Genomic DNA, 115,343 nt, shown 5'->3' on the forward strand with positions numbered 1-115,343 from the left:
ACCACGCCAGATAACACGGTTAGACTTAAACAAGACAAAAAACTCAAAGCTAATTTTTTCAAGGGGCAACTCAATTGTAAATTTTTATGATATCTATTTTACATTCCAAGCGCGCTATTCTAATATGGTTGAGGTTAAAAGTCTGTAGCTGAACCACATTCAATCCCTCAGCAACAGTTTGTTATATCAATAAAAGAGGTACATATATCATGGCAGGAAAATTTGTTGTTTCACATGGAAAAGATGGAAAAGATTATTTTGTATTGAAAGCAGGTAATGGAGAAGTCATTCTACAATCTCAAGGCTATAGCTCTGCTAATGGCTGCGAGAATGGTATTGAGTCTGTAAAAAGCAATGCTGACGATGAAAGTAAGTTTGAATGTAGAGAAGCCAAAGATGGCCGTGTTTACTTTGTACTGAAGGCAGCAAACGGTCAAGAAATTGGCCGTTCTCAAATGTATAAATCTGAAAGTGGCTGTAAAAATGGTATGGCATCAGTTGCTAAAAATGCTGCTGACGCAACCGTGGTTGATGAAAGAAGCTGATAAAGGCTTTGCAAATTTTAAAGGGCACGTTTATCGTGTCCTTTTTTTTGCCTGATTATTATGACTTGGTACCAAGATGAATCCCTATGGGAAGTGTTTTATGATTGCATGTTTGATCAAGCCAGCTTTGATTTAGCCAAACAACAATGCCCACAAATTTTGGAAATGGTTGGGCATCCAGTTAAAAATGCACTGGATCTGGCTTGTGGTCCTGGGCGACATTTATTGGGTTTTGCTCAATATGGTATCGCCGTAACAGGTGTTGATTTAAGCGGCTACTTGCTTAGCCATGCAGCCAATCATTTAGACCAACAACAAACAGAAGGTACACTGGTACACTGCGACATGTTGGCCTATGAACCCAAGCAAAAGTTTGATTTGATTACCAATTTATTCACCTCTTTTGGGTATTATGACGGTGCAGAAGACAATCAAACACTGTTAAACAAAGCCTATCAATGGCTGAACAAAGGCGGCTCTCTGGTGATAGATACTTTTGGTAAAGAGCAGGTCGCACACATGATGGAACCCGTCCATTTAACCGAATATGACAATGGTGACTTAAGGATTGAGCGGCCCATGTTGATTGATGACATGAGTGTCTTTGCCAATGAATGGATTTTGGTCAGGGGTAATGAAGCTTTCAGGCGGGAGTACCAACACTTTGTTTACAGCGCTGTCGAAATGAAAGCCATGCTGGCCAATGCTGGATTTGAAGACATCCGCATATATGGTTCTTTTGAAGGAGATGAATACGATTTGAACGCTGAACGATTGATTGCTGTTGCTCAAAAATAAACGGTGACACTAAAAAGGCTGCTCTGTGGCAGCCTTTTTAATACAAAGAGACCTCTGTATATATACCGTAAATCAGTCTTTATTGACTTGGTGCAAATGAACATCCGATTGTGGGTAAGGAAAACTACAACCGCCCGCTTCTAAGTTGGCTTTCATTTGTTCAAGCAAATCACTATAAACAGTCCAATAATCATCCACCGTAGTCCAAGGCCTTACAGCAAAATCCACACTCGATGCACCCAACTCAACCAAAGCAACTTTTGGAGCAGGCTCTTTCATTACCAAAGGATGTGCATTAACCGTTTCTTCCATGATTCTTTTAGCCACTTTCAAATCATCATCATAGCTGACACCAAAAACCAAATCTACTCGGCGCGTACCTTGAGAAGTGTAGTTAGTGATCACATCCGATGTAACCTGACCATTAGGAATGATTACTTCTTTGTTGTCAGTGGTTAATAAAATGGTGCTAAAAATCCTTAAATCTTTGACCTTGCCTGATACACCGGCAACCTCTACAAAATGGCCAATTTTAAAGGGCCTGAACATCACCAACATCACACCAGAGGCAAAATTTGACAACGAATCTTTTAATGCCAAGCCAATGGCCAGACCCGCAGCACCAAAAACAGCCAGCATAGAAGTGGTTTGGATACCCAGCTGAGCCAAGGACATAATCACCACAACAACCAACAAAGTATAATAGACAATGTTACTGATGAAATTAACCAAAATCACTTGCTGACCTGATTTTTCCAATGAGCGCCTGATAAGGTTGGAAACCATTTGAGTGACTCTGCGACCCACCCAAAACAGGAGCAACGCCAAAAGCACATTGGTGGCAATGTCTATCAACAAAGAAGGGTCACTGATATAGCCCTCTAGCTGTGTTTTAAGTTGTTCAATCAAAGAAGGATCTTGAGCGTTCTGAGATTCTTGTGTATCTTGCATTTTTTCTCCTTATGTCTTTGTTAAGTAAAATAAAGCAGCTGAGTTTTATTTATAACCCACTGCCATCACCCGCTTTTTGAATCGGTGTTGTTCATAGGCACCTTCTGGCGCCTCTATGACCGAAACATTTTTGAAACCAACTGCTTCCATTATCCATACCAACGCCTCGATACTGGGCGCCAAGCAAATGCCCGTCGTACTCATTTCCGGCCCATCCAGTTCATAGGTTTCATCAATCACGGCAAATGAACCCATCATCGGTTTCACGAATTGGTAATTGCCCCAGTCTAATTGGCCCGACAAATTGGGGGCCACTTGGGTTTCAATAAAGCACACGTCTTTGGTCAACGAATAGGCCGTTCTGATCGCACCTACTGGATTTTCTAAGTGGTAAATCAACCCCAACATCATGACAATATCAAAACGACCATATTTTTCTGGCATCACATCATGAACATCAACACGTTTGGCATGAAATCTATCATTCAACTGCATACCTTGGGCTATCAAATTGGCATCATCGACATGGTCTTGACGCGCTTCTAAACCTGTCACATTCACACCTTTAGCTGCCAAATGACAAGCGAAGTAGCCTTCATGACAAGCCAAATCAACAGCTGTTGAATCACCCCATTTGCCATCATATCTTTCATTTAATACACTGTCCAACATCGCCAAACGCGTACTGTGAACCGCCATGGCATCATCTGCCATGTAACTTTCAGTGATTTCTCCCGAAGGCAGGTGAAAGTGGTAGAACCATTTTTTTTCTAAAATTTTGTTAATCAAGTCACTCATGTGTTTCCCTTGCTTAAAAATTGCCATGTTAAATCCATGGCTTGTTTGTTTCTTAATATACCTAAATGATTGGTGTTAATCACATGGTGTGAAGCCAGCCAATCTGCCCGTGTTTCTGAAACCGCTACCGTACCATCTGAAGGCTCATCAAAATGACACACCAACCGACCAATGCCTATAGGCCAATTGCCCATGATCATTTGACAACTTCGGCTTGTTTTTACACTGTCAACACCGTGAGTCAATGGCTCTACAGCCCAATGTAACAAACGTTTTTGCCATGAAGACTTGGCCATTTTTTTAGCTACTTGGGAACCATTTATCGGCGATGCCAACAAAGCAATTTTGCCCTTTTTACGTATTTTATCAGCTGTTCTGACAGATAAAATACCGCCCATTGAATGACCAAGTAAATGTACAACTTCTTGTGGTCTTGAATTAACAAAAGCAGCCAATTGATCGCTGCTTTTGTTAATCTTTTGCTTGGTGGTTTTGTAACCAAAGCGGTAAACATGGTAGCCTTTTGCCATGAAATACCGTTTAAAAGCAAAGAATGTCCAAGGTTTCATCCACAAGCCGTGGACCAAAACAATGGCTTCGCCATTATCACTCATTGGCGTCACTCATCCGTTTCTTTTTCAATCACCTGAACATGTACTTCTGCCAATTGATCGGCCTCAATTTCAGATGGTGCGCTGGTCAAAGGACAAGAGCCACTTGAAGTTTTGGGGAAGGCAATGACTTCACGTATCGATTCCTGACCACACATCAACGCGGCCATGCGATCAATACCAAAAGCAATACCTCCATGCGGCGGGCAACCATATTGCAGCGCTTCTAACAAGAAACCAAATTTATCTTCTGCTTTTTGTGCATCAATACCAAGCAATTCCAAAACAGCAGACTGCATCGCTTGATCATGGATACGAATGGAACCACCGCCCAGTTCAACACCATTTAATACCATGTCATAACCCTTAGAAATGGCCTCACCTGGGTTGTCTTGCAATTCAGCAACAGAGCCAACTGGCGCTGTGAATGGGTGATGCAATGCATCCCAACGTTTTTCATCTTCATTGTATTCAAACATCGGGAAGTCGATGACCCACATAGGACGCCATGTATCTTCGACAAGGCCTAAATCTTCACCCACTTTCAGTCGCAAGGCGCCCATAAATTGAGACACATCACTGTATTTACCGGCACCGAAGAACAACAAATCACCATCTTTTGCTTCATTTGAATCCAAGATACCATTCAAAGCATCATCAGACAAAAATTTCACAATAGGAGACTGTAAGCCTTCACGACCCGAGGCTTTGTCATTGACTTTAATCCAAGCCAATCCACGTGCGCCAAAACGGCGTGCATACGGTTCATAATCATCAATTTGCTTTCGCGTCATTGAAGCACCATTCGGTACTTTCAATACAGCCACACGGCCTTGAGGATCTTTTGCTGGTGCTGCGAACACTTTAAACTCAGAGTCTTTCACATGTTCTGCAATGTCCACCAATTCTAATGGATTGCGCAAATCAGGCTTATCAGAACCGTATCGACGCATCGCTTCAGCGAATGTCATTCGAGGGAAGGCCGGGAAATCAACATCCATGACTTCTTTGAATGTCTTTCTAACCAAATCTTCTGCCATCGTCAAAACATCTTCTTGTTCAACAAAAGCCATTTCTATATCTAACTGAGTAAATTCAGGTTGTCTGTCAGCACGCAAATCTTCATCACGGAAACAGCGGGCAATCTGATAATAGCGGTCCATGCCAGACATCATCAACAATTGTTTAAATAATTGAGGTGATTGTGGCATGGCATAAAAACCACCGTGTTGCATTCTCGATGGCACCAAGAAATCCCTCGCGCCTTCTGGTGTCGCTTTGGTCAATATCGGTGTTTCTATATCCAGAAAATCTTGTTGAGACAAATTATGACGCAAAGCATGTGTCAGTTTAGAACGCAAACGCATGTTGTGTTGCATTTGGTCACGACGCAAATCCAAATAACGGTATTGTAACCTTATGTTTTCACCTGCCGATTCATCTAACATGAATGGTAAGGGCTTTGAAGGGTTGAGAATTTCATATTGATCAACCACCAACTCCACTTTGCCGGTATTCAAATTGTCATTGGTTTGACCTGCTGGGCGATTGCGAACAGTACCCGTTACGCGCAAACAATACTCATAACGAGCAGAATCTGCAATTTTAAACGCCGCCTCATTGTCAGGCTCCACCACCACTTGTAACAAGCCTTTGTGGTCTCTCAAATCGATAAATATCACACCGCCGTGGTCTCGGCGATTGGCGACCCAACCACAAACTTCCACTTGTTGATCTAGGTATTGTTCCGTTACTTGGCCGCAAAATTCGCTACGCATTGTATTATCTCAGTTCGCTGTGTTAAAAAAAGCCCTCAATTTTACCTGAATCAACACAATTGAAAACAGCTAATCCATACCAAAAGCGCATTTATAGCCAAATAAATGGAGATGTACGTCACATTTCACTGTTTTAGTGGTTAAGCAGGGGTTCAATCCTATAAAATAAAATATCAGGCAGTATCAATTTATTTGGGGAAAACCATGAGCAAGAAATTTGGACATTATGAAGTCGTATCAGAATTAGGTCGCGGTGGCATGGGCGTGGTCTACAAAGCGTGGGAGCCTTCTTTAAACCGCCATGTGGCGATTAAAGCATTGGGTGAGCATTTACTCAGTGACGAAGCACTGATCGAACGATTTACTCGCGAAGCCAAAAGCATGGCCGCCATCAACCACCCCAATGTGATTCAAGTCTATTTTATTGGTAAAGAAGAAGGTCAACCTTATTTCGCCATGGAATTCATTAACGGCATGTCCTTGGATGAACTGCTCAAAGGACAAAAAGCTTTGAATATTTTGCATGCCAAAGAAATATTGCGACAATCTTGTGCAGGTTTGTCAGTGGCTCACGCTGCTGACTTGGTTCACAGAGACATCAAACCAGCCAATTTGATGATTTGTGAAGACGGAACAGTTAAGGTGGTTGATTTCGGTATTGCACAAACCCGTGAATATGGTGACAAACTCACCAACACCGGAGAGTTTGTTGGTACACCAGGCTATTTATCTCCTGAAGTGTGCACAGGTCTTGACGTGGATTCACGTTCTGACATTTTTGCCTTAGGTATTGTTTTTTATGAAATGTTGGCCGGAAAAGTGCCTTTTGAAAATGATTCACCTTTGGGCTTGATGTTAGAAGTGGTACAGGCAGATATTCCAGACATTCGCGCCATCAATAAGAAAGTAGACAAAAAAACCAGCTACATTTTAGAAAAAATGATTGCCAAGAATCCAGATGAACGCTTTCAACACTGTTCTGACGTGATGGCACAATTAGGGCCTGGCTCAATAGACTTGACCATTGATGACATTAAAAAACAATCGATGACAGTCAAAGAAGACGTCACAAAAAGGCCTGTGTCTGAGCAAGCCACATTACCCAATGCTGCCACCCTTGATCGAAACAACATCACTACCACCAAAGTAAAACGAGGCAGTAACAAAGCGGTATGGGGTTTGGTATTGGGTGCCGTGGTGATTGGCGCTGGTGCAGTGGGTGTGTATGAGGGTTATATCCCGTCACCATTTGCTGAAGAAGACAACCAAGCCATGACCTTGTTTGGTAAAGACAAACCCAACATTGGCCTGTCTGATGTGGCATTGAAAGAGTCAGCAGCAACTGACCAAAATACTGTCAATGCCAGTAATTCAAACCCAGCGGCAAACGACTACAACAGCGCTGATCAAACTGGATCTGCTACTTCTGCCATCGCAAACGACAACGCACAGCCAGATACAACCACAGTTGAACCTGCTGACACAGCAACAGCCCAATACAACCAAACTTCTGATGACAACGCTGCAACAACACCCCCTCTGTCAACAGATGTGGCACAAGAGCAAAGCAGTCCAACAACAATCGATCCAACGCCTATAGACCAATCTGCACTGACCATCAACGAAACCACTATCGCTTCTGTGAATGTGCCTCAACACCAAACTCAACCCAAAGTCATTGCCAAGCCAATAGTTAAAAAGAACAAAGGCACTGCCGTATTGGTATTTGGTGACCCTGCGATTGCCAACCCTGTAGAAAAGATTATCGAAGCCGAATTAAAACGTGCTGGCATCAAAGTATTGAATGAACAGTTTGTTCCCGGAATGTCTAAAATCATGTCTACTGGCGTTGATTTAGCCGCCATTCGCAGCAAGTTAGATGATTTTGGCGGAAATGCCATGATCATTGCCAATGTAAATTTTGTCGGTGAACAACAGTTAGAATACTACGGTCGTGCATCAACCTTGGTCAATGCACAGCTGGATGTTGACAGCTACCATTTGGCAGACGGCGACTCCATTGGCATGGGTTATGGCAGTCAAATCAGCTACACTTCACTGAATGCAACAGACAATGCTGAAGAGGCTGTGATGGCGTTTGTTAACAACCTGGCCCAAGACATCAAAGACGCAGGCATCAAATAACCAGTAACAGATGAAAAGGATTTTACTGCTGTCTGGCTATGACGCCAAATCACACCGATATTGGCGTCAACACTTGGTTCATCAGATACCTGAGTATCATTGGACTGTATTGGCACTGAAAGACCGGCACTTTTCTTGGCGAATGGGTGGCAACGCACTCAACTTCGCAACCGATCATGAGCACGCACTAAACCAAAGCTATGACCTGATTTTTGCCACTTCAATGACGGATTTATGTGGTATTTTTGGCTTATTCCCCAAATTGGCACAGATCCCCAGCTTGCTCTACTTTCATGAAAATCAAATGGCTTACCCAGCAAGTAAAGCCCAGCCTGACGTCATTCACTACCAACTCAACAGCATCAAGTCAGCCATAGCTGCCAAACAACTGATATTCAACACACCTTACAATCAAGAAACATTCCTTACAGGTGTAAATAAATTTGAACAGATGGTGCCAGACGGCTTTCCACGACAGCTTTCACAACAGCTCGGACAGAAAAGTCATGTGATTCCAGTACCCTTAACTGAAGACTGCTTTGGTCAAAACAACAAAGCCAGCAAAGATAAACACACACCGCTGACAGTCACTTGGAACCACCGATGGGAATATGATAAAGGCCCAGACACCTTGCTTAAGGTCTTGGAATTGTGTCAACAAGAATCCTTAAATATCAAATTCAATATCATCGGCCAACAGTTTCGACAAACACCAGACGCTTTTAAAAAAATCCAAACAAGTCACAGCGGTCAAATTTCACATTGGGGGTATGTTGATAAAAGGTCTGATTACTTGAGGATATTAAGACAATCAAATGTTGTTTTATCAACGGCACACCACGAATTTCAAGGATTAGCAGTCATGGAAGCCATAGCTCAGGGCTGTGTGCCATTGTTGCCAGCCAGATTAGCTTACCCAAATTACTGCCCAAAAGCATACCTATATGACAGTCAAATGCATTCCCCAGTAATTGAAGCTCAATCCATCACCAAACGACTGAAAAAATGGCAACACAAGCTACCTGAATCACCTGATGTATCCGCTTATGACTGGACCCACTTGAAACCCCTTTACCAAGACATAATCATCAACAACTGAATCTGCATTTGCTACAATGGCACTTTTGCACAACGCCCTGCTGATGAACACTTTAGATATAATTGTCCCAGTATTCAATGAACAAGAAGTCCTGCCCATGTTTCAAAAACGAATCACTGGCATCATGGACACATCTAATGTGAACTGGCGAGTGATATTTGTTGATGATGGTTCAAGCGATGACAGCTTGACTTTGATGCAACAAATTAACCGCGAAGACAGCCGGTTTGGCTACCTGACCTTAAGCCGAAACTTTGGCAAAGAATATGCACTCACGGCTGGATTAGATCACGCGACAGCCGATGCCGTGGTGGTGATAGATGTTGATTTACAAGACCCGCCCGAACTCATTCCAGAAATGATAGATGCCTGTCGCGAAGGCTACGATGTGGTTTATGCCACGCGGAAACAACGGCACGGCGAATCTTGGGCCAAAAAAGCCACTGCCAACTGGTTTTACAAAACCATCAATGCGGTCAGCAAAATCAACATCCCCAAAGACACCGGCGATTACCGCTTAATGAACAAAAAAGCCTACACAGCAGTCAATACTCTGCGCGAACGCAACCGCTTTATGAAAGGGCTTTTTGCATGGGTAGGCTATAAACAAAAACAAATTTTATTCGAACGCGAACCAAGAGCGGCTGGCACAACCAAATGGAACTACACTAAACTGTGGCGGTTTGCCTTAGACGGCATCACTTCATTTTCTTACCTGCCTTTGCGCTTTGCCACTTGGATAGGCATGGCTGTGGCCAGTTTTGCCTTTATTTATGGTGCAGTAATTATTGGCAAAACATTGATCTTTGGAAATGACGTGCCCGGCTACCCGTCATTGATGACTGTGGTCTTGTTCCTCGGCGGCATTCAATTAACCGCCCTAGGCATCATCGGCGAATACTTGGGCCGGATGTTCAACGAAAGTAAACAACGCCCCTTGTATTTGGTTGCTGAATTTAAGCCACCAAAAGAACACCAATAAATTAAAGTCTATAAACAAAAACAGTGAACAGCTAAAAAGTGTTAGTATTTGTGTCACAAAATCAGCCTTTAATTAATCGAATAGAATGCCATGAAGAAAGCAACTTGGACGCTCATTACCTTGATACTGATAACCACCGCCGCCTGCAAAAAAAACCACCCTCCTATAAATCGTGTGGCACATGCTGGGGGTGGTTTAGAAAACAAGCGATACACCAACACACTGGAAGCCTTAGATGAAAACTATAAAAGGGGTTTTCGATTATTTGAACTTGATCTATCATGGACCTCAGACAATCATTTGGTTTGTTTACATGACTGGAAATCTACTGCAAAAAGGTTGCTTAAACTTGAATCCGGTAAACCATTAACATTAACCTCATTTCATCAACGAGCAAAAGAAGTTTATCAATGGACACCTTGCGACCTCTCTTCATTAAATAATTGGCTAACAAAACACCCAGAGGCCTATATAGTCACTGACATTAAGGGGCGAATTGAGAAAGGACACCAACTCATTGCTGACACATTGCCTAAAAAATTAAATCAAATTATCCCACAATTCACCCAAAAAGATCATTACAACAAAATTAAAGACCAAGGATTTTCCAAAATGATTTGGACCTTGTTCAGCTATAATGGAACCCCCAAAACATTAGCAGACGACAGAAGACACATGAAACTGTTTGCCATAACAATGCCAAAATCTAAAGCAGATGCAGGTTGGGCATTAACAACAGGGGACACACCCACTTATGTTCACACAATCAATGACCCAAAGGTTGCAAAACATTACACCCAGAATCTAGGAATCAGTTCGGTTTACACAGACTTTTTACCCAGCAAGTAATGATATGAACAAACGAATAAAAATCATAGGGGCTTTAAGCTTGCCACTTTTGACCATTGAAATTTTCGGCAAAATGGATTGGTCATCCATGACTTTTGCTTTAGTGCTTTGTGTGGGACTAAGTTTAGCCTTGACTGCAATAAACAATAAAAATATTTTAAACATAGCCTTAAAATTATTTTTAATGCTCATTTATTTGTTCACTTTGTTTCTGGCCTTCATTGAAGCGGTTACATTTGATTTTACCGGACAAGGGTTCACCAATGAGTTTTATTACCACATCAGTTTCGATGCCTTTCGGGTCGGGTTTGACAAATATGGTTGGGGTTTGCTGTTATTGGCTCTCTTAATGGCTGCAGTAACCATAGGCATGATCAGGCTAACACAAATGAAAGCCAGTTCAAAACCACTGACTGTTTTGGCAATTCTGATAACATTGAGCGCATGCAGTCAGTCAGTAACAGGTCGGTTTTTATTAGGCTGGTATAACTACCATCAAGATGACACCTTCGTGGTCAATTCAGAACAGATAGCTTATTGGAAAAAACACGGGTTTATCAATCAATCTGATGTACCTTTGAAGCAGCTTATTCAAACAAATAAAGGCAAAAAAAATCTCATTTTGATTTATCTTGAGTCATTTAATCAATTTTTTATAGATACACCTCCGTACCAGTCATTAACGCCAGGGCTGAATGAACTCAGCAAAAAATATTCGCCCATTCCCCACGTAAGCTCTGCATACGTCACTATTGAAGGTATTGTATCCAGCCAATGCGGCACATTGCTTAGTATGAAAAAAGGTAATGACAGCATGATGAAAGCTGAACACTTTTTGGCGAACTTGCCGTGTTTGGGCGATGTTTTGAAAGAAGCTGGCTACCAACAACACTATTTGGGTGGCGCCAAAATGGAATTTGCTGGCAAAGGTGAATTTCTCAGCGCCCACGGATACAGCCACTTGAAAGGATTAGATTACTGGAAAACACAACCCATTGAACTTAACAACAATGTCTGGGGGCTGGGTGATGACGCACTATTTAATCAAGCATTTAATGTCATCAGCGAGTCCAACAAAGGGCCGCAACCCTATAATGTCTCCCTGCTTACTTTAGGCACACACCTCCCAGGTTTTACTTATCCTGAATGCCAGCACTTAGACCTCAATGCAAAACCATTTCTGGCTTCGATTCAGTGCACAGATTATTTGCTAACCAAATTTATAAACCGCCTAGAAGAGTCGGAGTTATTAGACAATACTTTATTAATGATTGTTGCTGACCATGGCGTCTTCCCAAACCCCAAAATGAATTCTCTGTTTGGTAACTCGGCCTATGACAGAAGATTGGTGGGGTTAACTAATCACAAACACGTGCCTCAAAACCAAGAAATGGCCAGTTATGACTTGGCTCCTACAGTATTAGACTGGCTTGGCTTTGAAAATGATAAACTCTTTTTATTTGGACAATCAATTGACGACCCACTACACAGCAATCATAAACATTTAACTAGAATCCATGATTGGCACAAAGGCAAATTGACTACCAACCTCAAAGTAGACTGCATGCAAAATCCAGAACTGCTTAGTCAATGCGATAAAAAAGCATTACTGTCATGGCTCAACCAAAAACACACTAAAATGTCCAAGACCTCCACAGTCATGTCCTTGTCATGCCAACCCAAGGTTAAAATCAATTTGAATCAAAAAAATAAAGAACTCAATGTGAACAATCAGAATTTATACGACCATTTTCACTACAATGGTTTTTATATGACCAAAAGACAGTATGAAAGCGGCTGGTTTTTATTAAGGCTAAGCAACACAAAAGACGTAAGAGCACTAACTTATTGGAAGGACAATAAAGTAACAAGAGAACAGTTTCAATCATTTTTTGATGAGGAACTGGAAGGAGACGGCTTACTGATACACGTATCTGCTGACAATGAAATTCACATTAACAGTAAAATCAATGATAATTGGAAACAACAGCCCGCTTCGAACATTAACCTATGTGATTAAATGATGTTATTAAACCTCAATGAAATTGGCCAACAACAAATAGAATCCGATGTTTGTATCATTGGCGCAGGTGCTGCCGGCATCACTATGGCCCTAAAACTTGAAGCGTTAGGTATTAAAACAACCTTGCTTGAAGGCGGCGGCTTGACCTATCCCAAACCTGGAACACATGACCTTTATGATGCAGAAATTGGCAATAAATTTTATCCTGTTCAAGCATCGCGATTAAGGTACCTCGGTGGTTCAACTAACCATTGGGGTGGCTGGTCCAGAAAGCTTGATCATTTTGATTTCATGGACAAGCCTTATTTCGATGGTGCTGGCTGGCCAATTGACAGAAACGAAGTTAATAAATACTATTCAGAAGCTGCAAACATCTGTGAAATACCCAACCTTGATGCTGCACATAATGGTTACTATAAAAAACAATTAACTGACGGTGTAATCAATTGGAAAAATACCGACTTTACCAATAAATTTTTTGTCTTCAGCCCGCCAACACGTTTTGGCAGCAAGTACCTTGAAGATTTAAAATCTGCCAAGCATGTGAATACCATTTTACACGCGAATGCCACAAACTTATTATTTTTAAACAACAGAGTTACAGGCGTAAAGGCCCAATCATTGAATGGCAATTCCCTGACTGTAAAAGCGAAATTAACAGTTTGTGCTATGGGTGGCCTCGAGAACCCACGTTTCTTGCTGAACCAGAAAAATGAAACATTTAAAAATGGCGTGGGTAATCATTCAGACAATTTAGGCCGTTATTTTATGGACCACCCTGGGTTTCAACCCATAGATTTGCTGCTACCTACTGAACTGAAATATAAATTACATCAATTTGAATCTCAAAAAGTCATGCCTGTTTTGAGTATGTCTAAAGAAGCACTTCTCAATCACAAATTGAACAATTTCTGTGTATTATTGAATCGCACAAAAGACTCGGAATTCCTACCTGGAGAATATGGCAAAAACCCATGGTTTCAAACCCCTGGGAAAATGGGCAATTACCGCAGTCAGTTTATCTTCGAACCGTCCCCCTGTAAGGAAAGTAGGGTTACGTTAACCAATGAGAAGGACCAATTAGGTATGCTTAAACTCAAGCTTGATTGGCAGTTTAATAAGCGCGACTTTGACTCTGTTGAGCGCATCATTGGTTTGCTAACAACTGCTCTTGGTAGCAGACACCTAGGCAGGGTCAATTGGCATAAACAATTTAATTCAGAAACCATTGCCGCCATTGGTGGTGGCATGCACCATGCCGGCACAACCATTATGGCCAATAACAGTGATGACGGTGTGGTTGATCAAAATTGTAAAGTACACCAGTGCGAAGGCCTATATGTTACAGGAAATTCTGTTTTTTCAAATGTTGGATTTTCTAACCCAACATTAACCATCGTGGCACTGTCACTGAGGCTTTGTGAACACATTCAAAAGGAATTACAATGAATAATGACCGTCGAATAGTAACAAAAGCCCTGATTTCTACAGGATTAGTTGGCGCTCTGGGTAGTGGCTACTACTTACTAAAGACAAATGCTGATTTAGATTTGAATGCGTTTATTGCATCAATTGAATTAACACCTGGCTTTGAAGATTTATCAAAAAATAAAGCAGGTGCCCTGGTGCAATTGAATACAATTTATACAGAATCACAAACCAACCAGACACCGTTTATTCAAATAATCAAAAACAAAATTCAAAATGATTTTAGATTAAAGCAAATAACAACATTCAACAATTGGCAACTCAGTAACACCGAAGCCTTAATCATTGCAGCAGCAATAGAGTTGAGGGGTATAGAAACCACCAGAGAAAGCAAGAAAATATTTGAAAATGCTCCATTTGAACCCTTTTTATCAATCACTGCTTGGGGGCCACAAGAAACCTACCAAGGTGTGAAATTCAATGAACAGTCAGATGGTCATTGTGGCTTATGGTTTGTGCTTGATGAGATTCCAGAAGGGCTACAGCTCTACATAAATGGCAAGAAAAGCCGTTTGGTTTATGGTGAGAAGGGATTCACAAGCGGCATCTATGAACATGTTGACGAATTTATCAACCGAGTAGGCGACTCGGAGATCATTGTTTATGATGAAATCAACCACCGAAAAGAACACATAGGTACTTTTAAGGTGTTGCCAGCTTTTGAGCTTCATCAATACCCTGACGGGAAAAAATCTAAAGTTTTCAGTTCAGTTAAAAAATGGGGACCTCAAAACATTCAAGCAGGCGAAATTTTCAACCCTCAACCTTCGGGTAATGCCGCATTTTGGTTTAAAGTTAACAGCTTATCTAACCACATACAGCTAAAATTTCAGAACCAAACCTTTTTAACCACAGTAAGGAAAGACATCATAACTTCAAGTATTCCAGAAAAATATGTACCAACAGAAAGTGGTCAGTATCCAGTATCATTGTTCAGTGCTGAGCACAATGAAACCTATGAAGTTGGTTTTTTGAACGTCAAAAACCAATAAAGAGTCACGCAATGATTTCATTTTCAGTTGCACATTCATGAAGTAAATATTAGCCATGGTTTTTAGCTCTGTTACATTTTTGTTTTACTTCCTACCTATTTTTTTGGCGTTATATTTTCTCACCCCATTTAAAAATACGGTTCTGTTGATTTCAAGCCTCATTTTTTATGCCTGGGGCGAGCTAGGGTATACCGTTTTAATGCTGTTCTCTATAGTAGTGAATTACGGCTTTGGCCTTAACATTGATAAGAGTAAAAACAATAAAAAACTCATATTAGCTGCTGGTATTTGCTGCAATCTATTGCTGCTGACATACTTCAAGTATTTCAACTTCCTCTCAGGTTTATTCGCAGCGCATTTGACGGACCCCGTTCATTTACCTTTGGGTATTTCATTCTTCACCTTTCAAGCCATTTCTTATCTGGTAGATGTATACAGGGGTGATGCCAAGGTTGAGAAAAATGTGTTCAATTTAGGCCTGTACATCTCTATGTTTCCACAATTGATTGCAGGCCCTATCGTTCGTTTCAAAACCGTTGCAGAACAAATTCACACCAGAGCAGTAAACCTCAATCAAATCAGTATAGGTTGGCGTATCTTCATTATCGGGTTGGCTCAGAAAGTATTGATTGCCAATACGGTGGCCTTACCTGCTGATCAAATTTTCTCATTAACGCCCATTGAATTGACAACAGCCTTGGCTTGGTTAGGTAGCCTCTGTTATTCACTACAAATCTATTTCGATTTTGCAGGCTATTCGAACATGGCCATTGGCCTGGGATTAATGATGGGCTTTACTTTTCCTGAAAATTTTTCGCACCCTTATATTGCACAATCAATCACTGAGTTTTGGCGCAGGTGGCACAAAAGTTTATCTGGCTGGTTTAGAGACTACCTTTACATCCCCTTGGGAGGTAATCGCGGCTCTAGTACACGCACCTACTTCAACTTATTTACTGTGTTTTTTCTTTGCGGTTTATGGCATGGTGCGGCTTGGACGTTTATTATTTGGGGCATCTACCATGGCGTGTTTTTAGTCCTTGAACGCCTTAAATTGAGCGATATTTTAAGTGCCAGCTGGCGCCCACTGAGGCATATTTACCTGTTATTGGTCGTGCTTTTTGGCTGGGTTATCTTTAGAGCTGAAAGCATCGACCACTTGATTTACTTTATACAAGCAATGTTTGGCTTTTCACAAGCAACCATAAGTAATCCCTACTATTTAGACCTCTATATTAAAAATTCAACAATAACAGCAATCACCTTAGGGGTGGTATTTTCAATGCCAGTGTTCGCTGTATTAAAAACTAAAATTCAACAGTTTAAAGCTACAGGTCACTCATATACTACCGTCATGTGCTCTGGCATATTAGAGCTGTTTTATGCTGTCATTTTTATTTATGCTTTGATGCTGGTTGCCAGCGGCAGCTATAACCCTTTTATCTACTTCAGGTTCTGATCATGAAAACAATTTATCAAATGATGTCACTGTTGTTTTTTATGTTGGTACTTTCATTGCCGGCCCTTAAATACTTAACAGAAGAGCCTAAAAGCCATTCTACAATTGAGAACAGAGCACTTGCCTCTCTGCCTGATTTACCTCTCAACTTTGATCAACTGACATCTGCAAGAAATGATTTCGAGGCTTATTTGAAAGACCACTTTGGTTTCAAGGATTCAATCATTAAACGAATCAACGGCATCAACTATTTTCTCTACAAAGAAACCACGTCCAAAAGGGTTTCCATTGGCAAAAACGGGTACCTGTACTTAAACTCCCACGGCAATGACAATAAGAATGCCATTTTGAAATCTGTATGTAACGTCACAACACCTACAGAAGCCACCCTTAAAAAGATGAAATCTGGCCTCAATCGCTTCATTGACCACCATCAAACTAAAGGCATTGAAACTGCAATAACAATTATTCCGACAAAATCAAAAATATATCCAGAGTTTTTACCCAATATGGAAGGGCATTGGTGTGACAACACTCACCCCACATGGATTGATGAGTTTATCAGTGACCTTAATAATTCTCAGCTGATTTATCCTTTGGCTCTTTTTAAGGCCTGGAAAACTGAATTTGATGTATTCCTCCCAAAACGTTTTCACTGGAATGGAAAAACACCTTACAAAATGGCTCAAAAAATCTTAAAACACTGGAACATCGAACAAACCCTGTTTCCATCATCAAGCATTGAACCAATCAAGTCAGACCTCAACAATCACCTAGCCGGCTTAGCATTTTTCGACACCACCACCAAGTACAGCTACCTAGATGAAAAAATGACCCGGTGTAGAAATGCCGACTGTATAACAGGATTTAAATCACATTATGAGCGGGGGGTTGTTCAACAATACAAAAGAAACACCGACAATTCACTTACATTGTTGATACTTTCTGACTCCTTTGGGCCAGGAATCACACGTCAACTTCCAATTGGTTTTTCAGAAGTGGTGTCAGTGGACCTGAATCACCTTCAAAAAAACGAGGAAAAAGCATTCATTAAGTGGATAGTTAAAAAAGTAAAACCAAGCCACATGCTTTATGTTATGCATGATGGCGGCATCATTTGGCAGTCATTAAGGCTAAACAGAATGCTTTCAAAAGTTGAATAAATAAAGTGCCATTTATCTCGTGTGTCAATGGTTTAGAGGGGCTTACTTGCTACAAACAGCAATTGCTCTTCACCTAAATAACCATATTTTTCTGACCAAGCGGTAATCACATAAGGCTGTTCAAAACCAATCTCAGACATTTCATCTAATATGTTCCAACCAAAATCATAAAAGCTCAAGCAACCTTTATCATTGATTGGATCACCGTGATATTCGGGGGGCTCCAAATGCTCAACTTCATTTTTGTCGTTAATGACTGCCCTTACAAGGTGTTTATGTCTGTTGGCATCAAAAGGGAATGACATCAGAAGCTTCCCCCCTGGTTTTAAAACCCTAAACATTTCTTTCATGGCTGACTTGTAGTCAGGTATATGTTCCAAACAATCAAAAGACAGCACTAAATCCATGCTTTTTCCTTTGAAGGATAATTGAGTCAAATCCTCATGCTGGATATATTTGAATCTTTTTCGTACTTTTTTACCTGGTTTCGTGTCTGCACCTACATATTCACTCCCAGTAACTTGATACCGTTTCTTTTTTAAATACTTATAAAAAGGGGTTAACTGCTCTGTTATATAAATACGCTCTGATTGTCCCAGCTTTAGGTGTCTGACCAGTACATGAAAAGACAGTCTTGTTCGATTGTTAAGTAACGTTTTAGGACAAATCAACCTTTCCCTCCAGTTGATTTTTTCACCATTTGCATACTCCCAGTCTACAATAAAATCTACTGATTGGTTTGCAGTTATTGAATAACCAGGGACAACAAATGATCGCCCCGCATGAGTTTTTTCAAGGCTTAATAATGCAGCATTTCGTACTTTATACTTTGGGGTTGACTTAATATAATGAGAAACAAACTCATTTTTGCTTTTGAAAATAGTGAAGTTCATTTCAAAGATTGGCTAAATTTTTATTATAGCGTATTCTATGACAAAATTATGAACGTAAGAACAAAGCTAAAAAGATTTTGCTAATGAACAAGTTTTCAATCTTAATATGTTAGAATTCCGTTCATATTATAATAATGAGCTAGGGTATCAGCATGTCTAAATCACAAACTTTACAAGATCCATTTTTAAACGCTTTGAGAAAAGAGCGTATTCCTGTGTCTGTTTTTTTGATGAATGGTATTAAGTTACAAGGTACGATTGAGTCATTTGACCAATTTGTTATCGTGTTAAATAACACCACCAACCAATTGGTTTATAAGCACGCGGTTTCGACCATTGTGCCTGCTAAAAACGTCAGTACTTATAAAATTCAACAAGAAGCTGAAGACTGATAAGGTTAATACATACCAAAAATTCGAAAGTAACCTGTTGATGACGTGCTTATCAGAGGTTGCTTTTTTTATGGGCAAAAATAAAGACCGCTCTCTTCATGTAAGAGAAAGTATTCAAAGGAGATAGATCAACTTGTTCGAGAGATCCAAAAGAGGCGACAAAGCCATACTGTTATCACCCCACACACCAGATGGTGAATTGGAAGGTGAGGCTTTGGACCGCTTGAATGAATTCAAAGAACTGGCCACCACAGCTGGCGCTGAAATATTTGGTGTGTTGACCAGCAGCCGACTGAATGTAGAGCCTAAATTTTATATTGGTACAGGTAAAGCTGAAGAACTGGCTCAATTGGTTGAATCTAATGAAGCCGATTTGGTTTTGGTTGATGCGTCACTCAGTCCAGTACAAGAACGAAACCTTGAAAAACTGGTTCAAGCCCGGGTTTTGGACCGCCGCACCTTGATTCTCGATATTTTTTCTCAACGTGCACGCTCTTATGAAGGCCAATTGCAAGTTGAACTGGCCCAATTGAAACACATGTCCACTCGATTGATTCGTGGATGGACCCATCTGGAACGCCAAAAAGGTGGTATTGGTATGCGTGGGCCGGGTGAAACCCAGTTAGAAACGGACAGGCGTTTGTTGGCCGTACGCATGAAAAGCCTGAACAGCAAACTTGAAAAAGTGGTTAGGCAACGAGAACAAGGCAGGCGACAACGCAAAAAGTCAGGGGTTAAAATGATTGCTTTGGTTGGTTACACCAATGCAGGAAAGTCAACATTGTTCAACAGGTTAACCGATGCCGAAGTGTATGCACAAGATCAGTTGTTCGCCACTTTGGACCCAACTGTACGCCAATTAGAATCAATTTCAGGAACCAAAGCAGTGATTTCTGACACGGTGGGTTTCGTGCGCGACCTGCCCCATGAACTGGTGGCGGCATTCCGTGCCACTTTACAAGAAGCCTTGGATGCTGACCTACTCTTACATGTGATAGACGATGCCAACCCAGAACACCGTGACCACATCAATGAAGTCAATAAAGTCCTGTTTGAGCTGAAATTAAAAGATGTACCCATGATTGAAGTGTACAACAAAATTGACGTTTCTGGAGCAGAACCCGCTTGGCTTAAAGGGCATGAAGGCAGTGCAGATAAGGTTTGGCTTTCGGCTTACAGTGAAGAAGGCATCGATTTATTAATGAAAGCCATTGAAGAACGGGTCAATCGTACCCATCTTACATTGGATTTCAGCCTGCCTTTGTCTGAAGCCCGCTTGCGCGCCCAGTTTTATCAAGCTGATGCGGTAAAAAATGAGGCTTTTGACGATGCAGGTAACTGGTTATTGACGGTTGATATGGCAATAGAAAAGTGGCATCAAATGGCCAAAGCAGATGGTTCTGAAGGACAGTTTGTGGCAGAATTATTGACCCAACACGATCAGGCACCCAAAAAAGACAACTTTATCGGAGATTAATATGCCTTGGAACGAACCTGGCAACAATCAGTCGGGCCCTAACAAGCCCAACAAACCACAAGGCGGTAACCAACCTCCAGGGTTTGACAAAATACTCAGCGACTTTTTTAATTCATTAAAAAGTCTCTTTGGAGGCGGCTCTGGCGGCTCATCCAACAACAACGGTGCACAAGCACCTATATTGTTTTTCATCATCGCCATACTTGGTTTAGGACTGTGGAGTTCAGCCTACCGAATAGATCAACCCGAACGCGGTGTTGTTTTGATATTTGGTAAATACTCACATACCATGCAACCCGGGTTGAATTTTACTTTACCCAAACCTTTTGCTGAAGTTTATAAGGTCAATGTAGAAACTGTTCGTCAAGAAGACAACAGCGGTCAAATGCTGACCGAAGATAAAAACTTGATTGAAATTGACTACTCGATTCAATACCGGATTGATGAAACACTGGTCAATGATTACCTGTTCAATATCAGCAACCCTCAAAACACGGTATCACAAGTGGCAGAAAGTGCCATGCGCCAAGTGGCAGGAACCAGCACTTTAGACCACATCGTCAATGAAAACCGCACAGATGTGAACTTCAAAGTTCAGTCAGAGTTGCAACAAATGCTTAATGAATATGGTGCTGGAATTGAAATTCGCCAGGTGAACATCACAGAAGTTCACCCACCAAGAAATGTCAAAGAAGCCTTTGATGATGTTGTGAAAGCCAGAGAAGATCAAAAAACCTACATCAATCAGGCCAATGAATACGCCAAACGTGTGATTCCTGAAGCAGAAGGTAAAGTGTTGAAAATCATCCAAGAGGCAGAAGCATACAAAGAATCAATCATTGCGGAAGCCAAAGGTAAAGCAGAACGCTTCGACTTACTCAGAACTCAATATGAAATGGCTCCTGAAGTCACGCGTCAACGCATGTATTTAGAGACCATGGAATCTGTTTTAGGCGAAACGGCTAAAATTGTGATGGATGGAAAAGACAGTAACTCTTTGATGTACCTGCCCATTGATCAATTGATGAAGCAAAGCAATAAACAATCCATTCAACCCATCGATTTCGGTACCACCGTTGTTACAGCACCTGCTGAAAGAAAAACAACCACCAGAAACAACCGCAACACCAACCGTGGCAGAGGAAATTAATCATGAATAAACTGATATCACTTTTTGTAGTTTTGATTATGCTGGCGGTTCTTTCAGGCTTTTTTATCTTCACTGTTGATGAAAAAGAAACAGCCGTTAAATTTAAGTTTGGTGAAATCATCCAAGCAGGTTATGAGCCCGGTTTACATTTCAAGTTACCGGTTGTTAATAACATCAAGAAATTTGATAAACGCATCCAAACCTTAGACAACAAACCAGAACGCGTCTTCAATACAGACAATGAATATTTAATGGTAGATTATTTTGTAAAATGGAAAATAAAAGACGTTCAAGAATTCTACACCGCCAATGAAGGTTTGATAGCCAAAGCAAACGCCAACCTTTCAGGTGTGATTAAAAATGCCTTGTTAGAAGAGTTCTCGGTTCGCACGCTAGATCAAGTCATCTCAACTGAGCGTATAGAGTTGATGGAAAACTTGAAAAAATTGACCAGTATTAAAGCGGTTGATTTTGGTATGGAAATTATTGATGTTCGTATCAAACAAATCAACTTAGACGACTCAGTCAATGAATCTGTTTATAACCGCATGCGTTCAGAACGATTGGCAGAGGCTGCTGAACATCGATCTAACGGTACCAAAGAGTCGATTAACATCAAAGCCCAAACAGACAAAAAGATCCGCATCATGTTGGCCGAAGCTGACCAACAATCAGCGGTTATCCAAGGTCAAGGTGATGCTGAAGCCACACGCTTGTATGCTGAGAGTTTCAACAAAAACCCAGAGTTTTATGCCTTTACACGAAGTCTTGAAGCTTACAAAAAGAGTTTCAGCGCCGACGGTGGTAGCATGATGGTACTGGACCCCAATTCTGAGTTTTTCAAATACTTTAAAAATCAGAAGTGACAGAACATCCGATTATTGCCGCCATAGCCTTGGTGATGATATTGGAAGGGATCATGCCCTTTTTAGCCCCGAAGGGATGGAAAGAAATGATCAAACAAATCGCGCAGATGGAAGACAAACATGTGCGCGTATTCGGTGCCATCATGATGGTGGCAGGTGCAATCACATTTAATTACATACAATCATGAAAAAGACTGTCGTAGTGCTCGGAACCCAATGGGGTGACGAAGGTAAAGGTAAAATTGTTGATCTTTTAACCGAAGATTCCCACGCTGTAGTTCGCTATCAAGGCGGCCACAATGCAGGCCACACACTGATCATCAATGACGAAAAAACCGTCTTACATTTGATACCTTCTGGCATCTTACGTGATGGCGTTAAATGCTATATAGGGAACGGTGTGGTGATTGAGCCCAAAGCCTTGATCAAAGAAATCACACAATTAGAAGTCTCTGGTGTTGATGTTCAATCTCGACTGTACATCAGTCAATCAGCACCTGTGATCATGCCTTACCACATCACATTAGACCAATTACGTGAAAAAGCCAAAGGTAAAGACGCCATTGGTACCACAGGTCGCGGTATTGGCCCTGCATACGAAGATAAAGTGGCACGTCGCGGCATCCGCATAGGTGACTTGCTTGATCCTGAGTTATTGAAAGCCCAATTGACTAAAGTTTTGGCTTATCACAACTTTGTTATCGAAAATTACCACAACAGCGAACCCTTAGACTTTAACGAAGTTTATCAAGCTGCATTGGAACAAGCTGATTTCATCCGTGACATGTGCGTTGACGTCACTGGTGAATTACACAAACATTTAGAAAATGACGAGAAATTGTTGATGGAAGGGGCTCAAGGCTCTTTACTAGACATTGACCACGGTACTTACCCATTCGTTACCTCATCTAACACCACTTCAGGCAGTGCATCTACGGGCTCTGGTTTGGGTGCGACCCACATTGATTATGTCTTAGGCATCACCAAAGCTTACACCACGCGAGTTGGCGGTGGCCCTTTCCCTACTGAATTGTTTGATGAAGACGGTGCAGAATTAGCTAAACGTGGTGTTGAGTTCGGTGCAACAACAGGCCGTGCCAGACGCTGTGGCTGGTTGGACTTAGTGGCATTGAAGCGTGCAGTACAAGTCAATGGTGTGACTGGTTTATGTGTAACCAAACTGGATGTTTTAGATACTTTTGAAACCATCAAAGTCTGTACTTCTTATGGCCAAGATGCCTTCCCAAGTGCGGCATGCGATTTTGACAAAGTACAAACTGAATACCAAAGTCTGCCAGGCTGGCAATCATCTACCCGTGGCATCACAGAAGCGGGTGACTTACCAGCAGAAGCCAAAGCTTTGTTGAAAGTCATTGAAGATTTTACTGGTGCACCAGTTCATATGGTTTCAACAGGTCCAGATCGTTGTGAAAACATCATCATAGAAAATCCAATGAAATAAAGTTCAACATGACTGGTTCGAAAGGCCGCAGATTGCGGCCTTTTTTTTAGAATTTTGGAAACAAGTCTTTTTCCCAACTGTTGAAAACCGCTAGCACTTCAATTTCAAGCTCAGTATCAGTACATGGAATTTGTTTAAACGCTTTCTCTTGTGGATCATACCACTGAGAAAATACCAATGAAACCGCTGTCAAAACCACAGCAGCAACCATCCCACTCTTGCCACCATGATGATCGGCAATCATGGCCAAGAATCCAAACGACAACGCTATCAAAATAATCACCAATAAAGCCAACCACATACACCGTTTCACTACAGGTTTTAAAGCTGCCAAAGCTTCATCACTGTCAATCGAGGGGTGTGCTTGTTGAAACCTTCTAAGCTCAAATGATGAAAGTAAATATATTCCCATAATACCAATTAATGACAAGCCAAATAACTCGACCGACACTTCAAACATACCGTCCCATAAAGTGGTCTCAGGGTTGTACTTATTGAACAAAAAATAACCGCCATAGCACAGCAATGCCAAAACCACGATAAAGAAAGATACCCAATGGTTTTGATTGAGGTTACGCTCAACCTTGAGCTCACCAATACCGTTATTTGCGTCCTGATCAGAAACACTGGTGCCTGCCTCAAAATCAATAGACTGCCAAATAACAAAGCGTTTATTCAGACACGAACCCAAAGCCAAATCCATTTTCAAATCATCACTGCTGTGGAACCGTTTCTTGACCGCATTTTTTATGATTTTGTTTTTCTTTTGACCTTGCGGAATGGTGATTTTTTCATTATGCCGGCCATCAAAAAAATGCCAAAACACATCTTCTTCTAATGGGCCTTTGTCGTTGGTGGTTATTTCTATTTTTACCAGGTCATCCCATAAAAATGACTCGGCACCATTATCAGTATCAAATCGGACACCATTGTCATCACTGATGAATGTGCCAGCACCCGCTCTTGGCAAGAGGCGATCGGTGACAAACAAGACAATAACTGCCAACAGACACACACTGATGACAAAAACCACAATACCTGCCAAACTGCTTAAAATGACACCTTGTGAACCTGCCACATATAAACTCATTTGAATGGCTATATACCCAGATACAATCACCACCAATAACCATACCATGTCTATTATCATTTTCATTGGCTTACTCCTCAAACTGTAATTCTTGTTGTCCCGTGGCTTGGTCATGATACTGAATGCCCAAACCCAGTAACCGCACTGGCATTTGTTGCCTATTCCAAGCTTTAACTATCAACGCTTTAAATCTTTCAATACTTAACTTGTTGTGAGTCGTTTGTGCTGTGGTGGTTTTGAAATCACTGAACCGTACTTTGACATATAAAGATTTGATGTCTTGTTGTTTTTTTGACATGCTCTTTTTGTGGCGTGTCACCAAAGAGTCAAACAACCTCTCCACAACCGGCATACAGGCTTCAATACTGGGTAAATCATGAAGAAAAGTATCTTCCACACTGACAGATTTTCTGGTTGACGATGTTCTCACAGGTCGATCGTCAATGCCACGGCATAACCTATGCAATGAACCACCAAAAGTACCAAAATGCGTTTGTAATTGCCTTAAACTCAACTGTTGTAAGTCAAAACAAGTATTCAAACCCAAACCTTTCATTTTTTCAGCGGTTACTTTGCCTACACCATATATATTTTTGACGGGCAAACCCCTGACAAAATCATCAATCGCATCTGGAGTAACAACGAATTGACCATTGGGTTTGTTCCAATCACTGGCTATTTTGGCCAAAAACTTATTCGGTGCAATCCCAGCTGAAGCCGCCAAATGATGTTCTTGGTATATGTCATGTCTGATGGCTTGGGCAATCAGTGTGGCACTGCCATGGTGGTGTACAGAACCTGTTACATCAAGAAAAGCTTCATCTAAACTCAACGGTTGAATGGTGTCAGTATAACGCTTAAAAATGGCTTGAATGCCTTTGGATACCTGTTGATAAACAGCCATGCGAACGGGCTGGATGATCAATTGAGGACATTTTTTGATGGCTTGTGACATCGGCATGGCGGAGTGTACGCCAAATGCCCGCGCCTCATAATTGCAGGTTGCCACCACACCGCGTTTATTGGGCTGGCCACCGACTGCAATTGGCTGGCCTGTTAAATGTGGGAAGTCTCGTGTTTCAATGGCCGCGTAAAAACAATCCATATCGACATGAATGATCTTACGTTGTGCCGAATCAGGGCACACATCTGCCTCAGAGCCTTTCATCCACCAAGGATCGTGGCAAGGCCCCTTTTAAGTCGACTAATAGACCGTCGTTTTTCAAATATTTTCTCACTTGATCATTAATATATTGTTCATGTGCTACAGCCAATACCACCAAGTCGTATTCACCTGTGTTTGGTTTTGGAGTTAACTCGATATTCAAATGTGTGACTGCATCATCTGCATCAGCCCACGCATCATGCACATCCACATGGGCATGTAACTGCTGTAATTCATGAACGATGTCAGCCACTCGGGTATTACGCAAATCAGGACAGTTTTCTTTGAATGTTAACCCCAGAACCAACACCTTTGATTCTACGACATGTTTTTTATTCATAGCCATCAGCTTCAAAATTCGTGACGTCACATAATTGGGCATGTCTTCATTGATGCGGCGTGCTGTGGCTATCAATTCTGGAAAATGACCACTTTGTTGCGACTGGTGAATCAAATAATAAGGGTCAATCCCTATACAATGACCACCGACTAAACCCGGTGTGAATTTCAAAAAATTCCACTTGGTCGCTGCTGTGTCAATCACATCCAAAACATCAATGTTCATTTTATGAAACATCATCAACAATTCATTCATAAAAGCAATGTTGACATCGCGTTGCGTGTTTTCAATCGCCTTGGCTGCTTCTGCCACCTGTATAGTTGGCGCCAGATGGGTTCCTGCGGTTATGATGCGATCGTATAAAGATTGTAAAAACTGAGCCGTGGCTTGGTCTGAACCTGAAACCACTTTGATGATATTGGTTAATGTATGTACCTTATCACCTGGATTGATTCGCTCAGGTGAATAACCCAGAAAAAAATCTTTATTCAGTTCATAACCTGTTAATTCGCTGATCAATTGACCACAAATATTTTCAGTAGCCCCTGGATAAACCGTTGATTCATACACCACCACATCACCTTTGTTTAACACTTGGCATAATGATTCAGTGGCGGCTTTTAATGGTGATAAATCTGGACTGTTGTTGTTATCAACTGGCGTGGGTACTGTGACAACATAGCAATTACAATCTGCCATGTCCTTAACGTCTGCGCTGAACGTTAAACCCTTAATTTGTGCTTTAATCAAAGCCTCAACGGATACTTCCAAGGTGTTATCTTCGTTGGCCTGAAGCTGCGCTATTCGCGTTTGGTTGATGTCAAAACCCACCGTTGGGAAATATTCGGCAAAAGCGACAGCCAAGGGCAAGCCCACATAACCCTGACCAATTACTCCAATTTTGACACCAGCAACATTCATCTTAAACCTCAAATTTTGGTAACTTCTGCTCAGTGAGGTTTTGACTTAAACGCACGTATTTGGGCAAACCATTGCTTTCGAATGGAGGATACGCCTCACCTTGAATCAACGGCTGCATATAGGTTCGACACGCTTCAGTGATACCAAAACCATCTTCAGTAATGTAATCACGCGGCAACATTTTTTCAACGTTGGCCATGTCTTTCAATTCTGCCACTGCAATTTCCCACTCATAGGGGTTGTCTTGCAAACGCTTGATCACAGGCATGGTTGAATTTCTTCCTTCCAAAGCCAGTTCAATCGCTTTTTCACCCACCGCATAAGCTTGTTCTAAATCTGTTTTAGAAGCCAAATGACGTGCAGAACGTTGTAAATAATCACTGATGGCGTAATGGTATTTGTAGCCCAATTCTGAACGCACCAATTGGGCAATAACTGCCGCAACGCCACCCAACTGTGCATGACCAAAGGCATCTTTGGTTCCTGCATCTGCCAAAAATTTGCCTTCAGGGTTGCGAACACCTTCTGATACAACAATCGAACAATAACCATGGTTATCTACCGACCACTTAACACGCTCCAAAAAGGCCGTCTGGTCAAAAGGAATTTCAGGAAACAAAATGATTTGTGGTGGCTCATCATGTGACTTACCTGCCAAACCGCCAGCCGCAGCAATCCAACCCGCATGACGGCCCATCACTTCCATGATGAACACTTTGGTCGAACTTTCTGCCATAGATTCAACATCCAAGCTGGCTTCCATCATAGAGGTCGCAATGTATTTCGCGGTGGTACCAAAACCTGGACAGGTGTCGGTCACAGGTAAATCGTTGTCGATGGTCTTTGGCACACCAATACAAGTCACATCCAAACCATGCTCTTTGGCCATTTTAGAGACCTTATAAGCTGTATCTGATGAATCACCGCCACCGTTATATAAAAAATAGCCGATATCATGTGCTTTGAACACTTCAATCAATCTGGCATATTCTGCTTTTTGTGCTTCTAAATCTTTCAACTTAAAGCGACAAGAACCAAAAGCCCCACCGGGTGTATGTCGCAAGGCCGCAATGTCTTCATCACTGTGCTGTGCTGTATCTACCAATTCCTCACGTAAAACACCGATGATGCCATTCTTTGCTCCAAAAACCGTTCCAATTTCACCGCTTTTACGCGCCGCTTCGATGACACCACAGGCTGTGGCATTGATGACGGCGGTGACACCGCCTGATTGACAATAAAGGGCATTTTTCTTTGACATATGTTAAATCCTGGTTGATATTTAGCGCCATGTATTGACTTGAATGTGCGCTGTCGTGTACTGTAGCACGTTTTTTAGACACCTGCGCAATCTAGGCGCGCGGTGTTTCGTGCATGTGGCGTGATTTTACCTTATTTTTTGCGACTGTTTCATGACAGCTGTTAAAATCCCCACCATTAAGCTAAACAAGCGTAAGCTAAAGAGAGACAAAAGCTATGAGAATTGTTTTATTGGGTGCCCCAGGCAGCGGTAAAGGCACACAAGCCAAATTTTTAGTCGAAAAACACAACATCCCTCACATTTCAACAGGCGATTTATTGCGCGGTGCCATTGCAGCACAAACAGCATTGGGTTTGGCTGCCAAAGAAGTGATGGACAAAGGTAACTTGGTATCTGATGACATTGTTTTGGGCATGTTAAAAGAGCGTGTCACACAAGAAGATGCCAAAAATGGTTTTATTTTAGATGGCTTCCCAAGAAACTTGGCACAAGCTGAAATGTTAGAAGCTTTGTTAAAAGAATTAGACATGGCATTGGATCACGCCTTGTTGATTGAAGTGAACCCAGATGAAGTGGTCGAAAGAATTGCCAAACGTGCTGAAATCGAAGGCCGCTCGGATGACACTGAAGAAGTGGTGCGTAATCGCTTGAACGTTTACAAAGAACAAACAGCACCCGTGGCTGAATACTACAAAAACCAAAACATTGTCACTGAAATCATGGGCACTGGCACCATCGAAGACGTACAAGAACGCATCGAAGCAGCCTTGCGCTTCTGATTGTACATAGGTTTGAATGGATTAAAGGCTCGCAGTTGTGGGCCTTTTTTATTTACATCGCTTCAAACTTGTTCAGACTTTACTACCCGAAAAAGCATTTCACCTTCAACAGCATGTGATTCGACTGCAGTCAAGTTATGGCCAAATCGTTCACACCATATTTCAAAATCCAATTCTGCATGTGGATCTGTGACCACGACTTCAATAATTGCACCCACAGTCAAATCAGCCATCGCTTTTTTCAGCATCATCAAAGGCATGGGACAGATGAGGCCACGTGTGTCGAGGTGTAGGGTTGAATTTGTCATGAGTGGCATTGTAAACCGAAGTGCGTTTTTTTAAATCCCTAAAATGCAAAAGACCGCTCTGTGGCGGCCTTTTTAGGTCAAAAGATTAAGTAAAGGGGGAAAGGGTGTGTGCACTTAATCTTTAACTTGATTATCATTTTACTTTTTCAATCTGAATGAACTGTGAAAATCATCACAAAAGCCCTCAAAAACCAAATAATTCCAAAAAAAGGCCGCAGATGCGGCCTTTTCTGAATTCTTATTTGTGGATTGACCCATTGAATTTTTATCAAGCAGCCATTTGGGTTTTCAGTTTTTTCAACGCCGCAGCTTCTAATTGTCTGATGCGTTCGGCTGACACTTCGTATTTTGCCGCCAAATCTTGTAAGGTGGCTTTCTTGTCCACCAACCAACGGCTTTGGATGATGTCCAAAGAACGCTCATCTAATTTGTCCAAACCTTTAAACAATGAATTGTGGTTCTTGTCCGCTTCAGTGTCTTTAATCAAGACCGCTTCAGGGGTTGGACTGGTGTTGGTCAACCAAGCCTGTGGCGAGTAGTTGCTGTCTTCATCGTCATCAACAGGTAAGTCAAACGACACATCTTGTCCATGCAAGCGTGATTCCATTTCAACCACCACTTCTGGCTTAACATCTAAGTCTTTGGCCACACGGTTGACTTCTTCTTGGGTAAACCAACCCAAGCGTTTTTTGTTTTTTCGTAAATTGAAAAACAATTTTCGGTGCGCTTTGGTGGTTGCCACTTTAAGAATGCGCCAGTTTTTCAAAATATATTCATGAATTTCAGCACGAATCCAATGTACGGCAAACGAAACCAAACGCACTTTATGCACAGAGTCGAAACGTTTGATGGCCTTCATTAAGCCAATGTTACCTTCTTGAATCAAATCTCCGACGGGTAATCCATAACCAGAATAGCCTTTCGCCACATAAACGACAAAGCGTAAATGAGACATCACCAAAGAATGGGCAGCTTCCAAATCATTGTTATCACGCACGCGATCAGCCAATGACCTTTCTTCTTCTACTGTGAGTACAGGAATTTGATTGACGGCACTGATATATGACTCCAAAGAGCCAGTTACCGAAGGTACGGGTAGGTTTTTAATAGTTGTTACAGTCATGTTTATTCTCCTTTATAGTCATCACTTAATAGTCAATGACAAAGATATTCTGTCCAGTTTGACCGCTGGAAACAGTCTAAGTTCCGTCCTCTAATGAGCAACGGAAGCCAAATTATATCATTTTTAATACCACAGTCAAATAGGCCATGAGTTTACTTATTTAAGCGTCCACTCACACTGACAATGGGCCAGCTGTGCCCAACCATTTTGTTGGTTATTTAAAACCACATTCAATTGGGTTTGAATCGGTCCAATAAAGGCATGTAGACTGTGCTGTAAACCATTCTGCTCTGGCAAATAAGCGGCTACTTTTGCTAACATATCTACCATCAATTGATCCTTTAGGTTCAACGATTTCTCAATCCATTGGACGCCATAAGTTGAAAGCTTCGCCAGGCTGGCTGCTTCCTGTATGGCTGATTCCAAACCACCTAAGTTATCGATCAAACCGAGCTCTTTGGCCTGTTTTGCAGTCCAAACACGTCCTCGTGCAATGCGATCCACCATGGCAATATCCAAACCACGTGCTGCCGCCACTGAGCCAATAAATTGTTGATAACCGAATTCAATGTTACTTTGTATCAGTTGTGCAAACTCCTCGTCTAAAGGTTTGCTGGTATCAAATGCGCCCACCCACTTGGTGGTTCCCACGCCATCGCTGTGAATGCCCAGTTTATCGAATAATTTAGGGTAATTCATCAACATACCGTAAATGCCAATCGATCCGGTGATGGTCGCTTCATCAGCCCAAATGCTGTTGGCCGACATAGAAATCCAATAACCGCCAGAGGCCGCGACATTACCCATGGACACCACCACAGGTTTTCCCGCAATTTTCAGCTGTTCTACTTCTCGTCTGATTTGCTCTGATGGATAAACCCCGCCACCCGGGCTGTTGACCCGCAAAACCACTGCACGGACACTTTTATTGATTCTCGCCGCTTGTAATAAGGCACTGGTTGATTCGCCGCCAATTGTACCTGGGTCTTGCGTTCCCCCCATGATGCTGCCTTCAGCAACCACCACTGCAATTTGGTTTTTCAATAACTGATTAGTTTTGTCTGTATCTAAAGTCAGGTAATCTTCAAAAGCAATGCCCCTGAATCGGTTGTTGTCATCATCAAACGACGCCAGTTCAGCCACATGTTTGTGCATGAAACTGCGTTTTTTCACTGCATCTACCAATCCAGCCTCTACCGCCATATCTGGTACTGAACCTTCTTTCTCAATTAATTTTTGAGCCTGCTGTTCAACAATTGTTTGTAATTCTTCAGTAGAAATACCTCGGCGCCCAGATATGTCTTGTAAGTAGGTGTCCCATAAATCATTCATGTAGTGCAAACCCGCTTCTTTGGCTTCTTGGGACATCTCATTACGCACATAGGGTTCTGCAGCAGACTTATACTCTCCAACCTTGAACAGGTGTACATCCACACCCAGTTTATCCAAGCCTTCTTTGAAATAGCTGCGGTATGAACCAAAACCTTGTAAAAACAAAAAGCCTTGAGGGTCTATCAAAATTTCATCGGCCATGCTGGCAAAATAGTATTGAGATTGTGATAAATTTGTTGCCAAAGCGACCACCGGCTTACCACTGCTGGCTTTGAATTGTTCAACGGCACGATTCAATTCTCGCAAATGAGCCAAACCCGCGCCCCACAAATAATCAGGGTCTAACACCAAAGCCGAAATTTTAGGGTCTGTTCCGGCCAAAGCTATGGCCCGAGTCAAATCCCTCATGCGGGTTTCAGGTACATCACTTCCCCGCAAGTTATCAATCGCTTGACTCATCGCATCACCACTGTATTGATCAACAATGTACCCTTTAGGTGCAAGAACCAATGCGGTTTTTTCCTCTAAATGTACCGGCAATCCACCCATCCACCAACCCAAAATCAACACCAATAAAAGTAACAACAAAGCGTGGCGTGTAAAATTAGCCAGCCAAACAAAAGGCTTGGTGAGGATGTGAAATAAAGTGACAAATGGGTTGCGTTCTTTTTGGCTCATAACAGTTTGTAATGTAATTGGAGTTGTGGAATTTTGTGTATTAATTTTACTTTGACCATCACCGCTTGGCATGGTTCAAAAGTAACTAAATGGCACTGTTTTGCTTTTTTGACTTGTCAGCGCATCAAATCTGCCGATAATTATAAGCCTAATCTGAGGAATATAAACATGAAATCCACCACAATCAAAACGGCCATCATCGCCTTAACTGCTTTGACCGGCAGTGTATCAGCTGAGATCACATCCAGTTACAAAAACCAAAAAGCCGCATGGGATCAACACCTAAGCATGCGACAAAATACGCCTTTTCATGGTGTTACTTGGAGAAATGTAGGCCCCATCTTTCAAGGTGGTCGAGCCGTTGATGTGATTCGTCCAACAGATCAACCGCATGTCATCTATGTGGCTTATGCATCAGGCGGCGTGTGGAAAAGCACCAACAATGGTCAAACTTTCACACCCATGACTGATGACTTACCTTCTCAAGTGGTCGGTTCATTGGTGATTGACCCGAATGATTCAAACACCTTATGGTTGGGGACTGGCGAAAACAATTCTTCTCGTTCATCTTATGGTGGCATGGGTGTTTACCAATCCAAAGACGGTGGTGAAACTTGGGCATTCAAAGGCTTGGGTGACACTGATCGAATTGGTCGCATTGTGGTCGATCCGAAAGATTCAAACCGCATTTATGTGGCGGCATTGGGTAAGTTATATTCAAAAGGTGGTGACAGGGGCTTATACCGCAGCACCGATGGTGGTGACACTTGGGATACACTGATTGAAGGCAAAAAATATACGGGGTTCATAGATTTAGCCATGTCACCGAATGGTGACTTGTATGCCTCTGCTTGGGATCGATCACGCAAAGCTTGGGATTTTCAAGAAGGTGGCGAAGGTTCCGCACTTTACAAAAGCAGTGACAACGGCGACAGTTGGCAGAAACTAACCAATGGACTGCCCTACGGCGAATACATGGGTCGCATGGGCATCACCACATCCATCAGCAACCCTGATGTGGTATATGTCTCAATAGACAACCAAACACCTTTACCAGAAAGTGAATGGGACATGGGTTCCAGTGCAGTCACCGCCAAACGACTAAAAAACATGGACAAAGCCGAATTCCTGACACAGGATAAAAAGGCGGTTGAATCATTTTTACGCAGCAACAACTTCCCCCCAGAAACCAAAGCCAATGATATCATAGAAAAAATAAAAAATGATGAAATGACACCCGCAGATTTGGTTGATCAGTTGGCTGATGGTAACAACAACTTATTCAATGTTGATATCAAATCTCTAGAAATATACCGATCTGATGATGCCGGCGCTTCATTCAAACGCACACACAAAGAAGACCTCCAAGGCGTGGTCTTTTCATACGGTTATTATTTTGGACAAGTCAAAGTAGACCCTCAGAATGAAGACATTGTTTATGCCACAGGTGTGCCGTTCATCAAATCAACTGATGGCGGCAAAACATGGGCATCTGCTTGGTCTTCAAAAATGCATGCCGATTTACAAGCCATTTGGATAAATCCTCAGCATTCAAATCACATCATGGTTGGCAATGACGGTGGTGTCGATGAAAGTTATGATGGCGGCCAAACATGGAACAAAATTGACCAACAACCCGTTGGACAGTTTTATACCGTTGCGGTTGATATGGAAACACCATACAACATCTATGGCGGCTTACAAGACAATGGCACACTCAAAGGTTCAAGCCAAAATGATTGGACACAAGGTGAATCTTGGGAACGCATCTTTGGTGGTGATGGCATGCACGTCAATGTCGATGATACCGAAAAACTAACCTATGTTGGATTCCAATTTGGTAATTCATTCCGTTTAGGCTCTGCCGCACCCAAGAAAATCACGCCACCTAATTATGTCGGCGAAGAATCCTTACGCAAGAATTGGAACACGCCGGTAATGATGTCCACCCACAATCACGATATTTTGTATTTTGCGGGACATAAAATGTACCGCAGCATGAATAAGGGCGATGACTGGACTGAAATTTCTGGTGACTTGACTGAATCTGAAAAACGTGGCGACGTGCCATTTGCCACCATCACTTCAGTATCTGAATCTCCTTTGAAGTTTGGCTTGATTTGGGCCGGTACTGACGATGGTTTGGTTTGGGTCACTGAAGACGGCGGTAACAAATGGCGTAAAGTCAGCAAGCAACTGCCAAAACACCGCTGGGTCAGTCGCATCATTGCCTCTCCACACAAAGAAAAACGCGCTTGGTTGGCCATGAATGGATACCGTCAAGACGACATCCAACCGTATTTATACCGCACAGACAATCTGGGTAAAAGCTGGAAAAAAATGAGTAAAGGCCTGCCCAACGAAACCATCAATGTGGTCAAAGAAGACCCTAAGAATGAAGACATGGTCTATGTAGGTACAGACAAAGGCATATATGTTTCAATGAACAAAGGCGACTCCTGGAACATGCTGGGTGATGGTTTGCCGACTGTCCCCGTTCATGACTTGATTGTTCACCCGCGAGAAAATGAGCTGGTCATCGGTACTCATGGTCGTTCGGTTTATGTGGCCGATGTGGCACCGCTTCAAAACAAAACAGAGCAAGTCAAAGACAATGAGTTGTTTATTTTTCCTGTCGATGAAATCAAAGAAAGCCGTTCTTGGGACAGCAAACCATTCACATGGGAATACACCGACAACAAAAGCAAAACTGAAACGATTTACCTATGGAGCGAAACTTCTGGTGAAGCCGAGATCAGCATCACTGATGCCTCAGACAGCACCATTTATCAAGCACAGACCACATTGAAAAAAGGTTTCAATCAATGGCACTGGGATTACAAAATTGACGAAGCTTTGGCGATCGCTGCCGAAGCCGCGGCTTTAGAAAAAAATAAGGCATCTGAAGCAGATGATGAAGGTGATAATGATTCAGATAAAGAATCTCAAGCCATCAACAAATCAAACATACCCTATGCTGAATCCAAACGCCTTGGTCACCCTCCTTATATCGAACCAGGCAAATACCATTTGATTATCAAGCAAGGTGATGAACAACACAGTGTCGATTTCAGCGTTAAATAATTGATGGCTTCAAAACCTCAAAGCCAAACTGGAGTTCAAATACAAAAGCCGCCTTTTTGGCGGCATTTGTTTTCTTGGTTGGTTTATTTAAAACTGTGGAGCTGGGCGCAATTACCTTACCGTTTGTTATTGGGTATTGGCGTACTTATTGGCAATGCGTTCAGGTACCTCTCGAGTTCACGACGAAAGGTGATTCAAAAAAACATCGCCATTTGCTTCCCACACCTTGATGAAAAACAACAACGCGAACTGATTAAGCAAAATTACCGTGAAACGGGCATGATGGTCAGCCAAACCATCAAAGCCTTTTTGTCTTGGAACAATGGTTTTTTCAAAAACCTCCACATAGATGGCACTGAACACCTACAAAAAGCCCAAGCCTCAGGTAAAGGTGTTTTATTGGTTTCAGGACACTTTACCGCCCTTGATATCGGTGGACGCGTGATCAGTCAACAATTTCCCGTTTCAGGAGTCTATCGTCCGCACAAAAACCCAGTTCAAGAATATGTCGTCAAAAACTCCAGAGAAAAATACGCCAAACAAATGTTCACTCGAGATGAGCTCAAAGGCATCATCAAAGAGCTTAAAGCAGGTGGTATCGTTTGGTATGCACCAGACCAAGATTACCGCCGTGGACAATCCATTTTTTCGTCATTTTTCGGCACAAAAGCTTCAACCATCACCGCCACGCACCAGCTGGCGAGAATTTCTGGCTGCCAAGTGATGTTCTATTCTGTCAAACGCATACCCGAAAAACCTTACTATCAATTGGCCATCAGCCCTGCATTAACAGATTTTCCCAGCAAAGACGTACAAAGAGACACCGACCGCATCAACCAAGGCATAGAACAAATGGTTAACCAAGCACCAGAGCAGTATCTTTGGCTACATAAAAGGTTTAAAACACGCCCAGAAGGTGAGGGCAAATTCTACTGAACCTGTTTATTGACTTGATAATTTCGCCAAAGACGCAAACTTTAAGACATGAAAATTCCACATTTAGATCCTGAGTTTGCAAAAAATCGCAAAGATGCATGGCCCAAGGCCTTTCGCATCGCCTGTGTGTTACTGGCCACCATTTGGATTTGTTTCTTTGTAGCTCAATTTTTGCCCGTCACCCAATTTGGTCTCAAACCCAGACGCTTTGAAGGCTTAATCGGCTTATTCACCATGCCGCTGATTCATTCAGGTTGGCCACATTTAATAGACAATACCCTGCCCATGTTTTTGGCATTTTTGGGGTTGTTCGGCAATTACCCTAGGCTGGCCAAAAAAGTCATGGTTCAATCGGTTTTAATTACGGGCTTGTTGGTGTGGTTCTTTGCCCGCGATTTGAATCATATTGGTTCCAGCGGTTTATTTTATGCCTTACTCAGTTACCTGTTTATCAGCGGATTCCTTAAAAAAGACCTTCAATCGGTTGGCTTGAGTATTTTGATTGCTTTTATGTACGGCTCATTAATTTGGGGCATATTGCCCGGGCAGCCTGGCATATCATGGGAGTCACATTTAGCGGGCTTATTAACCGGTATATTCTTGGCCATACAAACCAGAAAGCAAGAATTACCCGTTCTGAAGGATTGGCGACTTGATGAGGGCATTGAACCCGGTAATGACATCTAAAAAAATAGGCCCACTCTTTTCAAAGTGAGCCCAAGCTTATGGTTTAACTTTCTAATATGACTTACCTGTCTTGCTGACTTTCTAAACGCCCCTCTAATCTTTTAATGATGTCATGTAATCGATCGGCTTTTGCCTTATCCATGGGCTTGGCTTTTTTAATCACCTTTTGCTCAATCATACTGGCTACACCAGGTCTTGCGCGTTCACCATTTGACTCAGATTTAGATGGGCCTGTACCTGTGGCAACAAAGGTGTAACTGGCTGACCTGAATCCCCTGACAGAAAAACCATCGGCATTAAAGTTTGGTGAAGAGCCCACCAAATATGAATAGGCTTCACCATCAAATTGATCTGTACCTGTTTTCAAATAATATGCCAAGTAATAGTCAGCATCATCTCTTACTACCGCAATCAACTCATTGTATTGAGGGTCGTAATAAGCCGCCAAATCATTGTAAGTCAATGCATAATTAGTACAGCCGTTGTAACCAGTATTTTCAGAACGACAACCTGTCACTAAATAATCACCTTGAAACGTTTCTGTTTGATCAAATATCAATACATCTGCGATAAAAGGATAGTCATTGGTGTAATCGGACACATCCATAACCACCTGCCACTCACCTCGCATTTTTTGCAACTCATCACCTAAAAAATAATTGTAACGCTCGATGTTTTTTATAACACCGCCAAATTGTATCGTGCCAGTGGTTTCAGTGATAAAATCAATGGTGACTGGACCACCCACACCACCCACTGTAATCGGTTCACTGTAATTACAATCAATACAAGTACCGTCATAACTGTAATTCAAACCAGAGTCGAAATATGAATTGCCATCTAATTTTTTCTGAGCGGTATACCACAAAGGATTACCATCCTCGTCATAGACATAAAATGCCGCAAATAACATGTTATCCTGAATTTCTATCGCGTAACCTGTTCCAGGTTCACTTGGATTCCACCACCATCCCGATTCTGGTGTGAAAGCGCTTACATGACATGTAACCATCAACATCATTAAAGTCATTATTTTTTTCATCATTTCTCTCCAAAAATATTCAATGACTGTTATATTACGGTTTTTTGCTGAATTGGGAATGAACAATGATAGATATCGGTGCCAACCTGACACACGACAGCTTTGATAAAGACCGCGAAAATGTAATCAAAGATGCGCAGGCTGCAGGTGTAGAAACTTTTATTATTACCGGTTCAGATGTCGATTGCTCAAGCAAGGCACAGCAACTGGCTCACCAATATAACGATTGTTGTTATGCAACGGCGGGCATTCACCCACACCATGCCAGTGACTTTAACGGTGACGCTGAAGATGCCATTCAAGAATTACTCCATGATGACAAAGTGGTGGCCGTAGGTGAAACAGGGCTGGATTATTTCAGAGACTTTTCTCCCAGGGAAGCGCAGATTTTTTCTTTTGAGCGCCACATCAAATTGGCCATTGAAAACGACATGCCTTTGTTTCTGCACCAGCGAGAATCACACAAAGACTTTCACCCCATATTGAAGGAACACCGGGACCAATTAGGAAATGTCGTGGTGCACTGCTTTACAGACACTGAACAAGCTTTGTTTGACTACTTGGATTTGGACTGCCACATCGGTATCACCGGATGGATTTGTGATGAACGCCGCGGTAAACATTTGATTGACATCATTCACAACATACCAAACAACCGTTTGTTGATTGAAACAGACTCACCTTATCTGATGCCAAGAAACCTCAATCCCAAACCCAAATCTCGCCGCAATGAGCCCAAACATTTGGCACACATTGCCACTGAAATTGCAAACATATTGGATATAGACTTGCTTCAGTTACAACAACAAACCACTGAAAATAGCCGTCAGTTTTTTGAGATCTAAAAACATCATAAAGCTGAACAACTTTTGTTCAGCCTTATTCATTAATACAGCTCAGGCAATCCTTCAGATTTGTTTTGTTTTTTAACCTTTAATTCAAACCCACCTTGTTTGGCTAACTGAAACCAGCTGATGTTATGGTCATATTCAGCACCTTTGTACAAACATTCTTGTAGGGACTCAATTGCTTGTGTGGTGGCTTTGTCATCAATTTGATTAATGATTTGACTTAAATTGGTCACATTTTGCTGGTGTTCTTGGTTCCACCACATCAACAGGGTTTGCTGAATTCGGCTCGGTGTGGCTTCTTTCAAGGCCCGTAAATTAACATCAAAAGTATTCTTTTTCGGTTTTTCGGATGTTTTCTGTTCGCCTTGTTTGCGCATACGCCTCAGCAAAAATAAGGCGGTTAACACCCATAAACTGGCAAAAATCAAAGCCAATGGCCGCCAGATACTGTCTCGATTTGAAGTGATTTGTTGCGATTCTGTTGGCGCTGCAATCATTACCTGACTGTCAGGGCGTTCCGTTTGAATTTGTGCTGTCGGTGTTGGTGTGTTTTGTGTCGCTACTTCCGCTGCTGCGACTTCAAATGTGGTGCTTGGAATGAGTGCTGTTTGAGTGGTTTGATTTTGTGTATCAAACCAATCTAATTTAAACGCTGGTATCACCAACTGACCGGCTTCATTCGGTATCACCGCATACTTGATAGTTTTTGTTGCTATCAAACGTTCTCCATCAGTTCGGGTCATGGTGTCCGTTTTGTCTTGGTAAATCTTGGCGCCTTTAAACTGATCAATTTCGACTTCTGGTAACTGTGTTTCAGACAAGCCAGTCGCTACAAAGTTAATGGTTCGGGTAATGGGTTCACCCACCTTATAGTCACCTTGAGACCACGTTTGCGTAACATTCAAATCACTGGCAGGTATCCACGGTTTGTTGACAAATTCTTGAGGAATGGGCTTGATGTTTAATTCTAACATTTCTGAAACTTGACGAACAGGTCTGCCACGTTGAAACATACTGTAGCTGGAACGACGACTGTTATCTGTGACTTCACCTTCAAAGACCATAGGATTGAGTGTCAAAGGGCCTGAATGCTCAGCATAAATCGCGTATTTTCGTTCTAATACTTGGTATGTCTTTCCGTCTCTTTGGGTACTGTAACTGGCGCCTTTGTTAATTTGTTGAACAACAACGCCATCTGCATTGGGGTCTGATAAGCCACCATTCTTTAAATTAATGGCATAGAGTAAACGTACCGTTAAAATAATTTCTTCTTGCACAAAAGCTTCGGTTTTATTCGGTATCACTTCGATAAAAATATCACCTTGGGCTTTGGCATTAGGATCAGGTTTTTTCACTTCTATTCGAAGGGCTTGGGTCGATTCGCCATCTACCTCAATCGGAGGAATGATGTGAGAACCTAAGGATTTTGGCACCAAAAGTACTTGCCACGTGGTGGTAGAGGATGCTTCACCATTGATGATTTGTGTAGAACTAGAACGACCGGTGCTGCCAACATGAAAAACAGCATCTAACATCGTAAAATCGGGTTGGCCGTTGGTGTTTTTGTCCATCGTCACTTCTAAAGTGATTGACTCACCTAAGAACAGGGTAGTCCGATCAACTGTGGCAGTTAATTCAGCTGTTGAAACTGCACTGAATAACAGCAAAACAATCATTAATTTGTATTTATTCATCACCAATCCTCTGTGGTTTGAAAATCGTCATCGCTTTGGTTTCTGCGATGGTATTGGTATAAAAACTTGCGCCTCAAAAGCCCACCTGGATCATCTTTGATGCGTCTTAACCACTGTTCCATGGCCTGCTTTTCCTCGGCATCCAAAGCTTTTTCTTCCGGTGTTAATTCAACTTCTTGCTGCTCTTTTTCTTCTTTTTCACGTTCTTCGTCAGCTTGTTGCTGTTCTTGTTCTGCCTGATCTTCATTGGCTTCTTCAGACTGCTCGTCTTTTTCAGCTTGTTGTTTTTGTTCGTTACTTTCTTGCTCTTGTTGTTGCTCGTCTTGGTCTTGTTGCTCTTGGTTTTGCTGTTCAGAATCTTGTTCTTGGTCGCCAGACTTTTCTTCGTCTGACTCCTCACCTGGTTCACCTTGCTCGTTTTGTTGCTGTTGTTCTTGCTCTTGTTGTTGCTTAAGCGCCTCTTCTACAATTTTTTTGTTGTACAAGGTATCCTCATCTTCAGGATTGTAGGTCAAAGCTTGCTCATAACTGTCCAAAGCCTTTTCAAATTCACCTGCTTGTGCCAATGCATTGCCTTCGTTGTAATGCTTGTCCAGTGCATTGTCTTGCGACCCATACAAATCAGCCGCCTGTTTAAACTGTTTGTTTTTGTAAGCTGCTGCGGCCTGAATTTTGGGATCTATCGCGGTATTTTGTGCTTGTTCGACTTCATTATTTTGTAAATGTTTCCAAGCTTGCTGGTCTTCATTGAGCCACAAATCATCCCAAGAAAGCGCGTGTGACTGTTCAACCGGTAACACCACTGCCAAGGCCAGAAACAACAGCATGCCCCGTCGGTAGAGCATTGCGACTAAAGGCAACAACAACAAAGCCAACAAAGGACCATCATCAATGAAGTTTTCGCTCCCTAAATCATCATCCTTAAAAGGATTGTCAGCTGAATTTTCTTCATCTCCTTGATCTGCGTTTGTTTTGGCATCGAACATACCAGCAAAATCATCACCACTGGACAATACGGTGAAATACCCACCACCGGTAACGGCCGCTTGTTGCAAACTTTTGAAGTCCAGTTTAGGAATCACGATTTGACCCCGCAGGTCTTTAACAAAACCACGTGGAGTAGGAATCGGTGCGCCAGCTTCAGTACCCACTGCCATGACATGGGTTTTGATTTTCTGATTCGCTAATTCGCTCAAAGTATCTTCTGTTTTTAACAGTGAGATGCTGTCAGTGATTAATAACACTTCACCTTGACGGGCGCCGGATTGCTTTAATAAGTCTGCCGCCTTTTCTAAGGCTTTGCTCGTATTGGTGCCTTTGACCGGCATGATTGATGGCTCTATCGCTTCTAACATGGCACAGATGGTTGCCACATCATCGGTCAGAGGTGTCACCACAAAAGCATCACCTGCATAAACCACCAAAGCCGTTTGACCGTCTTTGCGATCAGCCAACAAGTCTTTGATTTTAAATTTAGCCCTTTGTAAACGAGAAGGCTTGATGTCATCGGCCAGCATGCTTCGTGATACATCTAAGGCCAACACCAAAGCCGATTGGTTTTGTACTACAGGTACAGGGACTTTTCTCACTGCAGGACCTGAAATGGCCAAAATGGCGATCAATGCCGCAGGCCAATATAACCATTGTAGCTTACTGCCTTTTTGGGCTGCTTGAACCTGCATCGCTTGAAGCAGTTCCGGGTCACAGCTTTGTTCCCACCCATCTTTGCCTCCACCCTTGTTCATGCCTTTCCACAACAACAAAGCCGCAGGAATCAATAACCAAAGGAAATCAGGCCGCAAAAAATGAAAATCAGACCAAATGATGCCTTCAATCATACTTGTGTCCATCAACCCAGCCTCCTGATCCATAAGGAAGCCATCAAAGCGACCAAGGCAGCAAGTAAAGGCCAGAAAAATAATTCGTCAGTAGGTCTGAAGAATTTTTCATCTTCCGCCAATGGCTCCAGCTCATCCAACATCATGTAAATCGCCTCTAACTCTTGCGAATTTCGGGCTCTGAAGTACTGGCCTTCTGTAATTTTTGAAATGCGTTTTAATGTGGCCTCATCCAAATCTGCTGAAGGATTGATGACACGCTGTCCAAAAAATCCATTGCTGACCATTTCATCGGCACCGACACCAATGGTGTATATTTTCAACTGCTCTTCTCTTGCCAATTCTGCCGCTTTCAAGGGTTCAATCGCTCCAGCAGTATTTTGACCATCAGTCAAAACAATCAAAATTCGGTTGTTGTTTTCAACTTCGCGCGCTTTTTTTACCGCCAAACCAATGGCATCACCGATGGCTGTAGACTTACCCGCTAAGCCAATCGCTGCTTCATACAGTAATGTTTGTACCGTTTTACGGTCAAAGGTCAAAGGTGTTTGTAAATAGGCGTTTTCGCCAAAAAGAATCAGGCCCAATCGGTCACCTGTTCGACGCTCTATGAATTCTCCGGCCACTTTTTTAACTGCCGTTAATCGGTCAACAGCCTGACCATTAATTTGCATGTCCTGTTGTTCCATAGAACCAGAAATATCAATCGCCAACATCAAATCTCGGCCTTCGATAGGTAATGGTACCGGCTCACCAATCCATTGCGGCCTGCTCACAGCGGTCAATAAAAACAGCCACAACAACAAATTTAACCAGCGCCATTTGTTGCTGCTGCTTTGTTGTTGGTTAGCAAACATGTCCTTCAAAAAAGGCACTGAAATGGTGGTGATACTGGCCTGCTTAACACGCGGTAACAAGCGCACCAAAAAGGGCAGCGGCAACAAAACAAACAACCAAGGCCAAGCAAAACTATACATTGCTTACCTCCTTGGCTTCATTTCTTTGCGGGATTAACTGTTTCATCACCACTTTTTTGATGTGGTTGTGAATCAATTCTGACAACGCTTTTTCATCAAACTCAACCGTTGGCTGATAAATCGCATCGGTCAATAAACCCTGAAATTGAGTGAATGGCTGTTCCTTGTGATAACTGTTCAAATGCTCAATCCACTGAGCACCGGCTAATGTCACTTGATGGTCATTGTGCTGTTGGAATTTTTCAAAACGACGCAACAACATTGACAATTCTGATAGCAACAGCCTTTTGTCTTTGTGTTCAGTATAGGCAAAGTTTATCGCACCCAACTGTTGTTCAATCTCATTAAAGCGTTTTATTCGCTGCCTTCTCTTGTACCATTTAACGCCAAGAAAAAATAAAAACAGCACCAACAAAGTCAAGACAAACCACCAACCCGGAGCCAGCGGCCAAAATCCCGGTTCAGCAGGTAAATGTAAGTCACGTAAGGGCAACTCTTGGGCAGCTTGCGTCATGTTAGGTGGGTTGCTGTTCATGGGTACAGTTTGTTGCATCATGACTGCTTCCCCAACCAATGGTTGAAAGCCAAACTGGGGTTACTCAAACCATTGCGTAATTTATTGACCCATAAATCATTGGTTTGTACTGGAATGATGGGCACGCCTGCTTTGATGATTTGGGTCTTCAAATCTTCAATATGATTTTGCTGTTGTGTATTCAATCGTTCTAGGGTGGCATCTTTTCTGGTGTCCATGATGCGCACTTTCATGTGTCTGTCTGATTGTTGTCTGCTTTGGGTTTGGATGCCATACCTTGCAGCCAATGGAGATTCAACCTCGAATGGATCGGCAACTTTGACCGCTAATACGTCATTGTGCTTGCGCAGTTGTAACAGCTGCCTTTTGGCCTCTTCACCCAAGTTCAAAAAATCACTGACGATAAAAACCAAACTGCCTGGTCGGATTACGGTGCGCATTTGCTTCAAAGCTTGGTCTAAATTTTCTTGTTGTTCTGCTTTGTTTTCTACTTTTGGTATGCGAACTGAAGTCTTGAGTACATGCGACATCATTGCCATCATGCCTCGCTTTCCCGGTGTGGCTTTAACGATGTGCGTGCCATGGATGCCATAGGTCAATACACCGATGCGGTCACCATTTTGTATTGATGACCAGCCGAAGAATGCAGCGATTTCACTCGCTAAAACCATTTTGAATTTAGATTTGGTGCCAAAAAACATCGACGCATTGCTGTCCAAAATCACATAAGTCGGGCGTTCGCGCTCTTCTTGAAACAACTTGGTGTGTGCATCACCTGTACGCGCTGTCACGCGCCAATCCATGTTTCGGATGTCATCACCTGCCTGATATATGCGCGACTCTAAATAGTCCATACCACGACCACGAAAACGCGAATCATGCAAACCGGAGATGGCCGATGAGGCTTTTTTCATTCGAGCCATGCCTAATTGTCTGGCATGGTGGCGTGTGTTGACCATGGTTTTGGCCATCACATCTATCGCTGGGTTTTGTCCCTTGGTTGCTTCTTTTTTGGCGTTTTGGCTCATTGATTCAATGCTGAATTAAGGCAAAGGCACAATCGCCAACAACTGATCAATCACTTCATCTGCGGTGTGGCCTTCGGCCTCAGCCTCAAAAGACAAAATGATTCTGTGGCGCAGTACATCATGAATCACCGCATGGATGTCTTCAGGTAACATGTGATCTCGACCTTCTAAAAAGGCGTGAGCACGGGCACAACGATCCAAGGCAATGGTCGCCCGAGGTGAACCGCCAAAGTCAATTTGTTCTGCCAATTGGGCATCGTATTTACCCGGATTTCTTGTCGCTAGAATCAACTCAACCAAATATTTCTCAAGGTTTTCAGCAACAAACAAATTCAAAATGTGTTTTTGAGCAGCAAAAATCTGCTCTTGAGTCAGCAGTTCCTCATGCTTCACTTTATCTGACATTTCTGCCAAATCTTTCCTTTGAGCCAGCTTCAAAATATCCAGCTCAGTATCCGCTTCAGGATAGTCAATCGTCACATGCATCAAAAAACGATCCAATTGCGCTTCAGGTAATGGGTAAGTACCTTCCTGCTCAATCGGGTTCTGAGTCGCCATTACCAGGAATAATTCAGGCAAGTTATAAGTGGTTTTACCGACCGTGATTTGTTGTTCACCCATCGCTTCAAGCAAGGCCGACTGTACTTTGGCTGGTGCTCGGTTGACCTCATCGGCCAATACCAAATTATGGAACAAAGGGCCTTTTTGAAACTCAAAAGTAGCCGACTGGGCATGGTAAACATCGGTTCCGGTTAAGTCAGCAGGCAACAAATCTGGGGTGAATTGGATGCGGTGAAAGTTGCCGTCTATACATTCTGATAACACTTTAATGGCGGTGGTTTTCGCTAAACCGGGCGCGCCTTCAACCAATAAATGACCATGTGATAACAAGGCCATCAAAAGGCGATCAACCAGTTTTTGCTGTCCTAGAATTTGTGTGCCTATGGCTTGTCTGATGTTTTGAAAGGCTTGTGTTAATTGTTCTGTGCTTTGTTCCATAATTCACCTGATTTTGGGTAACGGCTTTGACTGAGATTGCTTATGATAGTTCCGGTCAAAAAAAATTCAAGACCAAATACTTCTTTCGACACCCTGTCATTCCAATGACAAGCATTATAAACGCTGATAATTTATTCGGATGTGTCAAAAGTAGTGAATGTATTGGCCAATCAGCAATTTCCCCTATAATGAACCTTTTTTTAATGCTTGGCATCATGAAACCATCACATTTATTACGTAAAATCCATAAGTGGATAGGGCTGATTATCGGCATTCAGATTTTATTGTGGTTTGTCAGTGGTTTGGTCATGACATGGTTTGATATTGACACCGTGCATGGTGATCATTTATTGAAAGAGCAAAAACACGCGCAACTTGCTAACTTGAGCCAAAGCCTTTCTGAATACCCAGACAAAGATGAAACCATCCTTTACGCCCAATCCATCAGCCTGATGGAAAAGCCTTATTTATTGGTCAAAAGCACCAAAAATGCAACCCAGCAACAATCCTTGTTTGATCCGCGCAGTAAAGCGATCATTTCACCTTTGCCTGAATCTATGGTCAAAAATATTGTTCAATCACAATTGGCACAAGATTCAAACATCACTTCAATACAGTTATTAACCGAGCTGCCCGGTGAAGTCCGAGGGCGTCCTGCACCTATTTGGCAGGTTCAATTAGACGATGAAGACAACAGTCGGATTTATGTGTCACCTGTATCAGGGCAAATATTGGCCAAACGCACAGATACTTGGCGTTTGTTCGATTTTATGTGGATGTTACATATCATGGATTATGATGAGCGCAGTGATTTTAATCATCCGCTGCTCATCATATCCACATTGTTGGCTTTGTTTGTTGCCATTTCTGGTATTTGGCTGCTGTTTTACACCATCAAACTAAGGAAAAAGAAAACGACTCAATGAGTCAGTCGTTTCCTTTGGCTTCTTCATTGTTCCGAATCAACGACATCACCTTCCAGTCGCTTTTTATATCCTCTAAACTGCGCAAACCAGTGACCACTTTGAGTTGCTTGCCATTTGGACTGATGGCAAACAATGGAATCGCATTTTTGCCATGCTTAGCCAAGTATTCATCAATCCCAAAACTCTCTGTTAACATCGTGGCTTTAACCTGCGCACCTTGAGCAATCAAGCTGGCCAGCTTGGCATAGGTCTCATCCTTTCCAAATAACATTCTGGCCCTGCCTTGTTTTGAAACACTGTGCTTTTCACCGTTTTTACTTTTTTCTTCAATCGGTAAAACAAAAGTATTGGCCACACCAAACTCAGTTTTGTATCGACTGGCCGCCAAAACATTCAGGTCATTGTTCATAGACAAGCCCAGCATTTTACCCACTCCAATGAAATCCAGATTGTGATCTGCATGTTCTGAAACCGGATTGCCGTAATAAGTTTTGATGCCTTTCATTCTGGCTTCTTGAATAAAACGCCAATGTGAATCACTGACCATGGGCTCAAACCCTTGTTGTTGTAAGGCTTCAGCAACGGTCACGGCGACCACATTACTGCCTATGATGAACACACCTTTGCTTTCTGGGTTGGCCACTCCCAGTTTTCTTGATACCCAACCAGCAGTTGCCGATTGAAAAACCACAGTCCCAATGATGACCATAAAAGTCAAAGACACCATCAGTGATGCACCTGGCACACCTTCTTGCTCCAACCTCAAGGCAAATAAAGCCGAAACTGCCGCCGCCACAATACCTCTGGGTGCAATCCAAGACAAGGTCACTTTCTCTTGCCATGTAAGATCAGATCCTACTGTAGAAACCCAGACTTTCAATGGTCTGGCAACAAACTGAACAACCAAAAACAGAACCAATGCAGACCAGCCTAAGTCTAATAGATGCGATACATCCACCCGCGCAGCAAGCAATATAAACAAACCTGATATCAACAAGATAGTCAGACTTTCTTTGAAATGCAGTATGTCTTCAATCGGCGTGTTCTTGCTGTTGGCCAACCACATCCCCATCACAGTCACGGCCAACAAACCAGATTCGTGTGCCAAGGTATGTGAAGCTGCAAAAGTAATGAAAACCAAGGTCAAAACAAACACATTGTGCAGGTAATCAGGTAACCAATGCCTTCTCAGAATCAGACCCAATAAACTGCCAGATACGGCACCAATGATGGCGCCTACGGCCATGATCCAAAAAAAGCTTTGAATCACCACCAGCCAACCCGCTCCACCTTGTTGGGATGCCATGATGAAGTTGAACACCAAAACAGCCAATAAAGCGCCCAAAGGATCAATCACAATCCCCTCCCAACGCAACACATTAGACAATTTTTTATTCAAATTCAAAATCCGCAACATAGGCACAATGACGGTAGGCCCAGTGACCACCACCAATGAACCAAACAAGAATGACATGGCCCAATTGAGATCAATAAGAAAGTGAGCGCCGACAGAAATGGTGACCCATGTGACTCCCATGCCCACGGTAACCATGCGCCGTACCACAGACTCTAGACCCTTGATTTGTTTGAAATTAAGAGTCAAAGCGCCTTCGAATAAAATCACTGATACCGCCAATGAAACAAATGGAAACAACAAGTCTCCAAATAAGGTGTCAGGATTAACCCAACCCAATACCGGCTTGCCCAACACCAAACCCAAAAGCAACAAAAACAAAATCGATGGCAACTTTAACCACCAAGACAACCATTGCGCCATTGAGCCCAATATGCCGATCAAAGCCAGCACCAACATCAGGTTATTTTCTAACATTTATTCAGCCAAGTCATTGTGAGCCATTTTCATTTTCGATAATTTCTTCGAATACCTGGATTGAACAATTTCAGTAATAACCAAAATGACAATGACAAAATAAAACGTTGCCTTGCTCATTTGAGTGATTTCATGACCAAAAAACTTCAAGTGTGCAATGTGCCCACCTTCAGACAACAACATGATGCCGACGATGAACAGGATAAATAAACCCAAGACTTCATACATGCGATTTTTTTGCAAAAATGCCGCAATGGTATCTGCCAACCACACCATCAAAAGTGCACCAATCAAGATAGCCGTCGCCATAACGTAAAAATTATCTGTCAATGCCATGGCAGACAAAATAGAATCAAATGAAAACACCACATTCATGGTCACAATCAACACCAAAGCTGTTGTGAAACTGGACTTTTTCTCTTTCTGTTCAGCCATTGCATCTTCTAATGACAGCATGTGCCAAATTTCTTTCATCGCTGTATAGATGATGAAAACACCACCCAAGAGCACGACCACCGCACGCAGGTTAAAGGAACCTTCAACCACGCCTTCCCAACCCAAGGTAAACATCGGCTCTGTAAAGTAAGACAACAGTTTCAGCAAAGCAAATAAAAGCACCAAACGGAACAACACCGCCAACCAAATGCCGGTCTTACGCAACTTAGACTGCTGCGATTTTTCAACACGTTGTGACTCGATGATGATGTAAAGCAAGTTATCAAAGCCCAAAACAGCCTGTAACATCACCAACATACCCAAAGTGAACAAATTCTCTAACGTAAACAACCCTTCCATAATCAACTCAAGCAAAAAACAATCATTCTCAACAATGAAGCGATTTTTTGCAAGTCACAAATGATTGATTTATTGGTGATTCGACTTCAATACTTGAATTCCCCCTCCTCAACCCACAGCTTTGTCAAATGAACATGCAATCCTTAGAACTCAAAATGCCACCGGCCTTGTTGGTGCTGATTTTTGCCTCATTAATGTGGTCTCTAACTCAGCTTTTTCCTGAATTAAGTTTTCACGTCGAAAACAAAAAGCTGTGGATGCGATTAATTGGACTATTGGGCTCTTTGTTCATTGCTACCGGTATTTACAGCTTCCGCCGCGCCAAAACAACCGTCGATCCAACACAACCTGAAAACGCAACATCCATGGTTCAATCCGGCATATATAAATACACACGCAACCCCATGTACGTGGGCTTCCTGTTGTTTCTTACAGCTTTCGCCACCGTTTTAACACACGCACTGCCATGGTTATTGTTGCCAGCTTTTGTGCTATACATGAACCGCTTTCAGATCAAACCAGAAGAACAAGCTTTGCTGAAATTATTCGGCACCGAATATGAGGTTTACTGCCAAAAAGTACGACGTTGGATTTAAAACGCATTACCTTCATTGTGATAGAATCTTATTTTTATTCGATGAAATAGCATGAACAAATGGTGGTGGCTTGTTTTCGCTCCTGTGTTGGTTTGGTCTGGCATCAATCCCAAAGATTATTTTACTTGGTTTTTGGAGGTGCTGCCCGCCGTCATCGGCGCTGTTATTTTAGTCTCCACACGTAAATCATTTCCGCTGACGCCTTTGCTTTATGTTTTGATCTTGATTCACATGGTTATTCTGATGGTGGGCGGTCATTACACTTATGCTGAAGTGCCCTTGTTTGATTGGATTCGAGACTGGATGGGATCAGAAAGAAACAACTACGACAAAGTGGGTCATTTAGCCCAAGGCTTTATCCCCGCCATCATTGCCAGAGAAGTGCTGATCAGGCACCAAGTCGTGAATTCAGCCAAATGGCTGGTCGTCATAATAATCAGTATTTGCTTGGCCTTCAGTGCTTTTTATGAATTGATAGAATGGTTTGTAGCGATAGCATCTGGTCAATCAGCTGAAGCCTTTTTAGGCACCCAAGGTTATATTTGGGACACCCAGTCTGATATGGGCTACGCCTTATTAGGCAGTATTTTGGCACTGATGACACTTTCGAGGTGGCATGATAAACAACTTGACTCTGTTAAACAGCACCCCAAATGAAACCCAACAATTTAAATTAATCCAAGCTGCCTTTCATGGCTGAAATCAGTTCACCGTTTGCGGTGTCTCCACTGGCTTCCCAAAAGAAAGCACCACCCAGTTTTTCTTGGTTTACATAAGCCATTTTTGATGCAATGGTTTCAGGGGTATCATAACTCCACCATTCATCACCGCAAAATGCATAAGCAGTTCCTGCTACGACACCCGTCGCAGGACAACTTTGTTTCAAAACTTTATAAGTGTTATTTCCTGCTTCATACTCACCATCAGCCGCCCCAGTAGCTGAACCCCCAGGCTGGCTTTCAGTTACTCCTTGCCAGCCACGACCATAAAATCCCACGCCCAATGTGATTTTCGCTGCGGGTACACCTTCGGATTTGAGGTATTGAACTCCATAGTCACTGTGTGCATTGTTGTTAGGATTGTTTATGTGACTGTATAAAGGAGAATGGGGGGCAGTTGGCCCATTGGCATTCCATGCACCAAAGAAGTCATAAGACATGAGCATATAAAAATCTAAAAACTGAGCAGCTTCTCCATAATTGGCAGCAGCAAGCTTGGTGTCTCCTGCTCCGATGGCGGCAGTCACTAATTCATTACCAAATCGATTTCTCAAGCCCTGCATCAAAGTACCGTAGCCGTTATATCCGCTGTTGTCACAACTTAACCCACATTCGTTAGGGTATTCCCAATCAATATCGATACCATCAAACACGCCACTCCACCTGTCGTCATATACCAAGTCATGACATGAATCTGCAAATGTAGCCAGGTTTTGTAACGCTTCTCCAAAGCCACCAGACCAAGTCCAGCCTCCAAAAGACCACAGAATTTTAATGTGAGGGTGCAATTGTTTTAATTTAAGTAACTGGTTGAAATTTCCCCTTAATGCTCCTTGATCCCAACTGTCAGCCACACCATCCACGCTGTTGGCCGCATCATAATATTTGTCAATGGCTGCATAGCTGTCGCCCATGGCACACTCACCATTAATGACATTTCCAAAAGAATAAATAATGTGAGTTAACTTTTCAGCAGCACCTGAAGTGTGTAAATTTTTCACATGATAGTTTCTGCCATAAACACCCCACTCAGTGAAATACCCTGCTAAAACTTTATCTTGAAGTGGTTGAAACTCAAATCCTGAAATATAAATAATGTCATCACCGGACCGTTCAAAAGTCTCTGTTGAAGATATGGAAACTGTGAAGCTAAAAAATAATAAAGCTGTCAATACAATTTGCAATAGCTTGATTTCGATTGTTTTCATATATTTAAAACGCTAATTTTTTGATTCATAACACATATTTAATAGTGCCTTTTGTGTTATCTATTATTCGACTCTTTGTGCCCGGATGCATTGAATTGATTCACAAAAACACAACCAACTCATTAGTTTCACAACAGTTACTTCAATTAAAGCCTGTATTTATCTCACAAAAGCACTGCTGCCACCAATATCAAAAACTTATTAGAGTGCTATAGTATGATGTATCCCACAACTTAAAACACAACAATAGTAATAACATCGTGGCGTTTTAAGCCTGCTAAATGCAGCCATAAAAACCCGTGCTATGATTGACTATTTTGAGCCAAAGACGCATACTTTCACTTTTGTTTTTTTGCAAACCACCACATGAAATCTACACCGATTCGAAACGACTGGAAAATTGAAGAAGTCGAAAAATTATTTGCTTTACCTTTCAATGACTTGTTATTCAAAGCGCATTGTATTCACCGTGAAAACTTCAACCCCAATCACGTTCAAATCAGCACCTTGTTAAGCATCAAAACTGGCGCTTGTCCTGAAGATTGTAGCTATTGTCCTCAGTCGGTTCGTTATGACACGGGCGTAGAAAAAGAACCTTTGATGGCTGTTGATACCGTGATCGAACAAGCCAGTAACGCCAAAGAACAGGGCGCAACGCGTTTTTGTATGGGTGCTGCATGGCGCAGCCCGAAAGACAAAGACTTAGATCAAGTGATTAAGATGGTGCAGGGTGTTAAAGCTTTGGGCATGGAAACCTGTTTGACTTTAGGCATGCTGAAAAAGGAACAAACTGAAAAACTGTCTGATGCAGGTTTGGATTATTACAACCACAACATCGATTCGTCTGAAGAATTTTACGACAAAATCATCACCACACGAAAGTTTGATCAACGCATAGATACTTTAAAAAACGTTCAAGATGCAGGGATTAATGTCTGTTCAGGTGGTATTGTCGGCATGGGCGAATCACAACGCGACCGTGGCGGCATGTTAATGGCTTTGGCCAACTTAGAAAAACACCCAGGTTCTGTGCCAATTAACTCTTTGGTTCAAGTCAAAGGCACACCATTACATGGCATTGAAAAAATTGATGCTTTGGATTTTGTTCGCACCATTGCTGTGGCCCGCATCATGATGCCAGAGTCTATGGTTCGTTTGTCAGCTGGCCGTAATGAAATGTCAGAAGCGGTTCAAGCGATGTGCTTCTTTGCTGGTGCTAACTCGATTTTCTACGGTGAAAAATTATTGACCACGTCAAATCCTGATGAAAACAAAGACATGGCTTTGTTTAAAAAATTGGGCATTGAACCGATGCCAGCAAGACATTAATTAGAACGCCATAAAATCATATGAATTATTCTGATCAGTTACAAAACCTAAGAGAACAGCAGCTGTACCGCGAACGCGTGGTCAGGACTTCAAAAGTCGGTCGCTATGTCTCCATCAATGGCAAGCAACTGCTCAATTTTAACTGCAATGACTATTTGGATTTATCAGCTCATCCAGCTTTAATTATTGCCGCCACCAATGCATCACAAAAACTGGGATTTGGCTCAACTGGCTCACCTTTGATGTCAGGTTACACATCCTTGCACCAAGAACTTGAATTCGCCATGGCGTCGTTTTTAGGTTATGACAAAGCGGTGCTGTTTTCCACAGGCTACATGGCCAATTTGGGCATCGCACAGGCCTTATTGAACAAAGATGATGTGCTGGTTGAAGACAAGTTAAACCATGCGTCTTTGATTGATGGTGCATTGATAGCACGCGCCCAGTTGAAGCGCTATTCGCACCTAAATTATGACAAAGCCGAAGAGGCTTTGGCATTGAAAGGCAATAAAAATGCCTTGCTCGCCAGCGATGGCATTTTCAGCATGGACGGTGACAGTCCTGACTTGCGTGCACTTTCAGTGATGGCACAAACGCATGATGCTTTGCTGTGGGTTGACGATGCCCATGGTGTCGGCATGTTTGGTGATTCTGGACGTGGTACAGTTGAAGCACAAGGTTTGAACAAGAACAACGTACCCTTGTTATCTGGCACATTTGGCAAAGCATTTGGTAGCAGTGGCGCTTATGCTGTCGGCTCCAATGAAGTCATTGATACCATCATTCAAAAAGCCAGGACCTATAAATTCAATACCTCAATGCCTGTAGCCACAATAGCCGCTAACCTCAAAGCATTAGAAATCATTCAAAGTGAATCATGGCGCCGTGAAAAAGTTTTAGACCTGATTCATTATTACAAAGAACAAGTGGTCTTATATGATTTGGAACACTGCGCTCAAGAAAGTGATACTGCCATCCAACCCTTTGTGCTTGGCAGTGAAGAAGCCACATTGGAGAAGGCGGCTTATTTACTTGATCGGGGCATTTTTGTTTCGGCCATCAGACCGCCGACTGTTGCTAAAAACCAATGCCGTTTGCGCTTCACATTAACAGCTGCTTTGGAGAAAGAGGACATTGACCTGCTGGTTCAGTGTTTGATTGGTAACTATTAACCACATTCCATAGACCATGAAAATCGTATCTACCTTAGGCCAAGGGCCTGTTTTGAACGTATTACACGGCTGGGGCATGAATGCCCATTTATTTGATGAATGGTCTGTACAACTGTCTCAGCACTTCCAAGTCAACTTGATAGATTTACCAGGGCATGGCCTGAACCATGAACAAGCTTTTCCAGCAAATTTGACAGAAGTGGCTGAGGTGTCAAAAGAAATCCCCAGCGGCATTTGGCTGGGCTGGTCATTGGGTGGGATGTTGGCACTGAACCAAGCTTTACATTATCCCGAACAAGTGCGTGCTTTGGTCATGATGTGTGCCACACCTAGTTTTACTGCTCAAAAACACTGGCCACACGGTACCGATGTCCAAGTTTTACAACAGTTTGGCAAAGAATTACAACAAGATGTAAAGAAAACCATACACACTTTTTTGGCTTTAGAGGTTATGGGCTCGCCCGATGAACGATCACAATTACGAGAATTGAAGACCAAGGTTTTTGAAAGGCCTTTACCTGATGTAACCGCGCTAACACACGGATTGTCTTTATTAGAGAAGACAGACCTGTCTTCACAATTGAAAAATCTACAAATGCCCTCATTATGGCTCTCGGGTCGCAGAGATCGATTGGTTTTACCCGCAGCGGTAGAACAAGCAGCAAAAGCTTGCGGCGGCGAATACCACATGGTCAGGGGCGCATCGCATGCACCTTTTATTCACCATGCGGAAGAAATTACCCAAACCATTTTGGATTTTTTATGAGTTTAGAACACCACCAAATCAAATCATCGTTTGATAAAGCGGCCAAACAATACGAAGAACATGCCGTGCTTCAGAAAGAGGCCATGTCTCGTTTGATTGAGCGAGTACAGTTTGACCTCAAAAAAGCACCAAAACAGATTTTAGATTTGGGCTGCGGTACCGGCTGGGCCACAAAAGCATTGCTTGAAATTTACCCAGAATCACAAATCATAGCGGCCGATTTTGCTGAATCTATGGTCAATGCTGTGCCTGTACATCCACAAGTGACGCCGCGTGTTACTGATGCCCATTGTTTAGACGTTCATGCCAGCAGCTTGGATTTGGTATTTTCCAACATGATGATTCAATGGTGTGACCAGCAAACGGCATTAACGGAAATCAAAAGGGCATTGAAGCCCACTGGTTTTCTACACTTAACCAGCATGGGCGAACACACTTTGCATGAGCTGAAGTCCGCATGGGCGACGATAGATGATTTACCCCATGTGAATGACTTTATGCCGGCGGCTGAATTGGCCGATTTGACTTTGCGCATGGGCTATGAAGATGTGATTGCCGACTCTGAATTCATCACGTTGACCTATGCCAATGTGGTCGATTTGATGCGTGACTTAAAAGCGATTGGCGCACACAATACTGACCACAATCGCAGCAAAGGCTTAACTTCTCCCAAAGTAATCAAACAATTAGAGGCCGCCTACCAAGAATTCAGAACTGAAGACGGTTTGTATCCTGCCACTTATGAGTTGCTGTATTTGCGCGCACTAAAACCGGCAGATGACAAAGGCTTGAACTTAAAAATAAAACCATAATTAACCACAACAGTTTAACCTAGGGTGAAAATGTAGTTCATGCGAGTTTGTTGGTGCAGTTTATAGCCACGAGATTTCAATGCTCCAAAAACATCCCGCTGCCACATAGGCTTGTTGTCTTCAAAAATTAACGATTGAGGTAACAATGAATCTGGTGCTTGCTCCAGGTATGGAACCAACGCCAAATCCTCTGCGCCTTCAATGTCTATTTTCATCACATCAATGTGCCGCAGTTGTTGACTAAACACAAGACTCAGTAAGGGTTCACAGCTGATTTCAATCGCATTTGGACTGGTATTTTTTATGCTACTGGCCCCTAAATTGTCTTGGTTTAAATACAGTGAAAATGTGCCATTTTTATCGCTAACACCTTTTTGGATCACTTTAAATTCAGCGGCGGATTGCTGTTGTTGCTTGGTCGCATTAAGGTTAAAATTTAAACGCTTAGCTACTGGAGGGTTAGGCTCAATGGCCAAAACCTGTCCACCTTTTTTCAATGCACCCATTGCCGAACAAGCGTAAATCCCTACATTGGCCCCGACATCAACAAAAACACCATTTTGAGGTAAATGCGTCAATAAAAACCGACGCTCTTGTGAATCAAACCGCCAAGGCATAAAAACAAAACCACGCTCAGAAATGTTATCATTTAAATAACACCGCAAGGCCAAACCATCCAAAACCAAATCCATGGGCAAAGTGGCACTCTTCAATATTTTTTTACGCAACCACTGTGCTTTTTGCTTACCCCACCAAGTTGCAGGTAACTGACGGCACTTTTGAATCATCTCCAAACAAGGCGCATCGGGTTTATAGTATCCAAAAGGTTTTTGCTTCATGACTTGATAAAAGTTATTTGTTGGCACTTTAGCAAAGAAACTTGCTGATACGACAAAGATTTGTAAATTTATTTCAGAAACAGTTTCAAGGCAGGCTAATTACACAGCCGACTGGTGATAACACCAGCTTTTTAGTTTTAGCTTATAGGGCATTACATCGGGCTGTGATGGCCATTTAATACCAACAGCTTATTTTTTACTGTCCCAGTATTTTTGCATTTCAAAAAACAAAAACGACGCTGACCACGTTATCAGAACCAAACCAGTCAGTGACTCTATACCCGTTAAGAAACGAATGTCTCCACTGGGTACAACGTCACCATAACCCAAAGTGGTAAAGTTCGTATATGAAAAATAGACACAATCTAAGATACTGCCATCAAAATTCCCAGTTAACGAACCCCATGTTTCATTTTTAACCATAAAATAATAAGCAAAGGCAAACAACCAGACTTCTAAAGAGTGCGCAATCAAGGCGCCAAATACACCCACCACAATACGAAAGCGAGGTTTAATGGCCAATTTAGGTACCCACTTTGACATATGAAACAAACATTCATAGTGAATCAAAACGGCTAAACTCACAACCAAGCAATTAATGAGGGAGGCCCAAATGATAGTCACAGTGACTCCAGCGCATGGCGCAATTTTATCGGCCATTGCTGTAACTCTTGTTCAGAATATATCGATTCTGGCAGTGTATTTCCCCATACCACATCAGGCCACAATGGGTCATTGTGAGAGCGACCAATGACATGAACATGTAGCTGAGAAACAACATTACCAATACTGGCTGTATTGACTTTGTCACACTGAAACTCTGTTTGTAAAAACAAACTCAACTTACGAATCAAATCAGCCAACTTGATCTGTAAATCTTGTGACATTTCAAACCATTCTACCGCACTTGTTTTTGGAACCACTATAAACCAAGGCAGTGATTGATTCCTGTGTAATAACAAGTGAAAGTCACCGCAAGCGAGGATCGAATGGGTGTCTTTTTTTAGCTGTTCATTCAATGTAAACTCAGTCATCCAGACATTGTATCAAATTCGCCATCCTTGGCGTTTTTTATCCACTAAATTTAATCAGCCTCCAAAACCATCAGACCAAATCAAGTCATGCCCCACAGGCACTTCTGTGGCCCCAATATCACACAAGGCGTTATTGTCACCGTCGCCATCTATCGGTCTGGGGTTGTTTTGTTGGTCTTCGTCCAGTGACCCGCCACCAAAATACAAACAAGCATTCAAGGGAACAGCATCAATGGCTGAGGAATCACTGGTTGGCATCAAAGCAGGAAGGCCGTTCTCATCAATAGATAATCCTGCCAACAGTGCCGCTTCTCTTCTGTCAGATGAATTGTTAAATGGACAAGAACTGTCATCAATAAGGGTTCGGGCCGTGTTTAAGCTGCTGGTCGCGCCAGCACAGTTTTCATCACCTTGAGGGTAAGCCAATATACTTGCACCTATACTGCCCAACGTCCCTGAATAGGTATATAAATTTGCCCCTAAATTGGCCATGTTGTGTGCCAAAGTAGAATGATACAAATAAAGCCAAGCATTGACTGTACTTATGGCGCCACCTCGGTTGGCGATGTTTTGCGCCATGACACTGTTATACACCCATGCTTGGGCATCCAAAGCCACATACAAAGCACCGCCATTATCCTCAGCTGTATTTCCCACAAAAGCATTCCGGTTCATTAAATACACTTGGGGGTTGCTGGTTGCATACAAAGCCAAGCCTCCACCACTTTCATTACTCATGTTGTGATTAAATATGTTACCACTGATGGTGAACTCAGTATTTCCGGTATCAGCAACCAATACACCACCGCCACTGCCTACAGCAGTGTTGTTGCTAAACTCATTGTTCATCATTATTATTTCACCCGCCGTTGCTTCATCAATATACAAAGCACCACCATTGTCTGTGGCTTGATTGGCAGTAAAAACGCTGTCTCGTACCGTCACTTTGCTGGTAACATTGGTATTGGAAATGGCAATCGCACCACCATTAAAACCTGTGTTATTTTCAAACACACATTGCTTAATGAATATTTCACTGATCAAGCCGTTGGTTTGGTTGTTATGAATGTACAAGGCGCCACCTGAACCAGCTCCTGCATTACCACCCACCAATTTTAAATCTACAAACTCAAAAATTTGGCCTGACCCTTGAACCGGGTACACTTCAAAAATACGTTGGTTTGCCGCCGCTCTGATCTCTACCGGATCAACAGCACTGAAAGGAGCACGAATCGACATGCCACTTTTGATCTCTATCTCTGAGCTTAATTGAATCGACTGATTTACATCAACAATAATGATGTCAATGACGCCACCTGCAGCACAATCATCTACAGCTTGATTGCTGTGTGCAGCTGCCACTGCTTCTCGTAAATTACAACCGCCATCATTACTGTTATTGATATCAGATGTCTTGTTTACCGTAATGATGCCTGCCTTGACTGTTGTTGTCAGTAACACCATGCCCACTAAAGTCAAAAATTTCACTGCTTCACCTCTATTAAAAACCCAACTAACAATCGACCTGTCATTTTACTGACAAAAAAATTCGAATAATTGAATTAAATAGGTAACTTTGATACCCTATGTAATTAAAATAGCAGGGCTTTTTAACAATGGATTATGCACAACTTACCCAAGCATTGAACAACCAAGACAACCCTCTGTCAGTAGAACAACAACATGATATTGAGGCAACTTATAACCATTTAAAGCGCATTGCCCGATCACAAAGATTTAAGGTCAAAGGCACGGGGTTGAATACCACTGCACTGGTCAATGAAGCTTGGATTAAAAGTCAAAAAGCCAAGAGCTTCAACGACCAAAACCATTTCTTTGCTTATTGCGCCTTGGCCATGCGGCACATCTTATTAAACGAAGCGAAGAAACACCGTTTAGTCACTTATGTAGACCATGAAATTGAAACTGATCAGCCACTGTTAAAACAGTCTGATTCATTATTAGATTTAGAGCGCCACCTGATTAAGCTCAAAGCGTTTTCTCCACGTTTGGAGCAAGTATTTACTTACAAATTTTTTGGTGACATGGACTTTGATGTCATTGCAGAAGTGATGAACCTGAGCGAACGTACAGTATTTCGAGATTGGAAGAAAGCCAAAGCCATGCTGGCAGTGGCCATGGAGTCATCTCCTAATGAATGATGAAGACATCAAAAAATTATGGGCTCAAATTGATGCGGACTTTGAGTCTGATGAGGATCTTGAGGTTGATGGTTATTTATCTGATAAAGGCTTTAAAAGCACAAAGCGTGTTGAATCAGTCAGTGATTTAGCTACCGGTTTATATGAAAAAACATTTGATATAAACACAACACAGAACCCTGAAATTTCGGACAAATACCACATCGTCAAACAACTGGATTTTGGTGGGCAAAGCGACATTTATTTAGCCGAAAGGTCAGATGGCGTTTATAAAAAAACCGTCGTCATTAAATTCATGTCGCAATCCTACCAACACAATGAACTCAAACAACAATTCCTTCAAGAAATGCAGTTGCTGGCTGACCTCAACCACCCAGGAGTGGTTGGCATCATTGATGGGGGATTAACAGAAAAAGGCCAAGCTTGGCTGGTTCTAGATTATATCAACGGCCCACATATTGACCAGTACAGTAACAAACACGAATTAAATGATAAAGACATCATCAAATTGATACTGGACCTTTGTGATGCTTTGGAGTTTGTCCATCGACGCGGTGTGTTCCATTTAGACATCAAACCCAGCAATGTTTTGATTCATGCCATTAATAACATTCCACACCCTGTTTTGATAGATTTTGGCATTGCTCAATCCAGCACCCAAGACAGTCAAAACCAATTCGGTACCATAGGATACAGTCCACCAGAGATTGCCAAAGGTCAAGCCGAAGCCATCAGTGACCTATACGCAACTGGTATGTTGTTGGCACAATTACTGTGCCGCAATGCAACTAACAATGTGGGAGTTTTAAGCCGACAAGAAAGGACAGCCTTGTTATCAAAAAACGGTGTGGATACAGACGTCATTAACATCATCGATCAAGCCACTCAGAAAGACAAGCGATTTCGATATGGCGAATTGGGTATTTTTAGAAGCGACTTAAACAATTACCTTCAAGGCCTGCCCTTGAGTTTTGACAGTGGGTTTTGGCCTTTCATTCGAAAAACAATCAGCAGACACCGTTTAATCACCAGTGGCCTATTATTGGCCGGTTTTTCTGCTGTTTTTTTTACCGCAAAATACACCCATGACATTAGCCAACTTCAAAAAATCACCTTGGTTGAAAAACAACAAAGCGATGAACTCATGAACTTCATGCTGGATGAACTGTTCGACAAATTGAAAAAGATTGGACGAGTTGATGTTTTAAAGTCAGTAACTGAAAAAAGCGTCAACCATTTGGCAGCTCAAAACCCCAGTGCCATGTCTGAACTTGATCATTTACAAACAGCCAAAGCCTATATGAATGCCGGACGCGTATTCGATGAACTCGAACTGTCTCAACAAGGCAAGCAGGCCTATTTGAAAGCAAAAGATAATTTAAAACCACTCGAATCCTTGCCTCATGCCCAGATTAAAAGAGAAAACCTACTCAGCGAAATCAATGTAGGATTAAGCCAAGTATTAAGCAGCGAAGGACAAGAACTGGCCACTGAAACCGTTTTAAAAGAAACCATCAGAATCACTGAAGGTTTATCTCAATTAGGGATGCTGGATAAGCCTATCACTTTATGGGAAGCATATTTACAACTGGGCTGGCATTATTTGGAATACGGAAAAGACCAGCTGGCCTTGAATGAAATCAATGCCGCATTGACATTCAGTCAAACCCAGCTTAATTCCGAAAATGATCCCCAGTGGCTATATGCACATTCTCACGGCTTACAACTCAAAGCCTGGTATGAAATAGATTTTGGCTCACTGGAAACCGGCACAAGTGATTTAATCAGTGCAGTTGAATATGCTAAAAAAGCATTGGCCGGTGATCCAGAAGACATTAAAAAACACAACAATTTACGCATTCTGTTAAACCATTTAGGCTTTTTCCTATTAGAGAGCCAGCGATATCAGGATGCCTTGCCTTACGTGGAACTGGCGGTTGAGCAAGGTTTAATTCTTCAATCCAAAGCCCCAAAAAACCTCGAATACCAAAGGGAGCTGGCGGTGTCTTACAGTACGGTTGGAGAGGTTTTACAACAGTTAAATGAACATGGTAATGCGCTGGATTATTACCAAAAAAGTTTATCTATAACCGAGTTTTTAGTGTCACAAGACAAAGGCAATTTTTCAACCATTAACGATCTTGCCATTGATTCTTTACTCGTGGCCAACCTCAATGCCCAGCTAGGCTACCAAAAAGAAGCCAAAAAATTATGGCAAAAAGCCGCTGACCTCATGCGCCCCATTCAACAAAAAGAACCTAACAATAAATACTACAGTCACACATTATTAGTCGCGTTGTTGCAGTTGCAATCTTATCAGGAGGCCAGGTCTTTGTATGACATGGTCGCGGCCAATGGCATGGAAGACCAACAAATCAAAGAGCTGCTTATTAAGCACCAATTAACCGATTGGAAAAACGAAAAAAAGGGCCCAGAATGAGCCCTTTTATTATCCACATGAACGGTTAATTATAAACTGAACCAGATACCGAAATCCCCGTCTCCAATTCTCCAGCCACCGTGATGATGCCAATTGCTGTAATAGTTTCTGTAAAAATACTCATCATGATCATAATCACACCAGTAACCATCATGCCAATGACCCCAGCCATAACCTGATCTCATAAAATAGTGACCCAAACCTCTCAGTGGTCTATAGCGGTACCTGTCATCATAATAGGGTGTATAACTGCTGTAGTAACTGTTGTAATAACGGTTGTGTTTTTTCCAATACTTGCGTTGTTTCTTTAAACGTTTTTTCCAGTATTTGTATTTACCTTTATGGTGTCTGTTGTCATACCGATCATGACCATAATACTGATTGTGGCGGTAATCATTGCGGTTATAGTGTTTGTTACCTTTTCTGTAACCATGTTTATTATACCGATTGTTGTCATAACGTCTGTGTTTATCATTTCTGCTTTGGTGCTTGTATTTGCCCTCATGCCTAGGGTGGTTGTTGCGTTCAGAAACATGATGGTTCGGCCTTCCATAATCATTGTGACTTTGGCTTTGCCAAGGCTTGTTGTTTCCATTATGCCGCTTATGGCTACCACCACGAAAATGTTTCTGCTCATGCTTGGCTGAAGATCGGTGTTTAGATTGTTGACTGCTTACTGATTTGCGATCATGTCCGCTTCTGTCGCGGTCTACACGTTCTCTGGCATCTACAGATGAAATGCTGAATACCAAAGCGGCGGTTGTTAAATAGGTTTTGAAAGCGTACATAAGTTGCTCCTGTTGTTTGTTACGCTTTCCACTTTACTGAACCAGCCTGAACGCTTTCTGAACCTTAAAAGTGTGTTCATTTAGTGTTAAGAAAAGTAGAATGATTCATTTTGAGGTCTTGTTATGAAATTGATGCACCCTTTGTTCTTACTTGTTGTGCTATTCACTCCTGCGCTTTCAGCACAAAACATGCACAATCAAAAACATGAAGAAATATTAATCACAAATGCCATGATTGTGGCTGGTGTAGGTACCCCGGCAGAAGGCCCTTATGACATACACATCAAAAAAGGATTGATTCACCAACTCAGTCAAAGCAAAGAAGACAGCGATTCCCGCAAAGCGATTCCCCATCAAATCGATGCCGAAGGTGGCTACGTTTTACCTGGTTTCATCAACATGCACGCACACACCATGTACAAAAGGTCAGGCATGGACATGGCCCAGCCTTACCAGCACTATTTGTGGCTGGCCAGCGGCATCACAACAATCAGGGATCTCGGCAGTGACTTAGAACAAACCCTCAAAGACAAGAAACAAAGTGCTGCCCATGACATCATTGCACCGCGTGTTTTTGTTTATCCGGGTATCTGGGGCAACCACACCGAAAAAGATTTGAAAGACAAAATGTCAGGGCTTTTGAAAAAAGACATAGACGGTTTTAAGTTTGGCATGATGGACAAACAAACCTTTCACGCAGCATCAAAAATCGCCAACAAACACAATATGCCTGTGGCAAACCATGTAGGCGTGGAAGACATGACTACTTGGGATAACATCAAAGCTGGTACCACCACCATTGAACATTGGTATGGTGTGCCAGATGCGGCCTTACATGGTGTGCAACATTTCCCCGGGGACATGAATTACAGCAATGAATTGCATCGCTTTCGATTTGCTGGTCGCTTGTGGCGTGAAGCCCAGCCTGAAAAGTTAACAGCCGTATTGAAAGCCATGGTTGAGGCAGGTGTGGCATGGAACCCTACTTTGGACATTTATGAGGCTTCTCGTGATTTACAACGCGCCGTCACTGCACCTTGGTTCCAAGATTATTTACACCCTGGTTTAGAACAGTTTTTCAAACCAGATCCTGACTCTCACGGCTCTTTCTTTTGGGGCTGGACTTCTGAAGACGAAACTTATTGGAAGAACAATTACCAAATTTGGTTCAAAGCCTTGCGCCAATTTGCAGACTTGGGCGGCACCATCACCACAGGAGAGGATGGTGGTTATATATACCAACTGTTTGGCTTTGGCTATTTGCGTGAACTGCAATTACAACAAGAAGCTGGCTTTCACCCTCTGGAGGTCATCAAACATGCCACAGTCAATTCTGCCAAAGTGCTCGGCCAAGGTAATAAATTAGGCCAAATTAGGGTAGGTTATACCGCCGATATGGTCATCGTCAACGGTAACCCATTGGCTGATTTTAATGTCCTGTTACCCAGAAACATCAAGCCCATCACTGGCGATGAAAGCACCGGTGGCATAGTTTGGACCATCAAAGACGGCATCCCTTACCACGCCCCCACAATGCTCAAAGCAGTTCGGGACATGGTTAAAGAATCAAGAAAAGAAAATAGAATCAATTATTTAGTGGATGAAAAATAATGAAATATTTACACACCATGGTGCGCGTCAGTGATTTAGACGCCTCACTTCAATTTTACATTGATGCTTTGGGCTTGGTTGAGCATTCACGCAGGGATGTGGAAGCGGGACGGTTTACCCTGGTCTTTTTACATGCCCCCGGTGACGAAGAGGCTCAAGTCGAGTTGACTTATAACTGGGACGAATCTGGTTATGATTCAGGACGTAATTTTGGTCATTTGGCCTACCACGTCGATGACATTTATGCTTTGTGCCAACACATGAAAGACCAGGGTATCACCATAAACAGGCCACCTCGTGATGGCCGCATGGCATTTGTTAAATCGCCTGATGGAATTTCAATTGAACTGCTACAAAAAGGTGAGGCTTTGCCTTTGGTTGAACCTTGGTTGTCAATGGAAAATGACGGCAGCTGGTAAAGCCAAAGAGCCCCTTTAAAAAAGGGTCAACTGTAACAGCTGGCCCTTTTATCAATCAGTCTTGACACCAATTTTTGTACATCACATTATCAGCCCTGAACATGGTCAATTCATGGGTTTGCTGTGAATCTACCCATTCAACATCAATGGTGTTGCAGTCACTGAGACTCAAAGTCATATTGCCCACAAATTCATGCTCAGCTTGTTGGTCACTGGGTTCTAGCATATTCAAGCCATTGAAGCGGAATAGGGCAACGGTCAATTCATCGGTGCTGGCGGTTACCTCTGCCGTCCCAGCCAACCACAATGGCTTGCCATTTTCAAAAAGGTATGCTGTTACAAATACATATTCACTACCATCATGCCTGATGCCTTTATTCAATGCCAATCCTTGGTTCGCCATCTCAGGGTCAAACCAAGCACCATTAATAGCGGAGTTGATCTGAGGCTTATCTTCAAGGGCGTAATAACCCAATGAGCCTTTATTGACATCAACCGCGGTAATCATGATGTGTTCCTGATAGGCATCTAAACCCACATTTATAAGGTCATAATCACGATTGTCTTTGTATTGGCTGAATGATAAATCATCATTTATTATTGTGAATAAATTTGGGTAAAAAGCCCTCCATTGATTGGCTTGATTTTGATTGGCTACAACTGCCATATTTGACCACACCTCAGGTTTAACAAAACTGTCAACATAGAAGTTGGGAATAGGACGGGGTTGCGCTATTTTATTGAGCGCTAAATCAAACACTTCTGTTTCAATAAAACCACTGTATATGTAATCACCCACTGCTACCAATTGAGGTGCATTATAAGCACTATATGGTAAATCATATGCGACTGAGTGTTGCTTAAGGACTTCTAAAGAATTTGGATCAAGTTTATAAATCTTTGGATTGACACCATGACTTGAAGCAAAAACATATCCTTTATGGAATTGAAAGTTGGTCATTGTGGCCAAAACATCATCTAAACTGACCGCTTTCATCCCCTCACCTTTACTGTATATATCTGACAGTACAAAATCATTGTCTACATTCCATGTACCGCCTTCAATTGATGTAGAACTGATCACACATTTGTCATTCACAGGTTCCAACTTTGCCATTCGGCTGTGTGGATGAATAGTAAAAGAAGGATAGTAAGCTTGGCCCAGGCTGTTAATCATGTAGCCTGGACCAACACCACCTTGCATAGAAAAACTACTTACCATAATCAAAAAATCATCACCCAGTTCACAAACGTTAAAATCTGACTCTGGCAGATACCTAACTTTTCCACTGAGTTCATGATTTTCTATTTGATTCCCATCATAGCGACTGATATCACTTGCCCACCCCCTTTCCTTGATGACATAAAATGCTTCGTCGCTTCTGAAATAACCAATTGGTCCAATTCCCAATTGAATTAAAGGAGCATTTGCACCTACAAACACTTGTATTTGTCTGTTGATCTCACCGAGATTTGAGACGATTATAGCCTGCCCTTTGAATGGGATAATGGCTGATGGTGAGTCAACCCCAAGAGGTGTTAATTCACCTGATTCCAGCCCATATGACCATACTGTATTATCGTTTCCAATAATCCGCTCAAAAATCAACTGATTTCCCACCTTCACAGGCACAATTTCACCTAACTTCACTTCAGGTGAATCTACCAGTATAAGATTCAAAGATTTGGCTTGTAAGGCATCTTGACAATTCAACAGCATAGCAATCACTAATAATATTTTTCTGATAACATATTCCATTATTAGTCCTCCCTTACAAACGTTTCATCATTCATTTTTAGAAAGTTGATGACTACCAACCCCTTATAAATAAAGCCAAATGATAGGGTAACCATTTAGTTTTGACACCAGTTTTTATACATCACATTATCAGCCCGTATCATAGACAGTTCGTGGGTTTGCTGTGTATCCACCCACTCAATATCCAAAGTGTTGCAGTCACTTAAACTCAAGGTCATGTTACCGACAAATTCATGATCTGCTTGTTGGTTTCCGGATTCAAGCATATTTAAGCCGCTGAAACGGTAAAGATGGACAGTCATTATATCTACACTGGCTGTTATTTCTCCAGTACCCGCCAACCACAAAGGCTTACCATTCTCAAAAAGGTATGCTGTTACAAATACATATTCACTACCGTCGTGTCTGATGCCTTTGTTCAATGCCAATCCTTGATTTGCCATATCAGGATCATACCAAGCACCATTAATCGCCGCATTGATTTGTGGTTGATCTTCAAGCACATAATAACCAAATTTCTTGCTTTGGTGATCAATGCCAGTTACCAGAATTTTTTCGTTATAGGAATCTACTCTGATGTCGTTCATTTTAAAATTAGGGCTGCTGCTAAACTGGAATATCTTTTGATCTGAAGTGATGAGTGAAAATTTTGGTTCACTGTTTGATACCCACTCATCTTTATTGTTTTTGTTGGCAACCACAGTTGCATCAGACCAGTATTCAAAAGCCACCTCATCTGAGACATTAATCAAGGGTAATGCTGTGCTTAAACTCACTTTATTTAAGTCTAAATCAAACACTTCAGTTTCTTGTAAACTGCTAATCAACCGTTCTCCAGCCACTATCAATGTCGGATAATTATTCAGTTCCGCCGGGTATTCTATCGGTTGAAATTTAATCACCTCTAAGGTATCTGGGTGGAGTTTATAAACACCTGCATTGGCGCCTTTACTTACAGCATATACAAAGCCATCCTTATAGTGAAAACGAGACAGTTTTGCTGCTGTGTTTGACCTATCTACTTCCATCATGCCTTCATCAGGTCGATAAACATATAGTAGAAATGTTTCATCAACCCTCGAATCATAACCGCTGATAAAGCAACTGCCATTGACAACTTCTAGTTTCATATCAAATATTAATTCCCGCCTTAACGGTATTACTTCATCTTGATTCTTCAACAATAGGGAATAGTAGTGGCCATTACCTGGCGATGTGCCAAATTGATGCCATCTAAAAGTTTGACTGTAATAATCATCACCAATTTCACAAGTCGTATGATATTGATCAGGACCAAGTGGGCCGTATGGATGAAGGCCTCGATTTATATATCTGATCAACTGATCTCCGTCATAACGGCCTACTGTAGCCCTTCGACTATGATCATCATGATGTACATATAAAGCATCACGGCTTTGATATATATAAATCCCATAAGTTGGCGCGAACCAACTTTTTCTTGCGGTAAACAATATTTCTGCGTCATTACTTGTTCCTGTATAAACAGAAACATTGGCATTGAACTCATTGAGGTGTGAAACAATCACCGCTTGGCCTTTGATCTCTCTTATTTCAATTGGGGACTGAATATTGAGCGACCTCATGCTACCTGTTAGTCGATTAAAAACCCACACACTGCTGGTGTCTCCTTCAATGCGTTCGAAAACCAGCTCATTACCCACCAAAACAGGTACTTTATCACCTAACTTCAAAGTATCTGACTCAGCCAGCATGAGGTTCAATGATTTGGCCTCAATCAGTGCTGAGTAACTTAAACTTATCAAGGTTAACAACAGCAACATGGTACTGTGCTTTTTCATCAGTTACACCTCGAAGAAAATGACGCATCATCCAATCGCGTCCAGTCTAAATCTACCGCCGCACCATCATATTCAACCCTTGCATCTATGGTGTTACATGAACTGACGTTCAGTGTTATTTCTCCAAATGTGGTTCGCTCAGGTGTGTTTTCAAAGTCCAAATAATTGGCTCCTTGATACTCAGAAAGTAAAATCGTCATTTCATTTTTCCCTAACTTATAATCCGCAATACCTGCCAACCACAAAGGCTGACCTTCTCTGAATAAATAGAAAGTCAAGAACACATAATGACTGCCATCTTGCCGTACACCAGGATTGATAGAAGCACCTTGGTTTGGCATACTGGGGTCTAACCAAGCACCGCTCAACATTGGACCTATGGCAGGCTTGTCTTCATACACATAAACTGCTGTGGAATCAGGGTAAGCAAAACCCGAATCACCCGACGTATCGGCAAGGAAGTAATCTGAACGTGGGTTATAAGTGATGTTACTACCCTCAAATATGATGCCTTTGTTTTCATCAAGGTTTTCAGCGGTAATAACTTTTCCATTTCTCAGAAAAAAATCTTCTATTCGCGTGCTGGCTAAATAACCGTCAACAACAAAACTGGTACCTATCAAATTGAACTCACTGTCAAGCCGAGATATTTGAGTTTGACTTCCTTGACTTTCCTTTTGTGAATAAATGATTCGATCTGCTGCTAAAAATATATCTACCAATTCATTGCTGTTGTATGAAATCCCTCTGATTACATTGAGCGTTTGGCCATCAAGCAGTTGAATAAAGGGTGACAACAATGCAGCAGTCGGCGCTGCAATTGCCACGAAATTTCCATTAAATACTTCATATTTATTGTCATTTCGATTGGTCAATTCTGCATCACCATTTTTATGTATATGCGCGATGCGGTATTGTTCATCACTGCCTTTGACTTTAACCAAACAAGACGACGCTACATTGGCATGAATTCGATTGCCATCCACTGAATAGCCCGGTAGAATATGTAAAACGTTTCCTTGTTCGTGCTGATATATATCACTATAAACATCAAGGCCTTTAGCAAAGACCACATGTTCCATATCAAATGCACATAATGGCGCTGCCACTTCATTGGCTTCAAGCACCTGACTTTGCGTGTTCAATCCATCGGTCCACATCAGCTTATTGTTATCGTAGTAGAAATAATGACCATTAACCAATGGCCTGTTTATCAACCTGATTTGTCTGTCAGTTAATGCTTCAAAGGACTGCTCTCCATCAGATTGCAAAAGTTGAATGCCCGAGTTATCACCCACATACCTGATCTCCATCAAAACTTGACCACTGGCAAGCTCATAAAAAATTGAAGACATTGAATTGACTTCCTCAGCACTTGTAAACAGGATTTTTTCTTCTTTGGTGTCCAGATTCAGTGAAACCACTTGGTGTATACCTTCATTTAAGCTGTGGTAAATATAGTGGTTATCAGATGTTAATATGTCCGTCCCTGTTTTATGCTTTGTATGGCTTGTTTGCCATTGGTTAAATGTGCCTGAATAGGCAGCGCAACACATGAACAATAAACACGTTTTTAACAGCGCAACAAAACCAACATTGTGGCGTGCTCTAAAAGAATTTTTCATTGAGAAAGGTCCCTATAATATTGAGGAAAAATACATTTTTTTATGATAGGTTTGTGATGTTAACTGAGTGTTAATTATAAAAACATCAACTAAAAACTTGATAAATCACAACAGCCCAAGTAGCCAAAGTTAACAGTGATGCCAAGAAAACCGCAGCTGAACCCATGTCTTTGGCGCGTCCTGCCAGTTTGTGTTTTTCTTCACCACAGACCAAATCAACCACAGCTTCTAGCGCGGAGTTGAGGATTTCGACCAGCAGCACCAACCAAGCCGATCCGAGCAACAACAACAATTGGGTACTTGATTCCGCCAACCAAATGGCCAGCGGAATCAAGATGACGAATAAATAAACTTCTAAGCGAAACGAGGCTTCATTCTGATAAGCCGCTTTCAGGCCTTGCACCGACCATTGGCCGGCTTTAATCAGCTGCTTGAGACCTCTGAAACCTGAAGCTGGCATGTATTATTGAACCTTCATGTCCCAAGTGATGTTGGGCTCTTTGACCGCTTTCACTTCATCCAATCGACGTACTGGCGCAGTGAAGGGTGCTTGCTTCAAAGGCTCGATGTCTTCTTTGGCTTGGGCCAGGACTTCTGCCATGGCTTGTACATAATCATCAATCGATTGCTTAGATTCTGTTTCAGTTGGCTCTATCAAAAGACACTCAGCCACTAACAATGGAAAATATACCGTTGGTGCATGCATGCCTTTGTCCAACAAGGCTTTGGCCAAGTCGGTGGCCAACAAGCCCAATTCTTTGGCTTGTTTTTTCAAAGTCACAATGAATTCATGGCTGGCACGGCGATTTTTAAATGCCAAGTCAAAACCTTCAGCTTCCAAGCGTTTCATCAAATAATTGGCATTCAATGTGGCAAATTCAGACACGCGTTCCATGCCTTGACGTCCTAATAACAAGGCATAGACATAGGCACGCAAGTTGACACCCGCATTACCTGAGAAAGCTGATAATTGACCAATCGTCTTTGGTGCTTCTTTTTCAGTGATGAAATGATAGCCTTTGTCATTTTTACCGACAAAAGGTACAGGCATATAAGGCAGCAAACGTTCACTCACGCCAATCGCACCAGAACCCGGTCCACCACCGCCATGAGGCGTAGAAAATGTTTTGTGTAAGTTCATGTGAATCACATCAAAACCCATGATGCCTGGGTTGGTTTTACCCAAAATGGCATTCAAGTTGGCGCCATCGTAATACAACAAACCACCGGCTTTGTGGGTCAGGTCAGCAATTTCTTTGATGTTGGTTTCAAACACACCCAGTGTAGATGGGTTGGTTAACATGATGCCCGCTGTCTGTGGGCCCAAAGCCGCTTTCAAAGCATCCATGTCAACGTTGCCGTCTTTGTCCGTTTTGATTTCTTTGACTTTGTAGCCACACATGATGGCTGTTGCTGGATTGGTACCGTGTGCCGCATCTGGCACAATGATTTCTTTGCGATCGAAGTCTTCACGGTCGTCATGGTAGGCTTTGATCATCGCCACACCAGAAAACTCACCTTGGGCGCCTGCCATTGGTGTCAATGAAACGCCTTTCATGTTAGTCACAGCTTGCAAGATTTGTTGCAAGTGGTGCATACAGGCCAAATAACCCTGTGACAAGCTGACATGTGCCAATGGGTGACGAGACAAAAACTCTTCACGCATCGCCAATGAGTTACAAGCACGTGGGTTGTATTTCATGGTGCATGAACCGAGCGGATAAAAGTTGGTATCAATAGAAAAGTTCTTTTGACTCAATTGTGTGTAATGACGCACCACATCCAACTCACTGGCTTGTGGCATGCCCAGTCGACTGCCTCTTTGGAACTGCTCTGGAATCAAATGTTCCACTTCAACTGCTGCTGGAGATTGTGCCCAGGCTGTTCTGCCTATTTTTGACTTTTCAAATATCAACACGGTTTTTACCCTTTAAAATTCGTAATGAAAGGAAACATGGTAATTGCGGCCTGGTGCATCCAAACCTGAAGCATGTTCCCGGTATTTTTTATCAAATATGTTTTCAATGCCCATGCGGACCTTGTATTCACGATTACTGTACCAAGTGAAGTGCGTATCATATACCACAAAGCCCCCTGTGCCCAAGGGATTGATGCGCGCATCACTTAAATCTCTACTACTTAATCGGTCTTGGCTACTGGCATACCTTACTTGTGATTTCAGGTGCCATGATGTAGCAAAGTTTTGTTGGTAACCCAAAACACCAAAAGCCGGTGGAATCCTGTCAGCAGGTCCCGTCTCAACACCGCCCATTTCATCGGGCGTTTCTTCTTCACCGTGTGTGTAGGTCATCGTGCCATACAATTGACCACCATTTTCGAAGTAATAATTCACTTCAGTTTCTAAACCATAAATACGAACTTCATCGATATTTTGTGATTGCACAATATCAAAACCTTCAGCATTTTGTTCACCGGTTTCAACTGAAGAAATCACGTCTTGATAATCAGAAACAAAAGCAACGACTTCAGCTTGCCAACCATTACCTGCATGTTTCCAGCCCAAGTCTAAAGTCAAAACCGTTTCAGGGTCTAAGTTTGGGTTAATCACATTAAATCGATTACTTGGCCTTTCTCCTACTTGCCCTAAATCGAAAATATTAGGTGGTCTGAAACCACGGCCAATATTAGCAAACAAACGGTCTGCTTCATTCAGCTTAAATAACCATGAAGCATGCCAAGTTAAATCAGTTAAATCCAATCGATCGTCAGAAATCTGTGGACTGTTGAGGTCAATGGCATAGTCAGAATAACGTGTACCGATAGTAATCTCATGGTCACCCGCGTACATGTGATAGTCTGCAAAAATACCCATGTGTCGCATTGATGACTCATCCGGGAAACGAGACTCTCGGATCAAAATCTGACCATCAGCAGTGGTGCGTTGTTTGGCGCTGCGAATGGTGTCCAAATAACTGTCAAAACCATAAACCAACAGAGATTGGTTTTCGAACACTTTATTGAAATCAAGTTGGAAAGTTAACAATTCACTGCTGTTTTGTTCTGTGTCTATGTTGTCAGAACCAAATGCTTGTTTATACCTGTTGTCTCGAATTTTTTGATAAGCCAAATGCACATTGGTTTCATCATACCAGTTGGTAGCCACTTGGTTACTGTAGGCCAAATGTGAAAATAAACGTTCATTTGGTTTGAATAAAAATACCGAAGAATCAGGTTCTGTTTGACCGAATCCAACAACCAAATCATCAACACGAGGTGTTCCTGGCTGATGTAAATACTGAACATCAAATATCCAACGCGTATCATCAGATGTGTTGAACACCCACTTGTTGTTTAATGCACGAGCACTGTAGGCGGTGAATGGTAAAGTCTCACCTGCACCTGTGGTGCGTTGACCGATATCCTGATAAGACAATCCAAAAGTGGTGGCCACTTTTTCATTTCCCATGTCCATATCAATGTGGCTTAACCATTTTTCATCGGCACTGTCAAAAGATGTAAAAGCTTGACCCGTTATTTGAAATGCCTCACCAACAAAATCCGGTGTGTGAGTGATCACATTAACCACACCACCCAAAGCATCACCACCATACAAAACGGAAGCAGGCCCTCTGACCACTTCAATTTGTTCGGTCATGAATGAGTCGACCAAGGCCATGTATTGGTTAGGTGAGTTACGGAAAAAAGCAGTATTCAATCGCATGCCATCAATCAAATGGACATTCTGAGACCCTTTCAACCCTCGAATAATTGGAATCCCTTGACCCGGTGTGGTTTGCTGAATATATACACCTGTTTCCTCACGCAATAGGTCTGGCAGCAATGTATTCGGTTTTTGACTGATTTCATCACGAGTGACAACAGTTACTGCTGATGCGGTATCATTACTTGCTGTCGCCGTTTTGCCTGAGGTAACTTGTAAAGGCGACAAGTTTTCTACCTGTTCTTTTGCCTCTTCTTCAGCGTGTACACTGAAACCCAATGCCAACAGCATTGGGATTATGTTTTTTATCATTTTTTTATGTGGGTTTAAAAAGGCAGAACAATGTACTATAAATGCAAATGACTCGCAACAAATCACATGCCCAGTATCACATATTTGCGTATTTTTTTAGCTCTTGAACAGTTAATTGATAAGCTTTAACCAGTTTCATTTGAACTTGAGCAACCAACAAACCTTCTTCTTTCATTGCTGCCGTTTCAATTTGCTTACTGAAATGATTCAACCCTTTGGCACCGATGTTCGCACTTGTAGACTTTAAGGTGTGAGCCAACTGTTGAATTTCATTGTATTTTTTGTCTTTAACATGCTGTGACATTTGCTTCAGTATGTCTGGCGTCTCTTTGAGAAACATATTCAATAAAGATTTGGTTTCATCTCCCATAAATTCTTCCAACTCGTTGAGCACATCCATGTCTAACCACTTCTCATTGATGACTACCGCTTGCTTTTCTTCTTCACTCTGGTCTTCAATTTTAAAGTCTTCGGCACCTGTCCCTTGACTGGCTTTTACTTTATGTACCAATGGATCCCATTTCTTTAAGGTTTTTTCAAGTATGTACCTATTCAAAGGCTTAGACATGTAATCATCCATACCCGCTTCCAAACATTTTTCTTTGTCACCTAACATGGCATTGGCCGTCATAGCGATGATGGGGGTATGATTCAGCTGGTTATTTTCTTCATGCTTTCTGATACGCTTGGTACAAAAGTACCCATCCATTACGGGCATCTGGCAATCCATCAAAATCATTCTGTAACGTATTTTCTTTGATTTATCTAACGCCACCATGCCATTTTCAGCTATATCAAATGGATAGCCAATATAATCAATCAGCTTCTGTGCCACTTTCAAGTTAACTTCGTTGTCTTCTACCAACAACACACGATCAGAAATATTTTCTAAATTTTGAGGTCTGGGAGGTGATTTGATTTTGATTTCTTCTTTTTCTACAGCATCAAACTCAAGAACAGGTTCACTCGGCTCAGCATCATCGCTGTTAGCATCAGGAGAAATCCTTTGTTCGAAACGCTCAATAACGTCTTCCACATCAAAATCAATGTCTAACAATTGGATGTTTTTGTGGCGTTTAATGCCTGCAATATGCTCTGCTTCAGACAACAAGCAAATCCACAAATCTTTGTGCTCACCTTTTTCAATTAACTGCATCAACTGACGGAAAGCCTTGGCATTGGTGTCAAAATCTATAAACAACATCATTTGTTTCTGATCTTGTAACTCGCCCGCTGCTTTGATGCGGGACAGTGCATGATTGATATTTAATGACGTCTGAGATTTGATTTGATTTTTATCCAGTTCTGCTTGAACCCGACGGCATAAAATAGGATTGGTATTGAGAATAACACCCTGATGATAACTGATGTCAGTTCCTGGATTCAGCGCATCTCCTTGAGATTTTGAAAACTCCATTTCAAACCAAAATTTACTGCCTTGACCCACTTCTGATTCGACACCCATTTCGCCTTTTAACAATTTGACAATTTTATGGCTGATTGCCAAACCCAGACCCGTACCACCAAATTTTCTGGTTGACGAGTTATCGGCCTGATTAAAGGCAGTGAACAATTTGCTGATCTGATCTCTTGGGATGCCCATCCCTTGGTCTTCAACGGTAAAACGAATCAATTCTTTTGTTGTGAAATTACGGGTTTTCTTAGCTGAGATGGTTACCACACCTTCATCAGAAAACTTAATTGCGTTAGACACCAAGTTGGTAATGACTTGCCTTACCCGGATCGGATCACCTCGCAACAATGGACTGATGTTGTCATCATAGTTGATTTTAAGCTCTAATCCTTTGTTAGCTGCAACTGGCCCCAAATTGGCACTGACTTCTTCAACAACTTTTTTGATTTTAATCCCTGTAATCTCTACAGTTAATTTCCCAGCCTCAACCTTAGAATAGTCTAACAGGTCATCAATCAACTTCTGCATTTGTGTCGCTGATGTATGTGCAGTGGTTAAGTAATCTTGTTGAAACTCATTCAACTCAGTGTCCATGACAATGTCTAACAAAGGAACTATGCCGTTCAATGGCGTTCGAATTTCATGGCTCATGGTTGCCAAAAACTCCATTTTTGCCATTTCTGCCGCTGATAAATCTACTTGTAATTTTTTAACCTGCTCATGCAGTTCTCGATTTTCAGATTGGGCTTCTTCATTTTTCTTGATTTGATTTGACAGGCTGGCAGGCAACGGCGTTTTATTTTTTTGTTTTTGTTTTTCGTTATAAGCCGCAATCCAAATTTTGACTGATACAAGCAAGAATGCACTGATGGCCAACAAAACGAATGCCAAAAACACTGGATTCGCTGTTTTCAACATATTGGCCGATTTAACTATCAGCAAAAAGAATACGCTGACCACTGGTGCTGCCACCACATAAGCGGTTTTATCCAATGGTAATTCAGTATAGATTAATACAGCCAAAAGCCACAACAAAGCGATGGCAACAGCCAATGGGGCGTGCAAAGTCAACGCAACCCAAGGGGCCAATGACCAAAATATACCTGCCAGTAAGGGCAAACCCCATTCTGCCGCCTCTCTGTGATCTTCGTCTACATGGGTCTTAACGGCTTCTAGATCCAACAGTAAAGAGGCAGATAGTATCAATGTTGCCAACAAAGGGGTGATGAGGAATTCACCCAACACCAAATAACTGCCGATGGTCAAAACCAAAGACATCAAACAAAACAAAACCCTTCTGTTTTCTAAATAAACCATACGTGTTCGCCACAAAAAGAGCAGCTAAACAGCCGCAAATAAGACATTCAATACTTTAGATTGTAGCTAATAAAAACACCCTAAGCAATTGACTTTTTAATCAAATGCCAATCCTCTCACAGATTATTTAATGATATTTTGGATTTGCTCTTTGGCTGCATTGAATGAAAACCATTGTTCAACATTCGCCAAACCACCTTTTGAAACTTGATTCCACAGGGCTTCATCTTGATACAGCTTGATCACATGTTCAGCAAAAATTTGGGCATCATCTGACATCATGACATCCACACCATGGCGGGTGTACATACCTTCTACAGCGACCGCAGTGCCTACCACAGGTTGACCGTAACTCATGGACATATTAACCTTGCCTTTAACGCCTGCACCAAAGCGTAACGGGGCCACCGCAATGCGGTAATCTGACATCACAGGCTCAATGTCTTCAACAAAACCATGAAAAACCACGCCAGGCATTTTTCCCAAGTCCTCAACCTCTTGCGGCGCTTTTGAACCCACTATGTGTAATTGAATTTCGGGAATTGCCGCTTTAATGTTTGGCCATATCGCATCGATAAACCACAAAATGCCATCCACATTGGGTGTGTGTTGATAGCCACCAATAAACACCAAATCTTTTCGCGCACCAAAGGGTTTTAGACAACCATAAACCTCATGAATGTTTGACAGTATTTGGACATCTAAGGCAGGTACTTCCTCTGCCAAGACGGTTTGCTCGTATGGACTCACCACCAAAGTGCTGTCGCACCGTTTTGCTACAGCAAGTTCTTTTTCTTTGGTGTCTGCTGCCGCAGCCAATTGCTTTTTATCACCTGATACTTCAGCCATTCGTTGCTCACGCAGATAGTGTAAATCTACCGTATCAAACAACAATTGTGCATTAGGACAGTAGTCACGAATCATACCCATAACCGGTGCTGCAACATAATAACGACTCAATAATACAACATCAAAATACCGACCCATTTGTGACAAATAATCAACAGGGTTAGAAAAAGTGGGACCATAAATACACTCAATTCCGATGTGTTGTAACGACGCGGTATAATTTTCAAAATGCGCCATATTTTCTGGAATGAAACTGACCTGATAGCCCAATTGTTGAAAAATTTTCATTAAATTCAACATGCGCAATGACCCCGAGTCCTGATCTGGCGTCGGCGTACAGGCATCAAAAATCAACACCCTTTTGGGTTGGTTTTGAAAACGTGCCAATTCGATATCAGAACCAGAGGCTGGTTGTTTTTGTAAAGCATCTTGCCACTTATCCAAAAACTTATCTTGGTTGATCACTTGGTATTTTTTCATGCCCGAGGTGAGGTCAGTACCTGAAGATATACCTTCAAAATGGGTCACACGACTGGCAGGCTGAACATACACTTTCAGCCCAGCATCACGGACCGCAAAAGCCAAGTCTGTGTCTTCATAATAGGCCGGCTTGTAACGTTCATCGAAGCAACCTAACTGTTCAAACAAAGCCGCTCTGATTAAAATACTGGCACCACTGCAATAGCTGACTTCACGCAAATGTTGATAGCAAGGTTTATTCACATCATCCAAACGGCCATAATTCCACCCAGAAGCATCTGAAAACACAATGCCCCCGGACTCTTGTAATCGACCATCTGGATAGATTAATTGACTGCCCACCAATCCAGCATCTGGTTTGTCAACAAACGTCTGAACCAATGCGTCAACCCCATTGGTATGCACTTCTGTGTCATTGTTCAAAAACAACAAGAACTCACCCTTGGCCATTTTGGCACCGGTATTACATGACTCTATGAATCCACCATTTTCTGATTGTCTTTGGTAACGAATGCCTGATATTTTTTTGATTAACTTTTCAGTTTCATCAGTAGAGCAATCATCTACAACAATCACTTCAAAAGTGGTTTTGTCTGCCAATTGTTGTAATGATTTTAAACAATGGTATGTGTGCTCAAAATGGTTGTACACCGGTACAATCACACTGACTTGAGGTGCCTCTGGCAATTTTAACTTGAATGGTTTGTAAACTTTACTTGGCTGCTTGGCTTTCACTGAGAGCGAAGGCTTTTTGGTTTTTTTAAATTTTCCAATGATGATTTTAATGGTGGCAGACAATCCCCTTGTTTTGAAACTGTTGATGCCTCGCTTGGGCCACGATTTAATTTGTTTACCTCTGAACTTAATCGCATTGCGCTTGTGTCTAGCCCATGTCGTAAAACGCCTCATGGGACGAGTTACTTGCCAAGATCGACTTTGGTAGACAGCACTTAACTCTTGGTTTAATTTGTCTACAGCAACCTGAGATTTTGACAACTGTTCAGATATGCCAGTGTTTTGCTTGAGCAATTCCTTGTTTTGATTTTCTTTCACCTTTATATCAAGCTTATGTGCTTCAATTTCTGATTTCAAATACTTTTCTTCTGCTCTGCTCAACTGTATGTTGTGCTCTAAATGCTTTATTTGCTCACTCAATGATGAAGCCCAAGCGACTTTATCAGCGACATCCTGCTCCAAAGACAAAAGCTGAGCTTCCATCACTTTGGTTTGTTGCACTTTTGCTTGCAAACGCTGAGACCAGATGTGAGGTTGATTAAGAGCCCTTGGTATGGAATCACGCTGACTGACCTTAACTTTAAACACTGTGTTATAGGCTTGCATGGCTGAATTTAAATTTAAAGGTTTCAACGATTTCAACTGCTTGTGCACATGCTGTAACTTACTTCTGTCTTTCATTAACTCATCAATTTTAGCCACAAAAGCAGGAGATGAATCATCACTTAAAAATCCTGTTTCACCCTCTGTAATGCGTGCTTTTAAGGAGCCATTCATTGTCGATAAAACAGGAACTGCTGCTGACTGCAGTTCGCTCAACGTGTAGTTGAATGTTTCTGAAGCCAATGAAGTAATAAGTGCCAATTGAGGACTGGCTTTTTGTAACAGCTTTGGTAATTCGTTTGCTTCATAATCCATGACCACTGAAACCATGGGGTTAGGCAAATATTTTTTTCCTTCGTTTCCGGCACCTATAAAAACAAACTTGATGTCGTCACGGCCTTCGAAATGAAGCAAGCAGGCATCTAACAAGCCTTGTCCTTTGGGTGGGTTGATGCGCCCCAGAACCAAGACTGTAAATGGCTCCGCTTCAACTGCGTACTCAATGGGTTTTATTGTTTTAATTCCATGGGGCAATATGATCGTTTTTTCAAAACCGTCAGATTCATTCAGTTTTAAAATGTTTTCTTTTACCGATTTACTGGGGGCTGCCAAAACCACATGATCTTGTTTAATTAACCTGTTTTCTGCTTGCTGCCAAGCTTTCCACTCCAACTCAGAAATTAGACCAAACGGCTCCCTCTCTGTTTGCTTCAAAGCTTGAAAGCACATCTTTTCATCAATTTCATTAGCGTCAAGCTGTGCATTCAGCAAAGGCCAGTGCGGAAAATAATCATGCAAAACCCGCAATGTGGGCAAACCAGTATCCAAACAATCCATGGCATGACCAATCAGCGTAGAAACCACCAAACCATTGACTTGCCAACGTTTTATCAACTGATCCAAGATGTTTTGATACTCAGCGTCAGAAACTTTGGTGGCACGTATGGGACGATTCATTTGAAAACGTGCCACCTCTGTGCCATTGGTGCCTTGCCACAACAGTTGATACTGTTCTCCATGTTGCTGACGGTAAAGCTCACCACAGCTGCTCAATACAAAGTGATGGTAGGCTGGATAGCAGTCTATATAGTCATTGATCCATTTATGAACGCCGCCACCCCAGTCCATATTAATGTGCAAAACAACCGGCTTGTCATCTAATAGCGGATAAGCCTCTGACGCTTCGAAACTTGATTCACAATCAACTTCAACATGAAACAAAGCCAAGGGATGAGACGGCAAAGGACGTTGATCACCATAATCTCGGGCTTCTTGCAAACACAATTCAACGGCTTCAGCCTGCACCAAACAGTTATTCAATGCATGACGGCCAGTCGTTTCAGCAAATATTTGACTCAATGCGTGCTTGTCTCGAACCCAAAAACAAGCCGTGTTAAGCTCACTGGTTGGAAAATAACTGGGTGTTAACCTCAGGTATAATAATTGATCTAATGCCTGCACCCCACCTTTAAACTTTTGTTCGGCAGTTAAAGGTGACAACTCAAAATATTCGGTACTCAATGCCGAACAAACGGTCACATGTTCAGGCAAATCTGCCGCTTGGCCTATGCGCTTTTGCCAAAACGGAGGATGAACAACTTGTGCGTCAGTCACGATGAAAGCTGCATCTTCAGGTAACTGAGGCAACAATTTTACCAACAATGCAGGGGTTAATGTTTTATCAGCCACATGGTATTCACCTGCCAACAAACACACGCCTTGTGCTGCTGTCACTGCTGGGCTGTTATAATAAATCGTGAGCACGTTATTTTTCATCAGCGCATTCTACCAAAAAAGCCCACACTCTGGGTGCAGGCTTATCAGCTGAGTTTAATAATTTATGGTGAAAACTTACATTCCCATGCTTGGGATGCTTTGCTTCTCATATCCTGCGGGCACTTGAAACATTTGCTTGCCCAAATCATCATGTGACACATTAACCAGGCTGGCTTTAACACCATTCATATCATATTGAACAGGCAGTACTTCGCCGATTTGCTCGAAGTTCATGCTGGTATCAACACCAAATTGCGACGCCATTTTTTCTGCCACTTTCATCATCGCCTTGATAGCAGCATATTCTTCTGATGAAACCCCTAAGTCGCCATAGTCTGAAACACAGAAATCATCTGTACTTTTGCCTTTTGATGTCTTTTCTACCACATCACAACTGTAGCCGTTGATTGTTCGTGACTCAGATGTTTTGTTGTATTCAGGAACAGGTGCTTGTTTGGGCATTTGATTTTTAATCATCCCTTCCATCATTACACGGGCCTGTGCGCGTTGAGATTCTGGCATGTTTGCCAACTGCTTATCTAACATTTTATCAACCATGGCTGAAATGTCACTCAACTGCTCAATTTCTTTCGGCCCAAAAGTCATGTATTTTTTTTCATCGTGCATCACCACAGTAAAACTGCCTTGGCCAGCATGGTAAATCACTTCTGATTGTTGACCACCTTCATTGCTGATGACTTTCATCACTCCATCACTCAAGTGCATGACTGATGATTCAATACCTTTTCCATTGTTATAGACCAAAGTCGTATCTGCAGATACAGCTGTTACCATCAATGCCCCTGTCAATAATAAGCCCTGCTTAATCATAATTGTTACCTCGTAAAAAATTGCGTACAGTTTAACAGGCATAAGATAAATACCGTGTTAATATGCCATGTTTTGAAATGTGAACCACTGCACATCATTGCCTAAGAAAAAGAAAAAATCAAATCGAAAGTTGTTGCCCTTGCTCTATAAGCCGATGTTATTTTGTTTGGGTCTTGGGCTGGGCTTGTTTGTGCCCTGGTATTTTTATATTCAGCATGTCACCAACAGCATCATCCATGAAACTTGGGACGTACCTTCTGTGGTTTATGCGCGACCATTGGAACTGTATAAGGGACAACAGATCACGCCCAAGGCCTTAACTTTCGAGTTAGAAACCCTGGGCTATCAAGAAGTCAGTGGCACACCACAATTAGGTCAATATCAAGCTTACAACAACAGCTTTGACATTTATAGCAAGGGATTTAACTTTCCAGATGGCACACAAAAACCACAGCGCATCAAATTGACCATCAACAATAAAGCCATCAACCAGATTTCTCATCAAATCATCAGATTGGAACCCAAAGTCATGGGGCACTTTTTTTCCAGTGCTTTTGAAAATCGGCATCCAATGTCTTTAGAACACATGCCTTCCACCTTGGTACAAGGCATTCAGGCCGTTGAAGACAGGGAATTTAAACACCACAATGGTGTTGACTGGTGGGGTATTTCTCGTGCCATGGTTAAAAATATCATGGCTGGAAAAATTGTCCAAGGTGGCAGCACCATCACCCAACAATTGGTAAAAAACAAACTGGAATATGACCAGCAAAGTTGGTTACGTAAATTACATGAAGCATTGGCCGCCACATTAATAGAAACCAAGTTAAGCAAAAAAGACATTTTGCAAATGTACCTCAATGAAATATATTTTGGCCAAGATGGTAAAGTGGCCATTCACGGTGTCGTAGAAGCGGCCAGCTTTTATTTTGCTAAACCCGTTGAGCGGCTTGCCATTCACGAACAAGCTGTTTTGGTTGGCATCATCAAAGGACCTTCTTGGTACAACCCCATCAGAAACCCATCTCGAGCCCTCAAACGCAGAAATGTGGTCTTGAAGGTTTGGCATGAAACCGGCATCATCACCCAAGCCAGCTGGGCAAAAGCCAAGGAACAACCGCTTGGCCTGTCACAACACCGCCGTTTAAAAACAGATTATGATGACTACATGGGCGTCGTCAAACGGCAACTTAAAGACCAATTTTCTGATGAGCAGTTAAAACAAGATGGTTTGAAAATCTTCACTAACCTTGACCCTTATGTTCAATACGTTAGCAGTCAAACAGCACGCCGGACCAGACAATGGTTAAATGCTAACATGGAAGCCGCTTTGGTCATCAGTGATGCCAAGACTGGTGCACTTTTGGCCCTTACAGGTTCACAATCTGCTCACTCACAATTTAACCGAGCCCTATTGTCTAGGCGTCAAATAGGTTCACTGATTAAGCCATTCTTGTTCCTTGCAGCGCTCGAAAAACTGCCTGATTTTGATTTAAATGCGGTATTAGAAGACAAGGCACTCAGCATTAACACCCAAGGCAGCGACCCTTGGCAACCTAAAAACTGGGACCAACAAAGCAGAGGCGAAATTTCGGCCAGAGAAGCATTGGTAGACTCAAGAAATCAGGCCACAGTATATTTAGGATTAAAACTGGGCTTAAATAATTTGGTTTCATTCCTTGAGCGTTTGGGCTTGAACATCAACCGGGCACAACACCCGTCTTTATTTTTAGGGGCCATTGAGTTAACGCCTTTTGATGTTCAACACCTTTACACCATTTTTTCTTCTCAAGGCCAAGTTCAAAAAATCAATGCGATTCGCTTTGTCAGTAACATTAACAACCAGTTACTCAGTCGCAGCAAATCCACATCCAGTCATGCCATCGCGCTCAACAGCATCAACAGCATCAATGATGCACTGCACCAAATAACCACCCATGGAAGTGCCCAAAAAATCACCAACAAGTATGCGCTTCCTGGCTATTATTTTGGTAAAACAGGTACCACAAACAAGGGCAAAGACAGCTGGTTTTCTGGGTTTGATGATCGTTACCTTGCCACTGTTTGGGTGGGTCGAGATGACAACAAAGCCACCCCTTATTCAGGCAGTTCAGGCGCCTTGGTTTTGTGGTCTCATTTGTTTAAGAATTTATAAAGCAAATGGGTTAAGATATCGTCCTTTGATACCCACCTATATCACATGAAAAAATTGGCCGTTTTATTGGTTTTAGCCATCATGCTATCTGCTTGTCAAAACACCAAGCCCAATGTTGACGAAGCGGTCAGAAACCCGTCTGATCAACATGGATCTGTCATTGACGTCAAACCGATGTTGCCTGATGCCGTGTGGTCCTTGGTTGAGCAAGCTGAGCAGTTCAAAGTACAAGCCGCATTCGAGCAAGCCATTTCAACCCTTCAAAGGGCGCTGAGGATTGCGCCTAATTCTCCTTTAGTACAACAACATTTGGCTGAAATGCATTTGGCCGAAGGTGATTATCAAGAAGCGATGCAATGGTCTGAAAAAGTGGTAAAACATGGACCGCAATATGGTCAACTGTGTCAGCGGGCCCGGCGAGTCGTGTCTTTATCAGCTGAAATGTTAGGCTTAGTTGATAAACAAGCGCAAGCACTTGAGTCCATCGCGCTTTGTGTGCAAAAAGCACAACCGAGGTATTGATGGGGTTAACCATTGAAAATGTATTGGGGGAAGGCGGTGTTTTCAGTCAAAAACTGCCTCAATTCAAAGCCCGACCACAGCAGCTGGCTTTGGCTGAAGCGATTGCCGATTGCATCAGCAATAAAGACATTCTGATAGCTGAAGCGGGTACCGGTACGGGTAAAACCTTTGCTTATTTAATTCCCGCATTACTTTCAGGTAAGAAAACCATAGTTTCAACGGGAACAAAAACACTTCAAGATCAATTATTCACCAAAGACATACCTAAAATTTTAGAATTGTTGGACATCAAACCCAAAGTCCGTTTACTCAAAGGCCGAAACAACTATTTATGTCTTGACCGGTATCACAAAGCCAGTTTCCTACCGCTCAGTCGCTACCCAGAAAATAAGGCTTTGTTCAAAACCATTCAATCTTGGGAGCACCGAACCCAAAGTGGCGAGATCTCTGAGCTCAGTGATTGGTTAGACAGCAGAAGACAACTGATACCTCACATCACTTCCACTGCTGAAAATTGCCTTGGCACTGAATGCAGTTACCATGGAGATTGTTTTGTTTATAAGGCCAGGCGCCGGGCGCAAGAAGCCGATTTATTAGTCATCAATCACCACCTGCTGTTCGCTGACATGGCCATCAAACAAGGTGGTTTTGGAGAACTTTTACCCGACAGCGATCTGATGGTGTTAGATGAATCACATCAGGTTCCAGAAATTGCAGGCCGCTTTTTCTCTGAGGCATTTACCTCTCGCCAAATAACTGACTTATTATCGGACTTGGCCACAGAGTCTGGCGACATCACTGGTGGCTTTGCCACCATCAGTAAACAACATGAAGCATTAAAGCATGCCACCCAAGATGTGATGCTGTCACTCACACAAGTTCGTGAGTCTAAAGGAGCTATATCGCAGTTATTTGACATCAAGGCCATCGAAGATGCCTTTGATTTGTGGTTGCATCAACACACACAATTGGTCATGGCTTTGGAACCATTGGTAACTACCAGCCCCGCATTACAACAACTTTATACCCGATTGTGTGGGTTGGGAGATTTACTCAACGACGCCATGAATCAGTCAGATCCAGACAGTGTGTATTGGTATGATTTAAGAGAGCGCTACTTTGCGCTCAACAAGTCACCCATTGATGTCGCCAAACCCTTGAGTCAAATCCGCAGCGGCATGGAAACAGCTTGGGTTTTGACTTCAGCAACACTCACCGTCAATCAAAAATTTGGTCATTATCAGCACCAAACAGGATTTTCTCCGGCCGAAACCATGGCCCTAGAAAGTCCTTTTGATTATCAAAACCAAGCATTGATGTTATTACCCCAACACTTACCCGAACCCAATGACCCCCGCTATAACAATGCCATGTTCAGTTATGTTTTGCCGGTGATAGAAGCCGCCAAGGGCGGGGTGTTCTTTTTATTCACATCGCACCGTGCTTTGCAAATGGCCGCTCAATTTTTTCAGCACAAAACCCAAAGGCCATTGTTCGTGCAAGGCCAAGGTAATCGTAATGAATTATTAGACAATTTTCGTGAAGCTGGAAATGGATTACTGCTTGGGGCTGCCAGTTTTTGGGAAGGCGTTGATGTATCGGGTGCCAGTCTGAGCTGTGTCATCATTGATAAATTACCCTTTGCTCATCCCAATGACCCAGTGTTAAAGGCTAAGATTGACCACATCAATCAAAACGGGGGCAATGCTTTCGTTGAACACCAAATCCCTAAGGCCATCATTGCTTTAAAGCAAGGTGTTGGTCGCTTGATTCGTGGCGAAACGGATCGTGGTGTTTTGGTGATTTGCGACAAACGCATCAAAACCAAACCTTATGGCAAACAGTTTCTAAAGTCTCTACCCCCTTTTCAAACCACTCATGAGTTAGGTGATGCGATTAATTTTTTTAAACACTCAACCGTCTGAGTTAACCGAGCAGTTTTTTCATTGCCATTTTGCGTTTCAAGGTCGATAAATGATCTAAAAACACGATGCCTTTTAGGTGATCGATTTCATGCTGTATACAAACAGCCAACAATCCATCCGCTTCTAATTCATGGTTATTTCCTTTGATGTCTTGGTACCTCAAGCTCACACTGTTGGCCCTTTTGACTTTGGCGTAAATCCCTGGCACTGATAAACAGCCCTCTTCATAAGTTTGTGTCCCTTCAGAAGCGGTAATTTCTGGGTTAATAAAGACCATTGGCTCATCACTGTCTTCAGATATGTCCATCACCACCACTTGCTGATGAACATCAACTTGTGTCGCAGCCAATCCAATGCCAGGTGCAGCATACATGGTTTCCAACATGTCATCACACAATTGAGACAACTGGTCATCAAAAGCCGTCACTTGCTTTGCTTTGGTTTTAAGCTTGGTATCTGGGAGAGTCAAAATGTCTAACAAAGCCATGATTAATCTTTTTAAAAATAATGAGTGAGATAAATATAAGGGCTATTGGTACATAATTAAATGAAGTTTTTCGCTTTTTTAGTTGAAAAATGTGAGGTTTACCAATTTTTTGTTTTATTTTTTGCATAAAATAGCTAAACTAAAGTTTTAGGAAAATCAAGAGTTTGTCGACGATGTTTAAAAAACAACTTATACTTATGGCGTTAATCATTGGGTCGGTTTTCACTGCTTCTGCTGACGAAGTGGTTTTAGCTGATGCGCATCCAGATACTTATGTGGTTCAAAAGGGAGACACCCTTTGGGACATCTCTGCTGTGTTTTTGCAGTCGCCTTGGTTATGGCCTGAAATTTGGCATGCCAACCCACAAATTGAAAATCCCCACTTGATTTATCCAGGCGATGTCATTAACTTGGTTTATGTAGACGGCCAACCCAAATTAACAGTAGACCGCAGTCATCCGACCGTAAAAATGTCACCACAAACTCGTGTGATTGATCATGACCAAGCCATTGAAACGATTCCGCTGGCTGAAATTGAACCCTTTTTGAAAAAATTACGCATTTTAAACAAAGCAGACATCGATTTGGCTGCATATGTTGTGGCTGCTGAGGAAGACAGAAACGTATCTGTGACAGACCATGCCATTTATGTCAGAAACTTGAAAAATGCGCGCCAAGGTGATCGTTTTGCCGTGGTTCGTCCGACTGTAATATACCGTGAAGTACCTACAGACTATCCTTGGGAAACCTCTAAATACTCAGAAACTGAGTCTATTGCTTGGAAAAAATCATCTGACTACACGACTGACGCTGTAATGAGTCGCTTTTGGAAAAATTATATTGACCGCACCTATTGGGAAAGTGTCGTTACATTAGGTTACGAAGTGGCAGAAATTGGTGTGGCAGAAGTGACCCGTGTTGGTACAAGTGACATCACCACCATGGAACTGGTTAACACCACTCAAGAAGTCAGCACAGGTGATTTAGTTTTGCCTTTAGATGATTTCAATTTTGACCCTTATTTCATGCCAAAAGCCGCAACAAACAACTCTGAAAACATCCGTGTTGTGGCATTAAACAATGCCTTATTTGGATCGGGTAAAAGACAAGTTGTTGCCATCAGCCGTGGTGCACAACAAGATGTAAAAGTCGGTGATGTATTCGCTGTTTACCGTCCAGAAAAAGTCATTCGCGATGAAGTGATGCACCCTAAAAATGATTTAAAAACTTTATTTAAACCATCGAAGGCCAATGTCACATTGCCTGCTGAGTTGGTTGGTCATGTGATGATTTTCAAAGCCTTTGATAACATCAGTTATGCCATCATCACAGAAGGTAATCGCCCTGTGAAACTGTTCGATTACGTGAGACTTCCTTAAAACTGAGTGAATGAATCTGAAATCCAAGCCTGGTTGCACCTATTACACGCACCAGGCTTGGGAATTAAAAAAGCCACCAACTTACTTCAAGAGTTTGGCGATGCAAAAACAGCAATAAAACAAAAAACATTTCCAAAAACATGTCAGATTCCCACGTCGGCTGTTCGCTATTTACAAAATGCCAGTGCTGATGACATCCAAGCAGAGCTGTCTTGGTTAGAAAAACCACACAATCACATCCTACCGCTCAATGACCCGCTTTATCCCCCACAGCTAAGACAGATTGATGAACCTCCGTTGCTGTTGTTCGTCAAAGGCCAACCAGAGGTATTGCTTTTACCTCAACTGGCAGTGGTCGGCTCCAGAAATGCCACCCAAGGAGGGTTAAATAACACCCAAGCCTTTTGCCAAGATTTATCACAAAAAGGGTTTGTTATAACCAGTGGTCTGGCTGCTGGCATTGATGCCACGGCGCACCAAGCTGCCTTAGATGCACAAGGTCAAACCATTGCCGTAATGGGCACTGGCATCAATCAAATTTATCCAAAATCCAATCAAAATTTGGCCAAAGCCATCGTTCAAGCTGGTGCAGTGGTTTCTGAACTGCCTTTTAACACACCACCTCACGCACACAATTTTCCCCGCAGAAACAGGATAATCGCAGGCCTGTCCTTGGGAACTCTGGTGGTGGAAGCGGCAATAAAAAGCGGTACATTAATCACAGCAAGACTGTCTATGGAGCAAAACCGCCCCGTCATGGCGATACCCGGATCCATTCACAATCCACACAGCAAAGGCTGCCATGCTTTGATTAAACAAGGTGCCAAATTAGTCGAATCAGCACAGGACATCGCCGAAGAACTGACGACCAATGTGACCATGTTAAGTGAACAAATTCGCGAGCAATTACAGCAACAACCCAACGAAAACCTTGAAAAAAAAGCAGCAGACCCCATCTGCGCATTGCCAGAAAGTCAGCAGTTAGTATTACAAACCATGGGGTATGACCCCATCAGTTTTGATGATTTGGCAGCAGCCACAGACATGAGTGTCGCTGCACTGAATTCCGACTTGATGTTACTGGAATTATCAGATTGGATAACAAAATCTGCCGGTTCTCAGTATCAACGCGTGAAATAAACACCCACTTAACCTTATAATCAAGCCCATGAATGAAAACATCATCGATGTTCTGGTGTATTTGTTTGAAAATTACATGTCTGAACATGTGAATTTAAAAGAACAAAACACATTGAACCACATATACCATGGCTTAGAAGAAGCCGGTTTCGCCAAACCAACCATTGACGAAGCTTTTGACTGGCTGACTGCTTTAGGTGAAAACCAAGCGCAACTAAAGCCACAAAGCAATGATGCCATTCGAATTTACCAAGGATTAGAAAGCGAAAAATTAGATGATGAATGCATAGATTTCATCACTTATTTAGAGGGCTCAGGCATTTTAACCCCTCATACCAGAGAATTACTTATCAATAGTTTGCTGCATCTAAATGCTGACAATATTGATGTCGATGATTTACAATGGCTCGCTTTGATTATTTTATTTACTCAACCAGAGCAGGAACAAGCCTTTGCATCTATGGAAAGTTTGATGTTTGATCCGCCGGTTGATCATGAACATTAAAACATGGCTGAAAACTTACTCATTGTAGAATCACCTGCGAAAGCAAAAACCATTGAAAAATACCTGGGCAAAGGCTTTAAGGTCTTGGCTTCTTATGGTCACGTCCGTGACTTATTAGCCAAAACAGGTGCAGTCGATCCTGACAATGACTTTGATTTGAAATATGTTGACGTCGAAAGAAATAAAAAACACATAGACGCGATTGTCAAAGAGGCCAAAAAAGCACACACCATCTACCTCGCAACCGATTTGGACAGAGAGGGAGAAGCCATTTCATGGCATGTGGTAGAAATACTCAAGAATAGAAAGTTACTCAAAGACAAACAAGTTCTGCGGGTTGTTTTCAGTGAAATCACCCCATCAGCCATCAAAGATGCCGTTGCCAATCCACGAGAAATCTCTACAGAAATGGTTGATGCACAACAAGCACGACGTGCGTTAGACTATTTGGTTGGTTTTAACTTGTCTCCCTTATTGTGGAAAAAGGTCAGACGTGGGCTGTCAGCCGGTAGGGTACAATCACCTGCATTGCGTTTGATTTGTGAACGTGAAGATGAAATCAATGCCTTTATTAAAGAAGAATACTGGACCATTCATGGCAAACTGTCTAAAGGCAACGAGGGTTTTGATTCAACGCTGAATATTTTAGAAGGCAAAAAACTCAAAAAATTTGACATCAATAATGGTCCTCAAGCAGAAGACATTTTGGCATCATTGCGTCAGCAAGCAGGCCAACAACTAACGGTCACAGAATTAACACAAAAACAAAGAAAACGTCGCCCAGCTCCGCCTTTCATTACATCCACATTACAACAAGAGGCCGCCCGAAAATTAGGTTATTCCGCCAGAAAAACCATGCAAGTAGCACAGCAGTTGTATGAAGGCATCACAGTTAATGGTCAAAGCCAAGGTCTGATCACCTACATGCGTACGGACTCCTTGAATTTGGCCAATGATGCGATTGCAGAATTGCGCAGTGTCATCAGCAAAAAATATGGTGCAGATCAAGTACCTGCTGAACCCAATTTTTATAAAAGCAAATCTAAAAATGCCCAGGAGGCACATGAAGCGATTCGTGCTGTATCCAGTGCATTGATTCCTTCTCAGATTAAGTCATCAATGAACAACGACCAATACCGCTTGTATGATTTAATTTGGAAGCGCACCATGGCCAGCCAAATGATCAATGCCACCATCGGCACGGTTTCGGCTGACTTTACTTTTGGTGGTGATCACAATTTACGTGCCTCAGGTTCAACCATTCTAGAAAAAGGCTTTCTGGCGGTTTATGAAGAAGGCATTGATGATGCAAAAGTCGACAGCAACAAAGAAAAACACCTACCGAATTTAAAGAAAGGTGATGTGGTAGATGTCAAAGAAATACTCGGCACCCAACACTTTACTGAGCCTCCACCGCGATACTCTGAAGCCTCATTGGTTAAAGCGCTGGAAGAATTCGGCATTGGCAGGCCATCTACCTATGCCAGCATCATCTCTACATTATTGAACCGAGATTATGTGGAGCTGGATAAAAAACGATTCATTCCAACAGATGTGGGTCGCGTAGTGGCACGCTTTTTAAGCAAACATTTCACCCAATATGTGGACTACGAGTTTACAGCACGGTTAGAAGATGATTTAGACGCCGTATCTCGTGGAGAGAAACAGTGGAAACCTTTGATGGAGGATTTCTGGCGACCTTTTATCGCTTTGATTGAAGACAAAGAAGAGTCAGTTTCACGTGAAGAGGCACAAGACAAACGTGAATTAGGCACCGATCCTAAATCAGGTAAACCACTGTCTGTTCGCATTGGAAAGTACGGTACGTTCGCACAAATCGGCACCCGAGAAGACGAAGACAAACCTCGCTTTGCAGGCTTATTACCAGGTCAAAAACTAGAAACCATTACTTTTGATGAAGCGATGGCCTTGTTTGACTTGCCGCGCCATTTAGGTGAAACACCTGAAGGCGAAAAAGTTTCTGCCAACATTGGTCGTTTTGGACCTTATGTACGCTATGACAATAAATTTGTCAGCATAAAAGACGGTGACCCATACAGCATCACTTTGGAAGAAGCTTTGGTTATTGTGCAAGAAAAGAAAATTGCAGACGCCAATAAGATCATCCAAACCTTTGATGATGGTATTCAAGTTTTGAATGGACGCTGGGGACCCTATGTCACAGATGGCAATAAAAACGGCAAAATCGCCAAAGACCAAGACCCAAAAGCCTTAACCCATGAAGAATGCATTGAAATCTTAGCAGCAGCACCAGAAAAGAAAAAACGCACAAAGAAAAAAGCCAAAAAGAAAGTGGCTAAAAAAACCACCAAGAAAAAGGTGACTAAGAAAAAGACCACTAAAAAGAAAACAACGAAGAAAAAGGCCAGTAAGAAAAAAGCGTCAAAAAAAACAACTAAAAAATAACATCGGACGCTGACATGATGCCCACCGAAAAAGAAATGAAACATGCCATTCAAACCATCCAAACGGGTGGTTTGTTGGTTTACCCTACAGAGGCCGTTTTTGGTCTGGGTTGCGACTACAGAAACCAAGCAGCAGTTAGCCGGCTGTTAACACTGAAACAACGCGATGTCAGTAAAGGCTTGATCTTAATTGCATCACATGTTCAGCAAATATTGCCATTGATACAGCTCAAAGATCAGAATCATTTGGCACGAGCCATCAAAACTTGGCCTGGCCACAACACGTGGGTTTTTCAAGCTTCACAATCTGTGCCTGATTGGATTTCAGGTCAACATGACAGCGTCGCAGTTCGTGTTTCTACTCACCCCACAATAAAATACTTATGCGATGCCTTAGGCCATGCAATTGTATCAACCAGTGCCAACATCAGTGGACATCCTACAGCCACCAACATTGAACAAGCACAATCGCAATTCGGTGATTCAATTGACTGTTTTTTAGACGCACCTTTGGGACAAGCCAGTCAACCCAGTACGATCAGAAAAGCCGATACTGGTGAGGTTTTGCGATGAAACTAGAAATACGCAGTCGATTGTATTCAATGGCAACAGCGATATTAACGCCAGTGGTTTTGATTCGCTTACTCATGCGAGGGGTAAAAACCAAAGCTTATTTGCAAAGGTGGCATGAACGCTTTGGCTGGTTTAAAAACCCAAAACTCAAAAAGACCATTTGGGTACATGCCGTTTCTGTTGGCGAAGTCAACGCCGCCATTCCTTTGATTAAAGCCTTAATGGAACAGTACCAAAACCACGATTTTGTGCTGACTACCATCACACCAACGGGATCGGATCGCGTACAACAAATTTTTGGTGACCAAGTGTTCCATGTCTATTTGCCCTATGACTTGCCCGGCGCCGTTAAACGATTTTTACGAAAGACCAAACCTGACTTGGCGGTTATCATGGAAACCGAAATTTGGCCTAACTTATTTCGGTTTTGTAAGAAAAGAGGTATTCCCATTGTTGTTGCCAATGCCCGCCTATCTGAGGTGTCAATGAAAGGCTATCGCTGGGTTGAGTCTCTGGCAGCCAAGGCATTTAACAACACCCGGTATGTAGCTGCACAGACCATGACAGATGCCAAACGCATGATACAGCTGGGATGTGAACCAGAACGCATTTTTGTCATTGGTAGCTTGAAATTTGACATCATCATCGAAGAAGAAATTCTTAAAAAAGGCCGTGACATTCGCAGCCACTACCCTGAAAACCGTTTAATTTGGATTGCTGCAAGTACACATTTAGAAGATGAAATAGAGATTTTAGATGCCTATGCGGTTCTTAAACAACGTCACCCTGATTTGATGTTGGTGATTGTTCCAAGGCACCCAGAACGCTTCCAAAGCACCACACAGGCATGCAGAAACAAAGGATTTCAAACCCAATTGCGCAGTGAAGATGGCTTGAGTGATATAGATACAGATGTGTTTGTGGTCGACACCATGGGGGAATTATTAGAGTTTTATGCTTCCAGTGACATCGCCTTTGTTGGTGGTTCATTGGCCGATATTGGCGGCCATAATGTGTTAGAAGCGGCCGTGTTTTCATTGCCTGTTTTGGTGGGTCCCAACACCCATAATTTTGAAGAGATTACCCAGTTACTCAATGACTGTGGCGGTTCATTTTTAGTCCATGATGCCAACGACATCATTCGTTCGATGGACAGTTTAATTGCAGATCGAGTTGTCAGAATAAGGATGGGACAATCTGCCTATAATTTAGTTAATGAACACAAAGGCACAGTTCAAAAAACCATGATGATGATAGACACCATCATGAATCACAAACAATTACCCGATACAGTTCAACACAATAATTACCCTGAAAAACTATTAAAATCTACAAACAAATCAGAATAGCCAACCACCACAAATGAGGAAGCCATGCTAAAAAAATCACTGTCACTATTAATTTTAGCCCTTTGTGGCTGCCAACAATCACCCAACAAACCCAGCACTCACGCTGACTATAACCCCCAATGGGCTGACGCCCAAAAGCCCATGCGTGGCGACTATTGGGCACAGCGTTATGGCTACCCAACATCTAAAGTAGATCCAATTTGGTTCGCTCAATCCCGAGCCGAACACAACAAACACAGTATTAAAACACCGCAAGGCAAATACCTCAACCGCAGCATCAACCAACTGAGCTCAAATGGATTCACCGCATTGGGGCCAAAGCCCATTAATGCAGGGAGCAACTCAAAGTTTACAGGCAGGGTTAACGTTATCGTTTCACACCCAAGCGATGCCACCACAGCTTATCTTGGTATTGATGGAGGCGGGGTATGGAAAACCACCACTTGCTGTGATGCCAACACCACATGGGAAGTGGTCACCGACCAGGCCCCTTTGGTTGGCGGCGCGATTGGTGACTTGCACTTAGACCCCAATGACCCAAACATCATTTACGCGGGTACCGGTGATTTACGTTATGGCTCTTATTCTTTTGGTAGTGCCGGCTTAATGCGCTCCAAAGATGCTGGGAACAATTGGGAATTACTGGGTGAAGTTGAATTTGCACCCTACTATAATCAAGCAGCAGGAGTGTTTCCACAATACCAAGCCATTGGAAAAGTCAGAACCAACCCCAACGATTCGACACATATTGTGGTCGGCACCAAAACTGGGTTGTTTTTTTCTTATGATGATGGCTCATCTTGGGAAGGCCCATGCCTGAGCAACTCATTCACTGACCAAAGACAAGACGTCACCGGTTTAGAAGTCGATGCCAATGGTAATATATATACCGCGATTGGTACACGAGGCCACAACACCACAGTCCAACCAGACCTAGATCAAAACGGTGCCAATGGTATTTACAAGACCGCCTTTCCAACTTCAGGCTGTCCCACATGGCAATCAGTTACCACGGGCACTAATGGCTGGCCCAGTGGCACCTCAGCAGGCACACCTTTTCCGACAAATTCCATTGGTCGCATAGACTTGGCCATGGCGCCATCTGATGATTCGGTTTTGTATGCACAGGTAGCAGATATCTCAAACCGCTCAGTTCGAGGCGTATGGAAAACAACCGATGGTGGCACCCAATGGTCACAAGTGGCCAGCAGTTCAGACATAGGAGGCTGTTCAGGCAGTGGTTCACAAGCTTGGTACGATATGGGCATGTCAATTTCTCCCACCAACCCTGATGAGCTGTTCTTGTCAGCAGTGGATTTATTTAAATCCAGCAATGGCGGTGACACATTCACCAACAGCACCTGTGGTTATGGCGGTGGCTCTTTAGGTGATTTTGTTCATGTTGATCACCATGCCCGTAGTTATGTTGCAGGAGACCCAACCAAATTATTGGTCGGTTCAGACGGTGGCGTTTACTTCACTGATAATGCCGATGAAGCCAACCCCAGAAACATCTCTTACACCCAATTAAACGACAGCATCAATGGTGTGGAATTTTATTCTGGTGACATTTCAGCCAATTTTGCCACTGCTGACAAACAAATAGCCGTCGGCGGGGCTCAAGACAATGGTTCAATGTCCGTGCTTTGGAACCAAGAAACTGTAACAGCCAAAGCGTGGAATAGGGTCAATGGTGGCGATGGCATATACGCCACCTTAGAACCCATCAACGAACAGCGCATATATGTAGAATCACAATTCGGTAACATGAGAATCAGCACCACAGGCCCAAATGGATCTTATAACATAGGTGTCAGCCCATGGAGTGGTGACAGTCGTGTCCCGTTTATTTTTCCATTCCATCTCAACAAACATGATTGTACCGGGAATACCTGTGACCAATTAATGGCCGGTACTTACCGCATTTGGGAAACCACAACCGGTGGTCTGAATAACAACAGTTGGTATATCAACAGCCCAGATTTGACCAAGGGCGTACTGGTAGATCGGTCAATTATCAACCAAATGCACTATGACATGAATGACGGCTCAGTCGCCATAGTAGGCACCAATGACGGCAATGTCTATTATGGATTTAACATGGGTGCAGGTTCAGCTAATTCAGCTAATTGGGTCAATGTCACAGACAACAACGCCGTGCTGCCTAACCGTCCAATCTTGGATGTGGTTTCTCACCAAAATGTGGGCTATGCTGCAGTTGGCGGTTTTGATCAAAACACCCCCGCCACACCGGGTCATGTATTCCAAATCAGCTGTGATACCAATTGTGTAAACTTCACCTGGGAAGATAAATCAGGCGACTTACCTAACATTCCAGTCAACAGTGTAATGGTCAATCCCAATTTCACTGAGATGGTATTCGCAGGTACAGATTGGGGACTCTACTATACTGAAAACATCAGCGACAGCAGCCCAACATGGTATCGGTTTACAACGGGTTTACCTTCAGTCATGATCTGGGATATAACCATAGATCGCGGCTTCTCTACATTGGCTGCTTTTACGCGTTCTCGTGGTGCCTATGTGTGGCCTTTGCCTGATGGTATCATTTCAGATATTATTTTCGCGGATGGATTTGAACGCAAATAAACGAGTAAAACATGAATGATTTTAAAACGGCCACATTTGAACAGCTGAATACCACTCAACTGTATCAAATATTAGCACTTCGCAGCGAGGTCTTTGTCCTTGAACAAAATTGTGCTTATCAAGACATGGATGGTCTTGATGCCTTGACGCATCATGTGTGGGCGGAAACGGATGAACATTTGTTTGCTTACGCGCGCATATTACCGCCTGTGTTGCATCCAGATAAACATGTCAGTATTGGCCGTGTGGTGGTGGCGGAAACGCAACGTAAGGATAAGTGGGGTAAAAAATTGATGCAATATGCGATTGATCAGGCACAATTACTTTTTCCCAATACCATCATCGAAATATCGGCACAAACCTACCTGACTCATTTTTATCAAAACTTGGGCTTTGCTAATACTGGTAATTTCTACCTAGAAGATGACATCCCGCACCAAACCATGGTTTATCGGCCGGTAAGATAATACCCGTCCTTTGTATGGTTGTGGCTCGATAAACCAAAACATGCAGGTTATAATGATGCTTTTGCAGCGACTATTCTCATGCTCAATTGCATCACAACAGAACACAAAACCCACTCAATCCCTGTCATTCCCATCTTATTATCTGAGTATGACAACTGGTTATCAAAACAAAATAACTACCTCAAAAACGCCACTGAAAGCCAAGGTTTTGGACAAAATGTGGGCCAATTTTTCCTTGATTACCACGCCAATGGGACATTGTCGCAAGTCTATTTGATCTTGGCTGATGACTTGAACCCCTATACCGTGGGCGCCAACATCAATCAACTGCCATTACTGGATTACCACGTGGCTTCTGATGACACCCAGGCCAATGAATCACTGATTAAATCATGGGGCTTTTCTTGTTACCGTTTTGAACGTTATAAAGCCAACCAAGAAGTACCTCATTTAGTGGTCTCTGACACAGATAAATACAAAACAGTACTGTCTGAAGTGACTGCGACTCATTGGGTTCGTGATTTGATTAATACGCCCGCTGATGACATGGGGCCTACCGAGTTGGCCGCATGGGTAGATAATTTTGCGGGCAACCATGATGCCAAAACACAACATATTGTGGGTGACGAGTTACTAAAACAAAACTTCCCAGCCATACATTTGGTTGGACGTGCCAGTCATAAATCACCACGTTTGATAGAAATGAACTGGGGTGATGACAGCAACCCACGTATCACATTGGTGGGTAAAGGTGTGTGTTTTGATACAGGCGGTAACAACATGAAAACAGGCATGTTTATGAAGCTGATGAAAAAAGACATGGGTGGTGCCGCTCACGTCTTGGGTTTAGCCAAACTCATCATTGACCATGAATTACCAGTGCGGTTACAGGTATTAATTCCAGCAGTAGAAAACGCCGTTGCGGGCAATGCACATCGGCAAGGTGACATCGTGACCACACGTTCTGGACAAACGGTTGAAATTGGTCATACCGACGCAGAAGGTCGCGTGATTTTGTCAGATGCTTTGACTTATGCGACTGAATTTAATCCAAGCCTGATCATTGATTTCGCCACATTAACAGGCGCCGCTCGTGTGGCTTTAGGCCCTACATTAACCCCCACATTCAGCAACCGTGATGAAATCAACCAAGGCATACATGACCAGGGCTTGCTCACCCACGACAACACTTGGCCCATGCCGCTGTACCGTGAATACAACAAGTACATAAAACCCAAAATTGCAGATTTAACCAACAGTGGCTCCATCCCACAAGCTGGCTGCATAACGGCCGCATTGTTCCTAGAACACTTTATCTCAGAAGACATTCCATGGATCCACATCGACACCTATGGTTGGAACTTTGGCGACCGCACAGGCGGTATCGAAGGTGGAGAGGCGCTGAGTTTAGTGGCCGTTTTCCATTGGCTTAAATCATATATCTAACTGAAAAAAACATGTCTGACACAGCAAATAATTTACATTTTGGTCAAGGCGAAAAACCCGCCATCATCCTTGGCAAATTTGCCAATCGACACGGTTTAATTACGGGTGCTACTGGCACGGGTAAAACCGTGACTTTACAAGTGCTGGCTGAAAACTTCAGCCAAATGGGCGTACCTGTTTTTGTCACAGACATCAAAGGTGATGTTTCTGGATTGTCCCAAGCAGGAAAGCAAAAAGAATTTTTGGATAACCGCGCCAAAGAACTGAACATTGAAAATTACAGGTATGAAGGTTCATCGACCATTTTTTGGGATATATTCAAAAAACATGGTCATCCTGTCCGCACCACCATTCAGGAAATTGGACCTTTGTACCTCAGTCGTTTGCTTGAGTTATCTGATGTTCAAGAGGGTGTGATTGCAGTGGCTTTCAAATATGCAGAAACCAATCACTTACCACTGTTAGACCTCAAAGACCTGACTTCATTGTTGAAGTACATGGGCGAAAATTACAAAGCCATTTCATCAGAATATGGGCGCATCACCAATGCATCAATTGGTGCCATTCAACGTCGCCTGCTCAATTTAGAATCCCAAGATGCTGAAAAGCTGTTTGGTGAACCAGCTTTAGAATTGGTCGATTTGATGCGTCAAGACATGCAGGGCAACGGCATCATCAGCATCATGGAATCCCGCGATTTAATGATGAAGCCACAACTGTATGCGACGTTTTTATTGTGGTTGATGACTGAGTTGTTTGAAACTTTGCCTGAAGTGGGCGATTTACCTGAACCCAAGTTGGTACTGTTTTTTGATGAAGCCCACTTGATATTCACAGATGCGCCAAAAGAAGTGATACGTCGCATTGAACAAGTAGCCCGGTTGATTCGTTCAAAAGGTGTGGGGATATACTTTTGTACCCAATCACCAGGTGACATCCCTGAAAACATTTTAGGACAGCTAGGCAACAAAGTTCAACATGCACTGCGTTCTTACACGCCCAAAGACAAAAAAGTCATCAAGGCAGTTGCTGATTCTTTCAGGCCCAATCCCAAGCTCGATACAGCCGAAGTCATCACAGAACTGGGTGTTGGAGAAGCTTTGGTTTCAACACTGGAAGCCAAAGGTGCGCCTTCAATCGTTGATCGCGTTAAAATTGCACCTCCCCGTTGTCGCATGGGGCCTGCCACAACTGAAGAACGTGCCACCATCATGAAACGTTCTCCTGTTGGGGCCAAATACGATACCGATTTAGACCGCGAATCTGCCCACGAAAAGTTACAAAAACGTGCCGCTGAACTCGCCGAACTAAAAGCCAAAGAACAAGCCAAGCTTGAACAGGCCAAAAAGGAAGCAGCTAAACAAGCACAAGAAGAAAAGCAAAACAGCCGCTACAGAAGCAAAAAAACATCCAGTCGAGGACGTCGCAGTGACACCGTTTTGGAATCAATGGGTAAATCGCTTGGCCGTAAATTCACCACCAAAGCGGTGAATGCCGTATGGAAGGCGTTGTTTGGTCGTAAACGTTAAAATCTGTTTAATTAACCATGTCTATTGAATTGGCCTTGTTAGTTGGCTTGGGCATGGTGGTTGGCTTTTTTGCGGGTTTATTGGGGATTGGTGGGGGTGGCATCATGGTGCCCGCATTGACTGCATTTTTCATTCACCAAGGGTATGATGCTAGTCAAGTGGTTCACATGGCCCTGGCCACTTCTTTGTCCTGTATTATTTTCAATGCCAGTATCAGCACCTACAGCCACCACAAACATGATGCCATTGTGTGGCCTATTGTTTATCGCATGGCACCGTTTGTGGCTGCAGGAAGCCTCATAGCCGCTCTACTTGCCATCACACTGTCATCAAAGGCATTGGCTGTGATTTTTGTGTTTTTTATGTGTGTTATTGCCTGTCAAATGGCATTTAACATCAAGCCCAAAGGACAAAAACAACACATCAACCGATTTAAATTAAGTCTCGCCGGCTCAATGATTGGATTTTTCTCTGCATTGTTGGCCATCGGCGGCGGCAGCTTTACAGTCCCTTTTTTAAACTGGCACCAGATTAACATCAAAAAAGCCATAGCCACTGCAGCAGCCTTGGGGTTACCCATTGCATTGGCTGGTACGCTGACCATGGCCACACTCTCGCCAAACCAAGATCAAGAGCATCATCAATTGATTGGACTGGTATATTGGCCAGCAACTGTGGCATTGACATTGGGTGCCTTAATCACCACACCCTTCGGTGCGTATTTGACCCACCGACTGCCTGTGGGCATATTAAAAAAAGTGTTCTCAATATTACTGGTATTACTCGCCTTTAAAATGTATTTGACCTTGGACTGATTAGACGTAAGGTTTACTGAAAACCGCTGCTTTAAGTGGCAGCTCAACAGACGTCACATGATTGGCTCTTAACTTTTCAGAAAAGCCGTTATTAATCTCAGAAAAAATTTGTGGCACAGGCGTATTGAGGTATTTATCACCTAAAGACGCCACTGCTTCCTCGGGTATCACATCATAATCAGCCAGATACTGAAGAAATGCACGTGAATAGGCGGTCTCAGGAACGATAAAATAAATTTCTTCACGCTCATAATCTTCTAATTCATGGGCACTGAAAATACCTTCATGCCATTGTTCAATTTCTTGCAACTTGGTTTCTAAGAATGCAGCCTCTAAATTTTCATCCGAAATCTTTACAGGATTATTTCTGTGAACCCTCATGAACTCGGCTCGGGTCACCCCCCCTTTATTGGCAATAAAGGCCATGTCTTTTTGATAAGCTGTTTCGAAAAATGCCCTGAAATTTTCTGCGGTAATATCAGATGAAGACATCCCTTCACACTCGGTTTGTATCCTTTGCCATAAGTCCTCAACTGACGCCCCAGTCAGGTGAACTTTTGTGCATTCAGGACGTGAATCTATTTCAGAGCCTGAAACCGCATTGGTGACTGTTACATCTTCACCAGACTCACCTAAATACACCATATCTACCCAATGACCGACCAAAGGGTATTTATATAGCACCGCTGAAACACCCTCGTTAAAAAAGGCTTGCAAACTGACATCAGGCATCCCAATCACATCGTACACTTTCCCTTTCTCAAACCCCAGTCGCACCAACGCTTTACTTAATTCTTGTGAACCGTCCTCTTGTAGCCACTCCGTATCATAACTTTCATTCAAATGCACAACCATAGGCGTCATCGACTCTGAATTCGTCAACTCCAAAGCACTTTTAAACTTGATTCTGATAAACAAATAAATTGCAACAATAATCAAGATAATAGCAACCACTATGCTGCCAATGATTTGAAAAAATAAAGCCATAAACCCAATACCCAAAATAAAATTATTTTTTATTTTTTCACAATTCACACCCAGATTGAAAAATTTTTTCTTAATATCTTTAGTGACACCATGATTTGATTTTTCTAATGTTTTACAGGGCTTGAGAAGCACGCACTTGCTGCGTTAAAATAAAACTCCATTTGGGCAGGTTATCAACGCTAATTTTTAAAATATTCGTAGAAACACGCCTCATCCATTCAATTATTAGGGAGATTTAACACATGGCTTTTACCAAGCTTAAACGTGTCGCTACGGCATTGTGTTTGTTGTCTGTGTCAATGACACAAGCGGCCACTACAAAATTGCAAGACAGCGTCAAAGAAGTCGTTTTAGACAACGGCATGACCTTTTTAATGGTCCAACAGCCTGGCCAACCTAACATTGTCGGCGGCTGGGTCGCTAAAGTTGGGTCTGCCAATGAAAAACCAGGCATCACGGGTATTTCACACCTATTTGAACACATGCTGTTCAAAGGCTCTCCTCGTATAGGCGTCAAAAAAGCCAAATTGGATGACAAAATCCGAGGCCAGCTAGATGACATCCGTAATCAAATGATTGAAAAAGAACGTGGTTACCGTGAACAAGTACGCTTAGGTTATGGAGCATCTGTAACAGATGCCGAGCTACAAGACGACGAAATGAAAGCATTACAAAAAGAGTTTGATGCGTTGATCGAAAAGCAACGTGAAAACTTAGTTAAAGATGAATTTGACCAAGTGTATACCGCAGCGGGTGCCTCTGGCATGAATGCTTTTACCAACCAAGACATGACTGTTTACTTTATTCGTGTACCCAAGAACAAACTAGAAATGTGGATGTGGATGGAGTCAGAACGTTTGTCTCAACCGGTTTTCCGTGAATTTTATTCAGAACGTGATGTGGTTTATGAAGAACGCCGCATGCGCACAGAGTCTACCCCTACGGGTGCACAAGATGAGGTCTTTAACTCCATGTTTTGGCGCGGTCACCCTTACGGTTGGCCTGTGGTTGGCTGGCCTTCTGATATTTCTGCCATCACACGTGAACAAGCTGCCAATTATTTTGACCAATACTATGCACCTAATAACTTAACTTTTGCATTGGTTGGTGACTTTGATGAAGATGAAGCCATCAAAATGGCTAAAAAATATTTCGGCCGCATACCTTCAAATGGTAAAAAAGCCGATGATGTCATCACTTTGGGCATGCCACTATTGGGCGATTTCAACTATGAGACTGAAGTTGATGCGCCTCCATCGGCCACCATCCAATGGCGAACCACAGCTTTTGGCGGTAAAGACGATCCCGCATTGAGTGTTTTGGCCGGCGTTTTGTCAGGAAAAACTGGCCGACTCTATAAAAGATTGGTTTTAGAAGACCAAATTGCAACTTCCGCTTCAGCACAAAGTAATACCCAAAAATTTGATGGCAGCTTCTCCGTTGCTGCCAATGGTAAAAAAGGCATCAGCCCAAAATTGTTGAAGAAAACTTTACTTGAAGAGGTTCAAAAAATCATTGATGAAGGCATCACTGATTATGAACTAGAAAAACAGTTAAATCAAAGTGCAGCTGGCCAGTTCAGACGCTTGGAAGATCCTTTCTTTTTGGCCATTCAATTGTTGTATTTCGAAGGTTTACGAGATTGGCGCACCATGGATACCAACTTTGAACGCCTGAACAAAGTCACCAAAGCAGATGTTCAAGCTGTAGCAGAAAAATACCTAACAGGATTCAAAGCATCGGCTTTATACACGCGAAAAGTGTCTGACGAGCCTGTTGATCCTGAATTGGCCGCGTTGAGTCAAGAAGACCAAGACCAAGTAAAACAAATGTTAGGCCAATTGGCCATGGTACCACCTGCACAACTCCCTGCCATTGTGGCACGCATTGAGGGCAGCATGGCACAAGCACCCGCCGACAAACAAGCTGCTATGCAGTATTTACTCAAACAATTGAAAAAACGATTAGACAAGGCAGGAGAGTAATCATGACATTCAAAAAGATAATATTAGCATCGGCTCTGGCCACCGCCATCTTGGCAACAGGTCCTGTCATGGCTAAAAAAAGCATCAGCCAAAAAGGCATAGTCAAGCATCCCAGCAAATTAAAATTCGATGACCGTGAATTGTACTTTGCAGATGCTGGAAAGCATCAAGTAAAGCTCACTGACGGCAATGTGGCTTATGTGGTTGAAGACAATAAGTTTCCCCTCGTCCGCATAACCATCACTTCACCCATTGGGGAATTTATCCTATCTGAGGATGCACCTGCTACTGGTGACATGGCAATGACCATGTTACGAGATGGTGGTACCAAGGATTTGGCTCCCGATGCACTGGATGAGCGCTTAGACTTTTTAGCAACTAGCATACGTTTCAACACCAACTCAGTCAGTTCTTCTGCGAGTTTAGATACTTTGTCTGATAATTTAGATGAGTCTTTGGATTTGATGTTCGACTTGTTGACTGAAACCCGTTTTGATACAGAACGCTTACAAATTAATAAAGACAAAGCGCTTGAAAGCATGCGCCGCAGAAACGATGACACGCGCACCATTGAACCGCGTGTTTGGGCTGAGCTGATTCGAGGTGAAGAATTCTACACCAATCACATGGCCACAGAATCACAAGTCACAGCCATCGACGAAGCGGCAATGAAAAAGTATGTTGATCAAGTGTTTGGTTCAGGCCAACTTTTGGTGGCAGTTTCTGGTGCAGTTGAGCGTGATGTGGTTATAGAAAAACTTAACCAACAACTGGCTCGCTTGCCTGAAATGTCTGTCGAGCGCAACATTCCTGATAATTTGATGCCAAAAGCACCTGGATTATATGGTGTAAATAAAGATGATGTGACCCAAACTCGGGTGACCATTGGACATCCTGGCACCAAACGAGACAACCCTGACTACTATGCCATTCAAGTCATGAATGACATTCTGGGTGGTGGCGGATTCACTTCACGCATCACCAAACGCGTGCGTTCTGATGAAGGATTGGCTTATTCTGCTGGCTCTCGCTATTCTGCTGGTCGCTACTTTGATGGTCAATTCAGGGCCTATTTTCAATCTAAAAATCCTTCAGTGGCACAAGCCACTGCCATTGTTTTAGAGGAAATTGAAAAGATTCAAAACAACCCCGTCAGTGCAAAAGAACTTCAAACTGCACAAGAAGCCCAACTGACATTTTTGGCAGACCTGTACTCAAGCCCTCAAGGTAAAGCCAATCGCTTCGTTACAGATGACTTAAATAATGAAGCAGCTGACTATTGGGAAAACTACGAGCAAAACATCCGTGCTGTTACAGTCGAAGATGTTCAACGGGTTGCCAAAAAATACCTCAATAAAGACCAGTTGCGTATTTTATTGGTGGGTAAATTATCAGAAGCCGAAGCAGGTGATGGAGAACACGGCACCATGGAGTCAGTCACTGGCCTGAAAATGCAAAGAATTGCACTGAAAGAGCCTTTGACGTTAGAGCCATTGAACTAAGCTTATAAAGCCATTCAAGCAAAAAACCCGCCACAATGGCGGGTTTTTTTATACTTCAATCACAAGCATGGGCATCAAAATACCACACATTGATGATTACATCGTTTTTCAATTGGTACATAGAAAAACTGCATTGACTGCGGTCGTTACCTTCGTCATCTACAAAAACTGCTTCTTCTAATAACTGAATAAAACCACCTGATTTTTGACTGCTTCTGATGCGTGACTTGGCATTGGGTTTATTTTCAAAAAACGGCACCAAGTAGCGATTCAAATGATCCTTGCCATTGGTTTCCGTGTGTATTTGGTCGCCGCTGATGAACATGTACTTGATGTCATCATGAACCAAAGCCATCATCGCTGGAATGTCATGTGCGTTGTAAGCTGAAACAAAACGTTGAGCCACATCAGTTTCAGTCACTGAATTTTGTTTTAGCGAAGTCGATTGACACCCCATCAACAAAAAAATCAGAAAACTTATAATCAGTTTTTTCATCACAAGGCCTATTTTAAATACTGTATTATATGACACCACTTACATAACATCATGTTGTCACTGATTGACGACTAAAAACTTTGTAACAAACACTGTCCCTAAAAATATGACATCAATATAACCAACATGGCAAATGATCAAAAAACGTAACTTAAAAAAACTAACCTGTTTATTGGGTTTGATATTAGGTATATTTTCAGCCTTGGGTGCATGGGCACACGGCGTTGACTCAGCTACCAAAACATTCTTGCTCAATAATGAAGGCATGGCCATCATACCGTTCATATATATTGGTGCCAAACACATGGTCACTGGCTATGACCATTTATTGTTTTTAGTTGGTGTGATTTTCTTTTTGTACCGATCGAAAGACGTGGTGGTTTATGTCAGTTTGTTCACCATAGGACACAGTTTGACTTTACTTTTTGGTGCGTTCAATGGCATTCAGGTCAATGCCTATCTGATCGATGCGGTGATTGGCTTTTCCATTGTTTACAAGGGTTTTGATAACCTCGGTGGGTTCAAAAATCTCTTTGGATTTCAACCCAATACCAAGGCAGCTGTATTGATATTTGGCCTCTTTCATGGCTTTGGCTTGGCAACCAAATTACAAGAATTTCAACTCAAAGAAGAGGGCCTGCTGGCTAATTTATTGGCTTTTAATATGGGCGTGGAAATAGGACAAATTTTGGCCTTGGGCATGGTGCTGATTGTACTCAGTTTTTGGCGGCGGTTCGACAGCTACCTCAAATTTTCTGGTCTGACAAACACATTGCTAATGACTTCAGGTTGGCTTTTGGTGTTTTATCAATTGTCTGGTTATTACTACAATTCTTAATAATAAATGAAATCCACATGAACACAAACAATCACAAATCTGCAAACAACACATCTACCAAGCACTTATTGATTTCAATATTCGCCGCTTTGCTGCTTGCCACAATCATATATTTGATCGCCATTTTACCCGCTGAGTTCAACCAAGACCCCACTGGCCTAGGCGAAAAACTGGGCCTCACCGTTCTGTCAGCAACCCAAGACACTGTTGAACCAACTCCAATTCAAGCACAAGCTGATCAAGGTATTGATGAAGCGGGCTTACGCCAGCGCATCGACGAAGTCACCGTAAACGTCCCTGCAGGTCGTGGCATAGAATACAAACTGTTCCTCGAACAACATGACAGCTTCAAATACGAGTGGAAAACCCTGAACGATGAAGACATCTATTTTGATCTCCATGGTGAACCCGTAGGTGACACCACCGGTTTCTTCGAAAGTTACAGCATCGCCACCACAACAAACATGGAAGGCACAACAACAGTACCTTTCACCGGCAGCCATGGCTGGTACTGGAAAAACACCACAGATGAACCCATCCGCATCAGCCTGAAAACCTCAGGCCAGTATGAAGTAATTGGTTTGAAGTAAATGTTTCTAAAAGAACTAAGCTGTTACTTCTCATAATGATAACGACAGGAAATGATGGTTATTTCATCATCGTCAATCGCATTTACTAGGGATATAGGTGGTTACAATTCCATTTTCTCTCAAAGAGTTTTTAAATATTCAACTCTATTTCTCTTTGGGCCACAGAAAGCCACTCTAGTTTACTAAGCTTGTATATGAATTGCTGGCAAATAGCTGATTTACAACATGTTGAATTGTAAATTGATTTGCTCCGTACTCAACAATTATTCCAAACTCGTTTAACTTTCCAATTTCAAAACCATCTTCAATATCTTCGTAAAAAACAATGAACTCATCTTTTCGGGCCACAATAAATACTGACTCCAGCTTGCCCCATCGATCTATTTTTACAGGCTCGTAAGGAACCCTTATTTTGGTAAAGCAGGCTAATTCCTGGCCGCTTAATAGAGCGCACTGAGTCTCAACTTCCTTTTCAAGCTGTGCTTTAGTAATTGGTTTCCACTTCATAATACTCAAAATATTCATTTTTTTAGCTTTAGTGAATCACAAAAAAGCGAAGGGTAAGAAAATGTCAGCCGTTGGTTGACGAAGGTCAGGTAAAAAACGATTGCTGATTTTTGCGAAGCAAGCAGCTATCGTTCCATACTAACGCAGCAGACCTACATCCTTGTAGGCCAAGAAAACATGAGTGAATACCGTAGACCGTAATCAGCAGTCGGTTCATAAAATCATTGGGCTTTGCGGTTTTGGGCGAAGCAACGCTTCTGCCGGCATCCTGCCTCCGCTGCGGACCTACATCCATGTAGGCCAAGAAGCGAAGCTAAAAAAATGCCAACCGTTGGTGCGAGAATCGCATCAACGGTTGGCTCATTGATGTCTTATCTTTTCCGGTTTTGGGCGAAGCACAAAGAAGGGAAAGATAAGGTACAAACCATGTCAGCCGTTGGTCCACGAAGTGGATCAGCAGCTGACTCATAATATCATTGTTTGTTACGGTTTTTCGCGGAGCGAAAAGAAGTGGCAAACAAATTACCTTTACTTGTCCTCTTCTAAACCTATCCCGTCCATGCCCATTGACAAGGTGTCGGCATCGCCGCCTTGTGACAGTTTGATGGCCAAACGCACTTCATTGGCCGAGTCGGCATGACGTAAGGCATCTTCGTATGTGATTTCACCTGCTTGGTACAAATCGAACATCGCTTGGTCGAATGTTTGCATACCGGCATTGGTCGATTTTTTCATCAAATCTTTGAGCTTTTCAATCTTGCCCTTGCGGATGTATTCTGCAGCCAATGGTGAATTAATCAATACCTCAACCGCAGCACGCCTGCCGTTACCGTCTGGCGTGGGTATCAACTGTTGTGCAATCATGGCACGCAGGTTCAATGACATGTCCATTAACAACTGTTCACGCGCATCTTTAGGAAAGAAATGTAATACACGGTCTAATGCTTGGTTGGCGTTATTCGCATGTAATGTCGCCAAACACAAGTGACCTGTTTCCGCAAATGTAATCGCTTGCCCCATGGTTTCCCTGGTTCTGATCTCACCAATCATGATGACATCTGGCGCTTGCCTCAAAGTGTTCCGAAGTGCAATTTCAAATGACTCAGTATCCAGCCCCACTTCACGCTGCGTGATGACACAACCCTGGTGTTCATGTACATACTCAATCGGGTCTTCAATGGTGATGATATGACCCGTTGTATTCACATTTCGGTAACCAATCATGGCAGCCAAAGACGTCGATTTACCGGTACCAGTACCACCAACAAATATGATGATGCCGCGCTTGGTTAATGCCAGCTCTTTCAGTACCTCAGGCAGCTTCAATGATTCAAAGGTTGGAATTTTGGTTTCAACGCGACGAATCACCATGCCCACAGCATTCCTTTGATAAAAGGCCGAAACCCTGAAACGACCCACAGAAGACACGCCAATGGCGAAATTACATTCGTGGGTTCTCTCAAACTCTTCTTTTTGATAAGGCGACATGATGCCCGTCACCATGTCTCTGGCTTGTGCTTTGGTCAAAGGTTGTTGGGTAATCGGAATCACACGACCATGAATCTTGATACTCGGTGGCAAATTGGCTGTGATAAATAAATCCGAAGCCTTTTTGTGCACCATCAACTTGAGGTAGGAATTGAAATCCATGTTATTTCTCTGTTTCTCTGAGCGTTGTTTTTATAAGAATACAAAGGGCCCAAAGGCCCTTATTATTTTAATCATTCAAAGTCTGCTTTCTTCACTGCACGGCTTCTGGCCTGTGCTTTCGAAATCAAACCTTTGCGTACCAATTCAATCAAACATTGATCCAACGTCTGCATGCCATGCCCTTGACCTGTTTGAATAGATGAATACATTTGCGCCACCTTATCTTCACGAATCAAGTTTCGAATCGCTGGGATACCAATCATGATTTCATGGGCTGCGACACGTCCACCGCCCACTCTTTTAATCAAAGTTTGTGCCACAACTGATCGCAATGACTCTGACAACATTGATCGCACCATCGGTTTTTCACCTGCTGGGAACACGTCAATGATACGGTCAATGGTCTTCGCAGCTGATGTGGTATGCAAGGTACCAAATACCAAATGACCCGTTTCTGCCGCGGTCAATGCCAATCTAATGGTTTCCAAGTCACGAAGCTCACCCACCAGGATGATGTCAGGGTCTTCACGTAATGCAGATCGAAGTGCATTTTCAAAACTCTTGGTGTCTCTGTGAACCTCACGTTGATTAATCAAACATTTGTTACTGGTGTGAACAAACTCTATCGGATCTTCAATCGTTAAAATGTGACCATGTTCTTTTTTATTCAAGAAATCAATCATTGCAGCCAAGGTGGTTGATTTACCAGAACCCGTAGGACCAGTTACCAAAATCAAGCCACGAGGGATGTCAATAATCTCTTTGAAAATGGCCGGACAATTCAAGTCTTCAAAGGTCAGAATTTCTGTTGGAATGGTTCTGAATACCGCGCCACAACCCCTGTTTTGATTGAATGCATTAACACGAAAACGTGCCAAACCCGGGATTTCAAACGAGAAGTCAATCTCGTAATTTTCTTCAAATTCCTTCCTTTGGTAATCATTCATGATGTCATAAATCATGTCATGTAATTCTTTATGCTCCAAAGGCGGTAAGTTAATCCTTCTGACGTCCCCATCCACCCTGATCATGGGTGGTAAGCCAGCTGACAAATGCAAATCTGATGCTTTATTTTTTACTGTAAATGCCAATAACTCAGCGATATCCATCACTTTACTCTCTTATGAACCAACATTGAGTTTATCTCCGTTAAATGATAAATTCCAGTTACTTTTCAACATTTTACTGAAATCTCATGAAGAATTTAATTAACCTCCTGATTTTGACTTTGTTCATTAGTGGATGCCAAAACAACAACAATTTTGTTAAACTCAATAACCACGAATTTACCGTAGAGCTGGCTGAAAGTGATGAGTCACGTGCTATGGGACTGATGTACCGTAAAGAAATGGCTGACGATGAAGGCATGTTGTTTATTTTTCCCAATGAATACCCACGTGCTTTTTGGATGAAAAACACTTTAATACCCTTAGACATCCTCTACTTTGATAAAAATAAAAAGCTGGTCAGTTTGAGCATGAACACACCGCCGTGCAAAAACACCACCACACGTTGTCCCAACTACCCCAGTGTAAAACCTGCAAAATATGTACTCGAAATCAATGCAGGACTTTCAAAAAAATATGGATTTAAAAAAGGAGATCTATTGGAAATCCATAGAAAATAGCGTGGTAGATTTAAAATTGTGTTAAAAAATAGTAAGATGTTTGCCGCTTGATGGCTGATTACATGTTATTTGTGATCTACAAAAGGCCTTTTTCTTGCCTTTCAAGAACCTTTTCAAAGGCCTCAAAATACATAATAAACTGGGAACCCTAAAACAATGAAAATAAAAACCTTGCTCGCGGTGTTATTAACAACACTTACTACTTTGGTCAGCGCAGAAGGTATTGATGACACCATCAACCAAACTGTTGGACCAGTACTTGGCGTATTTACAAACCTCATCTTTTCAACCATTCCATTTTTTGGAAAACAAGTGCCATGGGTGGTTATCTGGTTGGTTGTTGCCGCGTCATTTTTTACCATTTATTTCAAATTCATTAACTTAAGGTCCTTCCGATTGGGTTTTGCCCTGTTACGTGGCAAATACAATAACAAGGATGCACCCGGTGAAGTGACCCATTTTCAAGCACTATCAACTGCATTGTCCGGCACGGTGGGGCTAGGAAACATTGCTGGTGTGGCAACAGCGGTCAGTATTGGTGGCGCTGGCGCGACATTTTGGATGATTGTCTGTGGTTTCTTGGGCATGTCATCTAAATTCGTTGAATGTACCTTGGGCGTTAAATACAGAGATATTTTGCCAAATGGGCACGTTCATGGCGGCCCAATGCGTTATTTAACCAAAGGTTTCGCTGAAAAAGGCATGGCAGGTTTTGGCAAAATCTTAGCCATTGTATTCGCCATCATGTGTATAGGCGGTTCGTTTGGTGGTGGTAACATGTTCCAAGTTAACCAAGCATTAGAGCAAGTGGTCAGCATCACAGGTGAAGATTCTTTCTTAGCCAATAATGGTTGGGTATTTGGGGTTGTGGTTGCTGGATTGGTGGGCATCACCATCATTGGTGGTATCAAGTCAATTGCTAGAGTTACCTCACGCCTGGTTCCATTTATGGGCATTTTATACGTGATTTCTGGTTTGATTGTTATTTTAATGAACGCCAGCCATGTTCCTGAGGCCATTGGTGCCATCTTTGAAGGCGCTTTCACATCTCAGTCGGCCTTTGGTGGTTTGATTGGTGTATTGATTGTTGGTTTCCAACGTGCCGCATTCTCAAATGAAGCAGGTATCGGTTCAGCTTCGATTGCCCACTCTGCTGTTAAAACTGACCACCCTGTAACAGAGGGATTGGTGGCTTTATATGAACCATTCATTGATACTGTTGTGGTTTGTACAATTACTGCATTGGTCATCGGTATTGCAGGATTCATCCCTGAAACGCCAACTCAAGGTGGCGGTATTGCGTTGACTTCAGCAGCCTTTGCATCAGCCATTTCATGGTTCCCATACGTTTTGACTGTGGCTGCTGTGCTGTTTGCTTTCTCGACCATGATTGCTTGGTCGTATTATGGCTTACGTGCTTTTAACTTTTTATTCGGCCACGGTAAGGCACAAGACATGACCTACAACATTTTATTCTTGGCTTTTGTGGTCTTGGGCTCATCAATGAGCTTACAGGCAGTGATTGACTTCTCTGATGCCATGATTTTTGCGATGTCTATTCCTAACTTGATTGGCTTGTACTTCTTAGCGCCAGTGGTTAAGAAAGAGTTGACCAAATACATGGCAAAAATTAAATCAGGTGAAATCAAACCTTCATCTTGATTTGATTTTTGATCTAGCAAAAAGCCCAGCATCAGTGCTGGGCTTTTTTTACGTTTTATTTTCCCCCAAAAGCTGTGTTACGCTGTAAGGCTTTTGAGTTTTTATACAGGTACATTATGAAGAATCAAGGGTTGTTATTGTTACTCTTAAGCACCTTATCCAGCCAATCAAAAGCCACCAGTTTTGATGAATCCATCAATGACTTCTTGTCCCCGGTCGCCAATGCCGTTGATGGTTTTTTCATGACACAAATTCCACTTCCTTTTATCGGACACGCCCCATTCATTGTCATATGGTTGGTTTTCGCCGCCACATTTTTTACGCTGTACTTCAAATTCATTAATTTCCGATCTTTTGGTATCGGGATGAAACTCATTCGTGGCAAATATGATACAAATACTGCTGATGGTGAAGTGACTCACTTTCAGGCTTTGTCTACGGCCTTATCTGGTACAGTAGGCTTGGGTAATATAGCAGGTGTAGCAACCGCAGTCAGTGTGGGCGGCCCCGGAGCCACTTTTTGGATGATTATTGCTGGACTGATAGGCATGTCTTCAAAGTTTGTTGAGTGTACATTGGGCGTGAAATACCGAGATGTTCTTCCAGATGGTACAATCGCAGGCGGTCCAATGAAGTATTTATCAAAAGGCTTTGCTGAAAAAAACATGAAAGGCTTGGGACAATTTCTGGCGGTGTTTTTTGCAGTGATGTGTATTGGCGCTTCTCTGGGTGGTGGCAACATGTTTCAAGCCAACCAATCATTTGCACAGCTGCAAAATATCACCGGTGGCAGTGACAGCTTCTTAGTGGGTAAAGGCTGGTTATTTGGCCTGATCTTAGCCACATTCACCGGCATAACAATCATGGGTGGCATCAAAGGCATAGCCAAAGTTACATCTAAACTAGTCCCCCTGATGGGCATCATTTATGTC

Annotated in this window: 98 protein-coding genes (2 of these 98 cut by a window edge); 54 read left to right on the top strand and 44 right to left on the bottom strand. The window is 42.5% G+C overall.

Translation table 11 applies throughout. The features are described 5' to 3' along the window. Positions 1 to 62: the beginning of an LPS-assembly protein LptD gene (locus tag FET73_RS12040; protein ID WP_154224214.1), read on the bottom strand. Its footprint begins 2,110 nt before the window's first position; 62 of the gene's 2,172 nt are visible here — the first part of the coding sequence; the start codon lies at positions 60 to 62; its stop codon lies beyond the left edge, outside the window. 147 nt (positions 63 to 209) lie between these two features. On the opposite strand from FET73_RS12040, the gene FET73_RS12045 reads away from it, so the two are divergent. After that, positions 210 to 545: a YegP family protein gene (locus FET73_RS12045; protein ID WP_154224215.1), complete on the top strand. Its 336-nt coding sequence runs from the start codon at positions 210 to 212 to the stop codon at positions 543 to 545. A 60-nt stretch (positions 546 to 605) separates the two neighbouring features. Beyond that, positions 606 to 1,343: a class I SAM-dependent methyltransferase gene (locus FET73_RS12050; RefSeq protein WP_154224216.1), complete on the top strand. Its 738-nt coding sequence runs from the start codon at positions 606 to 608 to the stop codon at positions 1,341 to 1,343. Between the two features lie 72 nt (positions 1,344 to 1,415). Here FET73_RS12050 and FET73_RS12055 read toward each other — a convergent pair whose 3' ends face one another. Genes FET73_RS12055 through aspS form a run of 4 tightly spaced genes read right to left on the bottom strand, consistent with a single transcriptional unit; the run spans position 1,416 to position 5,481 of the window. Continuing rightward, positions 1,416 to 2,294 (bottom strand): mechanosensitive ion channel family protein, encoded by an 879-nt coding sequence (locus tag FET73_RS12055; RefSeq protein WP_154224217.1) that lies wholly within the window; start codon positions 2,292 to 2,294, stop codon positions 1,416 to 1,418. Between the two features lie 45 nt (positions 2,295 to 2,339). Then, complete coding sequence (locus tag FET73_RS12060; RefSeq protein ID WP_179952265.1) at positions 2,340 to 3,092, bottom strand: class I SAM-dependent methyltransferase; 753 nt, start codon at positions 3,090 to 3,092, stop codon at positions 2,340 to 2,342. After that, complete coding sequence (locus FET73_RS12065; protein ID WP_154224219.1) at positions 3,089 to 3,706, bottom strand: alpha/beta hydrolase family protein; 618 nt, start codon at positions 3,704 to 3,706, stop codon at positions 3,089 to 3,091. The genes FET73_RS12060 and FET73_RS12065 overlap by 4 nt, the downstream gene beginning before the upstream one ends. A 5-nt stretch (positions 3,707 to 3,711) precedes the next feature. After that, the gene (aspS, locus tag FET73_RS12070) at positions 3,712 to 5,481 is read right to left on the bottom strand and encodes an aspartate--tRNA ligase (protein ID WP_154224220.1); all 1,770 of its coding nucleotides are present in this window, start codon (positions 5,479 to 5,481) and stop codon (positions 3,712 to 3,714) included. 204 nt (positions 5,482 to 5,685) lie between these two features. On the opposite strand from aspS, the gene FET73_RS12075 reads away from it, so the two are divergent. The 4 genes from FET73_RS12075 to FET73_RS12090 all read left to right on the top strand — a co-directional run bounded on the left by FET73_RS12075 (position 5,686) and on the right by FET73_RS12090 (position 10,556). Further along, entirely contained in the window at positions 5,686 to 7,626 is a 1,941-nt protein-coding gene (locus FET73_RS12075; protein WP_154224221.1) for a serine/threonine-protein kinase, read from the top strand. Positions 7,627 to 7,636: 10 nt separating this feature from the next. Then, positions 7,637 to 8,725 (top strand): tRNA-queuosine alpha-mannosyltransferase domain-containing protein, encoded by a 1,089-nt coding sequence (locus FET73_RS12080; protein ID WP_154224222.1) that lies wholly within the window; start codon positions 7,637 to 7,639, stop codon positions 8,723 to 8,725. A 16-nt stretch (positions 8,726 to 8,741) separates the two neighbouring features. Next, positions 8,742 to 9,707 carry a glycosyltransferase family 2 protein gene (locus FET73_RS12085; RefSeq protein ID WP_246172741.1) on the top strand — a complete coding sequence of 322 codons (966 nt, stop codon included), beginning with the start codon at positions 8,742 to 8,744 and terminating at the stop codon, positions 9,705 to 9,707. A 90-nt stretch (positions 9,708 to 9,797) separates the two neighbouring features. Beyond that, positions 9,798 to 10,556, top strand: coding sequence for a glycerophosphodiester phosphodiesterase family protein (locus FET73_RS12090; RefSeq protein WP_154224224.1), 759 nt, complete (start codon positions 9,798 to 9,800; stop codon positions 10,554 to 10,556). Here the strand turns inward: FET73_RS12090 and FET73_RS15150 are convergent. Continuing rightward, entirely contained in the window at positions 10,542 to 10,748 is a 207-nt protein-coding gene (locus FET73_RS15150) for a hypothetical protein (protein WP_218944325.1), read from the bottom strand. The genes FET73_RS12090 and FET73_RS15150 overlap by 15 nt on opposite strands. On the opposite strand from FET73_RS15150, the gene FET73_RS12095 reads away from it, so the two are divergent. The 5 genes from FET73_RS12095 to FET73_RS12115 all read left to right on the top strand — a co-directional run bounded on the left by FET73_RS12095 (position 10,741) and on the right by FET73_RS12115 (position 17,681). Beyond that, positions 10,741 to 12,576 carry an LTA synthase family protein gene (locus FET73_RS12095; protein WP_218944326.1) on the top strand — a complete coding sequence of 612 codons (1,836 nt, stop codon included), beginning with the start codon at positions 10,741 to 10,743 and terminating at the stop codon, positions 12,574 to 12,576. The genes FET73_RS15150 and FET73_RS12095 overlap by 8 nt on opposite strands. Further along, positions 12,577 to 14,028, top strand: a complete 1,452-nt coding sequence (locus tag FET73_RS12100; protein ID WP_154224226.1) for a GMC oxidoreductase — start codon at positions 12,577 to 12,579, stop codon at positions 14,026 to 14,028. After that, the gene (locus tag FET73_RS12105; protein ID WP_154224227.1) at positions 14,025 to 15,059 is read left to right on the top strand and encodes a hypothetical protein; all 1,035 of its coding nucleotides are present in this window, start codon (positions 14,025 to 14,027) and stop codon (positions 15,057 to 15,059) included. The genes FET73_RS12100 and FET73_RS12105 overlap by 4 nt, the downstream gene beginning before the upstream one ends. 358 nt (positions 15,060 to 15,417) lie before the next feature. Further along, positions 15,418 to 16,518, top strand: coding sequence for an MBOAT family O-acyltransferase (locus FET73_RS12110; protein WP_218944327.1), 1,101 nt, complete (start codon positions 15,418 to 15,420; stop codon positions 16,516 to 16,518). 2 nt (positions 16,519 to 16,520) lie between these two features. Continuing rightward, positions 16,521 to 17,681 carry an alginate O-acetyltransferase AlgX-related protein gene (locus FET73_RS12115; RefSeq protein ID WP_154224229.1) on the top strand — a complete coding sequence of 387 codons (1,161 nt, stop codon included), beginning with the start codon at positions 16,521 to 16,523 and terminating at the stop codon, positions 17,679 to 17,681. Between the two features lie 32 nt (positions 17,682 to 17,713). On the opposite strand, the gene FET73_RS12120 is transcribed toward FET73_RS12115, so the two are convergent. Beyond that, the gene (locus FET73_RS12120; protein ID WP_154224230.1) at positions 17,714 to 18,574 is read right to left on the bottom strand and encodes a class I SAM-dependent methyltransferase; all 861 of its coding nucleotides are present in this window, start codon (positions 18,572 to 18,574) and stop codon (positions 17,714 to 17,716) included. A gap of 152 nt (positions 18,575 to 18,726) precedes the next feature. Here FET73_RS12120 and hfq point away from each other — a divergent pair, with 152 nt between their 5' ends. The 6 genes from hfq to FET73_RS12150 all read left to right on the top strand — a co-directional run bounded on the left by hfq (position 18,727) and on the right by FET73_RS12150 (position 23,921). Beyond that, entirely contained in the window at positions 18,727 to 18,966 is a 240-nt protein-coding gene (hfq, locus tag FET73_RS12125; protein ID WP_154224231.1) for an RNA chaperone Hfq, read from the top strand. Positions 18,967 to 19,099: 133 nt separating this feature from the next. Next, positions 19,100 to 20,443, top strand: a complete 1,344-nt coding sequence (gene hflX / locus FET73_RS12130; RefSeq protein ID WP_154224232.1) for a ribosome rescue GTPase HflX — start codon at positions 19,100 to 19,102, stop codon at positions 20,441 to 20,443. Between the two features lies 1 nt (position 20,444). Further along, positions 20,445 to 21,593 (top strand): FtsH protease activity modulator HflK, encoded by a 1,149-nt coding sequence (gene hflK, locus FET73_RS12135; protein ID WP_154224233.1) that lies wholly within the window; start codon positions 20,445 to 20,447, stop codon positions 21,591 to 21,593. A gap of 2 nt (positions 21,594 to 21,595) precedes the next feature. Further along, the gene (gene hflC, locus FET73_RS12140) at positions 21,596 to 22,459 is read left to right on the top strand and encodes a protease modulator HflC (RefSeq protein WP_154224234.1); all 864 of its coding nucleotides are present in this window, start codon (positions 21,596 to 21,598) and stop codon (positions 22,457 to 22,459) included. Continuing rightward, positions 22,456 to 22,647: a DUF2065 domain-containing protein gene (locus FET73_RS12145; RefSeq protein WP_343032288.1), complete on the top strand. Its 192-nt coding sequence runs from the start codon at positions 22,456 to 22,458 to the stop codon at positions 22,645 to 22,647. Before hflC ends, FET73_RS12145 begins: the two co-directional genes overlap by 4 nt. Further along, the gene (locus FET73_RS12150) at positions 22,644 to 23,921 is read left to right on the top strand and encodes an adenylosuccinate synthase (protein ID WP_154224235.1); all 1,278 of its coding nucleotides are present in this window, start codon (positions 22,644 to 22,646) and stop codon (positions 23,919 to 23,921) included. The genes FET73_RS12145 and FET73_RS12150 overlap by 4 nt, the downstream gene beginning before the upstream one ends. Before the next feature lie 46 nt (positions 23,922 to 23,967). On the opposite strand, the gene FET73_RS12155 is transcribed toward FET73_RS12150, so the two are convergent. From FET73_RS12155 to FET73_RS12170, 4 genes are read right to left on the bottom strand one after another with little or no spacing between them, the layout of a single operon-like run. Then, a complete protein-coding gene (locus FET73_RS12155; protein WP_154224236.1) occupies positions 23,968 to 25,077 on the bottom strand; it encodes a hypothetical protein in 1,110 nt (369 codons plus the stop codon). Positions 25,078 to 25,081: 4 nt separating this feature from the next. Next, positions 25,082 to 26,179, bottom strand: a complete 1,098-nt coding sequence (gene dinB / locus FET73_RS12160) for a DNA polymerase IV (RefSeq protein ID WP_154224237.1) — start codon at positions 26,177 to 26,179, stop codon at positions 25,082 to 25,084. Continuing rightward, entirely contained in the window at positions 26,166 to 27,437 is a 1,272-nt protein-coding gene (locus FET73_RS12165; RefSeq protein WP_154224238.1) for a nucleotide sugar dehydrogenase, read from the bottom strand. The genes dinB and FET73_RS12165 overlap by 14 nt, the downstream gene beginning before the upstream one ends. Position 27,438: 1 nt before the next feature. Beyond that, positions 27,439 to 28,698, bottom strand: coding sequence for a 6-phosphofructokinase (locus FET73_RS12170; protein ID WP_154224239.1), 1,260 nt, complete (start codon positions 28,696 to 28,698; stop codon positions 27,439 to 27,441). Positions 28,699 to 28,913: 215 nt separating this feature from the next. Here FET73_RS12170 and FET73_RS12175 point away from each other — a divergent pair, with 215 nt between their 5' ends. Next, the gene (locus FET73_RS12175; protein ID WP_154224240.1) at positions 28,914 to 29,477 is read left to right on the top strand and encodes an adenylate kinase; all 564 of its coding nucleotides are present in this window, start codon (positions 28,914 to 28,916) and stop codon (positions 29,475 to 29,477) included. Between the two features lie 62 nt (positions 29,478 to 29,539). On the opposite strand, the gene FET73_RS12180 is transcribed toward FET73_RS12175, so the two are convergent. From FET73_RS12180 to sppA, 3 genes are all read right to left on the bottom strand, one after another. After that, a complete protein-coding gene (locus FET73_RS12180) occupies positions 29,540 to 29,785 on the bottom strand; it encodes a sulfurtransferase TusA family protein (RefSeq protein ID WP_218944329.1) in 246 nt (81 codons plus the stop codon). Positions 29,786 to 30,053: 268 nt separating this feature from the next. Next, positions 30,054 to 30,914 carry an RNA polymerase sigma factor RpoH gene (gene rpoH / locus FET73_RS12185; RefSeq protein WP_484502574.1) on the bottom strand — a complete coding sequence of 287 codons (861 nt, stop codon included), beginning with the start codon at positions 30,912 to 30,914 and terminating at the stop codon, positions 30,054 to 30,056. A 150-nt stretch (positions 30,915 to 31,064) separates the two neighbouring features. Continuing rightward, positions 31,065 to 32,918, bottom strand: coding sequence for a signal peptide peptidase SppA (gene sppA / locus FET73_RS12190; RefSeq protein ID WP_179952266.1), 1,854 nt, complete (start codon positions 32,916 to 32,918; stop codon positions 31,065 to 31,067). Positions 32,919 to 33,086: 168 nt separating this feature from the next. Here sppA and FET73_RS12195 point away from each other — a divergent pair, with 168 nt between their 5' ends. The 3 genes from FET73_RS12195 to FET73_RS12205 are packed head-to-tail and all read left to right on the top strand — an operon-like array spanning position 33,087 to position 37,625. Then, the gene (locus FET73_RS12195) at positions 33,087 to 36,002 is read left to right on the top strand and encodes a WD40/YVTN/BNR-like repeat-containing protein (RefSeq protein WP_154224244.1); all 2,916 of its coding nucleotides are present in this window, start codon (positions 33,087 to 33,089) and stop codon (positions 36,000 to 36,002) included. A gap of 3 nt (positions 36,003 to 36,005) precedes the next feature. Continuing rightward, on the top strand, positions 36,006 to 36,938 hold the full coding sequence (gene lpxL, locus FET73_RS12200; protein ID WP_154224245.1) for an LpxL/LpxP family Kdo(2)-lipid IV(A) lauroyl/palmitoleoyl acyltransferase: 933 nt from the start codon (positions 36,006 to 36,008) through the stop codon (positions 36,936 to 36,938). Positions 36,939 to 36,986: 48 nt separating this feature from the next. Continuing rightward, positions 36,987 to 37,625 carry a rhomboid family intramembrane serine protease gene (locus tag FET73_RS12205; protein WP_154224246.1) on the top strand — a complete coding sequence of 213 codons (639 nt, stop codon included), beginning with the start codon at positions 36,987 to 36,989 and terminating at the stop codon, positions 37,623 to 37,625. A 61-nt stretch (positions 37,626 to 37,686) separates the two neighbouring features. On the opposite strand, the gene FET73_RS12210 is transcribed toward FET73_RS12205, so the two are convergent. Then, positions 37,687 to 38,667, bottom strand: coding sequence for a hypothetical protein (locus FET73_RS12210; RefSeq protein ID WP_154224247.1), 981 nt, complete (start codon positions 38,665 to 38,667; stop codon positions 37,687 to 37,689). A gap of 65 nt (positions 38,668 to 38,732) precedes the next feature. On the opposite strand from FET73_RS12210, the gene FET73_RS12215 reads away from it, so the two are divergent. Next, positions 38,733 to 39,512 carry a TatD family hydrolase gene (locus FET73_RS12215; RefSeq protein ID WP_154224248.1) on the top strand — a complete coding sequence of 260 codons (780 nt, stop codon included), beginning with the start codon at positions 38,733 to 38,735 and terminating at the stop codon, positions 39,510 to 39,512. 41 nt (positions 39,513 to 39,553) lie between these two features. Here FET73_RS12215 and FET73_RS12220 read toward each other — a convergent pair whose 3' ends face one another. The 6 genes from FET73_RS12220 to FET73_RS12245 are packed head-to-tail and all read right to left on the bottom strand — an operon-like array spanning position 39,554 to position 46,589. After that, positions 39,554 to 41,212, bottom strand: a complete 1,659-nt coding sequence (locus FET73_RS12220) for a BatD family protein (protein ID WP_154224249.1) — start codon at positions 41,210 to 41,212, stop codon at positions 39,554 to 39,556. Continuing rightward, positions 41,212 to 43,062: a vWA domain-containing protein gene (locus FET73_RS12225; protein ID WP_179952267.1), complete on the bottom strand. Its 1,851-nt coding sequence runs from the start codon at positions 43,060 to 43,062 to the stop codon at positions 41,212 to 41,214. The genes FET73_RS12220 and FET73_RS12225 overlap by 1 nt, the downstream gene beginning before the upstream one ends. Beyond that, positions 43,062 to 44,027 carry a vWA domain-containing protein gene (locus FET73_RS12230; RefSeq protein WP_154224251.1) on the bottom strand — a complete coding sequence of 322 codons (966 nt, stop codon included), beginning with the start codon at positions 44,025 to 44,027 and terminating at the stop codon, positions 43,062 to 43,064. The genes FET73_RS12225 and FET73_RS12230 overlap by 1 nt, the downstream gene beginning before the upstream one ends. Next, a complete protein-coding gene (locus tag FET73_RS12235; RefSeq protein ID WP_218944330.1) occupies positions 44,020 to 44,580 on the bottom strand; it encodes a DUF4381 domain-containing protein in 561 nt (186 codons plus the stop codon). The genes FET73_RS12230 and FET73_RS12235 overlap by 8 nt, the downstream gene beginning before the upstream one ends. Then, positions 44,580 to 45,590 carry a DUF58 domain-containing protein gene (locus FET73_RS12240; RefSeq protein WP_154224253.1) on the bottom strand — a complete coding sequence of 337 codons (1,011 nt, stop codon included), beginning with the start codon at positions 45,588 to 45,590 and terminating at the stop codon, positions 44,580 to 44,582. Before FET73_RS12240 ends, FET73_RS12235 begins: the two co-directional genes overlap by 1 nt. A gap of 15 nt (positions 45,591 to 45,605) precedes the next feature. Beyond that, positions 45,606 to 46,589 (bottom strand): AAA family ATPase, encoded by a 984-nt coding sequence (locus FET73_RS12245; RefSeq protein WP_154224254.1) that lies wholly within the window; start codon positions 46,587 to 46,589, stop codon positions 45,606 to 45,608. A 188-nt stretch (positions 46,590 to 46,777) separates the two neighbouring features. Between FET73_RS12245 and FET73_RS12250 the strand changes: the two genes are divergently transcribed. Continuing rightward, positions 46,778 to 47,515 carry a PepSY domain-containing protein gene (locus FET73_RS12250; protein WP_179952268.1) on the top strand — a complete coding sequence of 246 codons (738 nt, stop codon included), beginning with the start codon at positions 46,778 to 46,780 and terminating at the stop codon, positions 47,513 to 47,515. A gap of 1 nt (position 47,516) precedes the next feature. Here the strand turns inward: FET73_RS12250 and FET73_RS12255 are convergent, their stop codons facing one another. Together FET73_RS12255 and FET73_RS12260 are read right to left on the bottom strand one after the other, a co-directional pair. Further along, positions 47,517 to 49,346: a cation:proton antiporter gene (locus FET73_RS12255; protein ID WP_154224256.1), complete on the bottom strand. Its 1,830-nt coding sequence runs from the start codon at positions 49,344 to 49,346 to the stop codon at positions 47,517 to 47,519. Next, entirely contained in the window at positions 49,347 to 50,141 is a 795-nt protein-coding gene (locus FET73_RS12260; RefSeq protein WP_154224257.1) for a TerC family protein, read from the bottom strand. Positions 50,142 to 50,269: 128 nt separating this feature from the next. On the opposite strand from FET73_RS12260, the gene FET73_RS12265 reads away from it, so the two are divergent. Together FET73_RS12265 and FET73_RS12270 are read left to right on the top strand one after the other, a co-directional pair. Continuing rightward, a complete protein-coding gene (locus tag FET73_RS12265) occupies positions 50,270 to 50,737 on the top strand; it encodes a methyltransferase family protein (protein WP_218944331.1) in 468 nt (155 codons plus the stop codon). 51 nt (positions 50,738 to 50,788) lie between these two features. Then, a complete protein-coding gene (locus FET73_RS12270) occupies positions 50,789 to 51,394 on the top strand; it encodes a DUF2238 domain-containing protein (protein ID WP_154224258.1) in 606 nt (201 codons plus the stop codon). A 16-nt stretch (positions 51,395 to 51,410) separates the two neighbouring features. On the opposite strand, the gene FET73_RS12275 is transcribed toward FET73_RS12270, so the two are convergent. Continuing rightward, positions 51,411 to 52,664, bottom strand: coding sequence for a glycoside hydrolase family 18 protein (locus FET73_RS12275; RefSeq protein WP_154224259.1), 1,254 nt, complete (start codon positions 52,662 to 52,664; stop codon positions 51,411 to 51,413). 366 nt (positions 52,665 to 53,030) lie between these two features. On the opposite strand from FET73_RS12275, the gene bioB reads away from it, so the two are divergent. Genes bioB through bioC form a run of 4 tightly spaced genes read left to right on the top strand, consistent with a single transcriptional unit; the run spans position 53,031 to position 56,743 of the window. Further along, positions 53,031 to 53,993 carry a biotin synthase BioB gene (gene bioB, locus FET73_RS12280; protein ID WP_154224260.1) on the top strand — a complete coding sequence of 321 codons (963 nt, stop codon included), beginning with the start codon at positions 53,031 to 53,033 and terminating at the stop codon, positions 53,991 to 53,993. A 20-nt stretch (positions 53,994 to 54,013) separates the two neighbouring features. Further along, on the top strand, positions 54,014 to 55,165 hold the full coding sequence (locus FET73_RS12285) for an aminotransferase class I/II-fold pyridoxal phosphate-dependent enzyme (RefSeq protein ID WP_154224261.1): 1,152 nt from the start codon (positions 54,014 to 54,016) through the stop codon (positions 55,163 to 55,165). A 16-nt stretch (positions 55,166 to 55,181) separates the two neighbouring features. Continuing rightward, positions 55,182 to 55,931, top strand: coding sequence for a pimeloyl-ACP methyl ester esterase BioH (bioH, locus tag FET73_RS12290; RefSeq protein ID WP_154224262.1), 750 nt, complete (start codon positions 55,182 to 55,184; stop codon positions 55,929 to 55,931). Beyond that, entirely contained in the window at positions 55,928 to 56,743 is an 816-nt protein-coding gene (gene bioC / locus FET73_RS12295) for a malonyl-ACP O-methyltransferase BioC (RefSeq protein WP_154224263.1), read from the top strand. The genes bioH and bioC overlap by 4 nt, the downstream gene beginning before the upstream one ends. Positions 56,744 to 56,757: 14 nt before the next feature. Here bioC and FET73_RS12300 read toward each other — a convergent pair whose 3' ends face one another. From FET73_RS12300 to FET73_RS12315, 4 genes are all read right to left on the bottom strand, one after another. Further along, positions 56,758 to 57,582 (bottom strand): FkbM family methyltransferase, encoded by an 825-nt coding sequence (locus FET73_RS12300; protein ID WP_154224264.1) that lies wholly within the window; start codon positions 57,580 to 57,582, stop codon positions 56,758 to 56,760. Positions 57,583 to 57,771: 189 nt separating this feature from the next. Then, positions 57,772 to 58,206 carry a potassium channel family protein gene (locus FET73_RS12305; RefSeq protein ID WP_343032289.1) on the bottom strand — a complete coding sequence of 145 codons (435 nt, stop codon included), beginning with the start codon at positions 58,204 to 58,206 and terminating at the stop codon, positions 57,772 to 57,774. Then, positions 58,203 to 58,616 (bottom strand): HIT family protein, encoded by a 414-nt coding sequence (locus FET73_RS12310; RefSeq protein ID WP_154224266.1) that lies wholly within the window; start codon positions 58,614 to 58,616, stop codon positions 58,203 to 58,205. Before FET73_RS12310 ends, FET73_RS12305 begins: the two co-directional genes overlap by 4 nt. Before the next feature lie 54 nt (positions 58,617 to 58,670). Continuing rightward, positions 58,671 to 60,104 (bottom strand): CSLREA domain-containing protein, encoded by a 1,434-nt coding sequence (locus FET73_RS12315; protein ID WP_154224267.1) that lies wholly within the window; start codon positions 60,102 to 60,104, stop codon positions 58,671 to 58,673. A 128-nt stretch (positions 60,105 to 60,232) separates the two neighbouring features. Here FET73_RS12315 and FET73_RS12320 point away from each other — a divergent pair, with 128 nt between their 5' ends. Together FET73_RS12320 and FET73_RS12325 are read left to right on the top strand one after the other, a co-directional pair. After that, on the top strand, positions 60,233 to 60,778 hold the full coding sequence (locus FET73_RS12320; RefSeq protein WP_154224268.1) for a sigma-70 family RNA polymerase sigma factor: 546 nt from the start codon (positions 60,233 to 60,235) through the stop codon (positions 60,776 to 60,778). After that, positions 60,771 to 63,218, top strand: coding sequence for a protein kinase domain-containing protein (locus FET73_RS12325; RefSeq protein WP_154224269.1), 2,448 nt, complete (start codon positions 60,771 to 60,773; stop codon positions 63,216 to 63,218). Before FET73_RS12320 ends, FET73_RS12325 begins: the two co-directional genes overlap by 8 nt. 29 nt (positions 63,219 to 63,247) lie before the next feature. Here the strand turns inward: FET73_RS12325 and FET73_RS12330 are convergent, their stop codons facing one another. Then, positions 63,248 to 64,006 (bottom strand): hypothetical protein, encoded by a 759-nt coding sequence (locus tag FET73_RS12330; RefSeq protein WP_154224270.1) that lies wholly within the window; start codon positions 64,004 to 64,006, stop codon positions 63,248 to 63,250. A 123-nt stretch (positions 64,007 to 64,129) separates the two neighbouring features. Between FET73_RS12330 and FET73_RS12335 the strand changes: the two genes are divergently transcribed. Both FET73_RS12335 and FET73_RS12340 read left to right on the top strand, forming a co-directional pair. Then, positions 64,130 to 65,617 (top strand): amidohydrolase family protein, encoded by a 1,488-nt coding sequence (locus tag FET73_RS12335; RefSeq protein ID WP_154224271.1) that lies wholly within the window; start codon positions 64,130 to 64,132, stop codon positions 65,615 to 65,617. After that, positions 65,617 to 66,036: a VOC family protein gene (locus FET73_RS12340; protein ID WP_154224272.1), complete on the top strand. Its 420-nt coding sequence runs from the start codon at positions 65,617 to 65,619 to the stop codon at positions 66,034 to 66,036. The genes FET73_RS12335 and FET73_RS12340 overlap by 1 nt, the downstream gene beginning before the upstream one ends. A gap of 55 nt (positions 66,037 to 66,091) precedes the next feature. Here FET73_RS12340 and FET73_RS12345 read toward each other — a convergent pair whose 3' ends face one another. The 9 genes from FET73_RS12345 to FET73_RS12385 all read right to left on the bottom strand — a co-directional run bounded on the left by FET73_RS12345 (position 66,092) and on the right by FET73_RS12385 (position 83,239). After that, positions 66,092 to 67,795, bottom strand: a complete 1,704-nt coding sequence (locus FET73_RS12345) for a hypothetical protein (protein WP_154224273.1) — start codon at positions 67,793 to 67,795, stop codon at positions 66,092 to 66,094. 95 nt (positions 67,796 to 67,890) lie between these two features. Beyond that, on the bottom strand, positions 67,891 to 69,615 hold the full coding sequence (locus FET73_RS12350; RefSeq protein ID WP_154224274.1) for a hypothetical protein: 1,725 nt from the start codon (positions 69,613 to 69,615) through the stop codon (positions 67,891 to 67,893). Further along, positions 69,615 to 71,240, bottom strand: coding sequence for a hypothetical protein (locus FET73_RS12355; protein WP_154224275.1), 1,626 nt, complete (start codon positions 71,238 to 71,240; stop codon positions 69,615 to 69,617). The genes FET73_RS12350 and FET73_RS12355 overlap by 1 nt, the downstream gene beginning before the upstream one ends. Positions 71,241 to 71,325: 85 nt before the next feature. Beyond that, positions 71,326 to 71,700, bottom strand: coding sequence for a diacylglycerol kinase (locus FET73_RS12360; protein ID WP_154224276.1), 375 nt, complete (start codon positions 71,698 to 71,700; stop codon positions 71,326 to 71,328). A 3-nt stretch (positions 71,701 to 71,703) separates the two neighbouring features. Further along, positions 71,704 to 73,158, bottom strand: coding sequence for an aminomethyl-transferring glycine dehydrogenase subunit GcvPB (gene gcvPB, locus FET73_RS12365; protein ID WP_179952269.1), 1,455 nt, complete (start codon positions 73,156 to 73,158; stop codon positions 71,704 to 71,706). Positions 73,159 to 73,170: 12 nt separating this feature from the next. Next, positions 73,171 to 75,234 carry a TonB-dependent receptor plug domain-containing protein gene (locus FET73_RS12370; protein WP_154224277.1) on the bottom strand — a complete coding sequence of 688 codons (2,064 nt, stop codon included), beginning with the start codon at positions 75,232 to 75,234 and terminating at the stop codon, positions 73,171 to 73,173. A gap of 76 nt (positions 75,235 to 75,310) precedes the next feature. Beyond that, positions 75,311 to 77,965, bottom strand: coding sequence for a hybrid sensor histidine kinase/response regulator (locus tag FET73_RS12375; RefSeq protein WP_154224278.1), 2,655 nt, complete (start codon positions 77,963 to 77,965; stop codon positions 75,311 to 75,313). Between the two features lie 123 nt (positions 77,966 to 78,088). Beyond that, positions 78,089 to 82,408, bottom strand: coding sequence for a glycosyltransferase (locus tag FET73_RS12380; RefSeq protein WP_154224279.1), 4,320 nt, complete (start codon positions 82,406 to 82,408; stop codon positions 78,089 to 78,091). Between the two features lie 75 nt (positions 82,409 to 82,483). After that, positions 82,484 to 83,239 (bottom strand): DUF4412 domain-containing protein, encoded by a 756-nt coding sequence (locus FET73_RS12385; RefSeq protein ID WP_179952270.1) that lies wholly within the window; start codon positions 83,237 to 83,239, stop codon positions 82,484 to 82,486. 79 nt (positions 83,240 to 83,318) lie between these two features. Here FET73_RS12385 and FET73_RS12390 point away from each other — a divergent pair, with 79 nt between their 5' ends. The 3 genes from FET73_RS12390 to yoaA are packed head-to-tail and all read left to right on the top strand — an operon-like array spanning position 83,319 to position 87,841. Then, positions 83,319 to 85,394, top strand: a complete 2,076-nt coding sequence (locus tag FET73_RS12390) for a transglycosylase domain-containing protein (protein WP_154224281.1) — start codon at positions 83,319 to 83,321, stop codon at positions 85,392 to 85,394. 45 nt (positions 85,395 to 85,439) lie between these two features. After that, the gene (locus FET73_RS12395; RefSeq protein WP_154224282.1) at positions 85,440 to 85,916 is read left to right on the top strand and encodes a tetratricopeptide repeat protein; all 477 of its coding nucleotides are present in this window, start codon (positions 85,440 to 85,442) and stop codon (positions 85,914 to 85,916) included. Continuing rightward, positions 85,916 to 87,841, top strand: a complete 1,926-nt coding sequence (yoaA, locus tag FET73_RS12400; RefSeq protein WP_154224283.1) for a DNA repair helicase YoaA — start codon at positions 85,916 to 85,918, stop codon at positions 87,839 to 87,841. Before FET73_RS12395 ends, yoaA begins: the two co-directional genes overlap by 1 nt. Before the next feature lies 1 nt (position 87,842). Here yoaA and def read toward each other — a convergent pair whose 3' ends face one another. Beyond that, the gene (gene def / locus FET73_RS12405) at positions 87,843 to 88,328 is read right to left on the bottom strand and encodes a peptide deformylase (protein WP_154224284.1); all 486 of its coding nucleotides are present in this window, start codon (positions 88,326 to 88,328) and stop codon (positions 87,843 to 87,845) included. A gap of 173 nt (positions 88,329 to 88,501) precedes the next feature. On the opposite strand from def, the gene FET73_RS12410 reads away from it, so the two are divergent. The 11 genes from FET73_RS12410 to FET73_RS12460 all read left to right on the top strand — a co-directional run bounded on the left by FET73_RS12410 (position 88,502) and on the right by FET73_RS12460 (position 102,567). Continuing rightward, entirely contained in the window at positions 88,502 to 89,707 is a 1,206-nt protein-coding gene (locus tag FET73_RS12410; RefSeq protein ID WP_154224285.1) for a LysM peptidoglycan-binding domain-containing protein, read from the top strand. Between the two features lie 6 nt (positions 89,708 to 89,713). After that, positions 89,714 to 90,847, top strand: a complete 1,134-nt coding sequence (gene dprA / locus FET73_RS12415) for a DNA-processing protein DprA (protein WP_154224286.1) — start codon at positions 89,714 to 89,716, stop codon at positions 90,845 to 90,847. Between the two features lie 28 nt (positions 90,848 to 90,875). Further along, positions 90,876 to 91,352 (top strand): Smg family protein, encoded by a 477-nt coding sequence (locus FET73_RS12420; RefSeq protein WP_154224287.1) that lies wholly within the window; start codon positions 90,876 to 90,878, stop codon positions 91,350 to 91,352. A gap of 3 nt (positions 91,353 to 91,355) precedes the next feature. Next, complete coding sequence (locus FET73_RS12425) at positions 91,356 to 93,779, top strand: DNA topoisomerase I (protein ID WP_154224288.1); 2,424 nt, start codon at positions 91,356 to 91,358, stop codon at positions 93,777 to 93,779. Positions 93,780 to 93,793: 14 nt separating this feature from the next. Continuing rightward, positions 93,794 to 94,351, top strand: coding sequence for an L-threonylcarbamoyladenylate synthase type 1 TsaC (gene tsaC / locus FET73_RS12430; RefSeq protein WP_218944332.1), 558 nt, complete (start codon positions 93,794 to 93,796; stop codon positions 94,349 to 94,351). Beyond that, the gene (gene waaA / locus FET73_RS12435; RefSeq protein ID WP_154224289.1) at positions 94,348 to 95,700 is read left to right on the top strand and encodes a lipid IV(A) 3-deoxy-D-manno-octulosonic acid transferase; all 1,353 of its coding nucleotides are present in this window, start codon (positions 94,348 to 94,350) and stop codon (positions 95,698 to 95,700) included. Before tsaC ends, waaA begins: the two co-directional genes overlap by 4 nt. Before the next feature lie 24 nt (positions 95,701 to 95,724). Then, entirely contained in the window at positions 95,725 to 98,310 is a 2,586-nt protein-coding gene (locus FET73_RS12440; RefSeq protein ID WP_154224290.1) for a WD40/YVTN/BNR-like repeat-containing protein, read from the top strand. A gap of 11 nt (positions 98,311 to 98,321) precedes the next feature. After that, positions 98,322 to 98,777, top strand: a complete 456-nt coding sequence (locus tag FET73_RS12445; RefSeq protein ID WP_154224291.1) for a GNAT family N-acetyltransferase — start codon at positions 98,322 to 98,324, stop codon at positions 98,775 to 98,777. Positions 98,778 to 98,855: 78 nt separating this feature from the next. Further along, positions 98,856 to 100,223, top strand: coding sequence for a leucyl aminopeptidase family protein (locus tag FET73_RS12450; protein WP_154224292.1), 1,368 nt, complete (start codon positions 98,856 to 98,858; stop codon positions 100,221 to 100,223). An 11-nt stretch (positions 100,224 to 100,234) separates the two neighbouring features. Beyond that, entirely contained in the window at positions 100,235 to 101,752 is a 1,518-nt protein-coding gene (locus FET73_RS12455) for a helicase HerA-like domain-containing protein (protein ID WP_154224293.1), read from the top strand. A gap of 17 nt (positions 101,753 to 101,769) precedes the next feature. After that, positions 101,770 to 102,567: a sulfite exporter TauE/SafE family protein gene (locus FET73_RS12460; protein WP_154224294.1), complete on the top strand. Its 798-nt coding sequence runs from the start codon at positions 101,770 to 101,772 to the stop codon at positions 102,565 to 102,567. Here FET73_RS12460 and FET73_RS12465 read toward each other — a convergent pair whose 3' ends face one another. After that, positions 102,568 to 103,554 carry a hypothetical protein gene (locus tag FET73_RS12465; RefSeq protein WP_154224295.1) on the bottom strand — a complete coding sequence of 329 codons (987 nt, stop codon included), beginning with the start codon at positions 103,552 to 103,554 and terminating at the stop codon, positions 102,568 to 102,570. A gap of 242 nt (positions 103,555 to 103,796) precedes the next feature. On the opposite strand from FET73_RS12465, the gene FET73_RS12470 reads away from it, so the two are divergent. Both FET73_RS12470 and FET73_RS12475 read left to right on the top strand, forming a co-directional pair. Continuing rightward, positions 103,797 to 105,539, top strand: a complete 1,743-nt coding sequence (locus FET73_RS12470; RefSeq protein WP_154224296.1) for a M16 family metallopeptidase — start codon at positions 103,797 to 103,799, stop codon at positions 105,537 to 105,539. Between the two features lie 2 nt (positions 105,540 to 105,541). Next, complete coding sequence (locus FET73_RS12475; RefSeq protein ID WP_154224297.1) at positions 105,542 to 107,041, top strand: M16 family metallopeptidase; 1,500 nt, start codon at positions 105,542 to 105,544, stop codon at positions 107,039 to 107,041. Between the two features lie 55 nt (positions 107,042 to 107,096). Here FET73_RS12475 and FET73_RS12480 read toward each other — a convergent pair whose 3' ends face one another. After that, positions 107,097 to 107,462, bottom strand: coding sequence for a nuclear transport factor 2 family protein (locus FET73_RS12480; RefSeq protein WP_179952272.1), 366 nt, complete (start codon positions 107,460 to 107,462; stop codon positions 107,097 to 107,099). 208 nt (positions 107,463 to 107,670) lie between these two features. On the opposite strand from FET73_RS12480, the gene FET73_RS12485 reads away from it, so the two are divergent. Both FET73_RS12485 and FET73_RS12490 read left to right on the top strand, forming a co-directional pair. Beyond that, positions 107,671 to 108,375, top strand: coding sequence for a HupE/UreJ family protein (locus FET73_RS12485; protein WP_154224299.1), 705 nt, complete (start codon positions 107,671 to 107,673; stop codon positions 108,373 to 108,375). 17 nt (positions 108,376 to 108,392) lie between these two features. Next, complete coding sequence (locus tag FET73_RS12490) at positions 108,393 to 108,965, top strand: hypothetical protein (protein WP_154224300.1); 573 nt, start codon at positions 108,393 to 108,395, stop codon at positions 108,963 to 108,965. A 174-nt stretch (positions 108,966 to 109,139) separates the two neighbouring features. Here the strand turns inward: FET73_RS12490 and FET73_RS12500 are convergent, their stop codons facing one another. The 3 genes from FET73_RS12500 to FET73_RS12510 all read right to left on the bottom strand — a co-directional run bounded on the left by FET73_RS12500 (position 109,140) and on the right by FET73_RS12510 (position 112,231). Then, entirely contained in the window at positions 109,140 to 109,490 is a 351-nt protein-coding gene (locus FET73_RS12500) for a hypothetical protein (RefSeq protein WP_154224301.1), read from the bottom strand. Between the two features lie 510 nt (positions 109,491 to 110,000). Further along, a complete protein-coding gene (locus tag FET73_RS12505; protein ID WP_154224302.1) occupies positions 110,001 to 111,122 on the bottom strand; it encodes a PilT/PilU family type 4a pilus ATPase in 1,122 nt (373 codons plus the stop codon). A gap of 71 nt (positions 111,123 to 111,193) precedes the next feature. Then, positions 111,194 to 112,231, bottom strand: a complete 1,038-nt coding sequence (locus FET73_RS12510) for a type IV pilus twitching motility protein PilT (protein WP_154224303.1) — start codon at positions 112,229 to 112,231, stop codon at positions 111,194 to 111,196. 86 nt (positions 112,232 to 112,317) lie between these two features. On the opposite strand from FET73_RS12510, the gene FET73_RS12515 reads away from it, so the two are divergent. The 3 genes from FET73_RS12515 to FET73_RS12525 form a co-directional block, all read left to right on the top strand. Further along, the gene (locus FET73_RS12515) at positions 112,318 to 112,749 is read left to right on the top strand and encodes a DUF192 domain-containing protein (RefSeq protein WP_154224304.1); all 432 of its coding nucleotides are present in this window, start codon (positions 112,318 to 112,320) and stop codon (positions 112,747 to 112,749) included. Between the two features lie 156 nt (positions 112,750 to 112,905). Further along, positions 112,906 to 114,411 (top strand): alanine/glycine:cation symporter family protein, encoded by a 1,506-nt coding sequence (locus tag FET73_RS12520; protein WP_154224305.1) that lies wholly within the window; start codon positions 112,906 to 112,908, stop codon positions 114,409 to 114,411. Between the two features lie 116 nt (positions 114,412 to 114,527). Continuing rightward, positions 114,528 to 115,343: the 5' portion of an alanine/glycine:cation symporter family protein gene (locus FET73_RS12525; protein ID WP_154224306.1), read on the top strand. It continues 693 nt past the right edge of the window; only the first 816 of its 1,509 coding nucleotides appear in the window; it begins with the start codon at positions 114,528 to 114,530; its stop codon lies beyond the right edge, outside the window.

The organism is Marinicella rhabdoformis, assembly GCF_009671245.1.
Lineage (GTDB): Bacteria > Pseudomonadota > Gammaproteobacteria > Xanthomonadales > Marinicellaceae > Marinicella > Marinicella rhabdoformis.

Coding starts and splice junctions, on each gene's coding strand:
- FET73_RS12440 (WP_154224290.1), top strand. CDS start 95,725: ATGCTAAAAAAATCACTGTCACTATTAATTTTAGCCCTTTGTGGCTGC.
- FET73_RS12325 (WP_154224269.1), top strand. CDS start 60,771: ATGAATGATGAAGACATCAAAAAATTATGGGCTCAAATTGATGCGGAC.
- FET73_RS12490 (WP_154224300.1), top strand. CDS start 108,393: ATGAACACAAACAATCACAAATCTGCAAACAACACATCTACCAAGCAC.
- FET73_RS12115 (WP_154224229.1), top strand. CDS start 16,521: ATGAAAACAATTTATCAAATGATGTCACTGTTGTTTTTTATGTTGGTA.
- FET73_RS12330 (WP_154224270.1), bottom strand. CDS start 64,006: ATGTACGCTTTCAAAACCTATTTAACAACCGCCGCTTTGGTATTCAGC.
- FET73_RS12155 (WP_154224236.1), bottom strand. CDS start 25,077: ATGAAAATGATAATAGACATGGTATGGTTATTGGTGGTGATTGTATCT.
- FET73_RS12250 (WP_179952268.1), top strand. CDS start 46,778: ATGAACCTTTTTTTAATGCTTGGCATCATGAAACCATCACATTTATTA.
- hfq (WP_154224231.1), top strand. CDS start 18,727: ATGTCTAAATCACAAACTTTACAAGATCCATTTTTAAACGCTTTGAGA.
- FET73_RS12455 (WP_154224293.1), top strand. CDS start 100,235: ATGTCTGACACAGCAAATAATTTACATTTTGGTCAAGGCGAAAAACCC.
- sppA (WP_179952266.1), bottom strand. CDS start 32,918: ATGAGCCAAAAAGAACGCAACCCATTTGTCACTTTATTTCACATCCTC.
- FET73_RS12375 (WP_154224278.1), bottom strand. CDS start 77,965: ATGGTTTATTTAGAAAACAGAAGGGTTTTGTTTTGTTTGATGTCTTTG.
- FET73_RS12445 (WP_154224291.1), top strand. CDS start 98,322: ATGAATGATTTTAAAACGGCCACATTTGAACAGCTGAATACCACTCAA.
- FET73_RS12460 (WP_154224294.1), top strand. CDS start 101,770: ATGTCTATTGAATTGGCCTTGTTAGTTGGCTTGGGCATGGTGGTTGGC.
- FET73_RS12060 (WP_179952265.1), bottom strand. CDS start 3,092: ATGAGTGACTTGATTAACAAAATTTTAGAAAAAAAATGGTTCTACCAC.
- FET73_RS12055 (WP_154224217.1), bottom strand. CDS start 2,294: ATGCAAGATACACAAGAATCTCAGAACGCTCAAGATCCTTCTTTGATT.
- FET73_RS12205 (WP_154224246.1), top strand. CDS start 36,987: ATGAAAATTCCACATTTAGATCCTGAGTTTGCAAAAAATCGCAAAGAT.
- tsaC (WP_218944332.1), top strand. CDS start 93,794: ATGATGCCCACCGAAAAAGAAATGAAACATGCCATTCAAACCATCCAA.
- FET73_RS12500 (WP_154224301.1), bottom strand. CDS start 109,490: ATGAATATTTTGAGTATTATGAAGTGGAAACCAATTACTAAAGCACAG.
- bioB (WP_154224260.1), top strand. CDS start 53,031: ATGAAATCTACACCGATTCGAAACGACTGGAAAATTGAAGAAGTCGAA.
- FET73_RS12215 (WP_154224248.1), top strand. CDS start 38,733: ATGATAGATATCGGTGCCAACCTGACACACGACAGCTTTGATAAAGAC.
- FET73_RS12270 (WP_154224258.1), top strand. CDS start 50,789: ATGAACAAATGGTGGTGGCTTGTTTTCGCTCCTGTGTTGGTTTGGTCT.
- bioH (WP_154224262.1), top strand. CDS start 55,182: ATGAAAATCGTATCTACCTTAGGCCAAGGGCCTGTTTTGAACGTATTA.
- FET73_RS12050 (WP_154224216.1), top strand. CDS start 606: ATGACTTGGTACCAAGATGAATCCCTATGGGAAGTGTTTTATGATTGC.
- FET73_RS12475 (WP_154224297.1), top strand. CDS start 105,542: ATGACATTCAAAAAGATAATATTAGCATCGGCTCTGGCCACCGCCATC.
- FET73_RS12285 (WP_154224261.1), top strand. CDS start 54,014: ATGAATTATTCTGATCAGTTACAAAACCTAAGAGAACAGCAGCTGTAC.
- FET73_RS12180 (WP_218944329.1), bottom strand. CDS start 29,785: ATGACAAATTCAACCCTACACCTCGACACACGTGGCCTCATCTGTCCC.
- FET73_RS12085 (WP_246172741.1), top strand. CDS start 8,742: ATGGCACTTTTGCACAACGCCCTGCTGATGAACACTTTAGATATAATT.
- FET73_RS12105 (WP_154224227.1), top strand. CDS start 14,025: ATGAATAATGACCGTCGAATAGTAACAAAAGCCCTGATTTCTACAGGA.
- FET73_RS12170 (WP_154224239.1), bottom strand. CDS start 28,698: ATGTCAAAGAAAAATGCCCTTTATTGTCAATCAGGCGGTGTCACCGCC.
- FET73_RS12090 (WP_154224224.1), top strand. CDS start 9,798: ATGAAGAAAGCAACTTGGACGCTCATTACCTTGATACTGATAACCACC.
- FET73_RS12420 (WP_154224287.1), top strand. CDS start 90,876: ATGAATGAAAACATCATCGATGTTCTGGTGTATTTGTTTGAAAATTAC.
- FET73_RS12175 (WP_154224240.1), top strand. CDS start 28,914: ATGAGAATTGTTTTATTGGGTGCCCCAGGCAGCGGTAAAGGCACACAA.
- FET73_RS12220 (WP_154224249.1), bottom strand. CDS start 41,212: ATGAATAAATACAAATTAATGATTGTTTTGCTGTTATTCAGTGCAGTT.
- FET73_RS12065 (WP_154224219.1), bottom strand. CDS start 3,706: ATGAGTGATAATGGCGAAGCCATTGTTTTGGTCCACGGCTTGTGGATG.
- hflK (WP_154224233.1), top strand. CDS start 20,445: ATGCCTTGGAACGAACCTGGCAACAATCAGTCGGGCCCTAACAAGCCC.
- FET73_RS12095 (WP_218944326.1), top strand. CDS start 10,741: ATGCTCATTTATTTGTTCACTTTGTTTCTGGCCTTCATTGAAGCGGTT.
- waaA (WP_154224289.1), top strand. CDS start 94,348: ATGAAACTAGAAATACGCAGTCGATTGTATTCAATGGCAACAGCGATA.
- FET73_RS12240 (WP_154224253.1), bottom strand. CDS start 45,590: ATGAGCCAAAACGCCAAAAAAGAAGCAACCAAGGGACAAAACCCAGCG.
- FET73_RS12100 (WP_154224226.1), top strand. CDS start 12,577: ATGATGTTATTAAACCTCAATGAAATTGGCCAACAACAAATAGAATCC.
- FET73_RS12120 (WP_154224230.1), bottom strand. CDS start 18,574: ATGAACTTCACTATTTTCAAAAGCAAAAATGAGTTTGTTTCTCATTAT.
- FET73_RS12275 (WP_154224259.1), bottom strand. CDS start 52,664: ATGAAAACAATCGAAATCAAGCTATTGCAAATTGTATTGACAGCTTTA.
- FET73_RS12310 (WP_154224266.1), bottom strand. CDS start 58,616: ATGACTGAGTTTACATTGAATGAACAGCTAAAAAAAGACACCCATTCG.
- FET73_RS12350 (WP_154224274.1), bottom strand. CDS start 69,615: ATGAAAAAGCACAGTACCATGTTGCTGTTGTTAACCTTGATAAGTTTA.
- FET73_RS12335 (WP_154224271.1), top strand. CDS start 64,130: ATGAAATTGATGCACCCTTTGTTCTTACTTGTTGTGCTATTCACTCCT.
- FET73_RS12230 (WP_154224251.1), bottom strand. CDS start 44,027: ATGTATAGTTTTGCTTGGCCTTGGTTGTTTGTTTTGTTGCCGCTGCCC.
- FET73_RS12265 (WP_218944331.1), top strand. CDS start 50,270: ATGAACATGCAATCCTTAGAACTCAAAATGCCACCGGCCTTGTTGGTG.
- FET73_RS12300 (WP_154224264.1), bottom strand. CDS start 57,582: ATGAAGCAAAAACCTTTTGGATACTATAAACCCGATGCGCCTTGTTTG.
- FET73_RS12225 (WP_179952267.1), bottom strand. CDS start 43,062: ATGGACACAAGTATGATTGAAGGCATCATTTGGTCTGATTTTCATTTT.
- aspS (WP_154224220.1), bottom strand. CDS start 5,481: ATGCGTAGCGAATTTTGCGGCCAAGTAACGGAACAATACCTAGATCAA.
- FET73_RS12165 (WP_154224238.1), bottom strand. CDS start 27,437: ATGAATGTTGCTGGTGTCAAAATTGGAGTAATTGGTCAGGGTTATGTG.
- FET73_RS12080 (WP_154224222.1), top strand. CDS start 7,637: ATGAAAAGGATTTTACTGCTGTCTGGCTATGACGCCAAATCACACCGA.
- FET73_RS12355 (WP_154224275.1), bottom strand. CDS start 71,240: ATGAAAAATTCTTTTAGAGCACGCCACAATGTTGGTTTTGTTGCGCTG.
- FET73_RS12520 (WP_154224305.1), top strand. CDS start 112,906: ATGAAAATAAAAACCTTGCTCGCGGTGTTATTAACAACACTTACTACT.
- FET73_RS12395 (WP_154224282.1), top strand. CDS start 85,440: ATGAAAAAATTGGCCGTTTTATTGGTTTTAGCCATCATGCTATCTGCT.
- FET73_RS12450 (WP_154224292.1), top strand. CDS start 98,856: ATGCTCAATTGCATCACAACAGAACACAAAACCCACTCAATCCCTGTC.
- FET73_RS12505 (WP_154224302.1), bottom strand. CDS start 111,122: ATGGATTTCAATTCCTACCTCAAGTTGATGGTGCACAAAAAGGCTTCG.
- FET73_RS12340 (WP_154224272.1), top strand. CDS start 65,617: ATGAAATATTTACACACCATGGTGCGCGTCAGTGATTTAGACGCCTCA.
- def (WP_154224284.1), bottom strand. CDS start 88,328: ATGGCTTTGTTAGACATTTTGACTCTCCCAGATACCAAGCTTAAAACC.
- lpxL (WP_154224245.1), top strand. CDS start 36,006: ATGGCTTCAAAACCTCAAAGCCAAACTGGAGTTCAAATACAAAAGCCG.
- FET73_RS12210 (WP_154224247.1), bottom strand. CDS start 38,667: ATGAAAAAAATAATGACTTTAATGATGTTGATGGTTACATGTCATGTA.
- FET73_RS12045 (WP_154224215.1), top strand. CDS start 210: ATGGCAGGAAAATTTGTTGTTTCACATGGAAAAGATGGAAAAGATTAT.
- FET73_RS12245 (WP_154224254.1), bottom strand. CDS start 46,589: ATGGAACAAAGCACAGAACAATTAACACAAGCCTTTCAAAACATCAGA.
- hflC (WP_154224234.1), top strand. CDS start 21,596: ATGAATAAACTGATATCACTTTTTGTAGTTTTGATTATGCTGGCGGTT.
- FET73_RS12380 (WP_154224279.1), bottom strand. CDS start 82,408: ATGAAAAATAACGTGCTCACGATTTATTATAACAGCCCAGCAGTGACA.
- FET73_RS12425 (WP_154224288.1), top strand. CDS start 91,356: ATGGCTGAAAACTTACTCATTGTAGAATCACCTGCGAAAGCAAAAACC.
- FET73_RS12235 (WP_218944330.1), bottom strand. CDS start 44,580: ATGCAACAAACTGTACCCATGAACAGCAACCCACCTAACATGACGCAA.
- FET73_RS12410 (WP_154224285.1), top strand. CDS start 88,502: ATGTTTAAAAAACAACTTATACTTATGGCGTTAATCATTGGGTCGGTT.
- FET73_RS12385 (WP_179952270.1), bottom strand. CDS start 83,239: ATGATTAAGCAGGGCTTATTATTGACAGGGGCATTGATGGTAACAGCT.
- FET73_RS12370 (WP_154224277.1), bottom strand. CDS start 75,234: ATGATAAAAAACATAATCCCAATGCTGTTGGCATTGGGTTTCAGTGTA.
- FET73_RS12195 (WP_154224244.1), top strand. CDS start 33,087: ATGAAATCCACCACAATCAAAACGGCCATCATCGCCTTAACTGCTTTG.
- dinB (WP_154224237.1), bottom strand. CDS start 26,179: ATGAAAGGCTCTGAGGCAGATGTGTGCCCTGATTCGGCACAACGTAAG.
- FET73_RS12260 (WP_154224257.1), bottom strand. CDS start 50,141: ATGGAAGGGTTGTTTACGTTAGAGAATTTGTTCACTTTGGGTATGTTG.
- FET73_RS12485 (WP_154224299.1), top strand. CDS start 107,671: ATGATCAAAAAACGTAACTTAAAAAAACTAACCTGTTTATTGGGTTTG.
- FET73_RS15150 (WP_218944325.1), bottom strand. CDS start 10,748: ATGAGCATTAAAAATAATTTTAAGGCTATGTTTAAAATATTTTTATTG.
- FET73_RS12515 (WP_154224304.1), top strand. CDS start 112,318: ATGAAGAATTTAATTAACCTCCTGATTTTGACTTTGTTCATTAGTGGA.
- FET73_RS12150 (WP_154224235.1), top strand. CDS start 22,644: ATGAAAAAGACTGTCGTAGTGCTCGGAACCCAATGGGGTGACGAAGGT.
- FET73_RS12465 (WP_154224295.1), bottom strand. CDS start 103,554: ATGGCTTTATTTTTTCAAATCATTGGCAGCATAGTGGTTGCTATTATC.
- FET73_RS12510 (WP_154224303.1), bottom strand. CDS start 112,231: ATGGATATCGCTGAGTTATTGGCATTTACAGTAAAAAATAAAGCATCA.
- FET73_RS12360 (WP_154224276.1), bottom strand. CDS start 71,700: ATGCCAGCTTCAGGTTTCAGAGGTCTCAAGCAGCTGATTAAAGCCGGC.
- bioC (WP_154224263.1), top strand. CDS start 55,928: ATGAGTTTAGAACACCACCAAATCAAATCATCGTTTGATAAAGCGGCC.
- FET73_RS12075 (WP_154224221.1), top strand. CDS start 5,686: ATGAGCAAGAAATTTGGACATTATGAAGTCGTATCAGAATTAGGTCGC.
- FET73_RS12255 (WP_154224256.1), bottom strand. CDS start 49,346: ATGTTAGAAAATAACCTGATGTTGGTGCTGGCTTTGATCGGCATATTG.
- FET73_RS12470 (WP_154224296.1), top strand. CDS start 103,797: ATGGCTTTTACCAAGCTTAAACGTGTCGCTACGGCATTGTGTTTGTTG.
- yoaA (WP_154224283.1), top strand. CDS start 85,916: ATGGGGTTAACCATTGAAAATGTATTGGGGGAAGGCGGTGTTTTCAGT.
- FET73_RS12320 (WP_154224268.1), top strand. CDS start 60,233: ATGGATTATGCACAACTTACCCAAGCATTGAACAACCAAGACAACCCT.
- FET73_RS12345 (WP_154224273.1), bottom strand. CDS start 67,795: ATGGAATATGTTATCAGAAAAATATTATTAGTGATTGCTATGCTGTTG.